Annotated in this window: 100 protein-coding genes and 1 pseudogene; 45 read left to right on the forward strand and 56 right to left on the reverse strand. The window is 43.6% G+C overall.

The window, feature by feature from the left end; genetic code table 11:
* Positions 1 to 252: 252 nt before the first annotated feature.
* The 6 genes from ACED60_RS10195 to ppsA all read right to left on the reverse strand — a co-directional run bounded on the left by ACED60_RS10195 (position 253) and on the right by ppsA (position 8,587).
* A complete protein-coding gene (locus ACED60_RS10195) occupies positions 253 to 1,575 on the reverse strand; it encodes a CoA-disulfide reductase (protein WP_371727437.1) in 1,323 nt (440 codons plus the stop codon).
* Positions 1,576 to 1,652: 77 nt separating this feature from the next.
* A complete protein-coding gene (locus ACED60_RS10200; protein WP_102482066.1) occupies positions 1,653 to 3,059 on the reverse strand; it encodes a cation:dicarboxylate symporter family transporter in 1,407 nt (468 codons plus the stop codon).
* Between the two features lie 37 nt (positions 3,060 to 3,096).
* Positions 3,097 to 3,480: a RidA family protein gene (locus ACED60_RS10205; protein WP_017111552.1), complete on the reverse strand. Its 384-nt coding sequence runs from the start codon at positions 3,478 to 3,480 to the stop codon at positions 3,097 to 3,099.
* Between the two features lie 24 nt (positions 3,481 to 3,504).
* Complete coding sequence (locus ACED60_RS10210) at positions 3,505 to 4,170, reverse strand: transcriptional regulator (RefSeq protein WP_371727438.1); 666 nt, start codon at positions 4,168 to 4,170, stop codon at positions 3,505 to 3,507.
* A gap of 497 nt (positions 4,171 to 4,667) precedes the next feature.
* A complete protein-coding gene (locus ACED60_RS10215; RefSeq protein WP_371727439.1) occupies positions 4,668 to 6,002 on the reverse strand; it encodes an MATE family efflux transporter in 1,335 nt (444 codons plus the stop codon).
* Positions 6,003 to 6,214: 212 nt separating this feature from the next.
* Positions 6,215 to 8,587 (reverse strand): phosphoenolpyruvate synthase, encoded by a 2,373-nt coding sequence (ppsA, locus tag ACED60_RS10220; RefSeq protein WP_371727440.1) that lies wholly within the window; start codon positions 8,585 to 8,587, stop codon positions 6,215 to 6,217.
* A 178-nt stretch (positions 8,588 to 8,765) separates the two neighbouring features.
* On the opposite strand from ppsA, the gene ACED60_RS10225 reads away from it, so the two are divergent.
* Positions 8,766 to 9,599 (forward strand): pyruvate, water dikinase regulatory protein, encoded by an 834-nt coding sequence (locus ACED60_RS10225; RefSeq protein ID WP_009846294.1) that lies wholly within the window; start codon positions 8,766 to 8,768, stop codon positions 9,597 to 9,599.
* A 124-nt stretch (positions 9,600 to 9,723) separates the two neighbouring features.
* Here the strand turns inward: ACED60_RS10225 and grxB are convergent, their stop codons facing one another.
* The 3 genes from grxB to ACED60_RS10240 all read right to left on the reverse strand — a co-directional run bounded on the left by grxB (position 9,724) and on the right by ACED60_RS10240 (position 12,009).
* Positions 9,724 to 10,356, reverse strand: a complete 633-nt coding sequence (gene grxB / locus ACED60_RS10230) for a glutaredoxin 2 (RefSeq protein WP_371727441.1) — start codon at positions 10,354 to 10,356, stop codon at positions 9,724 to 9,726.
* A 347-nt stretch (positions 10,357 to 10,703) separates the two neighbouring features.
* The gene (locus tag ACED60_RS10235; protein ID WP_009846296.1) at positions 10,704 to 10,865 is read right to left on the reverse strand and encodes a hypothetical protein; all 162 of its coding nucleotides are present in this window, start codon (positions 10,863 to 10,865) and stop codon (positions 10,704 to 10,706) included.
* A gap of 163 nt (positions 10,866 to 11,028) precedes the next feature.
* On the reverse strand, positions 11,029 to 12,009 hold the full coding sequence (locus ACED60_RS10240) for a Gfo/Idh/MocA family protein (RefSeq protein WP_012601054.1): 981 nt from the start codon (positions 12,007 to 12,009) through the stop codon (positions 11,029 to 11,031).
* A 599-nt stretch (positions 12,010 to 12,608) separates the two neighbouring features.
* Here ACED60_RS10240 and ACED60_RS10245 point away from each other — a divergent pair.
* The 3 genes from ACED60_RS10245 (at position 12,609) to ACED60_RS10255 (ending at position 14,855) form a co-directional block, all read left to right on the forward strand.
* Positions 12,609 to 13,385: a glycosyltransferase family 25 protein gene (locus ACED60_RS10245; RefSeq protein WP_122047207.1), complete on the forward strand. Its 777-nt coding sequence runs from the start codon at positions 12,609 to 12,611 to the stop codon at positions 13,383 to 13,385.
* Between the two features lie 211 nt (positions 13,386 to 13,596).
* Complete coding sequence (locus ACED60_RS10250) at positions 13,597 to 14,079, forward strand: GNAT family N-acetyltransferase (protein ID WP_012601052.1); 483 nt, start codon at positions 13,597 to 13,599, stop codon at positions 14,077 to 14,079.
* Between the two features lie 2 nt (positions 14,080 to 14,081).
* A complete protein-coding gene (locus ACED60_RS10255) occupies positions 14,082 to 14,855 on the forward strand; it encodes a murein L,D-transpeptidase family protein (RefSeq protein WP_012601051.1) in 774 nt (257 codons plus the stop codon).
* Positions 14,856 to 14,934: 79 nt separating this feature from the next.
* Here ACED60_RS10255 and ACED60_RS10260 read toward each other — a convergent pair whose 3' ends face one another.
* The 7 genes from ACED60_RS10260 to ACED60_RS10290 all read right to left on the reverse strand — a co-directional run bounded on the left by ACED60_RS10260 (position 14,935) and on the right by ACED60_RS10290 (position 22,087).
* Positions 14,935 to 15,672, reverse strand: a complete 738-nt coding sequence (locus ACED60_RS10260; RefSeq protein WP_012601050.1) for a sulfite exporter TauE/SafE family protein — start codon at positions 15,670 to 15,672, stop codon at positions 14,935 to 14,937.
* A 159-nt stretch (positions 15,673 to 15,831) separates the two neighbouring features.
* Positions 15,832 to 16,551 carry a glycerophosphodiester phosphodiesterase family protein gene (locus tag ACED60_RS10265; protein WP_371727442.1) on the reverse strand — a complete coding sequence of 240 codons (720 nt, stop codon included), beginning with the start codon at positions 16,549 to 16,551 and terminating at the stop codon, positions 15,832 to 15,834.
* 56 nt (positions 16,552 to 16,607) lie between these two features.
* The gene (locus ACED60_RS10270; RefSeq protein WP_371727443.1) at positions 16,608 to 17,918 is read right to left on the reverse strand and encodes a sn-glycerol-3-phosphate import ATP-binding protein UgpC; all 1,311 of its coding nucleotides are present in this window, start codon (positions 17,916 to 17,918) and stop codon (positions 16,608 to 16,610) included.
* The gene (ugpE, locus tag ACED60_RS10275) at positions 17,908 to 18,750 is read right to left on the reverse strand and encodes a sn-glycerol-3-phosphate ABC transporter permease UgpE (protein WP_012601047.1); all 843 of its coding nucleotides are present in this window, start codon (positions 18,748 to 18,750) and stop codon (positions 17,908 to 17,910) included. Before ugpE ends, ACED60_RS10270 begins: the two co-directional genes overlap by 11 nt.
* Positions 18,751 to 18,788: 38 nt before the next feature.
* Positions 18,789 to 19,670: an ABC transporter permease subunit gene (locus tag ACED60_RS10280; protein ID WP_371727444.1), complete on the reverse strand. Its 882-nt coding sequence runs from the start codon at positions 19,668 to 19,670 to the stop codon at positions 18,789 to 18,791.
* 246 nt (positions 19,671 to 19,916) lie between these two features.
* Complete coding sequence (locus ACED60_RS10285; protein WP_371727445.1) at positions 19,917 to 21,209, reverse strand: extracellular solute-binding protein; 1,293 nt, start codon at positions 21,207 to 21,209, stop codon at positions 19,917 to 19,919.
* A 275-nt stretch (positions 21,210 to 21,484) separates the two neighbouring features.
* A complete protein-coding gene (locus ACED60_RS10290; protein ID WP_371727446.1) occupies positions 21,485 to 22,087 on the reverse strand; it encodes a 2OG-Fe(II) oxygenase in 603 nt (200 codons plus the stop codon).
* A gap of 403 nt (positions 22,088 to 22,490) precedes the next feature.
* Here ACED60_RS10290 and ACED60_RS10295 point away from each other — a divergent pair, with 403 nt between their 5' ends.
* A complete protein-coding gene (locus ACED60_RS10295) occupies positions 22,491 to 23,279 on the forward strand; it encodes an MBL fold metallo-hydrolase (RefSeq protein ID WP_371727447.1) in 789 nt (262 codons plus the stop codon).
* Between the two features lie 75 nt (positions 23,280 to 23,354).
* Here ACED60_RS10295 and ACED60_RS10300 read toward each other — a convergent pair whose 3' ends face one another.
* Together ACED60_RS10300 and rimK are read right to left on the reverse strand one after the other, a co-directional pair.
* Positions 23,355 to 23,783, reverse strand: coding sequence for a RimK/LysX family protein (locus ACED60_RS10300; RefSeq protein ID WP_004733090.1), 429 nt, complete (start codon positions 23,781 to 23,783; stop codon positions 23,355 to 23,357).
* A gap of 32 nt (positions 23,784 to 23,815) precedes the next feature.
* A complete protein-coding gene (gene rimK, locus ACED60_RS10305) occupies positions 23,816 to 24,721 on the reverse strand; it encodes a 30S ribosomal protein S6--L-glutamate ligase (protein ID WP_012601042.1) in 906 nt (301 codons plus the stop codon).
* 603 nt (positions 24,722 to 25,324) lie between these two features.
* Between rimK and ACED60_RS10310 the strand changes: the two genes are divergently transcribed.
* From ACED60_RS10310 to ACED60_RS10325, 4 genes are all read left to right on the forward strand, one after another.
* Positions 25,325 to 27,109, forward strand: a complete 1,785-nt coding sequence (locus ACED60_RS10310) for an SgrR family transcriptional regulator (protein ID WP_122047209.1) — start codon at positions 25,325 to 25,327, stop codon at positions 27,107 to 27,109.
* Between the two features lie 187 nt (positions 27,110 to 27,296).
* A complete protein-coding gene (locus tag ACED60_RS10315) occupies positions 27,297 to 28,349 on the forward strand; it encodes an MBL fold metallo-hydrolase (protein ID WP_371727448.1) in 1,053 nt (350 codons plus the stop codon).
* A 67-nt stretch (positions 28,350 to 28,416) separates the two neighbouring features.
* Positions 28,417 to 29,181 (forward strand): fumarylacetoacetate hydrolase family protein, encoded by a 765-nt coding sequence (locus ACED60_RS10320; RefSeq protein ID WP_371727449.1) that lies wholly within the window; start codon positions 28,417 to 28,419, stop codon positions 29,179 to 29,181.
* 191 nt (positions 29,182 to 29,372) lie between these two features.
* Complete coding sequence (locus tag ACED60_RS10325) at positions 29,373 to 30,731, forward strand: Na+/H+ antiporter NhaC family protein (protein ID WP_371727450.1); 1,359 nt, start codon at positions 29,373 to 29,375, stop codon at positions 30,729 to 30,731.
* Between the two features lie 105 nt (positions 30,732 to 30,836).
* Here the strand turns inward: ACED60_RS10325 and ACED60_RS10330 are convergent, their stop codons facing one another.
* The gene (locus ACED60_RS10330; RefSeq protein WP_371727451.1) at positions 30,837 to 31,397 is read right to left on the reverse strand and encodes a cysteine hydrolase family protein; all 561 of its coding nucleotides are present in this window, start codon (positions 31,395 to 31,397) and stop codon (positions 30,837 to 30,839) included.
* Between the two features lie 89 nt (positions 31,398 to 31,486).
* Between ACED60_RS10330 and ACED60_RS10335 the strand changes: the two genes are divergently transcribed.
* Positions 31,487 to 32,419, forward strand: a complete 933-nt coding sequence (locus tag ACED60_RS10335; protein ID WP_371727452.1) for a GlxA family transcriptional regulator — start codon at positions 31,487 to 31,489, stop codon at positions 32,417 to 32,419.
* A gap of 64 nt (positions 32,420 to 32,483) precedes the next feature.
* On the opposite strand, the gene ACED60_RS10340 is transcribed toward ACED60_RS10335, so the two are convergent.
* From ACED60_RS10340 to ACED60_RS10350, 3 genes are all read right to left on the reverse strand, one after another.
* The gene (locus ACED60_RS10340; protein WP_371727509.1) at positions 32,484 to 33,644 is read right to left on the reverse strand and encodes a multidrug effflux MFS transporter; all 1,161 of its coding nucleotides are present in this window, start codon (positions 33,642 to 33,644) and stop codon (positions 32,484 to 32,486) included.
* A gap of 325 nt (positions 33,645 to 33,969) precedes the next feature.
* Positions 33,970 to 34,350, reverse strand: coding sequence for a hypothetical protein (locus tag ACED60_RS10345; RefSeq protein WP_371727453.1), 381 nt, complete (start codon positions 34,348 to 34,350; stop codon positions 33,970 to 33,972).
* A 202-nt stretch (positions 34,351 to 34,552) separates the two neighbouring features.
* A complete protein-coding gene (locus tag ACED60_RS10350; protein WP_371727454.1) occupies positions 34,553 to 36,265 on the reverse strand; it encodes a pseudouridine synthase in 1,713 nt (570 codons plus the stop codon).
* Between the two features lie 291 nt (positions 36,266 to 36,556).
* Here ACED60_RS10350 and ACED60_RS10355 point away from each other — a divergent pair, with 291 nt between their 5' ends.
* Positions 36,557 to 37,009 (forward strand): NUDIX pyrophosphatase, encoded by a 453-nt coding sequence (locus tag ACED60_RS10355; protein WP_029222831.1) that lies wholly within the window; start codon positions 36,557 to 36,559, stop codon positions 37,007 to 37,009.
* A 17-nt stretch (positions 37,010 to 37,026) separates the two neighbouring features.
* On the opposite strand, the gene ACED60_RS10360 is transcribed toward ACED60_RS10355, so the two are convergent.
* The 10 genes from ACED60_RS10360 to ACED60_RS10405 form a co-directional block, all read right to left on the reverse strand.
* Positions 37,027 to 37,464 (reverse strand): bifunctional diaminohydroxyphosphoribosylaminopyrimidine deaminase/5-amino-6-(5-phosphoribosylamino)uracil reductase RibD, encoded by a 438-nt coding sequence (locus ACED60_RS10360; RefSeq protein ID WP_135444041.1) that lies wholly within the window; start codon positions 37,462 to 37,464, stop codon positions 37,027 to 37,029.
* A 247-nt stretch (positions 37,465 to 37,711) separates the two neighbouring features.
* The gene (locus tag ACED60_RS10365) at positions 37,712 to 38,239 is read right to left on the reverse strand and encodes a DUF4823 domain-containing protein (protein ID WP_009844743.1); all 528 of its coding nucleotides are present in this window, start codon (positions 38,237 to 38,239) and stop codon (positions 37,712 to 37,714) included.
* 76 nt (positions 38,240 to 38,315) lie between these two features.
* Complete coding sequence (locus ACED60_RS10370) at positions 38,316 to 38,903, reverse strand: nucleotidyltransferase family protein (protein WP_371727455.1); 588 nt, start codon at positions 38,901 to 38,903, stop codon at positions 38,316 to 38,318.
* Positions 38,903 to 39,190, reverse strand: a complete 288-nt coding sequence (locus ACED60_RS10375; protein WP_108099746.1) for a putative quinol monooxygenase — start codon at positions 39,188 to 39,190, stop codon at positions 38,903 to 38,905. The genes ACED60_RS10370 and ACED60_RS10375 overlap by 1 nt, the downstream gene beginning before the upstream one ends.
* A 929-nt stretch (positions 39,191 to 40,119) precedes the next feature.
* Positions 40,120 to 40,977, reverse strand: a complete 858-nt coding sequence (locus tag ACED60_RS10380) for a hypothetical protein (protein ID WP_135444036.1) — start codon at positions 40,975 to 40,977, stop codon at positions 40,120 to 40,122.
* Complete coding sequence (locus tag ACED60_RS10385) at positions 40,977 to 41,831, reverse strand: ABC transporter ATP-binding protein (RefSeq protein ID WP_371727456.1); 855 nt, start codon at positions 41,829 to 41,831, stop codon at positions 40,977 to 40,979. The genes ACED60_RS10380 and ACED60_RS10385 overlap by 1 nt, the downstream gene beginning before the upstream one ends.
* Entirely contained in the window at positions 41,828 to 42,199 is a 372-nt protein-coding gene (locus ACED60_RS10390; RefSeq protein ID WP_012601023.1) for a GntR family transcriptional regulator, read from the reverse strand. The genes ACED60_RS10385 and ACED60_RS10390 overlap by 4 nt, the downstream gene beginning before the upstream one ends.
* Before the next feature lie 226 nt (positions 42,200 to 42,425).
* Positions 42,426 to 44,168 carry an EAL domain-containing protein gene (locus ACED60_RS10395; protein ID WP_017096648.1) on the reverse strand — a complete coding sequence of 581 codons (1,743 nt, stop codon included), beginning with the start codon at positions 44,166 to 44,168 and terminating at the stop codon, positions 42,426 to 42,428.
* 848 nt (positions 44,169 to 45,016) lie between these two features.
* A complete protein-coding gene (locus ACED60_RS10400) occupies positions 45,017 to 46,960 on the reverse strand; it encodes a putative bifunctional diguanylate cyclase/phosphodiesterase (RefSeq protein ID WP_371727457.1) in 1,944 nt (647 codons plus the stop codon).
* A gap of 161 nt (positions 46,961 to 47,121) precedes the next feature.
* Positions 47,122 to 47,679, reverse strand: coding sequence for a hypothetical protein (locus tag ACED60_RS10405; RefSeq protein WP_371727458.1), 558 nt, complete (start codon positions 47,677 to 47,679; stop codon positions 47,122 to 47,124).
* Positions 47,680 to 48,219: 540 nt separating this feature from the next.
* On the opposite strand from ACED60_RS10405, the gene ACED60_RS10410 reads away from it, so the two are divergent.
* Positions 48,220 to 48,906 carry a response regulator transcription factor gene (locus ACED60_RS10410; RefSeq protein WP_371727459.1) on the forward strand — a complete coding sequence of 229 codons (687 nt, stop codon included), beginning with the start codon at positions 48,220 to 48,222 and terminating at the stop codon, positions 48,904 to 48,906.
* Positions 48,899 to 50,248: a sensor histidine kinase gene (locus tag ACED60_RS10415; protein WP_371727460.1), complete on the forward strand. Its 1,350-nt coding sequence runs from the start codon at positions 48,899 to 48,901 to the stop codon at positions 50,246 to 50,248. The genes ACED60_RS10410 and ACED60_RS10415 overlap by 8 nt, the downstream gene beginning before the upstream one ends.
* Positions 50,249 to 50,390: 142 nt before the next feature.
* Here ACED60_RS10415 and ACED60_RS10420 read toward each other — a convergent pair whose 3' ends face one another.
* Complete coding sequence (locus ACED60_RS10420; protein WP_009844754.1) at positions 50,391 to 50,942, reverse strand: GNAT family N-acetyltransferase; 552 nt, start codon at positions 50,940 to 50,942, stop codon at positions 50,391 to 50,393.
* Positions 50,943 to 51,168: 226 nt separating this feature from the next.
* Between ACED60_RS10420 and ACED60_RS10425 the strand changes: the two genes are divergently transcribed.
* Positions 51,169 to 52,434, forward strand: coding sequence for an HD-GYP domain-containing protein (locus ACED60_RS10425; protein ID WP_371727462.1), 1,266 nt, complete (start codon positions 51,169 to 51,171; stop codon positions 52,432 to 52,434).
* A gap of 155 nt (positions 52,435 to 52,589) precedes the next feature.
* Here the strand turns inward: ACED60_RS10425 and ACED60_RS10430 are convergent, their stop codons facing one another.
* From ACED60_RS10430 to ACED60_RS10450, 5 genes are all read right to left on the reverse strand, one after another.
* Positions 52,590 to 53,309: a DsbA family protein gene (locus ACED60_RS10430; RefSeq protein WP_371727463.1), complete on the reverse strand. Its 720-nt coding sequence runs from the start codon at positions 53,307 to 53,309 to the stop codon at positions 52,590 to 52,592.
* Positions 53,310 to 53,432: 123 nt separating this feature from the next.
* A complete protein-coding gene (locus tag ACED60_RS10435) occupies positions 53,433 to 54,002 on the reverse strand; it encodes a protein disulfide oxidoreductase (protein ID WP_017096655.1) in 570 nt (189 codons plus the stop codon).
* 3 nt (positions 54,003 to 54,005) lie between these two features.
* Positions 54,006 to 56,069: a protein-disulfide reductase DsbD family protein gene (locus ACED60_RS10440; RefSeq protein WP_371727510.1), complete on the reverse strand. Its 2,064-nt coding sequence runs from the start codon at positions 56,067 to 56,069 to the stop codon at positions 54,006 to 54,008.
* A gap of 95 nt (positions 56,070 to 56,164) precedes the next feature.
* On the reverse strand, positions 56,165 to 56,641 hold the full coding sequence (locus ACED60_RS10445; RefSeq protein ID WP_371727464.1) for a hypothetical protein: 477 nt from the start codon (positions 56,639 to 56,641) through the stop codon (positions 56,165 to 56,167).
* Positions 56,642 to 56,969: 328 nt separating this feature from the next.
* Positions 56,970 to 57,218 (reverse strand): hypothetical protein, encoded by a 249-nt coding sequence (locus ACED60_RS10450; RefSeq protein WP_009844760.1) that lies wholly within the window; start codon positions 57,216 to 57,218, stop codon positions 56,970 to 56,972.
* Positions 57,219 to 57,470: 252 nt separating this feature from the next.
* Here ACED60_RS10450 and ACED60_RS10455 point away from each other — a divergent pair, with 252 nt between their 5' ends.
* Both ACED60_RS10455 and ACED60_RS10460 read left to right on the forward strand, forming a co-directional pair.
* Complete coding sequence (locus ACED60_RS10455; RefSeq protein ID WP_371727465.1) at positions 57,471 to 59,075, forward strand: mechanosensitive ion channel family protein; 1,605 nt, start codon at positions 57,471 to 57,473, stop codon at positions 59,073 to 59,075.
* A gap of 363 nt (positions 59,076 to 59,438) precedes the next feature.
* The gene (locus ACED60_RS10460; protein WP_371727466.1) at positions 59,439 to 60,272 is read left to right on the forward strand and encodes a RecX family transcriptional regulator; all 834 of its coding nucleotides are present in this window, start codon (positions 59,439 to 59,441) and stop codon (positions 60,270 to 60,272) included.
* Positions 60,273 to 60,382: 110 nt separating this feature from the next.
* Here ACED60_RS10460 and ACED60_RS10465 read toward each other — a convergent pair whose 3' ends face one another.
* Positions 60,383 to 61,177, reverse strand: a complete 795-nt coding sequence (locus ACED60_RS10465) for a response regulator transcription factor (protein WP_371727467.1) — start codon at positions 61,175 to 61,177, stop codon at positions 60,383 to 60,385.
* A gap of 304 nt (positions 61,178 to 61,481) precedes the next feature.
* Here ACED60_RS10465 and ACED60_RS10470 point away from each other — a divergent pair, with 304 nt between their 5' ends.
* The 3 genes from ACED60_RS10470 (at position 61,482) to ACED60_RS10480 (ending at position 64,042) form a co-directional block, all read left to right on the forward strand.
* Positions 61,482 to 62,354: a DUF3187 family protein gene (locus ACED60_RS10470; RefSeq protein ID WP_371703128.1), complete on the forward strand. Its 873-nt coding sequence runs from the start codon at positions 61,482 to 61,484 to the stop codon at positions 62,352 to 62,354.
* Between the two features lie 155 nt (positions 62,355 to 62,509).
* On the forward strand, positions 62,510 to 63,550 hold the full coding sequence (locus ACED60_RS10475; protein ID WP_009844765.1) for a hypothetical protein: 1,041 nt from the start codon (positions 62,510 to 62,512) through the stop codon (positions 63,548 to 63,550).
* Positions 63,551 to 63,730: 180 nt separating this feature from the next.
* On the forward strand, positions 63,731 to 64,042 hold the full coding sequence (locus tag ACED60_RS10480; protein ID WP_029222827.1) for a hypothetical protein: 312 nt from the start codon (positions 63,731 to 63,733) through the stop codon (positions 64,040 to 64,042).
* A gap of 94 nt (positions 64,043 to 64,136) precedes the next feature.
* Here ACED60_RS10480 and ACED60_RS10485 read toward each other — a convergent pair whose 3' ends face one another.
* Entirely contained in the window at positions 64,137 to 65,984 is a 1,848-nt protein-coding gene (locus ACED60_RS10485; protein WP_371727468.1) for a M3 family metallopeptidase, read from the reverse strand.
* 221 nt (positions 65,985 to 66,205) lie between these two features.
* Here ACED60_RS10485 and ACED60_RS10490 point away from each other — a divergent pair, with 221 nt between their 5' ends.
* The 3 genes from ACED60_RS10490 to dbpA all read left to right on the forward strand — a co-directional run bounded on the left by ACED60_RS10490 (position 66,206) and on the right by dbpA (position 69,453).
* A complete protein-coding gene (locus ACED60_RS10490; protein ID WP_009844768.1) occupies positions 66,206 to 66,799 on the forward strand; it encodes a hypothetical protein in 594 nt (197 codons plus the stop codon).
* A 217-nt stretch (positions 66,800 to 67,016) separates the two neighbouring features.
* Positions 67,017 to 67,925, forward strand: a complete 909-nt coding sequence (locus ACED60_RS10495; RefSeq protein WP_371727469.1) for an aldo/keto reductase family oxidoreductase — start codon at positions 67,017 to 67,019, stop codon at positions 67,923 to 67,925.
* 148 nt (positions 67,926 to 68,073) lie between these two features.
* Complete coding sequence (gene dbpA, locus ACED60_RS10500) at positions 68,074 to 69,453, forward strand: ATP-dependent RNA helicase DbpA (protein ID WP_009844770.1); 1,380 nt, start codon at positions 68,074 to 68,076, stop codon at positions 69,451 to 69,453.
* Between the two features lie 140 nt (positions 69,454 to 69,593).
* Here dbpA and ACED60_RS10505 read toward each other — a convergent pair whose 3' ends face one another.
* Positions 69,594 to 69,767 (reverse strand): hypothetical protein, encoded by a 174-nt coding sequence (locus tag ACED60_RS10505; RefSeq protein WP_009844771.1) that lies wholly within the window; start codon positions 69,765 to 69,767, stop codon positions 69,594 to 69,596.
* A 261-nt stretch (positions 69,768 to 70,028) separates the two neighbouring features.
* Here ACED60_RS10505 and ACED60_RS10510 point away from each other — a divergent pair, with 261 nt between their 5' ends.
* A complete protein-coding gene (locus ACED60_RS10510) occupies positions 70,029 to 70,865 on the forward strand; it encodes a DUF6279 family lipoprotein (protein ID WP_371727470.1) in 837 nt (278 codons plus the stop codon).
* An 82-nt stretch (positions 70,866 to 70,947) separates the two neighbouring features.
* Here ACED60_RS10510 and ACED60_RS10515 read toward each other — a convergent pair whose 3' ends face one another.
* The 3 genes from ACED60_RS10515 to ACED60_RS10525 form a co-directional block, all read right to left on the reverse strand.
* Positions 70,948 to 71,571: a PolC-type DNA polymerase III gene (locus ACED60_RS10515; RefSeq protein WP_371710770.1), complete on the reverse strand. Its 624-nt coding sequence runs from the start codon at positions 71,569 to 71,571 to the stop codon at positions 70,948 to 70,950.
* 66 nt (positions 71,572 to 71,637) lie between these two features.
* Positions 71,638 to 72,042 (reverse strand): PPC domain-containing DNA-binding protein, encoded by a 405-nt coding sequence (locus ACED60_RS10520; RefSeq protein WP_371727471.1) that lies wholly within the window; start codon positions 72,040 to 72,042, stop codon positions 71,638 to 71,640.
* 109 nt (positions 72,043 to 72,151) lie between these two features.
* Complete coding sequence (locus ACED60_RS10525) at positions 72,152 to 73,351, reverse strand: DEAD/DEAH box helicase (RefSeq protein ID WP_009844775.1); 1,200 nt, start codon at positions 73,349 to 73,351, stop codon at positions 72,152 to 72,154.
* A 167-nt stretch (positions 73,352 to 73,518) separates the two neighbouring features.
* Here ACED60_RS10525 and bluB point away from each other — a divergent pair, with 167 nt between their 5' ends.
* From bluB to ACED60_RS10540, 3 genes are all read left to right on the forward strand, one after another.
* On the forward strand, positions 73,519 to 74,175 hold the full coding sequence (gene bluB, locus ACED60_RS10530) for a 5,6-dimethylbenzimidazole synthase (protein ID WP_371727472.1): 657 nt from the start codon (positions 73,519 to 73,521) through the stop codon (positions 74,173 to 74,175).
* Between the two features lie 132 nt (positions 74,176 to 74,307).
* Complete coding sequence (locus ACED60_RS10535; protein ID WP_371727473.1) at positions 74,308 to 75,963, forward strand: ABC transporter substrate-binding protein; 1,656 nt, start codon at positions 74,308 to 74,310, stop codon at positions 75,961 to 75,963.
* A 197-nt stretch (positions 75,964 to 76,160) separates the two neighbouring features.
* Complete coding sequence (locus ACED60_RS10540; protein ID WP_017099784.1) at positions 76,161 to 77,627, forward strand: hypothetical protein; 1,467 nt, start codon at positions 76,161 to 76,163, stop codon at positions 77,625 to 77,627.
* Between the two features lie 119 nt (positions 77,628 to 77,746).
* Here the strand turns inward: ACED60_RS10540 and ACED60_RS10545 are convergent, their stop codons facing one another.
* Positions 77,747 to 79,378, reverse strand: a complete 1,632-nt coding sequence (locus tag ACED60_RS10545) for an NAD(P)/FAD-dependent oxidoreductase (RefSeq protein ID WP_371727474.1) — start codon at positions 79,376 to 79,378, stop codon at positions 77,747 to 77,749.
* 254 nt (positions 79,379 to 79,632) lie between these two features.
* Between ACED60_RS10545 and fdxA the strand changes: the two genes are divergently transcribed.
* Positions 79,633 to 79,956 (forward strand): ferredoxin FdxA, encoded by a 324-nt coding sequence (fdxA, locus tag ACED60_RS10550; RefSeq protein ID WP_050650887.1) that lies wholly within the window; start codon positions 79,633 to 79,635, stop codon positions 79,954 to 79,956.
* A 97-nt stretch (positions 79,957 to 80,053) separates the two neighbouring features.
* On the opposite strand, the gene ACED60_RS10555 is transcribed toward fdxA, so the two are convergent.
* The 3 genes from ACED60_RS10555 to ACED60_RS10565 all read right to left on the reverse strand — a co-directional run bounded on the left by ACED60_RS10555 (position 80,054) and on the right by ACED60_RS10565 (position 82,529).
* Positions 80,054 to 80,788 (reverse strand): RNA methyltransferase, encoded by a 735-nt coding sequence (locus tag ACED60_RS10555; RefSeq protein WP_009844781.1) that lies wholly within the window; start codon positions 80,786 to 80,788, stop codon positions 80,054 to 80,056.
* Between the two features lie 193 nt (positions 80,789 to 80,981).
* On the reverse strand, positions 80,982 to 82,034 hold the full coding sequence (locus ACED60_RS10560; protein WP_371727476.1) for an aldo/keto reductase: 1,053 nt from the start codon (positions 82,032 to 82,034) through the stop codon (positions 80,982 to 80,984).
* 348 nt (positions 82,035 to 82,382) lie between these two features.
* On the reverse strand, positions 82,383 to 82,529 hold the full coding sequence (locus tag ACED60_RS10565; protein ID WP_009844784.1) for a hypothetical protein: 147 nt from the start codon (positions 82,527 to 82,529) through the stop codon (positions 82,383 to 82,385).
* Between the two features lie 349 nt (positions 82,530 to 82,878).
* Here ACED60_RS10565 and pepT point away from each other — a divergent pair, with 349 nt between their 5' ends.
* The 3 genes from pepT to ACED60_RS10580 all read left to right on the forward strand — a co-directional run bounded on the left by pepT (position 82,879) and on the right by ACED60_RS10580 (position 85,709).
* Entirely contained in the window at positions 82,879 to 84,111 is a 1,233-nt protein-coding gene (gene pepT, locus ACED60_RS10570) for a peptidase T (RefSeq protein ID WP_017099788.1), read from the forward strand.
* A 76-nt stretch (positions 84,112 to 84,187) separates the two neighbouring features.
* Positions 84,188 to 84,655, forward strand: coding sequence for a DM13 domain-containing protein (locus ACED60_RS10575; RefSeq protein WP_017098691.1), 468 nt, complete (start codon positions 84,188 to 84,190; stop codon positions 84,653 to 84,655).
* 211 nt (positions 84,656 to 84,866) lie between these two features.
* Positions 84,867 to 85,709, forward strand: coding sequence for a mechanosensitive ion channel family protein (locus ACED60_RS10580; protein WP_009844787.1), 843 nt, complete (start codon positions 84,867 to 84,869; stop codon positions 85,707 to 85,709).
* Positions 85,710 to 85,824: 115 nt separating this feature from the next.
* Here the strand turns inward: ACED60_RS10580 and ACED60_RS10585 are convergent, their stop codons facing one another.
* Positions 85,825 to 86,268 carry a dCMP deaminase family protein gene (locus tag ACED60_RS10585; protein WP_004731749.1) on the reverse strand — a complete coding sequence of 148 codons (444 nt, stop codon included), beginning with the start codon at positions 86,266 to 86,268 and terminating at the stop codon, positions 85,825 to 85,827.
* A 259-nt stretch (positions 86,269 to 86,527) separates the two neighbouring features.
* Here ACED60_RS10585 and ACED60_RS10590 point away from each other — a divergent pair, with 259 nt between their 5' ends.
* From ACED60_RS10590 to ACED60_RS10600, 3 genes are all read left to right on the forward strand, one after another.
* Positions 86,528 to 87,664, forward strand: coding sequence for an efflux RND transporter periplasmic adaptor subunit (locus tag ACED60_RS10590; protein ID WP_371727477.1), 1,137 nt, complete (start codon positions 86,528 to 86,530; stop codon positions 87,662 to 87,664).
* A gap of 11 nt (positions 87,665 to 87,675) precedes the next feature.
* Positions 87,676 to 90,828 (forward strand): efflux RND transporter permease subunit, encoded by a 3,153-nt coding sequence (locus ACED60_RS10595; RefSeq protein WP_371727478.1) that lies wholly within the window; start codon positions 87,676 to 87,678, stop codon positions 90,826 to 90,828.
* A 332-nt stretch (positions 90,829 to 91,160) separates the two neighbouring features.
* On the forward strand, positions 91,161 to 91,847 hold the full coding sequence (locus ACED60_RS10600; protein WP_009844790.1) for a MaoC family dehydratase: 687 nt from the start codon (positions 91,161 to 91,163) through the stop codon (positions 91,845 to 91,847).
* A gap of 194 nt (positions 91,848 to 92,041) precedes the next feature.
* Here the strand turns inward: ACED60_RS10600 and ACED60_RS10605 are convergent, their stop codons facing one another.
* Complete coding sequence (locus ACED60_RS10605; protein ID WP_009844791.1) at positions 92,042 to 92,857, reverse strand: phosphate ABC transporter substrate-binding protein; 816 nt, start codon at positions 92,855 to 92,857, stop codon at positions 92,042 to 92,044.
* 253 nt (positions 92,858 to 93,110) lie between these two features.
* Between ACED60_RS10605 and ACED60_RS10610 the strand changes: the two genes are divergently transcribed.
* A complete protein-coding gene (locus ACED60_RS10610; protein ID WP_012600988.1) occupies positions 93,111 to 93,473 on the forward strand; it encodes a DUF3024 domain-containing protein in 363 nt (120 codons plus the stop codon).
* Between the two features lie 219 nt (positions 93,474 to 93,692).
* Here the strand turns inward: ACED60_RS10610 and ACED60_RS10615 are convergent, their stop codons facing one another.
* Together ACED60_RS10615 and rnb are read right to left on the reverse strand one after the other, a co-directional pair.
* Positions 93,693 to 94,499: a helix-turn-helix domain-containing protein gene (locus ACED60_RS10615; RefSeq protein ID WP_371727479.1), complete on the reverse strand. Its 807-nt coding sequence runs from the start codon at positions 94,497 to 94,499 to the stop codon at positions 93,693 to 93,695.
* A gap of 161 nt (positions 94,500 to 94,660) precedes the next feature.
* Positions 94,661 to 96,667 carry an exoribonuclease II gene (gene rnb / locus ACED60_RS10620; protein ID WP_371727480.1) on the reverse strand — a complete coding sequence of 669 codons (2,007 nt, stop codon included), beginning with the start codon at positions 96,665 to 96,667 and terminating at the stop codon, positions 94,661 to 94,663.
* 308 nt (positions 96,668 to 96,975) lie between these two features.
* On the opposite strand from rnb, the gene ACED60_RS10625 reads away from it, so the two are divergent.
* Positions 96,976 to 99,042 (forward strand): DEAD/DEAH box helicase, encoded by a 2,067-nt coding sequence (locus tag ACED60_RS10625; RefSeq protein ID WP_371727481.1) that lies wholly within the window; start codon positions 96,976 to 96,978, stop codon positions 99,040 to 99,042.
* A gap of 731 nt (positions 99,043 to 99,773) precedes the next feature.
* Positions 99,774 to 100,967 carry an acetate/propionate family kinase gene (locus ACED60_RS10630; protein ID WP_009844798.1) on the forward strand — a complete coding sequence of 398 codons (1,194 nt, stop codon included), beginning with the start codon at positions 99,774 to 99,776 and terminating at the stop codon, positions 100,965 to 100,967.
* A 323-nt stretch (positions 100,968 to 101,290) separates the two neighbouring features.
* Here the strand turns inward: ACED60_RS10630 and ACED60_RS10635 are convergent, their stop codons facing one another.
* Entirely contained in the window at positions 101,291 to 101,929 is a 639-nt protein-coding gene (locus ACED60_RS10635; RefSeq protein ID WP_009844799.1) for a hypothetical protein, read from the reverse strand.
* A gap of 487 nt (positions 101,930 to 102,416) precedes the next feature.
* On the opposite strand from ACED60_RS10635, the gene ACED60_RS10640 reads away from it, so the two are divergent.
* The 7 genes from ACED60_RS10640 (at position 102,417) to ACED60_RS10670 (ending at position 111,166) form a co-directional block, all read left to right on the forward strand.
* On the forward strand, positions 102,417 to 104,453 hold the full coding sequence (locus ACED60_RS10640) for a TonB-dependent receptor (protein WP_371727483.1): 2,037 nt from the start codon (positions 102,417 to 102,419) through the stop codon (positions 104,451 to 104,453).
* 189 nt (positions 104,454 to 104,642) lie between these two features.
* Entirely contained in the window at positions 104,643 to 106,772 is a 2,130-nt protein-coding gene (locus ACED60_RS10645; protein WP_371727484.1) for a TonB-dependent receptor family protein, read from the forward strand.
* An 87-nt stretch (positions 106,773 to 106,859) separates the two neighbouring features.
* Positions 106,860 to 107,837, forward strand: coding sequence for a Fe(3+) dicitrate ABC transporter substrate-binding protein (locus tag ACED60_RS10650; protein WP_371727485.1), 978 nt, complete (start codon positions 106,860 to 106,862; stop codon positions 107,835 to 107,837).
* The gene (locus ACED60_RS10655; protein WP_371727486.1) at positions 107,834 to 108,889 is read left to right on the forward strand and encodes a FecCD family ABC transporter permease; all 1,056 of its coding nucleotides are present in this window, start codon (positions 107,834 to 107,836) and stop codon (positions 108,887 to 108,889) included. Before ACED60_RS10650 ends, ACED60_RS10655 begins: the two co-directional genes overlap by 4 nt.
* Positions 108,889 to 109,860: an iron chelate uptake ABC transporter family permease subunit gene (locus ACED60_RS10660; protein ID WP_371727487.1), complete on the forward strand. Its 972-nt coding sequence runs from the start codon at positions 108,889 to 108,891 to the stop codon at positions 109,858 to 109,860. Before ACED60_RS10655 ends, ACED60_RS10660 begins: the two co-directional genes overlap by 1 nt.
* Before the next feature lie 2 nt (positions 109,861 to 109,862).
* Complete coding sequence (gene fecE / locus ACED60_RS10665; protein WP_020477206.1) at positions 109,863 to 110,627, forward strand: Fe(3+) dicitrate ABC transporter ATP-binding protein FecE; 765 nt, start codon at positions 109,863 to 109,865, stop codon at positions 110,625 to 110,627.
* Positions 110,628 to 110,779: 152 nt separating this feature from the next.
* A complete protein-coding gene (locus ACED60_RS10670; protein ID WP_009844806.1) occupies positions 110,780 to 111,166 on the forward strand; it encodes a hypothetical protein in 387 nt (128 codons plus the stop codon).
* Between the two features lie 119 nt (positions 111,167 to 111,285).
* On the opposite strand, the gene ACED60_RS10675 is transcribed toward ACED60_RS10670, so the two are convergent.
* Complete coding sequence (locus tag ACED60_RS10675; protein WP_371727488.1) at positions 111,286 to 112,218, reverse strand: LysR family transcriptional regulator; 933 nt, start codon at positions 112,216 to 112,218, stop codon at positions 111,286 to 111,288.
* A 206-nt stretch (positions 112,219 to 112,424) separates the two neighbouring features.
* Between ACED60_RS10675 and ACED60_RS10680 the strand changes: the two genes are divergently transcribed.
* Positions 112,425 to 113,450, forward strand: coding sequence for a zinc-binding alcohol dehydrogenase family protein (locus tag ACED60_RS10680; protein ID WP_371727490.1), 1,026 nt, complete (start codon positions 112,425 to 112,427; stop codon positions 113,448 to 113,450).
* A gap of 151 nt (positions 113,451 to 113,601) precedes the next feature.
* Here the strand turns inward: ACED60_RS10680 and ACED60_RS10685 are convergent.
* Positions 113,602 to 114,222: pseudogene (locus ACED60_RS10685) on the reverse strand (CIA30 family protein).
* Between the two features lie 30 nt (positions 114,223 to 114,252).
* Complete coding sequence (locus ACED60_RS10690) at positions 114,253 to 114,519, reverse strand: DUF3081 domain-containing protein (RefSeq protein WP_371695910.1); 267 nt, start codon at positions 114,517 to 114,519, stop codon at positions 114,253 to 114,255.
* Positions 114,520 to 114,899: 380 nt separating this feature from the next.
* On the opposite strand from ACED60_RS10690, the gene ACED60_RS10695 reads away from it, so the two are divergent.
* Complete coding sequence (locus ACED60_RS10695) at positions 114,900 to 115,316, forward strand: VOC family protein (RefSeq protein ID WP_009844811.1); 417 nt, start codon at positions 114,900 to 114,902, stop codon at positions 115,314 to 115,316.
* Positions 115,317 to 115,343: the final 27 nt, after the last annotated feature.

Below are 115,343 nucleotides of genomic sequence, written 5' to 3' on the forward strand. Positions count from 1 at the left end.
AAACCGGCAACCGTTAATAGCGGTTCTAGGGTTCAAATCCCTATCCCTCCACCACCATTGAAAAGCCCACTGAGAAATCAGCGGGCTTTTTTACATCTTGAATTTGCAAAAAGAGAGCTCAAAAACACTAGATAAGTCGTTATCTAATCTAGTTATAAGGTTCGTAGAGTTAAGGGATTAAAAAAGCAGAGCGTAATCGCTCTGCTTTGATGTCTCAATGAATACTCTTTGGAAATTGTATAGTCAGCTCTCTTACTTAGCGACGTTACCTGCCACGTTTAAAGCATCCCAAGTACGTGAAAAAGGTGGGGCATAACAGAAATCCATGTAGCCTAGTTGTTGAGTAGTCATCTTGGCTGTGATCGCTACGGCCAGTGCATTGATGCGGCCAACGGCTCCTTTCTTACCTACTATCTCACCACCTAGCAGGACCTTCGTTTCTGGGTTATAAACCAGCTTTACCTTGATGTCTTCTTGACCAGGGTAGTAATCGGTTTGGTTCTTATCTGAAATGGTCGATACTTTCACATCCAAGTTATGTTCTTTCGCTAGAAGTTCATTTACGCCAGTACACGCCAGCTCGTAATCGAGTACTTTCAAACAAGACGAACCTAAGAAGCCTGACATATAGGTATCTTTACCTGCTAGCTTGTCAGCCATCATACGCGCTTGCTTATTGGCTGTTGTTGCTAGAGGAACATAAACGGGTTTGCCTAGTGCCATATGATGGACAACGGCACAGTCACCTACTGCGTGGATGTAAGCATCTTCAGTGGCACCATATTCATTCACCAACAACGCGCCATTTTGAGCTTTTGGTAATTCGAATGCTTCCGTGTTTGGTTTGAAACCGAGTGACAGGATCACGACATCCGCTTCTATATTGCCATTATCGGTTTCTACTATGTAACCACCTTGTTCCGCATCGCGAATTGCAGACACGCTGCACCCTGTTTTAAGGTCAGCACCGGATTCTCGAATTGCCCCTTCGACCACTTCAATGATCTCTGGGCTGAACTGACGGCTCATGATGTGCTGTTCACGTTCGATGATCGTCACGTGTTTGTCTAAGCCGTGTGCAGCATCGAATACTTCCAGGCCGATAAAGCCTGCCCCTATAACACACACACGCTGCTTGTTACTATCCTTTAGCGCTTCTTTAACCGCCAAGCCATCTTCCATGCTTGTTAGTGTGTATACGTGCTCTGGATTGAATTCACCGAATGATGGAACGATTGGACGTGCGCCTGTCGCAATCACCAGCATATCGTAATCGATAGTGCTCTCTACGTTTTGGTAACGAACTGTAATTTGCTTTTCAGTGCGGTCGAACGACACCATTTCTGTGTCTACACGAACATCTAAACCTGATTTGATGGCTTGTTCTGGTGTACGGGAGATCATCCGTTCGGTGTCATCAAACATGCCGCCTGCAAAGTAAGGTAGGCCACAGGCTCCGAAAGAGATGTAGCTACGCTTATCTAAAACGATGACTTCGTCTGATGGTTGATTACGTTTGTACTTTGCTGCGAAACTCATACCAGCGGCGCTACCGCCTATAACAACAACTTTCATATTTACTACCTAAATAACCTGAACTCGGGAAAAACAGAAGAGCACTTACGTGGAGTGCTCTTAATTAAGTTTGAGAATTATACTGCTGCTTCTTTTGATACTGTCGCTGTAACGTCAGCGTCGTACTGTTCAGTATTCAATGAACCATTCTTCTTCGCTGTAAGAACACCAGACAACATAGAACCTGAGATGTTCAGCGCAGTACGAGCCATGTCAATTAGCGCTTCGATAGACACTAGAATCGCGACTACTGTGATGTCTAGACCCATGATAGTCAGTACCGCTACTGCTGCGAACGTTGCACCGCCACCAACACCTGCGATACCGAATGAAGCAATCGCGATAACAGCTATCAGTTGCAGGATAAAGCTCAAGTCTACAGGCATGCCCATGACCTGTGCCGCCATGATTGCTAGCATTGCTGGGTAGATACCGGCACAACCGTTTTGACCGATACTAGTACCGAATGTCGCTGACATGTTTGCTGTTTCTTCGTCTACACCTAGGCGCTGAGTTTGTGTTTCAACGTTTAGTGGAATAGCTGCCATGCTTGAACGAGACCCGAAACCGAACACGAGTACTGGCCAGATTTTCTTCATGAACTTGGCAGGAGAAAGGCCGAACATTGACACCATGACGAAGTGGATGCCGAACATAACGCCAATTGCTACGTAGCTTGCTAGAAGGAAGCGGCCCATCTCTGCAAGTGCGAATAGGTCGTTGGTCATCATGAACGTGGTCATCAGAGCGAATACACCGTAAGGCGTTAGCTTCAGGATTTCACGAACCATTGAAAGCACCACTTCTTTTGCAGAGTTGATGAAATCAACGAAGTTTTGCACTTTCTCAGGCTTACGGTTTTTCACTTGAAGGATGCAGTAACCAAGGAACATACCGAACAGTACAGTTGATAACGTAGAAGTACGTTGAGACCCCGTTAGCATGTCAAAGATGTTGGTTGGAATGATAGACAGAGCCATACCAGACAGACCACTACTCGCCATTGCATCTTGTGTTGCTACCAGTGAATCACCGCGAGCTTCAATCGCACTGTTTGTGCCGATTGTGCTTACTAGCGCGTTCGCATCGATACCAAATAGGTAAATACTTGCGATACCTACGGCTGCTGAGATTGCACAAGTGAAAAGTAGAATACCGATGATTTTTGGTGCGATTCGAGATAGCGCACCACCGCCTTCGACGTTCATGATCGAAGAGATCATCGCCACGAATACCAGTGGGATAACGATCATTTGTAGAAGTTTGATGTAGCCTTTACCGAACACTGAAATCAGTTCAGCAAAGCCAGATGTCGCAACGTTGCCGACACCGAAAACAAGTTGAATTGCGCCACCGAACAACAAGCCAGCAGCAAGCGCACTCAGTACGCGGAAGTTAAAACTTTTCTTTTGCTTTTTGAAGTTCGACAGCAGTGCGTAGAACCCAAAGAACAGTACGCTTAATGCGATAAATGAAACGCTCATGAGAATCTCCTATGATACCCATTAATACCTAAATCGGTTATTTTTTGTATGCGATGGCTTCAACTTCAACCAGTGCGTCTTTTGGTAATCTTGCTGCTTCAACACAAGAGCGAGCAGGTGCATTCTCTGTACCAAACACCTCTGTATACACTTCGTTAAATGCTACGAAGTTCTCCATGTCTGATAGGAAGCAGGTTGTCTTCAGCACGGTGTCCAGTCCCGCATTACTTGCTTCTAATACAGCTTTTAAGTTTTCTAGAGACTGACGAGCTTGCTCTTTGATGCCGCCCTCAACAAACTGCATGGTTTCTGGAACAAGAGGTAATTGACCTGATGTATAAACCATGTCGCCGTAAGACGTACCTTGTGAGTAAGGGCCGATAGCTGCAGGTGCTTGTTCAGTGGCAATGATCTGTTTCACGATGTAACTCCTAAATTATTGGTTTTATTCTGATTTAAATTCACGGATAAACTTGTAAACCGCCTGACGGCTGATCCCAAGCTGCTCTGATACTTGTGTAGTCGTCTCTTTTAGCTCAAATACGCCGTTATCAAATAAACAACGGATGATGGCTTTATTACGACCTTTGCAGGAAACCGACTCGTCTAGGTCAACCTCGTTAATGGCTGAACTCAATGCTTGTTGAATGACGTCGTTTGCATTGTTGCTGAATGTCTCGCTTACAATGGTTTGCGGCACATTGCACTGCGGCATCAACGTTTTGACGATTTCTGGGAATGGGAAAGATAAGTTCATGTTGATACACAGCATGCCGATAGGTTTTTGCTGTGGACCAGCCAGCATACAGGTGGTTGATTTCAGTAGGGACCCATCTGCTGCGTTGGTGAAATAGCTCTTCGGAGAAACTTCGCCAGTTTTCTCGAACGTGCTCCACATGCGTAAACCTAAATCGGTGATCGGTGAACCAATTTCACGACCCGTATGATGACCATTGACGATCTTCACTACTGAGTTTTCTAAGCTTTCAAATGAATGGATGACCACTTCGCAGTAAGGACCAATCAAATCGGCGATAGTGTCTGCTAAGCGGAAGTAATTGCTTAAGCATTCTCTGTCTTCATCGGTGAATCGAACTTGTTTTACATTCATGATTTCGGTTTACATTTTTGAACTCAATAACTGAAATCTACTCCTTTGGTGGTATTTTCACAAGATGCGGTAAACTTCTGTAAACCTGAAGTGAACGTTCAAAACATCAACAAATCGTAAGGTTTAGACCTATATCACGAGCGGAATTTGAACAAGATCACTAAAGATAGCCAAATGAGGTTTAATTTCTTAAACCGCATCAAGGTTTACATATTTAAAACCAAAGGTTGCATTTTTGAACCCTTTGATGATCTAGGACAAGTTATAAGGAAAGGTAAAAAGTCGGATTGATTGGTATTGTAAATGCATGGCAATCAAGAATTTACCTTGCGAATGTGGTGGTGAGTAAAGATAGGTGATTAATTGAAAATGAGGTTGTATTAGAGAGTTAAATTCACAAAAAACGGCTTCTCAATAGGATGCGAACTAGGATTTAGATCCTAAAAAAGCAGCTGAAGTCGCTGCTTTACTTATTTTGAGAGTGTTCTGTTTGATTATTAGCCTAGCAGTTTAAGCTCGACTTGCTTTAGCGCGCGCTGATACATGAACCATGCACAAGTGCCGGCAAGCACATTACCTGCCATTGCGCCCCAGAATAGGCCTTCAATACCCGCAAGCTGAGAGCCAACCCACAAGCAAGGTAAGAAGAAGGCGAACAGGCGCAGCGCTGAAATCGTCAAGGCGGTGTAGGACTTGCCCAGAGCGTTAGAGACGGAAACCATTAGCATACAGATTCCCAATGGCCCTAAGCTGATAGGCACGATCAGTAGGTGATAGTTCAAAATCGTTGAGACTTCTTTTTCACTGGTCATTAGGCTTGCCAGTCCGCCTGAGAACAACCAAGTCACCAGTGCAATCACTAATTGGAAACCCAATACGAACATCACTGCAATCTTAACGAGCTTGCGTATGTTACCTAGGTTGTTTTCTCCCAACATGCGGCCAATCATCGGAGGCATCGACATCGTTAGTGCTAGCACAGCGACAATCGAGAAGAATTCAAAACGTGAACCTAGCGCCCAAGCTGCAACGGCAGCGGTGCCATAGCCAGCAAGCAGTTTAGTCGCAAACATGGATGAAACGGGTGGCAGCAATTGACTGATCATCGCAGGCCCCATGATGTTACCAATGGAGCGAACACTCTTTCTGATGTCGAGGTCGTGCCAGTCGAAGGTCATCCAATGCTTCTTGGTGACCTTTGGTGCTACGATAAAGATACCCGCACCGAACGCCAAGATGGTCGCAATGGCGGCTCCATTGATGCCCATGTCGAGCGTAAAGATGAAAATCGGGTCCAATATTAAGTTGATGATACTGGTCGCGATCATCATTGAACCGGGCAGCATGGTATTACCATTGGCACGACACACACTGTAGAAAAAGTAGAGCAGTGCACCTGTCCAAGAGCTGACTAGCCAATAGATCCAATAAGAATCAATGATCGGTAATACCGTCGGTGGCGCATCCAACAATTGTAAAATTGGCCCTCGCAGCAGATAGATGATGACGGAGAAAAGTGCGACACTCACACTGCCCATCGCAATCACTAATCCACCAAGCTGCTTAGCGTAGCGCGTTTCATTCGCGCCAATGGCTCTCGCGATTACCGCGGTCGTCGCGATACCTAACCCGACCTGAATACCGATGATGATCATCTGTATAGGAAGTGTGAAACCCTGAACAGCGAGCGGTAGCACGCCCAGTTGGCCAATAAAAGCACTGTCTACAAGCTGGAAGCTCATTAGGGAAAGTACCCCAAACAGCATTGGCCATGTCATTGTATAGAGTTGTCGGCCAAGAGAAGGCGAGGGAGTTGCGGTAGTAGAATTCATAACACTCTTATCGGTCTTGAAGTTAGGCTTGTATTGGTGACAAACCTCTCAATGAAGAATTGTGTAAAGGATAACGTAAGGTCAGCGCGATACCAATGTTTGTTATGCTAGGCAGGTTATCTTTGTTGGCTTTCGGTGAACAAAAAAGCCAGTCGCGATGACTGGCTTTGTTATATCTACTTTCTGTTGTATCTACTTGTTGGCGCTAAGCGTTACTTATTCGCAACGTTACCCAGTTTCAACCAAGTATCGATAACCGTATCTGGGTTCAATGAAACCGAGCTGATGCCTTGTTCCATCAACCACTCCGCTAGGTCGTCATGGTCAGATGGGCCTTGGCCACAAATACCCACGTATTTACCCGCTTTAGCTGCTGCATCGATAGCCATTTTCAGCATCGCTTTAACCGCTGGATTACGCTCATCGAATAAATGTGCAACGTCACCTGAATCTCGGTCTAGGCCAAGTGTCAGCTGTGTCATGTCGTTTGAACCGATAGAGAAGCCATCGAAGTACTTCAAGAATTCCTCAGCCAAAATCGCATTGGATGGTAGCTCACACATCATGATGACTTTCAGACCTTGGTCGCCACGACGAAGGTTAAATTTAGCCAGAATGTCGATAACCGATGCTGCTTCACTAGGAGTGCGCACGAATGGAATCATGATTTCAACGTTCTTCAGTCCCATCTCGTTACGTACACGTTTTAGCGCTTGAGTTTCAAGCTCGAAACAGTCTTCAAATACTGGAGATATGTAACGAGATGCACCACGGAAGCCTAGCATTGGATTCTCTTCATGTGGTTCAAATGTTTTACCGCCAACAAGGTTGCTGTATTCGTTCGACTTGAAGTCAGACATACGTACGATCACACGCTTAGGCCAGAATGCAGAAGCGATAGTCGCGATGCCTTCTGTTAGCTTGCTTACGTAGAAATCGATAGGATCTTTGTAGCCACGAATACGCTGGTTGATTTCAGCTTTGATCTCATCCGTTTGCTCATCGAAGTTCAACAGAGCTTTAGGGTGAATACCAATCATCTTGTTGATGATGAATTCAAGACGAGCAAGTCCAACACCTTCGTTCGGGATTTGAGCGAAGTCGAAGGCACGATCTGGGTTACCCACGTTCATCATTACTTTAGTTGGCAGCATTGGTAGCTCATCAACCTCAGAACGTTTGATTTCAAAGTCGAGTTCGCCGTTGTAAACGTAGCCTGTTTCGCCTTCTGAACATGACACTGTTACGGTGTCGCCATCATTCAGGCTGCTTGTCGCTGTACCACAGCCAACGATTGCTGGAATACCTAGCTCACGAGCGATGATTGCTGCGTGACAAGTACGGCCACCACGGTTAGTCACAATCGCAGAGGCTTTCTTCATCACAGGCTCCCAGTCCGGGTCTGTCATGTCAGTGACCAGTACGTCGCCTTCTTGAACCAGTGACATTTGGTCTAGAGAGTCAACCAAGCGAACAGGGCCTGAACCGATACGCTGACCGATAGCGCGGCCTTCAACCAAGACATCCGCCTTGTTGTTTAGCTCGTAACGCTCGATAACGTTTTGGTCGCTCTGAGAACATACGGTTTCAGGACGCGCTTGAACGATGTAAAGCTTGCCGTCGATGCCATCTTTTGCCCACTCAATGTCCATCGGACGTTGGTAGTGCTTCTCGATGATCATTGCTTGTTTTGCAAGTTCTTTGATCTCTTCATCGTTCAATGAGAACTCGTTACGTTCTTTAGTATCTGTATCGATGATATCAACTTGCTTGCCGATCTCTTGGTTGGTTGAGTAGATCATCTTGATCAACTTAGAACCAAACGTCTTTTTAACAACTGGGTAGTGACCCGCTTCTAGCATTGGCTTATGAACGTAGAACTCATCTGGGTTCACCGCGCCTTGTACGACCATTTCACCTAGGCCCCAAGAAGAGGTGATGAATACCACTTGGTCGAAGCCTGATTCAGTATCAAGCGTGAACATCACACCTGAAGAAGCTTTGTCTGAGCGAACCATGCGCTGGATGCCCGCAGACAATGAAATGCCACGGTGATCAAAGCCTTGGTGTACTCGGTAAGAGATGGCGCGATCGTTAAACAGTGAAGCGAACACGTGTTTCGTTGCTTCGATAACCGCATCGATACCTTTCACGTTAAGGAAGGTTTCTTGTTGGCCTGCAAAAGAAGCATCTGGAAGGTCTTCAGCTGTTGCCGATGAGCGAACCGCAACAGACAATTCTTCGTTGCCTTCAATCAGTTCGCGGTAGTTATCACGGATATCTTGCTCTAGTGATTCTGGGAAGGGTGCGTCTAGAACCCATTGTCGAATTGTTGCACCTGTCTTACGCAGTGCGTCAACGTCTTCAACATCAAGTTCATCAAGGAGTTGGTGGATGCGCTCATCAAGACCTTTGTAGTCAAGAAAGTTATTAAACGCATAAGATGTGGTAGCAAAACCATTAGGTACTGATACGCCAGCGTTGGCTAGGTTAGAAACCATCTCGCCAAGTGAAGCATTCTTACCGCCGACTTTGTCGACATCTTCCATGGAAAGGCCATTGAACCATAGGGTGTTATTTTGCATTTATTTCTCCAGAAACATAGCAAGCATTGTAGGGATTTAAAGGCAAACGATTACGTATCAGTTTAAAAAAATGTAAATTATTTTCTAAAGCTGTGGGGGACGTAATAGTCAGCAGGGTTTCGTTATATATATTATGGTTCCCATCCTACTCAAAATAATTTTAAACATTAAATAAAAAATGCAAATTGATATCCAAAGTCGTGATGTATTCTATGTTTCTGATGGAACGGCCATAACATGTGAGACTTTAGGGCATGTTGTTCTAGGTCAATTCCCATTCGAAGCTAATGAAAAAACCTTCCCTTTTGTCGAAAGTGAAGACAAACTTTCTGATTTATTGAAAGAGATCGAGATTTCATATCGAGCAACAGGCCATGAACCTTTGGTCTTTTTCTCGATTGTGATTCCGGAGATAAAACTCAAGCTGTTAGATGCGCCTGCGCATTGTTATGACGTGTTAGAGAGTATCGTGCAGAAAGTGCAAGATGATACGAAAATGGCGCCTAAGCCGAAGCTGCAGCGTTCTCGTAGCGTTAATAAAGACTCGGACAAATACTTCGACCGTATTGCTGCTATCGAATACACGTTAGCGCACGACGACGGCATTACTTTAAAAGGCTTGGAAGAGGCAGACATTATCTTGTTGGGTGTCTCTCGCAGCGGTAAAACGCCAACGAGCTTGTACATGGCAATGCAGTTTGGTTTACGCGTCGCAAACTATCCGTTTATCCATGATGATATTGCTCGCTTAAGGTTGTTACCGGAATTTGAGATATATCGTCATAAGTTGTTTGGTTTGACGATTGATGCGGAAAGGCTGACCGAGATCCGTGAAAATCGATTGGCAGGTAGCGAGTACGCAAGTGACTCTCAATGTTTGTATGAGCTGCAAACGGTAGAAGGTTTGTTCAGACGTGAAGCCATTCCATACATCAACACCTCGTCACTGTCTGTTGAAGAGATTTCGACACGAATCTTGGAACGTACAGGTTTGAGAAGGCGCTTGTTGTAGAAAAAGACAATTGAGTCATAAAAATCGAAGCTCGTACGGACAATGGTTCGGGGAGCTTCGATTTTTCTTTTAGCTGGTTGTTAGCTATTAACTGTTAACTATTAACTATTAACGACTCAACAAATTAGCGAAGCAGCATGATGCTAAGCGTTTTGCTCTGTTTTTCGAGCCAATGTTCAAGTGCTGGTGGCCATTCGATACTTGGTTCGACACAGAAACCGCGAAGCATTGAGAAATAAAGAGCTTGATCAATCAAAGGTAGCGATGATTCACCATTCTCTAGCTCCAATAGAAGCTCTGCATCTTTCAGCAATGGGTTAATCAGTTGAACGTATTGTGGGGTCTTTTCTAAGAGCTCTTCAAAATTAAAGCCTTCGGTCTCTTTACTAACACGCCAAGCTTCTTTTGCTCCAGCCGAACGATATTCAGCCAAGTCGAGGTTCCACCAACGTGGGCGTCCGATCTGTTGAGTAAGAGGGAAAGCACGGCTTTGGAAAAGAGTAGCCTGCTTTGAAGGTTCACGTTGCTCATCATTTGATTTCAAATCCATGAAATAAGCAATGATGTCTAGGCTTTCGGCCATAATAGAACCATCGTCTTTCTGTAAGACGGGCACCATTTTTTTACCGATCAGATCGATAAGGGTTTGGGCATCATCATAATCCACAGAAACAAGTTCGATGTTCAAGCCGAGAGATTGAGCAATGTAGGCAACTCTTGCACAGAAAGGGCAGTGGTCGTAAATGTAAAGCTTCATAGCTTCCCTCATTCATGGTCATTACAAGCATAAGATAATGCTAATGTACCAGAAACTCTTACGAATACTAAGCACAATAAATGCCAAGTTCCAGTAAACGCTTAGCACTAATAAACAGCATGCACTAACAGACAATAAGTATTTAGTGTAGATACTCTTTACTGAATTCTATTGTCCGTTGGATTGGACGTTATTGTAATGAGTAAATTAGAGGGGAAACTGGTGGGTAAATTACAGGCACAAAAAAGGCTCTGGCTGCTCACTCTAATGCAGAAGAATGAAGTCAGCCAAAGCCTCAATTTTGTTACCTTTAGCAGAGTGACGACTAAAAGAGCGGAGCGGTTAAACTATGCTTTTTTAAGGTCTTTTGCAGGGTAAGTAAGCGTCATTATTGCGCCTTCTACTGTTGTAACATGAACGTAGCCACCACCAGCACTTAGGCCAATTACTACCATTTCACCTAGCTCAACACCTTTTGTTGCAACAACGCGATCATCAACTGAAAACACTTTACACACCTTCAATAAAATAAATAAATACGACAGATATCGAACGCGGATTTAAACAGATGGTATCCCAATCAACTAATCCGGTTATTTGTCGTAAAGATTAAATTTAGTTATGCATAAATCGGCATTTCTTAAAAATCAGTTGGTTAACATGCTTGGGGTGTTATTTGTCGGCGGGATAAACGACACCAACTTGCTGACGCATCTCCGTAATTAACTTAGCAACGGTTAAAGCACGCAGTTGGGCTTGAGCTTGGGTGTTTTTGTCACCAGCAATGCAGTTTGCAAAGGCTTGAGCCTCGTAACTCATGGAGTTTTCACTTTGTGTTTGAGTAAGGTTTTCTACCGTGCCATCACGATAGCGAATCTTAACGTCGGTGCATTCTGCAATGTGATCGATGATGATCGCTCCCTGTTCGCCTTGGATCTCGCTTGGTGCGTAAGAGTCGCTGACTTTAGAGTGCGCAAGGGTTACATCAAATTCTGGATACTGGAAGATCGCACAGCCATGCGCATCCACACCGGAGTCAAGTAGCTTTGCCGAAGCCTGCGCATTCTCAGGCCCACCAAACAGAGCAACAGTCGCGGCTACGCAGTAGAAGCCAATATCGACTAATGAACCGTTAGAGAAAGCTGGGTTGAAGGTGTTTGGGTTCTCGCCGTTTAGGTATTTCTGGTAACGCGATGAATACTGACAGTAGTTGATGTGCGCTTTATGCACTTTGCCTATCTTTTTTAAGCCGAGTTGAACTTGCTCAAAGTTCGGTAGATACTGAGATTTATACGCCTCAAACAGCACCACCCCGTTCTTCTGAGCGACCTCAAACATGTGTGTTGCTTCTTCAATATTCGATGCGACAGGCTTCTCACAGATGACATGCTTGCCGTGTTCCATCATCAAGATAGATTGCTCGCAGTGCAGTGAGTTTGGTGAAGCGATGTACACGGCTTCAACTGTGTTGTCATTTGCCAATGCGTCGAGTGAGTCATACGTCGTTTCAACGTTAAATTCTTGGGCGAACTGTGCCGCGCTGGCCAGATTTCGTGAATAAACCGCAGCAAGTTGCATCGATTGTGATTCATGAGCAGCTTGAACAAATTTCTGTGTAATCCAATTGGTTCCAATTACAGCGAACTTAATCATAAGGTATCCAATAGTTAGTATATTAATTCTATGAAGATAGTAGCACTCAATGGCTAGCATTGTTTCTGAGATTTGCGGAACAATTCTCCACGATCTTTAGCCTGATATTAATATTAACTCGCCTATACCTGAGCTTTGTAGAGCATCATAATAAAGTCTTTTGTTGTGTTGTTTCTGAGGTGGGAGGTGCAGGTTAGTTTCAGTGAACGATTGTATTCTCTCAATTGGTGGTTTATTGGAAGTATTTAATATAAAAGACTCAATACCCAAAGAATGAAGATCTATTGATTATATCCTCTCGTCAATTCTTAAGAAATATTATACAAGCTGAATTGGTGTGCAATTGTATTTATATGCAATCGCGTAATTAACCTATGGTGTTTTAATATCACTTTGTTTAGTAATTGATAACATTTTAAGACAATAAAGGTTATCGATTGGGAGCAATTTACGTTACAGAGTCACGAAGTTGAACATAATTGGAATAATGAACAACATTTGTTTTAGATTGGTTCTAATTATGAGAAATAGGGGGGTTACTTTTGTTGATATTTATATTAATTTCTTATGGGTTAAATTATTAGTGGGTGTTTTTTACTGTGAAGTCTATCATCATTTCGTTGGAGCGAAAGTCAGAGCGATTTTTATCTAGCCAAGAACAACTTTTAAATATTAAGAAATTAGACATAGAAAAGCTGAGTGGCGTTGATGCTAGCTTATCTAAAGACCACCCTTTGATGAATCGTTATGATGAAGCCGCCTTTTATGCATTGAATGGAAGAGTCGCCGTTCCTGGTGAAATCGGTTGTTACAGTAGCCACTACTTGGCATGGGAAAAGTGTATTGAACTGAATCAGCCGATTATTATCTTTGAAGATGATGTAATGGTTGATGTTGATGTCTTCGAAAAAACGGTTCAGCACGCCAGCGAGCATATTGAAGAGTGTGGTTATATTCGGTTAGAAAATTACTCTAACAAAAGAGAGTATAACTATGTTGTTGAAAACCTAGATGACGAACAAAGTCTAGTGCGACATATTAAAACACCGTTATGTATGACTGCCTATATGATCACCCCTCATGTGGCAAAAACATTTATAGAAAAAAGCGATCGATTCCTCTACCCAGTTGATGTCTTCATTAGAAATGTATGGCTTCATAAACAACCAACTTATGGTGTGTCTCCTGCTGGTTTAACTGGAGGGGCAGCAGACTCTGTTATCGGAGAAAGAACATTCCGTATTAAAAAATCACTCCGTATTAAAACTCTAAAATTCTTAAGTAAGTTTAGAGATGTCGCTATGAATGGTTTGTTCAATTTGACCTATACCGTAATAATCAAAAAAAGCAGACCCAAAATGTTTAACGGTTTTTAATCGTTTCTTATCTGATTGATTTTACGTCATTCGTTTAGAACGAACCGAGATTTAGATATAAGAACAGCTCCCAATTGGGGGCTGTTCTTCGTTATCGTGTCATGTAATTAGTGGTATCAAGCTCTAGCTCGAAAGTTTTGTTAAAAGAGTAGGACGGTGCACAGCTAAGCTATTTTTGCTAAGGTGTTATTGAATTTAAAAAGGTAGTGATATGCAAATCCGGAACGCTAAGGTAACTGATATTAGCTCGATCTTAGAGCTCTCTATGCAAATAAATCGTCAACATCATCTTGGTGCCCCTATAGTATTTGCTCCCGCTTCTCATGGCTTGGCTGATAGTGAAGAATATTGGTTGGGATTGATGCTTGATCCGGTTGGCACTTTCTTAGTTGCGGTTGACGCGCAACAGGTTGTTGGTTTCTTGGTGGGGAAGGTAACGCAGAATAAAGGGGTAAGCTTCATTCAGTCTCACAGAATAGCGCGAGTGAATACGATTGTGGTAAACGATCAGGTTCAGAGCCAAGGCGTCGGCAAAGCGTTGATGAAGTCGTTTAATCAGTGGGCGCAAGCGAGCGGTGCTATTGAGCTTAGGTTAGAAGTGATGGAGTTTAATCAGCAAGCTAAGGGTTTCTATGAATCGTTAGGCATGGAAACTCAATCACGAACCATGTCCATGCGCTTTGAGGAGAACTAAAGGTGCGTCTATTTTTGCCTTTATCACTGTGTTTACTGTTTGTAGCTTCGAGTGTGCAAGCTGAAAAGGTTGTGGTTGAAAAGATAATTTCTGACGCGACGGCAATCGAAACCATTGTATTCGAGTCGAAACCGGCTCACTCTCAGCGTGTCTCAACGTCTTCCTCTAACTCAACCTCTTCAGTGATCTCAAATTCCAAACATGTGATTATTGTGGATGATGTTCTTAGCAGTAACTCTGGCGAACAAGTTGCCCAGCTGTCTCAAGGTTCATCTAAACGCCCTCCTCAAAGCTCTTCTCAACAGTCTTACACTCTAACCGGTCCCTCTTCTGAGGCAGACTCTCTGTCGCAAGTGGTCACCTTAGTCAAAGTTGATAAATCGAAACGTAGAATGTACCTACTTAAGGGGGATGAGGTCATTCAAGAGTTTCGTATTGCGTTAGGGAAACAACCGAAAGGGCATAAACGTTTTGAAGGAGACAACCGAACACCTGAAGGGGAATACCAGCTCGATTATGTGATGGAAGAATCGGATTTTCACCGCTCGGTGCATATCAGCTACCCGCAACCTTCGGATATGCAGTGGGCTGAAGAAAATGATGTCGACCCTGGAGGGAACATCAAGATCCACGGTATTAAAAATGGTGAGCGCCGTTCACCGAGCTTTATTCAAAGCTTTGATTGGACGGATGGCTGTATCGCATTAACCAATCAAGATATGGATGAGTTTCTCCAACTTGTAAAAATGGGTACCCCTATCCATATCGAATGGTAGTCATTGGTACCCAGTTTTCTTAATCACTTTCCGTAATCAATTCGTGAAACCAACTTCCGAAATTAACCGCTAAAGCCAGTTACAGTAGGACTCGACCAGCACTGAATATCGCAATCACGATAAGCAATGCAATCGTGACTGGCTTAAACTTCGCTCCACCAAACCTCTCAAACAATTTCGAACCGACATAGCCGCCAAACATGCTGCTTGGTAAGAGTGCTAGAGTAAGCCAGACCACATCACGATCGACTAACCCAGCGATAGATGCCGAAACAAATGCAGTGGAATCCGCCAAGACAAAGAAGGCAATCAGGCCGGCTCTAGCAATGTGCGGAGCAACTGGGCTTGCCAATGCATGAGTGCCAATTGGAGGCCCTGACATCGAAGCCGCGCCGTTCATTACCCCAGCAAGGCTGCCTAGAATATAGGGAGCAAATCTAGGCTCTCTTTTGTACTGGAACCCTTTGTAGATCATAAGTGCAGATGCAAAAATGAAGGCGCTGATGATCAAGATGATCGTGTCTTGGCTAACGGATTTGAGCAACAGCAAGCCGACGGGCGTGAAGGCCAAACAAGGGATAAATACCTTTGAAACCCATCGCCAATTTACGTGATGTTTAACCTTCGGTAGCAATTGGATATTGCCTAACAGGTCGATCAGCATGAAAACGGGAACCAGCTCGATTACAGGCACGAATAACGCACTTAATGGCAGTGCCACTAAGGTGAAACCGAAACCTGAGAAGCCACGAACAATAGCGGCAAAAATGAAGATTGCACCCAAAACAGGGAAGGTTGGACTAAAAATGAGATCCATAAATTAAGTAACCAATGAAGCTGTCTAAATAGAGCGAGCGATGAAACCAAGTGAGTAGCGGAATGTACTCCTACTCACTTGTGTTTGCTATCTAATTTTCAGGTTTTTCAGGGTTAATTTTAAAGTCTCTCGGGGGGTACTTTTTCGGTATTTACGAGGTCAATTTATAGGGTTGAATTGATTCGGAAAATCAGTAAATACGGCATCTACTTTTGAGAGAAATTTGAAGCGAGACGGATCATTGACGGTGTAGCACCATGTTTGAATGTTTGCTTCACCAAGTGTATCAAGATCGCTCTGCTTCAGATGCTCGTAGTTCATGTGACAACTGAACGCTTTAACCTCATCAATCAGCATAAGATCATCTTGAGTCAGTTGCTCTGTGATCACACCGACACGGTATCTAGGTAAATGACGAGCCATTTCAGCAACCACCTTATGGCTGAAGCTCGAAAGTAAGACCTTATCAGTGTCTAGATTTGAGCGAATCAACTCGTCGTGCAGCAAATCAACGACATAAGGGGCTTGATGTCGGCTGTCGACTTTGATTTCGAGGTTGACGCTAAGATCATGCTGCTCAACGAGTGTGAGTAACTCTTCCAACGTCAGTATTTTTTCTCCAGCGAACTGCTCAGATTTCCAACGGCCAAAATCGAGCTGACGTAGCTCTGCAAGGGTGTGTTCATCAACTCGACCCTTGCCATCGCTGCAGCGCTCAAGCGTGTGATCGTGACAAACGACCAGTTGGTCATCTTGAGTGGGCTGAATATCAACTTCAATCCATTTCAAGCCGAGTTTAGCCGCTTGTTCAATGCTTGCTTTGGTATTTTCTGGGTGAGTACCTGCTACACCCCGATGACCTACGATGATAGACGACATAATTAATCCTTCTTAAAGACGCACCGTAAAAACGCATTAAATATCAGTGTACTCGATTAAGCGAGAGCCGTCGTTAAGCTTGTCGCATCTTCGTGTGACTCCTGTGATGTGAAGTTATTTGGGTGAATGCGTTTGCCAAGATTGTCAAAAATATGCAGGTTGGATTTATCGATGCTTAGCCCGAGAGGGACGGCTTGGCACAGCGTCGTTTCGGGTGTCACTGCAATAAAGGGTTGTTCGTTCACAAGGCCATGAACCAATTGATTTGGCCCTAAAGGCTCAACCACGCTGATGCGTAATTCAAGCGGCAGCGCGTTCATGACTAAATCGGCACAAACCTCAGAGTGTTCTGGGCGAATACCAAGTGTGATGGCTGTATTTTTTACGTGGGCGTATTCGGGCAAGTACATTTGCTGGTCGCCAATCTCAAGATAGCCGTCGTCGAGTGTTGCTGGTAAGAAATTCATCGCTGGGCTGCCAATGAAGCTTGCCACAAAGGTACTGGCTGGCTGGTGGTAGACCTCTCTTGGTGTCCCGACTTGCTCTATCTGGCCTTTGTTGAGTACCACAATTCTGTCAGCCAGTGTCATGGCTTCAACTTGATCATGAGTGACGTAAACACTGGTCACGCCAAGCTCACGCTGTAGCTTTTTGATTTCTAATCTCATGTGAGCACGCAGTGAGGCATCTAGGTTAGACAAAGGTTCGTCAAACAAGAACAGCTGTGGGTCGCGAACGATCGCTCGCCCCATAGCAACACGTTGACGTTGACCACCAGAAAGTTTGGCTGGCTTGCGGTCTAGGTATTCTTCGATCTTCAGCGTTTTGGCGACTTTCTCAATTTTATCTTCAATAAGGTGCTGACTGACACCTCGGTTCTTTAAGCCATAAGCGAGGTTCTTATACACCGTCATATGAGGGTAGAGCGCGTAATTCTGGAAGACCATCGCGATATCACGCAGGGCAGGTTTCTCTGTATCAACACGGCGACCACTTAAGTGAATCTCGCCACCAGAAATGCTTTCCAAACCCGCAATGGAACGTAGGATAGAAGACTTGCCACAACCAGAAGGACCCACCAAAACAAGGAACTCACCCTCATCGATATCAAGCGAGACTCCTTTGACGGCTTGATGGCCGTTTTCATACGTCTTTACCAAGTTTTTGATACCCAGCATGATGGGAGCTTTACGCGTACGATTGTGAGTGGCTTGGTTGTGCGCTAGCGTCTGCTTTAAGTTTGGCATCGGGGTGTCCTCTGTGTTTTTGTGGATAGCTTGGTGGGAAGGCAGGTGAGATGTCTTGTACTCATTGAGAGATTGAATGCGGTTATTGTTCATTTGAGTTGTGTCGTTATTATTTTTCACTTTCTACTAGCCCTTTTACAAACCAACGCTGAAATACAACTACCACTAAAACGGGTGGCAACATGGCTAAAATCACCATGGCGAAAGCATAGTCATAGCGCGGTAAACTGGTTTCATTGATGTTGTTGAGTACTTGTTTTATGCCCATCACGATGGTGTTGTAGCCTTCATCGGTAGTCATCATGATCGGCCATAAGTATTGGTTCCAACCCACCACAAACATGATGATGAAGATCGCGGCGATCATGGTTTTAGAAAGAGGCAGCAAGATATCGACAAAGAATCGAAATGGACCTGCGTTATCTAACTGTGCGGCTTCTAACAATTCATCGGGGATGGTTTTGAAGAACTGCCTAAAAAAGAACGTCGCGGTGGCTGAGGCGATCAAAGGCAGAATTAAACCTGTGTAGCTATTAAGAAGCCCAAGCCCAGCGACAACTTCATAGGAAGGGATAATGCGCACTTCTAATGGCAGCAAAAGCGTCACGAAGATCAACCAGAACCAAGCTGTAGCATAAGGCAATCTGAAGTAGACCAAAGCATACGCGGCCATCATCGAAATGATGATCTTACCGATCGCAAAACCTAGCCCCATAATCATCGAGTTGGCGATCATTTTGCTGGCGGTGACTTCGCCACTGAAGCCCATGCTTTTGTTCCAAGCTTCACTATAAATAGCCGTAAAGTTATCGCCTGGTAGCCATTGCAGACCTTCGCTGACAATGGTGTTTGGATTGTGGGTTGAACTGGCAAAGATTAGCCAGATAGGGACTAACATAAACAGCATCCCAGCAATTAAAATTAGGTGGTCAGAGACCTTATTACTTTTCATAAATAACTCCTGTCGCGTTAAATCCTAGCGGGGATGGGCTAGTAATGGACGCGCTTTTCTACAACGCGAAACTGGATAAATGTGAGAGTGAGTACCAGTAGTAACAACACAACAGACTGGGCGGAACTGCCGCCTAAATCTGCGCCAACAAAACCATCTCGATACACCTTGTACACTAATGAAGTTGTACCGCCACCTGGGCCACCATTGGTCATGGTGTCTATCACGCCAAAGGTTTCAAAGAATGAGTAGGTGAGGTTGATGACCAGTAGAAAGAAGCCAGTCGGGGCGAGCAGTGGGAAGGTAATGGTCCAGAAACGTTTTGAGTCGCTGACACAATCCAGCATCGCCGCTTCTTTTACGGCGTAAGAGATTGATTGGAGTCCCGCTAGGAAGTAGATGAAATTCACCGAAACCTGTTTCCACACGGAAACCAAAATCAGAGCAAACGTGGCATCCACGGGATCGGTTTGGAAGCTAAAATCCCAACCCACAACAGCAAAGATTTCTGTGAACACGCCAATGTGCGGGTTAAACAAGAAAGCACCAATAACACCTGCAATCGCAGGGGCAACCGCATAAACCCAAGTGAGAGTGACCTTGTAAGCGCCTTGTCCGTGAATGATGTTGTCGGCTTTCACGGCAAGCAGCAGAGCCAAAGCAAGTGATAAGAAAGAGACCACAATCGCGAACATCAAAGTAAAGCCAATCGAGCTCGGATACTCGCTCGATTCGAATAGCATTTGGTAATTCTCAAACCATACGAATATCGATGAGGTTCCCCAAGGGTCTTCTAGCATGAAGGACAGGTAAACCGCCTTTGCCGCTGGGTAGATAAAGAAAACCGCAATGATGAGTATCTGAGGTGCCAAAAATAGGTAAGGCAGCGGAGAGTGAAAGAATTGCTGACGTCGTTCCACAGGGTAATCCCTAAAAATAGTTACAGTGGCCACTATTAGATTAGTGACCGTTACCACTAGCGCGATATCAAGGCATGCATCCAGTTGAGTTATCGTTGTTGGAGCAAGAAATGGCGCTAATGAAGAACCTCCTCACGCCTTGCCATTGCGCTCTTCGTTCGAGGCAATGACAAGTGGTGAGGAGCAATGAACTGTTTGGTTTGTTAAGCCTTCAGTTCAGTTATCTGCTCTAGATAAAAAGCAGAATTAGTTCATGGTGCGAGCGAAGCGTTTCAGTAGTTTGCTGCTCTCATCTTCGACCTTGTTTAGGCTGTTCTCGACACTAGAGCGGCCTGCGAAGATGTTATCGAACTCACGGTGCATCACTTCACGGATTTGCGGGTAATAACCTAGGCGGTAGCCTTTAGTCCACTCGCCCGATTTGAGGCTTAGTTGCTTAACGCCCACTTCTGCGTCTGGCTGCTCTGTGTAGTAGCCGGACTTTTTCGCTAGTTCATAGGCAGCAGTTGTTACAGGTACATAGCCTGTTGTTTTGTGCCAGTAAACCTGAGTTTCAGGTTTGGTCAGGTAATCAAAGAACGCTGCAACACCTTTGTCCTGTTTCTGGTCATGGCCATTGAGTGCAAACAGAGCGGCACCACCAATGAAGGTTAAGCCAGCATCAGGGTTGACCGATTTCCAGTATGGAAGGTAAGTTGTGCCTAACTCGAAAGGTACGCGGTTACGCAAGCCACCGAACGAGCCTGAAGAACCCATCCACATCGCCACTTCTTGGCGCTCGAAAGGTGTTTGGTTCGCGTCCCAGTCGCTGCCGTAATATTTGTAGTAACCTAGATCTGACCACTCTTTCATCTTGCTAACATGCATCATCATGTCTTTGGTATTGAACATGATCTTAGTGGATAAGCCGTCGTAACCATTGTTTTGGTCTGCGACCGGTAGATTGTGGCGAGACTTAAAGTTTTCAAACATGATCCACGGCGTCAGAGATTGAGAAAACGCGATGTGCCCTTCGGCCTTCAGTTTCTTAGCAACCACTTCGAGTTCTTCATAAGTCTTAGGCGCTTCGGCTCCCACTTCTGCGAGAAGGTCTTTGTTGTAGTAAAGAACCGGCGTCGAACTGTTGAAAGGCATACCAACCATCTTGCCTTGGTTGTCGGCATAGAAGTTACGAACGCCAGCTAGGTAGTCGTTTGAATTAAAGTTGTAGCCCGATTCAACCAGAATATCCTGTACCGGTTTCGCGACACCTTTCGCGTTCATGATGGTTGCAGCTCCGGCATCGAAGACTTGTAGAATGTTAGGAGCTTCGCCTGCTCGATATGCTGCGATACCCGCTGTTAAGGTCTCTGTGTATGAACCTTTATAGATTGGCGTGATCTTGTAATCATCTTGTGACGCATTAAAGTCAGTCGCAATCTTATTGACGGTTTCTCCAAGTTGGCCGCCCATTGCGTGCCACCAAGTTACTTGAGTCGTTGCAAACGCCGGCATTGCTGCCGTCGCAGAAAGAACGCCTGCCAAAATTAGCTTATTCATCTTCTTTTCCTTTTGGATGAAATCGATATAGAGGTATTGAATTTGAGTATTAACGAGACGGTAGGGGTATCGTTTGAAGCTATCTTGAACAGGGTATATTTCACTTACGTGGCTAAACCGTTTCACTGATGTGAAAGATTCATTTCGATTTTATTTAAGAGAAAAGTTATTGATGGTTTTGATGTTTGATGTATTTGGCTTTTAAGACGTTTTTCTGACCCAAAAAAAGCCTCTCGATGGAGAGGCCAAGAATAAGGTTCGATGTGGATACAGTTTTAGTGCGCGATGTCTAATTGGTTGTCTTTCACGCCGTTAATGCGAAACCAACCCGCGATACTGAATCGCTCTGTGTTTGTCGGCAGTACCTCGTGTGGGAACTGTTCAGACAAGAACACAAATAAGCGGCCTGACTTTGGTGGTATGGTCGCAATGTGGTTGTCTTTTAGATCGTAAACCACGAGCTCCCCTGCGTCTTCCTCAGACCATTCGTCATTCATGTAGAACACGGTGGTTAGGCGGCGGTTTTCATTGCCTTTGAAGGAGTCTAAGTGCTTCTGGTAGAAGTCGCCTTTTTCGTATTTAGCAAAGTGCGCTTCGTATTCGAACAGACCCAAAAAGAACGCTTGGTTTGCCGCTAAACGAATTTGTTCCATTTTGTCTAGGAACAGAGATGCTGGTTCGCCCATATCACGGCGTACCCACTGAATTTTGTCACTACGAATCGTTGCTTCTCGTGCTACATCATCGTTACGGCCGATCCTAGCCTTTTTCCAGTTCTCTGGAATGCAATCCCTCAATGCCACTACTTCTTCGTGAGTTAAGAAGTCATCCCAAACAAAGTAACCTTGGGTAGAAAGAGCATCGATAAGTTGGTTCATGTACAGCACTCAGACAATAAATTAGAGGCGCATATATAGTCCGAATAACTCAGGTCACCAAATCACATGTTTTGTCGTCACGACAAATGATGCTCAGTGCTTAAAGCGCAAGGCTTGTTGAGCAAGGTTTTCGGTGATGTGAGCATTCGATAATGCTGAAAAATATCGGATGAAATTGATGGTCATCTTTGGAATGTGCCCTCATTATTCTGAGTTAAATTGGTTTTGAGTAACATTGGTTTTGAGTAACGTTGGATTTGAGTAATTGAGTGGATACCAATGGAAATCTTGATTCGAGTTCTCTATCCGGTTTTAGATTGTTGCTTTTAACAAAACGATCACAATTGATGGTGGGTTTGCTATTGTATAGGTCTGACCAGTTGTTTTATCACAAGGAGTGGATTTGCAACTTCATACCATCAAAGGCTATATCCAAGACATGTATCTCGTAGAGTACCCTGACAGGTTGCTCTTGCTTGATGGTGCGTGTCGAGCCGACATCCCGCATTTGAAGGCTTTCATCGAAACAGGGCTTATGCGTGATTTTGCTGATCTACATACGGTTGTGGTTACGCACATGCATCCAGACCACGCAGGGGCAGCGCACAAGCTCAGAAAGCTCACAAATTGTAATTTGGTTGCAGCAAACCGAGATAAAGATTGGTACCACGGTATCGATGGCATATTGATGCATTTGACAGATCTGGCATTAGCACGGTGGATGGCGAATCGATTGGGTAGGCCTAAAGCAAATCTATGGTATTCAAGAAAGTTAAAGCCTGATTACAAGCTTTCAGATGGGGATAGCATTCCGGGGTTCGATGATTGGTTGGTTCTAGAAACGCCAGGCCATACCGACAGAGATCTTTCCGTCTATTGCCCATCACACAGTGTTGCCTATGTGGCGGACCTAATGGTCGAGGTCAAAAAGAAGCTGATTCCGCCTTTCCCAATTTTTCATCCCAATAAGTATCGAGCGTCGGTATCCCGTATTTATGACATGCAGCTCGACACCTTGCTGGTGGCGCATGGGGGACAAGTGAATTTGAGTGAACAAGCGTTTGAACATCTGCTGATGAGTGCGCCTAGAAGGCCAGTGACACATTGGCGAGTGACTAAAATCAAACTCAAAGGTTTGGTTAAATCTGTTTGGCGATTTGGGTTTAAAGATAAAAAAAATCGCCATAAATAATAAAGGCCAGTCTCAAAGACTGGCCTTTATTAGTGTGCGTTGTTGATTCACTATTTGAGCTGTGGAGCAGTTCAATTAGTGAGAAATTAGAAATTCGCCCGCTGGGTCAACAATCACTTTGTCACTCATGCCTTGACGACCAAGCAGCATCATATAAGTCATATCTTGACGGTTGCTTAGTGTGATATCGATAGGCCATTCCTGACCACCAATTTTTAGCATGGTTTCAATCACACAACGGTGTTCAACTTCGCCGTTCGATGATTTGATTCTTTTACTCGTTTTCAGCTTCGCCTTGCAGCGCACTGTCTCTTCTAGGTGGTAAACGTCTGGGTGAAGATCGAACTCAACGAAGTTTTCACCGTCTGTTTTTACACATAGTAGATTGTCTACGTGTAGAGAAGAGGTTTGAGCCCCTGTATCAACACGCGTATGTAGTCCAGTTATCCCTAACTCTGGTAAGCAAAGTGCTTCTGTATTCCCTATGATCATTTTATTGTTCATGTTTTTTCCAATCATGAGTAAACGGCGTTTAATCAGCCTTTGCCACGAGTACGGTTAGCGTTTGGTTTTGCATTTTTTTCAATGAACTCGAAAATCATGTCTGCCACATCTTTACCTGTTGATTTCTCGATACCTTCTAGGCCTGGAGAAGAGTTCACTTCCATTACTACTGGGCCATTCTTAGATTGTAGAATATCGACACCACATAGGTTTAAACCCATGATTTTAGCTGCATTGATCGCTGTAGCGCGCTCTTCTTTGGTTAGTTTAACCAGTTGAGCTGTACCGCCACGGTGCAGGTTAGAGCGGAATTCTCCCTCACCAGCTTGGCGTTTCATTGCTGCAATAACCTTGTTACCCACAACGAAACAACGAATGTCTGCGCCATTTGCTTCTTCAATGAACTCTTGAACCAAGATGTTCGCTTTTAGGCCCATGAATGCTTCGATAACGCTTTCAGCTGCTTTGTTTGTTTCTGCTAGAACAACGCCGATACCTTGAGTACCTTCAAGAAGCTTGATAACCAGTGGCGCACCACCTACGTTTTTGATCAAGTCTTGAATTTTGTCTGGGCGGCTAGCGAAACCTGTTTTTGGTAAGCCAATACCTTTACGAGACAACAATTGTAGTGAGCGCAGTTTGTCGCGAGAACGACTGATTGCTACTGACTCATTGATACAAAAAGTGCCCATCATTTCGAATTGGCGAACAACCGCAGTGCCGTAAAAGGTAATGGAAGCGCCAATACGTGGAATAACAGCATCGTATTGAGGTAGCTCTTCACCCATGTAGCGAATCTTCGGATTGTTACTCGCGATATCTATATCACAGTGCAGCGTGTCGATAACATCGACCTGGTGACCACGAGCTTCTCCTGCCGCTTTTAAGCGAGAAGTAGAGTATAGATTTTCGTTGCGAGAAAGAATTGCGATACGCATGGCGTTTCCTTAGTTAATACCTGATTGGTAACTGCAAATAAATTAGTTGTTAGCTGAGCTTTCAGTTTTTCTGAGGCTCCTTGCTTGCTTCGGGGCGAACCTTAAGGCTTTTCGTTTAACTAAGAAAACGAATTAAATTTGTCGAGTCGACAACAGAAATTTATCGTATGTGTGAGTGATTGGTACAGCAGGGTTTAGAGGGCGTTTTGAATGGAAAAGCGAGTTGAGACCTAACTCATATTGGGGGTAGGAGCATATTAGGTTGTACTCAACTCGCGTTAACTCGGTGCTTAAAAGTGTACTAATAACGCCAGTTACATAGCTCTATAAGTGTTCGTAGTGCTTCTCTTTCGAGCTTGCTACCGGTGCTTTTAAGCTTATTAAGATAGTATTTTCTCATGATGATTACTTCTCTTGTATTAGGCTTTGGTGGGAACTCAAAGTTCCTTGTTGACTCATTAATTATGGTTACTTAATAGGAAGTAATAAACAGATGGGTTTTTACTAAGTTGTTCCTGTTTTTGTCTTTTAGCGCTACTTTTGGGCTGATGTGTTTTATAATGAGCTTAATCAGGAAGGGTTGTTTCTAAAAAGGTTCATTATTTGTCTGATCTAAACATGATGCGTTATTACACAAGGCTAGATTCGTTTGAGCCTAACCTCTCACATTCGGTTACCTTAACTGAGGTGGCAGACAAGCTGTTCACCAGCTTGCGCCATGCACGAACCTTGTTAGGCAAGATGCATCAGGCTGAATGGTTGGTGTGGGAGCCAAAAGTCGGCAGGAATCAACGCTCTAATCTGACTTTACGTTTTAGCAATCAAGAATTGACTCAACATGTTGCCAGTAAACTGATAGAGCAGGGCAAATACGAAAAAGCACTCTCAATTCTAGACAACGACCGCGCTGTATTTGGCTCTCTCCTCCAAGAAACCTCTGGCGCGACGATGCGTGAAGGGCTGCTGCACGTTCAATTAACCTATAAACGTAAGTTTGAAGACCTATTCCCGCATCATATTCACCGCAGTAGCGAACGCTTTTTGATCAGGCAAGTGTTCAGTTGCCTCGTCACTTGTAATGGCAAGGGTAAGTTGAAACCTGAACTGGCGCACCATTGGGAATATGATGCTGAAAAATTAGTTTGGACCTTCTATTTGCGCCCCGGCTTAACCTTTCACGATGGCCAGCCTGTTGATGCTAAACAGTTAGTCTCGCTGTTTTCAGCCTTGCAAACCTTGCCTTTCTATCAAACAGAGTTATCCCATGTTGCTTCGGTTTACAGTGAACAGCCGTTAAGGATCAGCTTCCAATTGACTAAAGCAGACACCGGCTTCGCGGGCTTATTGGCTGGCGTTAAGTATTCGATTCAACCTGCTGCGCAAGTGACTCGTGAGCCATCGCCATTGAACTCGGTGTCTCATGCCGTGATTGGAACCGGCCCATTTAAAGTGGTTGAGACTAGTAACGAACGCATCAAGCTTGCCGCATTTGAACACTATTATGGTTGTCGCTCTCTAACGGATGAAGTGACTATTTGGCAATTCGAAGAGTCGATGACGGGCAGTGCTCGCTTTGATGACAGCCAAATGCAGGTGTCACCTTATGAAGATTCATCTTGCTTCCATCAACTCGGAAAAAGCGACGCGAAGCTGGTGTCGGCTGAAACTGATGGCCTTCGTAGCCGAGTCGAGGATGGGTGTCTGTTTATCCTATTCAATCAGAACTCAGCGGCTAGCCCACTAAATAATGAGCAGCGAAAATACCTTTCAGAACTGACCAACCCACAAGCTATTTTATCTCAGCTGGAAAAAAACAAGGGTTTGTTCAGTGTCTCTTTAGCTCAAAACATACTGCCAAGTTGGCAGAAGTTGTATCGAACGCCTTCGAAAGAAGCACAATTGCCGAAAAAGATGAGTATTGCAGTTTACGACTATTATGCGTTGTATCGATGTGCGATTTGCGTATCCGACATACTCAGACGATATGGCGTGGAAGTTGAGGTGAACACCTACAGTTTTCGAGAGTTGGCGCAGCTCTCTCAGAGTGCCGACTTAAAGGAGGATCTGGTGTTGTGTAACTTGAATCTCGATGACAATGCCCCGTCTTCGCTGTTTTCGTGGATGATGAATGATCCTGTTTTGCACTCGGCACTAGGTGAGGTGAACAGTGATTGGCTCAAACAGCGCTTAGATCATCATAAAGCCTCGGTTGAATTGCCGAATTACTTGGCTGAGTTGGAGCCCGTTGCATCGACGTTGATTTCTGATTATTGGTTAGTGCCCATGTTCCATCACCTGCAAACCGTGCGTTTCCAAGGCATTTTGAAAAACGTGGCCATCACAAACTGGGGATGGCCAGACTTCAAGAATGTATGGTCTGCAGATTAACCTTTCTCCCTAACTAAATAACTAAGTTAACTCGTTGCCAAAGTTGGTTTTTCCAAAATCGACTTTGACACGCTTACGTCTAGATAAATTAAAAGTTACACTCACTGGTTTACTTTTTTGTTTTGGTATGTAAACTAGTCGGTGTAGTTTATGTGTTGGGTCTATCCCAACCGATGAAGAGATACCAATGAAAAAATATCTATTACCGATTTTAGGAGTACTTGCCGTGGTCGCTATCGTCAGCACAGGTTCACAATCAAACGACAATCTAGATAAGCTTCCGAAGAAGTTTGTTAACAGTGAGCTGGAATACAAATCGGGTATGTCTGATATTTTTTCAATCCTGAAAGCTTATGTGACAGTGGAAAGGAATGAGTCAGTGCCGCGCTCTGCATTGCCTCTGATACCAATGACAGCCGAGCAACTGATCGAAGAACAAGACGACGTTGTTTACCGCTTAGGTCACTCAAGTGTGATGATGAAGCTGGATGGCAAGTTAGTGATGACAGATCCTGTGTTCAGTGATCGCGCATCGCCAGTTCAATGGATAGGGCCAAAGCGCTTTCACCCAACACCAATCTCACTGCAAGAATTGCCTGATATTGATGTGGTAGTGATCAGCCACGATCATTATGACCATTTGGATAAAGGCGCGGTTAAGGTGCTCGCCGACAAAGTGGGTACGTTCTTAGTGCCATTAAGAGTTGGCGCACTATTGGAAAAGTGGGGCGTGGATAAAGCAAAGATTATTGAGCTGAACTGGTGGGAATCGGCAACAGCCTCAGATATTGAGTTTACTTTGACGCCAACACAGCACTTCTCTGGTCGTGGCTTACTTGATCGTGACCAAACACTGTGGGGGAGTTGGGTTATTAAGGCTTCAGATAAGAAAGTCTTCTTTAGTGGTGACTCTGGTTACTTCAATGGCTTTAAAGAGATTGGTGAGCGCTATGGGCCGTTTGATTTTACCATGGTCGAAACGGGCGCATACAATTCACTTTGGGCGGATATTCATATGTTCCCAGAGCAGAGCGTTCAGGCTCACATCGACCTGCAAGGTAAGGTGATGATGCCAATCCACAACAGTACGTTTGATCTCTCTATGCACGATTGGCAAGACCCAATGGAACAAGCACTGGCGATAAGCAAAGAGCGAGATGTACAAATGGTAAGCCCTGTGATGGGTGAACGTTTGGTGATTTCAGAACCAGTACCTGTTCAAGCATGGTGGAAACTGTAATTGGATACCTACCCACAAGCTATAAATTTCAGTATTATAAAGCCCTATAATTTCAGGGTGATAAGACATGCAAAGTAAGTTTAGACAAGCGGCAAAGGAGTTACTAAACTACCGAGTTGCTGGTATAAAAGCAGCGCGAATGAGTGATCAATTTCGCCCGAACAACCTTGAAGATTCTTTACACATTCAAGCAGCAATGGTTGACCTTCACCGCAGTAAAGTCGGTGGTTGGAAATGCCTGTTGCCATTGAGCGAAGAGAAGTTGATCGTTGCGCCTATTTTCGAAGATAGCGTTCAGTTTGGTTCTGAATGCGAGGCTTTTTCGGATAACGGAGTAGTTCGTATTGAACCTGAAATTGCTTTTGTCTTGGCCAAGCCTTTACCAGCAAATTCCAATGGTTACACTGAAGAGCAAGTTAATGAGGCTATCGGTTCGTGTCGCATGGCTTTAGAGCTTATTCAATCCCGCTTTGCCGATGATAGTGGCGTAGAGTTCTATGAAGTGTTGGCCGATGGCTTAGCTAATCAAGGTTTGTTTCTTGGTCCTGAGCTTAGTAAAGAGAGTGCTTTTTCAGCAGCGAACTTTGAGATTGCTATTACTCAAGATGAGAAAGTGCAAGCCTTCACTGGTAAGCACCCAAACTCACTACCACAAACGCCTATCTATTGGCTGATTAACACCATGACTCAACGCGGTGTTAGCTTCGAAGCGGGTGAGGCCATTATTACCGGGTCATATTGTGGTGTTGTTGAAGTCGAATTCGATCAGCTAACGACAGTACGTTATGACGAGTTAGGCGAATATGAAGTGATATTTAAACAAAAGTTATAAAGCTTTCTGCTTACATGATCTGTTATCCAAAGGTTGCTTACTTGGTTAGTAAGTAGCCTTTTCTATTATGTGATGTTCAATGGCGTGCTTATTACTTTGCATTAAATTGGGCGTTTAGACGTCTAGACGTTGACAAGCCTTAAGTGTGACATTAGTCTGCTCATCTTCCTGTTCTATTGCGTTGATGTTCCATGTCCAATTCAAAAAATTCTAATGCTGTAATTGCACCTTCTGCAGTTGCGCTTATCCCTCTGATCGTGTTCCTAGCGCTGTTTATTGGCGTAGGTACGTACTTGTCACTGCAAGGCGTCGATTTTGCTTTCTATCAGCTTCCAGCTCCGATTGCGGCTTTGCCTGCAGTGATGCTAGCGTTGTTGCTAAGCAAAGATAAATTGAACCGTGCTATCGAACAGTTCTTAGGTGGAGTAGGTCACAAAGACATTATCGCAATGTGTGTGATCTACCTATTGGCGGGTGCTTTTGCGGCTGTGGCTAAAGCGTCAGGCGGCGTTGACGCAACCGTAAACCTTGGGCTGTCGGCGATTCCGACAAGCATGATTTTACCGGGTATCTTCCTTATTTCTGCTTTCATTGCGACCGCAATGGGTACGTCGATGGGTACCATCGCTGCGGTAGCTCCTGTTGCATTAGGCATTGCAGATTCAGCTGGCATGAGCATTCCTCTAACCGCAGGCGTGGTGCTAAGTGGCGCGATGTTTGGTGACAACCTTTCAATCATCTCTGATACCACGATTGCGGCGACTCGTTCACAAGGCTGTGAGATGAGAGATAAGTTTAAAGAGAACATCCGCATTGCACTTCCTGCTGCATTGATAGCGATTGTCATCTTTGCTTTCAATAGCACGGCAACTCAAGTGCCTGAAACAGGCTCAATTGAGTGGCTCAAAGTTCTGCCGTACATCACTATTCTGATTCTTGCGGTATCGGGCATGAATGTATTCGTCGTGCTGACCATTGGTATCTTGCTAGCGGGTGGCGTGAGTTTAGGTTCTATTGAGAACTACGGTATGACGGATTACGCTCAAGATATCTATGCAGGCTTCGGTAACATGCAGGAAATCTTCCTACTGTCGATGCTGATTGGTGGTTTGAGTGAGCTGATGCGTCGCCAAGGCGGACTAGCGTTCCTAACTAACCTTGTAAGCGGTGTGATCCGTGCGTTTGGCTCTTCACACTCTAAGCAAGCGAATGGTCGTGCGAGCGAGCTAGGTATTGCTGGCTTGGTATCTATGGTGAACCTATGTACTGCAAACAACACGGTAGCGATTATTGTGTCTGGTAGTGTGGCTCGTCAATTGGCGGAAGAAAACAATGTATCTCCACGTCGCTCTGCAAGCCTGTTGGATATCTTCTCTTGTGTGATTCAAGGTGTGTTGCCTTACGGTGCTCAGGTATTGCTATTGGGCTCTGTGTTTAACCTATCGCCTCTAGAAATCGTGTCTAACTCTTACTACTGTTTCGCACTTGCAATCGTGGCTGTAGTTGCTGTGTTTATCAAACACCCGGCGCGTCAAGTGGCTAACGCTTAATAGCAACTGACCAAACTTAGTTATCACTGATTTTGATAAGAAGGCTCCTTAATAGGAGCCTTTTTTGTGTTTGTAATGAACAGACTGAAAGTTTGGGCTTACTTGTTAAAGAAGACTTTCAAGTTCACTGGCCGTTGCGACATTGCAGTAACCAAAGCTCAGTGCAGCCATGAATGCGGCATGGACATGCACTGCTGGAACTTGAACGCTATTGAACTCCATGTCTAAGGTTGTGCAAGCATCATGCGCTACGTGGCATTCATAGCCTAAATCGGTTGCTGCACGAGTCACAGCATCGATACACATGTGGCTCATTGCGCCAACGATGATCAGCTTTTCAACGTCTTGCTCTTTTAGCACCTTGTTCAGTTCGGTGTCTCTAAAGCTATTGATTTGATGCTTTACGATAATAGGTTCGCCTTCTAGCGGAGTCATGCTGCTGTGGATTTGAGCACCGTCTGATTCTGGCAAGAAGAACGGAGCATCATTCGTCGAAAACTCATGACATACATGAACCACAGGAAGTTGCTTGTCTCTGAAAGCGGATAATAACTGTGCACCTTTTTCGGCTGCTTTCTCTGTTTCAGACAGCGCCCATTTTGCACCTTCGTATGAAGGGAAATAGTCATTTTGAAAGTCGATAAGTAGCAGGGCTGTGTTCTTCATAGTCTATACCTTTGTATTTGGTGTATTGCGGTGTAGGGATATTATGAATACTCTGTAGTTTTTATCGCACGTCAAAAATGACAGACTCTATGGCAATAGTGACAAAATCAGTAATGGTCGAAATCATCGACTACCCAGGCTCTCTGCAAAGTGCCGTGTTTGGCGTGAAAGAGTTTCTGCAGATGGCAAATTCTCTTGAACCTTCGGCTGAGAAGACTCAATTCAACGTTCAGATCCAAGCGCATGACAGTGTTAGCGTGTCGAACGCCGATATCATCATACTCCCACCGAATTTAGATGGTTGTTACTATCTAGAGCCGAGTGACACCTTGCTTGAGTACCTGATTGAGTCTCACCAAAGGGGGGCGATACTTTGTTCAGCTTGTGCAGGCGTGTTCATTTTGGCAAAAACAGGTTTGTTAGAAGGGCGAACCGTGACCACGCACTGGCAAGCGCAGCAGAAGTTTACGGAGCTTTACCCACAGATCGCAGTCGATATCGACAAAATCTTGATTGATGATGCGGATGTGATGACCGCTGGTGGTTTGATGTCGTGGATGGATCTCGCTTTGTTTATCTTGACCAAATACACAACGCCGACCAACACTCGTAATCTAGGTAAATATTTGGTGCTTGATACGGGGTTGAGAGAGCAACGTTACTATCAGAGCTTTGTGCCGAACTATGCTCACGGCAATGACAAAATTGTGTCGGTTCAGCGTTTTATTCAAAAGAACCATCACCTTTCGCTGTCTCTTGATCAATTGGCTGAAGAAGCGTTTATGACTCGAAGAACCTTTATTCGTCAATTTACCAAGGCGACCAGTTTTACGCCGATTAACTATATCCAACACGTACGTATTCAAAGTGCATGCGAGTTATTGGAAAGCTCCCATAAACCGGTTGAGCAGATCAGCTACCTAGTTGGTTATGAGGACGTGAACAGCTTTCGTAAGGTATTCATGAAAATCATTGGCTTAACACCATCAAGATTTCGTTCTAGATTTCTCTCTGAGGAATGATTTTTAATAGGCATCATTCCTCAGGTTCATTGAATCGTGTTGTTAATGAGCATCTTGGATGCTTCTAATTCAGTTTCTTAGTCACGTACTCTTTGTTTCTGACCATCAGCCACATCAAACCGCCTAGGATTCCCACCGATAATTGGATAAAGCCTAGGTTTTCAATTAGCGAATCTGGGCGGATTGAAACCAAAACCATACCAAGTGAACCACAAATCATGCTGAAGAACTGTATCAGCGCAACGGCAGAACCTGTGTCCTGATCTTGCTGGTTCAACATTAAGTTGGTGCCAGGTACTCGCATGATGATAACCATCAGCGTAGCTGGTGCTGCGATAAACATAAAGAACCAAGGGGACAAGTCGCCGATGGTTAGGGTAAAGATTCCTGCTATCGCCAATAAAGCAAAACATCCAGAGATGACATTTTGAACTGATATTTTGTAGGACAACTTCATATAAATTGTTGGGCCAAATGAGGCACACAATGCATTGAACGCGAAAGCGTAGCTGAATTGCTGTTCGGTCAACCCGAAGTCATTGATGTAGATATAAGAACCTGCGGCAAGAAAGCCCATCAGCGCCATTGGTGTGATAGAGAAAATAACCAGCAGCTTTATGAACGACCGATTCTTCATGACCACGGCCAGCCTTCCCCATGACCGGAAAATAGAGCCTTGGTATTTGCTTTCAAGCGTCTCTCGGTAGCAAAGCGCCAATACTGATGCGAATGCACCAAAAATAGCGAGAGTGACGAACATCATTCTCCAAGACGCTATTTTCAGCAGGAAAGCACCAAATACAGGCGCGACCATCGGTGCGATGATCACCAGAGACATGATAGTCGCCATGATCTTTTCGCGTTCTCGGCCATCATAAAGGTCTTTCACAATGGCGGTTGCGATAACGGTGATGGCACTGCCCGCAAAGGCTTGGAATATACGAGCACCAATCAACTGCTCGATGCTATTGGTCATGGCACATAAGACGCTCGCCACCATATAGCTTGCGATGCCAATGAGTAGAATCGGCTTACGCCCGAACTTTTCACTGAGTGGTCCCCAGAACAACAGGCCAACCGCATAGGTCACGAAGTAACTGCTCAGGGTTAGGTTGACCATCGATTGGTCGGTATTGAACACCTCGACCATTTGTGGAAGGGCTGGCAAATACAGGTCGATGGTCAATGGAGGAAACGCACTGATGATGACGAGGAAAAATAGCATACCGGTCTGACCCAGTATTGGTTGTGGTTTCTTCAAGGTATTTCCCCGCTATCCAATAAAGGGCTTTAAATGAATGTGATGTTGGTTTTCCGAAGGTTCAAAGCTAAGCAGAAATGAAGGTTAGAGTCGCTCAAGACAATGGCGAAAAATATCTATGAACTAGCTTCTATGAATTCGTACCTATGATTGAGTTTCGATGAATCGGTCTGTACTCTGAATTGTAATACAAAGTACTATCACCCTTATAGTTAACGAGTTCAATCAGTTAATCGAGGGTAGCTTGTAACAGCCTACGACACATTGTAATGATTATCGAGTTGGACTGTTACCGTTTCTTTGGGCGCTTTTCGACTAACCCGTTTCGCTCTAAGCCACGTCTAACGCTGCTGCATAGCTTACCAAAGCGACGCAGCTCTTCGAAGTTAGGGCCTTGGCCGATTGAAATACTGTGTTCCCAGTACATCAATTCACTGTCGACCATCTCCAATAATTTCTTAGAGCAACCAGAGCAGTTTCCTTTCGGTCCACAGATAAACGTCTCCGACTCGTAAAGAGGGAGTTCGTTTTTAACTTCTTCAATTAGATTGAGCATTGCCGAGTTTAAGTCTGGCTTTTTGTTTGTGAGTGGTTTCAAGCTTAGTGCTTGCGAAGCGATCACGGAAGAAGTCGTTGTGTTGGGTTGTATATTCAAAGCAGCTGATGACATATCAAAGGCCTCAAGGAAAGAAGAAGAGGCGCATGCTACTCCTCACAACAAAGTGGACCTTGATGTAGTGCAATAAGCGTGGTGAATTATCCGAAAGGGGTAGGAGAAAGAGGGAGTCAGAGTCACAAATGGTTTGTGACTCTGGTTTATCTCCTAGGCTCAACGCAGAAAATAGGCTTAACGCAGAAAGTAGTCTTAACGCTTAGAATTCGGCGTCGAACTGGAACTCCATCCACTCTTTGGTGACTGGGTGGTGCAGTGCTAGCCTTTCTGCGTGTAGGTGCAGTCGGTCGGCTTTATTGCCATATAGGCCATCACCGACGATAGGCATGTTAAGGCCTTCTTCGTGTGAACAGTGAACACGCAACTGGTGCGTACGCCCTGTTTTAGGGTGCAGGTAAACCTTAGTAGTTTGCTCGTTTCGCTCAATCACTTCCCATTTGGTTTCTGCAGGCTTGCCGTGTTCGAAGCAGACAATCTGACGAGGACGGTCATACAAATCACCACGCAATGGCAGTCGAACATAACCTTCATCTTGCTCTAAAACGCCTTCTATCATTGCCACGTAACGCTTCTCAACTTCACGAGTAATGAACTGCTTCTGTAGGCTTTTGTTCGCACGTCGTGTAAGCGCAAATATTAGAATGCCAGAGGTCGCCATATCCAAGCGGTGGATAACAAATGGCCCTTCAACATCGGGATGCATTTCTTGAACACGAGTGTAGGCCGAATCTTTTATGGTTTTACCCGGTACGGATAGAAAACCTGCTGGTTTGTGTACCACAACGATGTGATCGTCTTGGAACAGGATATCGAGGTCTTTGCCTTCTGCTGGGTTCTCTAGCAATGGGTTGGGATCGACTTCCAAGCCTTTCATCATATGGCCTAAAATCGGTACACACTTACTTTGGCAAGACGCGTAGTATTTCTTGTGCTTACGGATTTCCGATTTCGGTGAACGACCCCACCAAAATTCAGCCAATGCCAGCGGTGTGTAACCGTTCAAATACGCGTATTGCAGCAGCTTGGGAGCGGCACATTCGCCAGAACCCGCTGGTGGTATCTTGTTTGGGGTGTCTTCAAAGATCTGGTTCAGATCCTCAATGTTTCCTTCCGCATTTTGGAAAGCGTATTGTGAAAACAACTTGTGTTGAAGCTGATGAGAAAGGTGTGCTCTTTGCTCTTTTAGCTCAGCTAATTGATTAGTGAAAACATCAACTTTAGCCTGCAACACTTGCAGCGTCTGTTCCCAGTTGAGTTTTAGGTATTTCTGCTGGTTCTTGTCGGCAACACTGGCTTTGTTTAGCTCGTTATTTAGCTGTTCGAAGGCTTGCTCATCAAGGTTTTCTTTACATTGTTCGCGTTGTTCTTTACGTGTTTTTCGGCCTTCTATAATTAATAAACGCTGAGCTTCAATCTCTTGTTCAGCTTGTGCTTTTTGTTGTGCCAGTTGCTCGCATAGTTCAAGGTAATCAGCGTTTGCTTGCAGCGCTTTAAACTCAGCGTTGACAGCCATCATATCGGCCGTATCTTGATGGAAAAAGCTGTCACTGCTCAGCATGTCGAATACGGGTGGTACAAAGTGAGGCAATAGATTTTGGTCGGCGATTTTTCCAGAGAAAGCAGAGAAGTAACCCAATTCACCTTCAGGACTTTTCACCAGTAACACACCAAACATTTTGCCGCGACCAGCGTCAGAATCCAGTCCGAAGTCATGCTGCCAGTCGGTTTGAGTTTCTAGATATTGTTGAAGCTGATGAGAGGCGATTTCACACAGTGGATGCGGTTCATAATAGAACGGGAATGTGAAACGCTCAGGCAACGAATATGACTCGATCGGCTGTTGAAAACGAGTGAAGCAATGCTCAGGAGTATGGCTGTTTTCTGAGTCGTGCGTTGGTTTTGATGAGTGCATAGTCGTATTAATACTTATATCGTGGTGATAAAGGGTTGTGAGTCTACTGTGTATGTTTAAAGGTTTTAAACACAGTACAAGGCGGCGATTCTACTCTTTATCGAAAAGCGCCTCAAATAAGAAATGGTTCTATTACTGGATAGCTAAGCGAGACGGTTAACACGGAACCCATGAGTTATGGCTTGAACTTCATTAATTGATGAGTAACTTCTCGTTTTTAATCATAGAAGGTAACTTCACAAACGAAGGGTGGTAGCCTTGCCGCCCTCTTATGAAAACTAAGGTAACGTTATGATTCCACTCAATACTTCGATTGTCTCCGGTGTCGCTCTTTCAGAGATCGACGGACAAATGAAAATGCTATTAATGAAGCGTGTAAAGGGCGAGTTTTGGTGTCACGTCGCAGGCTCGATTGAAGCGGGTGAAACAGGCTGGCAGGCTATCGTGCGCGAGTTTGAAGAAGAGACCCAAATTAAAGTGGAAGCTTTGTATAACGCGCAGTTTCTGGAGCAGTTTTACGAGGCTCACGTTAATGTGATTCAGCTAATCCCTGTGTTTGCGGTGCTATGCCCACCCAACCAAGCGATTGAACTGAATGACGAACATACAGAGTACCGCTGGTGCGATTTAGAGGAAGCGAAAGCACTTGCGCCGTTCCCCAACCAACATGCCGTCTACGATCATATTTGGTCGTATTTTGTCGATAAGCCAGCCAATCCGCTTTACCGAGTGAAATTGAATTAGCACTGGCTGTTTAAGATCTAGGACTTACCAAGATACGGGGTTAAAAAGGCGTTTACCTGTTCTTGGCATAACCCTACATCGACTTTCACGCCGTGCGACTCGAGTATCGCCACACCACGACCATTATTGCGAGGGTCAGGGTCTAGCATCGCCACTACTACGTGTTTTACACCTGCTTTAACCAATGTACTGGCGCAAGCGGGTGTTCTGCCAACAAATGAACATGGCTCTAAAGTTACGTAAGCGGTAACGCCTTCTATTTCTCCATCCGTTTCGCAGTCATAGCCATTCAGTGCTTCAACCTCGGCGTGGTTTCCACCGACCTTTTGCGTATATCCAACAGACACCACCTTATCGTTTTTCACCAAAACACAACCCACAGGCGGGTTTGGTTGGCAATCGGGTAGGGCTTGGCGCGAAGCTTCAAGAGCTTGCAGCATGTATTGTTGGTTCATGGTCGTTACTCAGTATGATGAGAGAGCGTAGCAGTTAGTCGCCACGCGTGGTTGATGAGTTGGTTAATTACTAACTTAATACGCTAACAAGTGGGGGCATGTTCGATCTGATTGGGCTTTTAGTCAATGGTTTTAGTACAGAGGCAAAGTTTGATTCGACATAGGTTAACCATGCTAACTACGGTGTCATAAGGTAGAGTTGATGTTGTCTACGCAATAGAGCTCAATTATTGAATCACCACGATAATTAATTTAATAGGCTAGCCATAAATTCGCTGACCGGCTCTGACAATAAATCTTGTGGGTGGTCACCGCCAAAGGTAGCTAGCCCGCTTTTTCCTTCGATTATGCCAGACTTAATAATTACTTTTGTTTTAACATCAACAACTGTAATTTTTACGCTTACTTTATCTGGCTTTGCTGACCATTCAGTCGCGCGATCTTCCCAGTGTAATATGGTAGGAAAAATTAAGTAGTCGAACTCATTGCTTTTCGCATATTCAAGGACAAAATTGTAATCAGCTGCTTGGTTAGCGATTGCGACGTTGTTTAGTTTTGTGAATAACTCTGATTGAAGAGCTTTACTCACCATTAGTCCTGAGCCTGAATAATAGTGCTTCCCATATTCCCCATTCTTTGAGCGGCCGATTAAAACTGAATCACTTGTTTCAAATTTAGCTGTCGAGTTTACATCCGTAACCTGAAGTTTATGTGTATCAGCACACCCAATGATAACTAAGCTTATAAGTATCAGTAACGCACGTAAAATCGACATAACAGCTACCTTATATGGATGTGAGTTAATATTAACCATAGTTTATATTAAACATATTAATGTAAAAAATTTGCGACTAATTAGTACGAGCGACAAATGACCCTTTGAGACTCAAACAACCAATAGTTAACTTCGGCCAATGAGTTAGCCAGTTTTTAGACTGAACTCGTTGATCAAACACGTCTCTGCTGCGATTGGGATTCGGTGTGATCTTTAAATCAAACAAACTCTCTAAACCAAAAGCCGAAATGCACTCGATTTCCCCTGTCGGGCTTTGCTTGACGGCGACTGCGGTTTCTTTCTCTGGCCAGTAACGCATCGCATACAATGAGCTTTGATAGGGCTCATCCTCGTTTCGAGTATGCATGTTGGCTTGATTGCGAACTTGCCAATTTAATTCAGGCAACCGTTGTTGAAGTAGAGCCTCGTATCTAAGACCCGATTCGTAGAAGGTATCAATAGGATCAAAGTAGATGACATCAATATCATTAAGTGGAGTCGGGGAAGCATAACCATGTAGGTCGTCCCAAACTAGGTTTCTCACAAAGCCCGCAGCGACATAACACTGCGGTAAATCCAACTGAGAGACACAGTCTAAAACCTGCATTCGTAAGGGATCTTGCTTGATCAACGTGACGATACTGTTGGCTAGCGGATGTATCATTATGATGTCGGAACATCGGTGACTTGGTAATGACGTGTCACGTTCTTGGAGGTTTCACCCCATTCAGAGGCTTTGACTCGCTGTTGGTGGGCTTCGAATGCTTCTCGGCTAGTGAATTCTTCATACACTTCAAAGCGATTAGGTTGAAGCGTGCTCTGACTGACTCGAAACACGATACAACCAGGTTCTTCCAGTGTCAGTTCTTTGTGTACAACCAAGGCTTGTGTGACGGCTTTTAGGTCGTTGTCTGGCACGAGAATATGCCCTTGCAGAATTACTTTACTCATAATTACGTCCATTTAATTACGTCTATTTAATTTTGTCCACTACGGCTTTTTTCTATAAAAAGCTTTACCCGTTACAAACATAATCCCATTTTGATGTTGTGACGTATAGGCTAATGTGGCGATTAATTGTTCACATTGAATACATCATTAGTTACAGTGTAACTTAAGAGGCGATGTGAGCAATAAAAAATAAGACGTTGGAACTAAATCCGCGTTGGTCCGGTCTATTAAATTAGTATCATTGAACTGTATTGATACTGAAATGAATTTGTCATCTGAGAGAACTAACCTTAATTTTGAAGAGCGGCTCATAGGATTGAATTGAGCCATAGTTGATAGCTAGGTCATACTTTGATGTAAATGGTACTCAAAACTCTATAAATTTTGTGATTTATATCATTGATCTGGACATCAAACACCGTTAGATTCGAATGGTTGGCAATAAAAATAGCTCATGAAGAGCAGTTAAAGAAAAGGAAATATCCCTTATGAAAAAAATGAGAAGAGCACAGCTTCATCGCGTTCGCATCCAATACTGGAAAGACACAGCGAAAGAAGCTTCAAAGAAATAAGCTTTAAATCGTAAAGCTTTAAGATAAAAAAGCTGAACAGCTTAATCAAATGTAAAACGCAACAAACCGATTTCAACAACACTCTCAAGGACCTTCATCTGGTCGACGACTAAAGAAATCATCCCCCAAAGAGCTGACAAGCATTAACAACAATGCAATTCAATGTCAGCTCATTAATACCTCCTCTTAGATTCTCTTGTTTCTTCACTCTGTTACTCCCAACTAAAATCCTTTGTCCTTGTTTCCCATTCCTGTATCGCAAAGTCGTGATCAAAAAAGCTCCCGATTTCTCAGAAGCTTTGATTTAGATTTTGATATCTGATTTGGTTACCCGTTGAGAGTTCAGAATAAGTGACTCTATCGATGGAACAGCGTCTTCAAACTCACATCGTCCGTTCTATTTAGCTTCAAGCTCAGTAGACACCCGCCAACACCAATCAGTACATAAATACCCAAAGACAAAACCGGCGCTTCTGCAATCGCACTGAATGGGTTGCTCGCCGTTAGTACCTTTATTGGTAGTGATGCGATGAGAGAGAAGAAGTCATTGATGCCATAGAATCCAAATACGGCGACCGAGAGTAACTTAATCGCATAGCTTGAGATAAAAATGACAAGCAGTGGAGAATTCACTAACTGCGAAATTGCCAGAGTAACGGTTGCTAGTGGCAATAAAACCAGTGCAACTAACATCATTCGCCCAAAGAATACCAACCAATTGCTCAGCACATAAAACAGTGATTGCTGCTCTACTATCAATGCCAATTGTTGTTCGCTTGAGACGTTCAATATCCAGAATAGGAAGTCAGCGAATAGAACTAATAGCGCGCAGATAGCCGGAATAACCACTAGACCGAAGCCTAGCTTCACGCCGTGAGTCATGGCATTGGATACTGGCATGCTTCTCCAAAACATCGAACTGCCTTCTTGGCGCTCTTTACGCAGTGTTTTAGGGATGTAAAGCGTCGAAAGTATGAGTGAAATAAGGCCAGCACCAAAGTAGATCACTGAGTTGAGGTCTTGTGCGAACTCTCTGTGTATGTCGCTTACGTCACCATTCACTTCCATTTGGAAGAAAAACTCATGCTGCGCTGCGCCATTGAAAAACAAACTAACGAACAGCAAGAAACCACATAACGCGATAAACAGAGGCAATCGAGTGTTAATTTTGTGCTCGATCAGTTCTTTTTCTAGCATATAAAAAGTTGGGTGCATTATGCCTTCTCCGTCTGTGTTGCAAGGAATAGGTCTGCGAGACCAACGTTGTAGATGTTACCCAATGATTCAACTTGCGCTTTGTATTGACCTTCCAATAACCACTTAGTGGTTCCTAGCCCTGGCTGTGAGGTCAGTGGATTGAGTTTCTGAATTTCGCTTGAGTGGTTGTTTGCGACATCGATAATGAAATAGTCGTTCTCGATGTCTTCCATGCTCTTTTGCAGCACACAATGGCCTTGTTTTAGAATCAATACGTCCGTTAATAGGTGTTCAATTTCTGAAACCTCATGGCTGGCAATGATCATCGCGCGTTCGCCGTCATGGAACCACTCTAGGAGGTGGCGATAAAAAGTATCGCGGTAGAGCAGATCTAGACCTAGCGTTGGCTCATCTAAGATCAACACTTGAGTGTCGGTCGCGATAATGATTGCAAGGTGAAGTTGTACCTTCATCCCTTTAGAAAGCTGTTTGATCGTTGAAGACAGCTTAATGTTGGTGCTACTTAACGTCTGTTCTGCTTTTTGCTTGTTGAAGCTTGGGTGCACGCCTTGGGTGTATCGAAGCAGTTGTTTAACCGTCATCCACTCTGGTAACACGTTAACATCTGAGATGTACGACAAGTGCTGCATGAGCTCTGCGTGCTGGTGGATAGGGTGGTAGCCGTTTACTTCAATCTCACCTTGATAGCTGTGTCCGCCAAGCAGTGATTTGATCAGAGTCGATTTCCCTGCGCCATTGTGGCCTAGCAGACCAAGCACTTGCCCCGGTTTTAACTCAAAGCTGATCTTCTCGACACCCACTTGATTTGAATAGGTTTTGGTTACGTTTTTCACTGAAAGTAAAGTACTCATGACTTGTCCTTTATATGTTGTTCTAGCTGTTTCACGAGTTCTTCGACACTCATATCAATGATGCCTAGCGTCTCAGCGATGGCTGGGATCTGTGTGTTGATGAATGATTGATGTGCGGACTCTTTCAATTTTTGAAGTGCCCCTTCTGCGACATACATACCTTGGCCGCGTTTTTTCTCTACCAAGCCTTCATCCACCAGTAACTGGTAGCTTTTCATGACAGTAAGGTGGTTGATCTTGAGATCGGCGGCAACCGCACGCACAGAGGGCAATGCTTGTTGCTCTAACCAAACACCTTGAAGAATTTGGTCACTGATCTTTGCCGCTAGCTGCCTAAAGATCGGTTGGTCGTCTTTCCATTCGGTCATAATTAAAACTGCATGGTGATATACATATGTATAACACTAAACTTTTTATTCAGATTGGCAAGGTTTTTATAAAAATGAAGAGTATATTTTTATGTTTGAGAGAAATGTATTGGGTTATGAGAACGCTTGAAGCCTACTTCCTTGTGGGCTCTCAAGTCGTTGTATGATCAATGGCAATTAAACAAGAAAAGGGAGGTCATCAATATTTAAATGAGGTGGTAGATAATTACTCCTCCGAGTGACTAGGTCTACTGTACAGATAACCTTGATGTAGGTTGTAGCCTAACTGACATAAGATATATTGCTGCCTGCGCGTCTCGACACCTTCATAAATCATTGTGATGTTTGATAAGCGTCCAATCTCCGATATATTAAGCAATACTCCTTGATGATAATCTCCTGACTCAATGTCTTTAACAAAACAACGATCCAGTTTTAGGTAGGTCGGAGAGATAGCACTAATTATTTCAATGTTGTTGTTACCTGTACCAAAGTCGTCTAGCGCGATGGTGATTCCAAGATCTTTGATCATTTTGATGTTGTCGATGACCTCATAGCCATAGCCAATGTTTGAATACTCTGTTATTTCTACGACAAACTCATTCGCTTCCATCGTGACTAAATGCTCTTTGAGCTTTGTAAAGTTAGATCCCACCAACGCACTCGGGCACACATTGACACCGTAGATATCATGGCTGTTGTCCAACTTCGCTTTTTTTACTGTTTCAATGATTAAAATAGTATGAAAAGTCAACAAATTAGTACGTCTCATGGTGTTGATGAAACTCAGAACGCCTACGTTACGCACTCTAGACAATAACTCGTAATATAAAACGCTATTGTCGTCAGTGTTGATTATGGGCTCTTCCTCGAAGGATATGTGTCGCCAACGAAGCAGGTAAATGCCAAAGCCAAGAATATATGAGCGATAAAGTAGCGTGGCGATCACCAGAGAAAAAATGACCCACAGAAGCACAATATCATCACTGTAGAAAGTGATGGTTGCACCGGTTGGAAGTGGGGCTTGATAAATAGGCTGACTGTTTTCGCCTAGGTTTAATATGTAGTGACCATTTTTTTGTATGGAAACTGAATCAACCAAAAGAGGGAGTAATGAGTTCTTATATCTAGCTTCAATAGACCATTTAGAAATACGCGCAATGAGTTCGATGTCCTCTTTGGGGTCTGAGAAGCGTGAATAAGCAAAATCTAGGCTATCGTCAAAGTTTTCAATTTGGTCTAGTTCAACCATTTTTGATTGTGTTTTGGATATGTAGCATGAACCATAAGGCGTTGTCATCAAAACAGAATCAAGGTTAAGTGAGTGCCTCAATGCGTACACTGCAACTTCGCTATCACAGCCATAGTTCATTACTTCCTCTACTATTTGCTTTGCGTTTTTACTGTATTCATCTGCAATTTTCGTTGTATAAAGGATTTGGAAGAAGTAGACAACGAACAAAAAAAATGAAGAAACGGTACAAACGGCTATAAAGCCTCTGATCAACTCTTTTTGGTAAGTGTTGAGCATCAGCTTCAACATCTCGATATGGCTGAGCTTGAATTGGTTGATGTTGTATTTTGGTGTTATACGGTTGGTTGTACTTTTATCTAGATCGATAAAATAACCAACCTTATAAAGGTTCGAGATAAGTTCACTATTATTGTTAATTTTGGCTTTCTTACACAAATTTCTATACTTTTTTCTTATCGAAGCAATAATATTCTTTAAAGCGTATAAACTGAACTCTTCATCGAAGTGTAATTTAAATGACTTTTCAACATCTCTAGCAGATTGAGGGTTTGATATCGATGAATGCTCAATAAGATATTTAAAAACAAAACTTTCTTTACTATTAAGACTTTCCTCTGATATCTTATTACTGTTCCTTTTTATGTATATTTTTTCTTCATTATAAATTAATTGCAAGCTCTCATAGTTATTGTTTATATTGAAAGAACAATGCATAGCTTAACTCCTAAGCGATAGTTATTATATTTACGTGATTGATATGTGATGCTGAGATTTTCATTCAACCTAAGAGTCCTTTCTAAATAACATAACTAAAATGTCACTATTTCTCTCAAGATGTTGATACTAATCGCAGAATTTTGGGGTCAATAACAGGTTATAGAGATGTTCACCCAAAACTTGAATTTATAAATAAAAGTTGATGATTTACAAGGGGTAAAGTGGATTTATCCATTTATTTTGGCATTTATCCATTTCTAGGGGCTGGATTTTTACTTTTTGTCTTGTTCTGTAATTTTTGTCATTCCCTCTTTGGAAAGCTAATTTGGCTTTTGGTTTTATATGATTAAATTATTTATATGTCAGATCGCCCGGTTTTTTATGATTATCTCGATATGGTTTATTTGTTGTTAATTTTGAGAATATAGTTTTATTTTCTATGTTAATTTGTATTGCACTTGTTTTTACTTCTGTAGTTGGACTGTTTCTATAAGGATGGTTTGATTTTATTTTAATGTCATTTAAGTTTGTGTAAATAAAGGAAATAAATTCAAGATTACCCGATCTATAAGAAAAGGTAATATCTAGTATTATTTTCCAGAGCATAGTATAAGTATGTCTACTTTGGTTGGTTGGATATTGATAATTATATTAGGGTGATATTGGGGAGTAATTTAAATGGTAATTTCATTACAACTAACCAAAGTGTAAATTATCTAGACTTGGGTATGACGTAAAATTTACGTAAGCGGTATGTTGATAGCATTTGCGCATTTACCACTTACATAATTATATTGTGCTTGGGGAATTTAATTGCTTTAGTAAGTAACCCCCTTAGAGCCGAGTTATCTACTAGACAAAAATCGCATTTCGACTTCATCGGGTGGGATAGGTTTGCTGAACAGAAATCCCTGTAAATATTGATATCCGCAACTGGTTAAGAAAGCTTTTTGTGTTTCAGTTTCGACCCCTTCCGCAACCACCTTAAGCCCCAATTTTTCACAGATAGCATAGGTGGCTTGGACAATCGCTTCGCTCCCTTTATAGGTGCCATGGACGAAGCTTTTATCTAGCTTAACGGTACTAATTGGCAAGTCATGTAACATAGAGAGTGAGGAGTAGCCAGTGCCGAAGTCGTCAAGGTGTAGCTCAACGCCTAGCGCTGAAATATCGTCTAATGCTTGTCTGACTTCACCGTGTTTGAAGATCATTGAGGATTCAGTGATCTCAAGGGCGATACTTTTAGGTTGTATGTTGTAGAAGTTGAGCATTGCCGATAGTTGCTCTGCAAAAGTAGTGTGCATCTGAATACACGAGATATTGATGCTCATTACCAATTCATCATCAAATTCTCGGTGCCATATCGACAGTTGCTTAAGTGCAGAGTTAAGGACCCACTTTCCGAGTGGAACAATCTGTCCAGTTTCTTCCGCTAGGCTAATAAACTCATCAGGCTCGATGTTGCCCAGATCTTTATCCGACCATCTAAGTAGGGCTTCAAACCCTTTAACTTTATTGCTATTGGTGTCCATTATCGGTTGGTAATGAAGATTGAGGTCATCACCTTCTAGTGCCAGAGTTAACCTATGGCGTATCTCTACTTGCCGATGCAGAATCTGCGCTAAATTTGGAGTAAAAGTTTGGAAGCGGTTCCGACCATTGGCTTTGGCAACATGCATCGCCATTCCGGCCTGCTTTAACAATGATTCTTTATCCGTGGCATTATCTGGAAAATGAGCAGAACCTATGCTGCAACCTACAGATAAGGTGCCAATTCCTTTTATTTGGAAGCTTTTGTTCAAAGAATCGATAATGCGAGAGCAGAGTAACGGGATATTTTGATTTTTTCGGGCGTGAGCAATCACGATGAACTCATCACCACCAAAGCGACCGATTGTGCATGTTTCGTCGAGGATCTGTTTAAGACGCTTGCCAACTTTTTTGAGTAGTTGGTCACCAACACTATGCCCATAAGTGTCATTCACCAACTTAAAGCCATCAAGGTCCACAAACATCAATTCAAAGGGCGAGCGACAGGCAATACTCGATTCGAGCCTTTTGGTGATCCCGCGGCGGTTGTAGAGCTCAGTGAGACAGTCGTGCTCTGCGTTATATCGAGCTTTAATCAAATTTTCTTTTTGTTTGGTGGTACAGGTTAGGTTTAATAGCAGTTCACTTTTGTCAAACAACCACTTTCCATGAACATCAAAGTGGTGGGTTTTATTTTCAATTTTACAGCTGACTTCCTCCAAAATGTCTCGACCTTTGCGAGCTGAAAATAACCATTGGTCTGCAACTTCTTCGCTTGAAACAAAATCGGATAGGCGACTAAACGGCGAGCCGTAGTTTTTAGAAAAAGCGGAGTTTGCACTCACTACGCTTCCCACTTTGTTGAATAAAAGAGAGAGGTTGGAACCATCAGAGTATGTGAGATCGCGTTTTAAGCTCTCTTCTTCTGCGATGACTTGCGCTAGCATCCCTGTTCGGCCATCGGGTAATGGGATTCCAGAGAAAAGACATAGTGCGCGTTTAGAAATGTATTTTGGGGTGAAGTTCCACCAAGTCTTTACACTTTGATTTCGCTGAAATTGTCTCTGATATTCTTCAAGCGTTGCTTCGATCGCTTTTGACATTTCAATACCAAAATCGCGTGAGGTCAGTTCAAATAGAGATTCAGACTCCCAAAGAGGGAGGGCACTGCTGTTTGCCCAGGTTATTCGCTTATTATCAATGTCATATATCCAGATAGGACACTTTAGATGTTCGAAAGGTTGGTAGCTGGTCATCATAATAAATTCGGGGAACTCATACTTTAATCGATTTATGCAGACAGATGTCGTGCTTTGGCAGTGCGTCTATCAAATTGAACTCTGATCTTTAACAGCCATGAAGAAGCTATGTGTTAAAGAAAAATCAGGCACTAAAGATAAATTAGCGACAAAAATAGCGTTTAAAGATTCAGTGAACGGATAATTTTGGTTACTTTTCCTTCCGGGGTGCTTTCAATCGCATAGCCTTTATTGTCCCCAAAAATTTCCCCGTTGATGAAGTTCCAACCTATTGATGTCTTGACGATTTCTTTCGGGAAGCGATCGTCGAACATTGAATGATTTGTGTATACCGTTTCAATGGCTTCAAATAATAATTGAGCTTGCTCTTGGTTAGTGACGATGAAGTCTTTTTTCAGGCACATTATTAATTCTGGAAGGGGTTGAGTAGTGAAAGGTTCAGTCATCGCGCCGACTACCCCATTATGTGAATAAAAGCGATATGAACCAGAGCTGCTTTCGTTGCCATCTGGAGACTTAATGCTTGGGGTTGTTAGATAGAAATTACAGTTGAAGACCATCTTTTGGATAATACTATTTTGTGGTGTGACTTGAATATCTATCCAAGAGCTTACTTGCGCTTTGATTTGATTCATCACCTCATGTTTATTCGGGGCAGCGGTGACTCGTGTTGCCAACAAAGCGGTCATGGTCAGTAACATTAAAAGCGATTTATTCATCTTTAAGTGGCCTTGTGACAAAGTGACTTTTGTTTAATCAGTAAGTCACGGTTGTTTATTATTGGAGTGAATGATTAGCCGAATAAATGTTACTTGAAGAACACTCTATTTTATAGAGGTGGGCATATGCTTGAAGGTTGGAAATACTAGCTGGTGGGTTATGTAATCGTTTTCTTTGGGTTGCAAAATGATCTTGATAGTTATAAAGCCTATCAATTTGTTCATTTGCAGTGTTACTAACTGTTGTGTTATTAATGTGTGGTAAGTTGATTTGAATGAGTTTTGTAAATTCTTTTAATGTAAGTGCACGTAAGAAGGTAAGCAAACGTAAGCGCTTAAGAGTCTAAGTTTTTCCGATTTTGACTGAAAATTAATCAATAAGTGAGCGTTTTTGTTGCTGAACGATGGTTTGTAAACGTGTATGTACAGAAGCGATTAATATGTTTTTCGTACGGTAAATTGGTGACTTTAATAACAATATTGATGATATATGAACAGTATATATACTGCCCTCGCTTTTAATAAATGCTGGTGATAGAAATGTCGAAAACCAAAGTGCTGATTGTCGAAGATGACCAGGCGATAGCGCGTTTAACTACGCTTTACCTCGAAGCTGAAGGCTACAATGTTAGCGTTGTCCATGAGGGGGATTTGGCAATTGAAGCGATCCGCAGTATTGAACCCGATCTCGTTCTGTTGGACTTGATGCTTCCTGGGTTGAGTGGTGCACAGATTTGTCGACAGGCTCGCGAATTCTACAATGGATTGATCTTAGTTTTGCCGGCCTCTGCCGATGAAATGAGCGAGGTTAGTTTATTTAAGTTTGGCGCGGATGATTACGTCGCAAAGCCTATTCGTGGTCATGCTTTATTGGCGCGGATTGAAGCACTATTGCGTCGTGCAGCCCCTGTTGCTGAGCCTGACACGACCGCTGAAACCCCAGGTGAAATTGTGATCAACAGTACAGCTCAAAGTGCCACTCTGTATGGACAGAATCTAAAGCTCACCTCTGCCGAGTTTGAAATTCTAAATCTTCTTGTTAATAACATTTGTCAGGTCGTTACTCGAGATCAATGTTGCCAGTTATTTAGAGGTATTGATTATGCCTTTAACGACCGCTCTATTGATATGCGTGTTTCAGGGTTGCGCCGGAAGCTGCGTATGCATGCAAAAGATAAGCAGTTGATCCGTACGGTTCGTAACAAGGGGTATATGCTGGTTGTATAAGTCTATTGCGGTGAAACTTCGCTCTGTTTCTATGTTTACTCGTTTGTACCTTGGGATCGTGATTGGGATGTCGGCAACGATATTTTTGTTTTGGAACCTTGGTGAAGGACACATGCGACGAACCGAGATCGAAATGTTCCTAAATGATGGCATCTACTTTTCTGAGCAGTATGTTCGTCAACACAACCGAGAAAATTCGCTATATAAAGAACTCGACAGAACAGGCTACCAACAATTTTACATCTTTAATTTACACTTGTTGGAGAATTGGTCGGGAGAGGCTCCGTGCCAACGATGCGAGTTATTTACCATCTTAAATGGTGTACCGATATACCTAAGTGAAAATAATCTCTATTCGGCAGTATTTCAGCTACCAAATTCTAAGTTTAGCTTTGTGTTCAGTGAGGTAGGTGATTTCTTCTCACCTGAGATTGAATGGTATGAAGATTCAGAAAGAAACTTTTTTATAGGGCTTTTGTTGGCCGTTATCTTCGCTATCGGTGCAAGTGTTTACTTACCTGTGAGGCGTTTTCAAGAAAGAATAGAGTTACTTGTTGAGAAACAGAAGCAGTTTGGTAAGGGGAAGCTGAGTACTCGTTCGGAGTTAGATGAGATACATCCAGTGTCTGAGTTAGCTAATAGTTTTAACATCATGGCTGAGGAGATTGAGAGCAAAGTAAAACAAAGTCATATATTTGCTCAAGCAATTCCACATGAAGTCCGCACACCGCTAAGCCGTATTCAATTGGCGACGGATCTCTTAAGGCGGGAAGCACCAGAGCATCATCAGGTTTTTTTCGATGATATCGATACCTACATCGGGGATATCAACGACCTCACGTCAGAAATTATCATGCTGTCGAAATTGAATGTCATGGATAACTCTTTTTTCGAGCTTGTTAAAGTAAAAGCAGACCTTCGCGAGTATTGTTTAGATAGAATCCGTTACTCGGAGTTAGACAATGTTATTTTTGAGTCCCAAGTAAAGCTAGAGTGCAAGATTAAGTGTGATTGCTCGATGGCGCGTTTGGTTTTTGATAACGTGATTAAGAACGCTGGGAATTACACACTAGACAAAGTCTGGGTAACTCTGGATGAGAACTCAGAAAATTGGCTTGTTCTCATCGAAGACAATGGTCCCGGAATACCAGAGCATAAGCGTGACGAAGTATTCCTTCCGTTTTCTCGCCTAGATGCTAGCAGAGCATCGGCAACTGGTGGGTTAGGGTTAGGCCTAGCGATAGCGATTTCAGCGGCTAAGAAGCTTTCTTGGGATATTAGGATCTGCGATAGCAATCGCGGTGGTGCTAAGTTCTGTATCTTAATTCCAAAGATTGCGTAAATGATTTTAGTAAGAGACCAATTAGGCTCTTAAAAATGAAAGCCACGGTTTAATATCGTGGCTTACTATTTTAATTAACTTACCAATTACCAATTACCAATTGTCATTCACTATTAATTGGCAAAATTTACCAAGTAGAAAATCAAGCTTCGATGTTGTTGGCGCTTAAACGGTGAAGGCCATAAATAGCATGATCTATGATACGGCCATTTAAGTTCTCGTTACGAGTTATGATACCTTCTAATGTGAAATGTAAGCGCTCACAAACCTTGCGACTACTCTGGTTGCCAGTTGCAGCTGATATCTCCACCTTTTCCATATCTAACTCATTGAAAGCAATATCAATGAGCTTCTCAACTACGCGTGTAACGATCCCGTTACCTTGGTAAGTCTCAGACAACCAATAGCCTATCGTGACTTTCTGTTTGCTGTGGTCAATGGTGTTAAAGCTACAGTTACCGACGATATTGTCTTTGTACACAATCGCACATGTCATGCTTTTGCCTTCCGCGTAATCATGTAGCGAGCGCTGGATGAAGATCCTAAAGTCCTGCTCTGTTTTACAGTGCGGTGGCCATGCTAACCACTGGCTAAGATACTCATTTTGGCTTTGTGAAATTTCCGCGTAATGAGAAGCGAAGTTCTCTTCAACCAGAGCGATGGATAACTCTTCATCGATAACTGTTTTAAACATGTTTTCCCTTTTCTTTTGGCTGATGATTTAAGTGTCTTTTGGTCGGCAGGTTATAATGTCGCACAATTTTCAATATGCAACCATTTGTGGCACGAATTTTTCGTGATACGTTAAATCTATCACGAAACACATTAAACCTTATAATAATTGCGGGTATGATCGTTAGTCCTGCATTAGTATTAGCAGTCTAACTATATAAAATATATAAAAATACTAGGCTTAAGTAATGAATCAACATTGCCAAGAGGTAACCGTAGACCTAAGAAAGGCTCTATTTGGTATTGCTAAGGCGCTTGATAACGTCGGTTTTGAAAGCAAAAACCATGGACAGAGGGTGGGTTACATCGCGTATCGATGTGCTCTGAGCGTGGGGTGGGAAGAGGAGCAGGCACAGCTCGCATTTTCGTTAGGGCTAATTCACGACTGCGGAGTGTCGCAAATAGACGAGCAACGTCGACTGAATTCGGGGTTTGTTCCCGACTCGACTTATTACCATTGTCAAAAGGGCTACCAAATTTTAAAGGAGTGCCCTGTTCTTTCTATATTCGCTAAGCCAGTTCTTTATCATCATACCCCTTGGTTAGATCTAAAGACTATGAATATCAGTGAATTAGAAAAGGAACTGGCTGCAGTTGTGATGCTTGCTGACAGAGTTGACTATCTATATGGCATAACAGCTTCTGATCGTTATGGGAACCTAACCCCAGACGGTAAAGCGAGCATTATTGGACGTTTGACTGAGCAAGCGGATGAGATGTTCGAAACCAATCTTGTACAGCACATGTGTGAGTTGGTTGATCTGGATGATTTTTGGTTCTCGATGGAGACCCCTTACATCGAGAATATGAGAGATAACTTTGAACCTGTGCCCTTTTTCTCTCAGCAAATGTCGCTGGATGAGACAGTCGCCTTTGCCGAGTTTATTGCTAATGTCGTTGATACGAAAAGCTCGTTCACTTTCAGGCACTCGTTGAAGGTAGGGCAACTTTCTGAATATCTAGCTAAACAACTTGGTTATTCACACACAACGCAGAGAAAGCTCTATTTAGCTGGTTTAGTTCACGATATTGGCAAACTGCAAACCCCTGGTGACATTCTTCATAAGCCAGATTTGCTCACTGACGAAGAATACTGTTGTATTAAACGCCATGCGACAGATACTCGATTCGCGCTGCAGGAGCTGTTTAGTTCGCCTCAGGTGTGTCAGTGGGCTTCCGACCACCATGAAAGGTTAGATGGTTCAGGCTATCCGATGGGTAAAACGGCTGAAGATTTAGATCAACCTAGTAGAATTGTTGCTGTAGTCGATGTATTTCAAGCATTAACCCAGTCTCGCCCTTATCGTAAAGGTATGACACTGGAAGAAACTCTAGCGATATTAACGGACCAAGTTGATAGTTATAAGTTGGATCGAGAAGTGTTTGAATGCCTTAGAAAGCACGCAGAGTACTGTTTTGAACTATCGACGGACAAAAGAATGTACGCGTTTTAACTTTGGTCGTTTTTAGGATTCAACTCACCTTTAAATCTAGATTTAAGGTAAATGAAATATCTACTTTATTCAAACAATGAAAAAGCCGACTGTGGGTTGCGCGAGTCGGCTTTTATTCACTTCTCTTTCGAGTCTTTATCTCTATCTACGCACGATTAAAAAGCGTCATCCACGATATCTTTAAGTCGGTCGTAAGGCACATATCCTGGTAAAACATCTCCGTTCATCATCATGGTTGGAGTGCCCGTTAAGCCGAGTGCACTGAAGGTTTGGTGGTTAGTGGTTAGAACCTGGTTTTGTTCTTGAGTTGTTTTTAGTTCCGCCTCTGTTCCCGTCTTCTTGGCAACGGCTTCTAGTGAGCTTTTCGAGTGAATACCGCTTTTCGCCATTAGCAATCTATCAACTTCAGGGAATGCTTCTGGATTATCTTTCCATACTTTCATCGCGTATAGAGCTGCATTGGTATCAAGGCCATCTACTTGTTGCTGCTTAAATGACAAGTACACATTGATGATTTTGATATCACTATTTTCAGAAGCTAATTTCACTAAGCCTTTCTCTAAGCGTTTACAGAAAGGGCAGTTGTAGTCAGTGAAGTTAACGATGACTGATTTTCCGTCAGGGTTGCCCGTGATTGGGTGAGTGTCATTGTTATACAACCAATCGTGACTCTTCGCTTGAGCTTTCTTTGCTTGCGCTTGGCCTGCTACATACTGCTCTAAACTGGTATGCAGCCCTGAAATCGTAGAAGGGTTTTCCTTCAGGAACTGGTTAATTTCTTCGAGTTGCTGGGTTTGTTCTGTGCTTAACTCAGCGAAGGCACTTGTACTCATTAGTGAGCCTAAAATCAGTGTGCTAATCAGATGTTTTTTCATGTTGTTTATTCTCTAATTCTTGATAATCGTGAGCGCGTTTTGGGTCGCGCTCACGGTATTATTGTTTGTTAAATTGGCTTTAATCGGTTCATTTGCTCTGCTCTGTTTTTCTTAGTGAGCGAGTTATGCAAAGTAGGTTCTTAACCACAGGCCGATAGGGGAAGTAACGCCGGTTGCGATACTGCTAATCTTTCCATCTTTGATGATGACAATACTTGGCGTGACATTGACTCCCCAACTTCTGCTGATCGATCCAGAGAGATCATTGATAACAGGGAAGTCATACTCTTTGGCGTCTAAGAAGCGCTGAACACGTTCGTCTGGGCCAGATGAAAGTGCGACAGAAACTACTTGATGGGAGTCGCTGAAGCTATTAACCGTCGGGCTCACCAATTTGCACGCGCTACACCAAGTCGCCCAAAAATAGACAATAACGGGCTTACCGCTTTTGCTTAGCTCGATAACATCAATATCCTCACCTTGGATCGACTGACCCACGATTGGAATCGCGTCTCCTTGAGGCATGCTTCTGCTGTGGTAAAAATCCATCGCAAACGAAACCACGCCTACGATCAGTATCATTGAAACGAGTTCCTTTCCCCACTTCTTAAGACGGCTTGGCTTTTTGGTTTCAGCCTTTATAGCGTTATCTTCAGCAGAGCTAGGCTTTTGTTCATTGTTGGGCGTCTTCATCAATTATCTCGCAGCGTCGATGGCTTGAATAACAGTGTCACTGTCTAGAATCACGGGCAATGGAATACCATTTTTGTAGCTCGGGCCATAAACGATATTAAATGGCACACCAAATCGCCCATTACTTTGTAAGTATTGAGTGACACTTTCACTTGGTGTTGTCCAATCGCCTTTCATCAAAACAATGTCTTCTTGTTGCAAGTGGCTGTAGACAGGGTCTTGAAGAATGACGCCAATTTTGTTGGCTTTACAGGTGATACACCATTCAGCAGTCACGTCGACAAAGACTGTTTTTCCTTGCTCGACCAACTGAGGGATTTGTTTCGCATCCAGTTTCTGCCAATCAAGGTTATCGACAATTGGCGTTGCCCAGTTATCAGCAGTAACACTACCGACGATCAATGCAGCACCAAATACCAAGGTTGTGGTTGCCATGATAGGAATCAGTACCTTGCGTCCTAATTTCATGCCAATCCAAATTAACACTGAAACGACGATAAACAGTGACAACAAGATGGTTGGGAACTTGCCAACGAATGGGCTCAGCAGGCTTGTTAACCACAGACTGGTGATGAACATCATTAAGCCGAATACCAACTTAACTTTGAACATCCACGCGCCCGGTTTTGGTAGCAATTTAGTTAGGCTTGGGAATAACGCGAAGATCAACCAAGGTGCGCTCATACCAATGCCGAGTGCGATAAAGATAGCCCACAACTCTTGGTAACTTGCGCCCAGAGCATAAGCCACTGCAGTTCCTAGGAATGGAGCACTGCAAGGCGTTGCCAATAGTGTCGCAAACATGCCTTGGATGAAGTGACCTGAATGTGAGTCGTCGCCTTTGGTTGCCATCCAAGTGTTCAAGCCTGATGGAAGCCTGAATTCGAATAGACCGAGCAGGTTAACTGAGAACAGTAGGGTAATGATCAGCATGAACCCGATGAACCAAACATTTTGGAACTGGATTCCCCAACCAATCGCATTGCCACCCATTTTCAGAACGGTCATGCCTAGAGCTAGTAGCGAAAACGAAGTGATAACCCCCGCAGCAGACGCTAGGAATGAGAGTCGGATGTGGCGATTTGAAGCACCTTGGTTCTGAATGATGCTGTTTAGTTTCATTCCTAATACGGGTAGAACACACGGCATGATGTTGAGGATTAAACCGCCCACTAACGCAAAACCAAGCATGACTAGAAAGCTGTTGTTGCTTGTTTGGTAAGCTATCGGGTCTGACCCAACTTGCGCGGTCATCTCTTCTGCAAAGTTAGTATCTGAAACGGTAATACTCACTGTGCGATCCGTTAAGTCGACCTCGCCGATCCAGTTACTCACATCGAATACTGCGGTCATTGTATTGTCTGTGATGTGGACGGTTGGTGGAGAGAAGAAGTCATCAAGCACTTCTTGCCCATCAATCAATACCATCGGTTTATCCCAGCCTTCCTTACTTGTTAGCTGAGTCACCAGTTGTTGTTTACTTTTATCCCAGAACAGGCCGTTCACTGAAGTGCGGTTAGCTTCTCGTGGAGATTGGCTCATGCCTTGATTGAACAAGAACATCGCTTCTTCATCGAGCTCTAATGTTTGCGGATCAATCGGCAATTCGATGTCGTAATCGGTTAACACACAGATATTGGTGCACGACGGAAAGGTGAACGACGCCTTGAACAGTGCTGGCTTCGTGTTGTCTTTCAGTGTCAACGTAACGGGAAAGCTGACGTGTTTTTTGTAGCCTAACGTCATCACGTCGAGTTGTTCGTAGTACTTAGGGATCGGCCAATGCCACTCTACCGACTCTATGTTTGTTGAACCAGACCAGTCCCAACTTGGCGGGATACCACCTTCGCCGGGGCTACGCCAATAGGTTTTCCAATCGCCGTCGAGAACGACAGCCAGTACGGTTTGAATCTTAGAACCGTCGTCCGATTGTTCACCCGTCGACATCATTCGCATCTTGACTGGTGGATGTTCAGGCACGCTGAGCCAGCCCGTCGTCTGTGCCAAAGCAGTAAATGACGTCATAACCAAAAGGGCAGTGACTAGCGTTTTCGCGCATGTACGCATGCAGAATGCCAACGAATCGACAAACTTAGTTAGTAGTGTGTTGTACACAAATGTATCTCCAAAAAATAAATAAAAGGGTGTAGTAGCCCGGTTATTTACTCTCTAAATATACAGTGCTTTAGATGTAAGCGGTGTTTTGTAGGTCGAGAAGAGCGATGGTTATCTCTAGACAATCTCGATATGTGCGGTGATAGGCTGTACGCAACAGCAATAAACAGGATAAAAGGAATCAGCCAACCTGTTTTAGGTGTCGCGAAGGTGAGCATTTTGGAGCTTAGGCTGCACGCGCTAGAGTTTGGCGCTGACAGAGTTTTAGAAGCTTCTGAACCAAAAACGCTGGCATAGAGCTCAGACATTTTATCGAAAGATGCGCCGATTGCTTGTGGATGGCTAGTTTCTGCGCCGACAAGTATTGATTGTCCAATTAGGGAAGCTGAAGTGGTTACTTTGTTTGTAGAAAGCGCACTCGCCAGACAGATTACGATAACCAGTCCGGTAAGGAACAGCGCCCAAAGCGAATGCTTTTGTCGGCGGTTCTGTTGAGATAAGAAAAGTAATGGTGTATTCAGCAAATCAGTCAGTAGTCGAATCAGTTAGTCGTTAGTCGCTCAAGCGAGCTTGTTGAATTGTGGCTAGCTTAAATAAGTTCTCTTCGAGTCACAAGTCATGAAATTGTTAAAGTGAAACGATGCATAAACGCGATATACCGTAGATACACGATGCATAAACAACAACTCACGCGAATACGACATTGAGTTCTAGATAAAGTTCACAACAACTGGAAGTTATCGCTAATTTATCCTGTATAGAATGCTCTATTCATCATGAGGAGATACAAAAAAGCCCAACAGATCGCAGATGGACATATTGGGCTTTAACCATTGGTGCTATTGGAAAGATTTAGTGAGAACGGCGAGGACCGTTGCGCACAAGGTCTTTACCATTTTCAAAGATTTCTTTAGTGATCCAGCGAGCGAGTAAAACCTTGTGACTGCTGTTGAATACTGCAACGAAATGACGACCATCAGAATTATTGGTGGCCATACCTACGCCTTCAACGTCTTCAAGACCTAAGCCCCCTGCTTCTACTGAAATTAGGAATTGCTCTAGCTCTTCTAGAGACTCAATAACATCAAGTTCGTTGTTCATTTTTATGCTCTTTTGCTGTGAGCCAACATAGGATTTAAGGCGATTTAGTACATGCACCTAAATGACGATATTGGCTGTTGTTCTTTGTTGGTTGCGTACTCTACAGGTCATAAGAGGGGATTGGAACTCTCAAATATTAGATACAGGCTGATAATTTGCAAAGTTTTAACACAACATACGTTTAAATGCTTGTTATCCATCTTCTTTTTACTACTATTTATAGGGTCAATTTAGACAATAATAGGAATTAGTATGATGAAGGTTTGGCGTTGTCTATTGTTAATGTTGGCGTTTGTCGCATTTGGAAGTTTTGCGCAAAGCGTCGATAAAATAGCAGAAGTACAAGACCAGCTAATGCTGGACCTCACTACATTAGAAACAGCGCACGATGCTGAAAAGCCGTTTCTAGAAGACATATTGCGAAGAAAGAACCAAGCACTACGCAAAGAGATATCCTCCCAATTATCATCTGATAAGAAGCAAGGCTTAGACGCTGTTCTTGCCCAGCAAGTAGAGCTTTTACAGCATTTACTGTCATTGAACGAAGTTAAAATTGTCTCTATGAGCAAAGACAACCGTTCGGCTGAAGGGGATGCAAAAAAGCGTCTTGAATTGTTGATTCAAAAACGTATCGGAATGATGGATGACTACTATCAGCAACTTTCTAAGACCTTAAGTTGGTCAAAAGATCGAGGCGTTGATGTATCGGCTGCGGAAAGTCAGTTAAAAACCGCACTAGTTTCTCGTTCGCAATATCTGACAAATGCGATTCTCTACACAGACACGCAGCGTCAAGATTTAGAGCGCCGTTTGTCTTTTGTGAGTGAAGAAGAAAAGGCGACGATAAAAACTGAATTAATACGTTTCAGAGAACGAACCAGCGTTATGGTTGCCAGCTTAGAGAAAAGTATCTCCATGATGGTGCCATTTGGTGTGGATGTCACCTCGTACAAGCGTATTCTATTAGCGACCACCGGCGACATTAACGCTGATGTATTGGATGTTGATGTTGCACTGGAGTTGTTGGATGGTTGGCTTCGTTCATTCAGTTCATGGGCTTTTGAAAATACCCCTTCATTTATCGTTAAACTCGCGCTTTTCCTCGGTATTTTGTATGTAACTCGCCTTATTGCTAATGTGGCTCGTAAAACCGTTCGTAAGAGTGTTTCGCACTCTAAAATGGACTTCAGTGTATTGATGCAGGACTTCTTTGTATCAATTGCATCTAAAGCGGTCGTGTTTGTTGGTTTGCTGATCGCCCTGTCTCAAATAGGGATTGAGCTAGCACCACTATTAACGGGTTTCGGTGTTGCGGGTGTCATCATTGGTTTTGCATTGCAAGATACGCTGTCTAACTTTGCATCGGGCTTGATGATCTTGATCTACCGTCCGTACGATGTTGGCGACATGGTCAAAGTCGCTGGTGTTCAAGGCACTGTAAAAGACATGAGCTTAGTATCGACAACCGTTCAAACCATCGATAACCAACGCTTGGTGATCCCAAACAACAAGATCTGGGGTGACGTGATCAACAACATCACAGCAGAGCGTGTGAGACGTGTTGATATGGTTTTTGGTATCGGTTACTCAGATGATATCGATAAAGCAAAATCGGTATTGAACGACATCATTCTTGCTCACCCTCTAGTGTTGAAAAAACCAGAGCATATGATCAAGCTTCACACCTTGAATACGTCTTCAGTTGATTTTGTTGTAAGACCTTGGGTTAAGACAGATGACTACTGGGAAGTGTATTGGGATGTGACGGAAACCGTGAAGAAACGCTTCGATGAAGAAGGCATCACGATTCCATTCCCTCAACGAGATGTACATGTTTACAATTACGAAGAGAACTAATCCGGAAAAAGGCTAGTACGAGAATAGCTAATACGGAGAGAACTAAGTACGGCTTAAGGTCGATCTCTTCTTAATGTGATATCAAATGGACGCTGAATAAGCGTCCATTTTTATTGGCTGCCAGTTTATACCAATCACAGTAAGTAAGTGATCAGAAATAGCGCAGGAAAAAGGCTTGAGAACAAGGCAGAAATTTTTGATAAGTAGTTATTCTACAATCAAAAGTTCTAACGCCGTTATCGAGCGTTTTAACCAGCTAGGGTGAACAGTTATTATTATATTGAGCTTCACTCTTTTAGGTAATTCAACCACCTTAGAATTACGTTATGATGGGGTAGGCTTAGTTTGGACAGTTGAAAGCGAATGGATGATTCACAGAAAAAAACGAATGGTAGAAATACAACGGTAAGAAAAGCGACGCGAATTGAAAGTGTTATGAACTCTGCGATGTGGCATTTAACTCAGCGAGATATGACGGAAAGTGAGCTGATTGCAAAGCTGAAAGTGAAAACCGACAATCAAGAATGGATCGATGAAACTTTGGGTACCCTGAAAGGCTTTGGGTATCTCAAGTCTGACCAAGTGTTTGCTGAACAATTTGTGGAACAAGCATTCTCGGGTGAATTTGGTTCTCGATATATTGTCGAAAAGCTGAAAAAGAAGGGCCTGACGGACTCAGTGATTTCTGATGCTATCCATAAGGTGTCTTTCGAAAAGTCTATTGATGAACAAACTATCTTGATAGACCGAATCAACCATTACTACACAAGCTTTACCATGAGTCGTGAAAAGCTGGTTGCGACGCTGCAAAAGCGTGGTTTTAGCTATCAACAAGTTAAGGTAGCGATTGACCAGCACCCACAAGCGCATGAACTGAAGAGTAATATTCAAATTAAGGCAGAGAAAGCCGATTTGGAAAAAGAAGTGCTTAAGTATGCTCGTAAAGGCAAAGGCTTGACTGCTATTCAGCAAGAGCTTAGACAGCGACAAATAGACACGAGCGAATTGCCACAATTGGTCGATCGGTTAATTAACGAAGAGCAACTGGATTTTTACTCTTCGTGTTTAGAACAACTACAAAAGAAATCTTATGACCTCAACGATCACAAAGAGCGCTCAAAAGCTTACGCTATGCTAAGTCGAAAAGGCTTTTCGTCGGATGAAATTAAATTTGCTCTGAGTGAAGGTAACGAGTAGCCAGTGTCCTTAAACCAAGAAATATAGAGCTTTCATAAATACAGACCCTTCAGATATAAATAGCTGAAGGTCATCGAACACAGAATGATTTACAGGGTTAATAGATTGTTTTAACGCGTTGTGTGCAGGTTTTCTGTAATACCTAACCCATTACGCAACGCGAACTGAAGGAGGTCATTGTGGTTGTTCAAATCGAGCAACCCAAGCATTCTGTACTTATGCGATTCTATAGTTCGAGAGCTTAGATGGAGCTGTTCCGCACACTCTTTTGCACTTAGGCCTTGAGCAATAAGTGCCAACACTTTGGTCTGCTTCTTGGTGAGTAAGAGTAATTTGTCACTGTCATCTTCTAGCCGATTCTCATTTTGCTTTAATGTTCTGGCTAGTGTTGAGTGCTGCCAATAACAGAGCCAAAGCTCACAGACTAATTTTAAGCGCTGGATGTCTTCGAGATCGAAAGTGGTATCGTTGTCGTGAAAGTTAGTAAAAGACAGTGCTCCCCAGCGTTGGTTAAAGAGTTGCAAAGGAATGATGCAGTGCCATCGCCCCCCTTCTTTGTATAACTGCTTTAATACGTAATTCTGAGTGTTCTCGAGGTCGTCTTTCGAAAACGCGAGATAAGTTTTTTTGGTCTTTAGCAGCTTTAGATAATCAAGATAGTTACCACCAATGAGACTCTGTTTATTAACCGGAGGTATGTTCGCTTTCGATACTGAACAAGTCTTTCCGTCTTCCAGTAAGACCATTGAGTTAGGGTAGAGTGTTAAACGATCCATCCCAAACCAATCGAGTACGTCAAAGCTCGCTTCTGACCAAGTAGCTTGAAAACACTTAGGATCGCTATTGATGAGAGTCGTTGATTGCTTCATCAACAATTGTTCAAAATTTAGGTTAGTAGCCGACATACCTTTCCTCTATCAATATATTCATCAGGTTAATATCCCGAAGACTATGCGTTCGTAAAGCACAGTGCAAGATAAGATGTTTACATTTTCGAGAGGTTCTAATTTTCGTTTTTTTATAACTCTTTAATCTAAATGTTAGGATGATAAGCGGTAGATCTACTGCATTAATTGAACGGTGTTTTTTAATAAAATCGGGCATTTATACAACCGAGTAAACACTGTGATAAGTTTAAGGGCGTTACTGAGTATTTCAGTCTCGATACTGACTTTTTTTCATCCTATTGCAAGCGCGAACGCATCCCCAATGTTTGTCTATGCGCAGTCACCTATTCATTCAAATGTGCTTTCAACACAACTTCGTTCTGCTCAGCCCAAAAGGGTGGGGACTATTGAGTTCAAGTCCTCTTATACCCAAGCCAGTATATGGGCACACACGAGTGCGTATTCGCTCGACTATTATCAAAACCAGTCAAATATTGCGATTGAGTGGCAAGCATCTCCAATTTGGAAAACCGAGCTGGATTATCGAGTTGTGACTGCAAAAGATAATGGTTTAGACAGTTTTGTGATGGGTTTTCACGATCTGTTTGGTATTGGACAAAATGGCCGTGATGAAGTGGCTGAAGATCAGTTCACCATGGATTTTAATCATGCAGGGGTTCATGTGTCTGATTTTGAGGGGGATGATTTAACCAATGCGCTGACTTTTTACAATGAGCTTCTGTTGCATTCTAGAGGGCCGATGTCGCTCTCTGCTGGTGGCTCTTTATTTTACAACAACGTAAAAAGTGGCCGGTTTGCCAGAACTAGCTTCGAACAAGGCGTCCAACTTAACTACAGCTTTATCACCTTAAGGCATAACTTTTTTTCAACGGTAGGTTTGGTTCACCGTAACGGTGATGACTACTTAGTTAGTTTAGAGGGGTTCAGTGCAAGTTGGGCATTAGGGTATGAGTATATGTTTAATGCTCGGCACAGTTTGTTAGTTGAGTCTTTAAATTATCAAGGGTGGGCAACGGATGAACCAGATTTCTCAGAGCCGTCTAATGAAGTGGTGCTCGGTTATAGGTACCGATTCAATAGGTTTAGTTTAGAAGCCTTGATGACAGAGAATATTCGCAATATGGATAACAGCACTGATATTGGGTTTACGATTGGGTTGCGCTTCTCAATATAAAAGTAATATCAACATATCATTATGTAATTAAATTCATCGCAACGATAAAATTCCAGTAGTTTTACGGTATATCCACAACACAAATTTTTGAACAATAGCGCTACTCCAAAAGGCCGGACTAACAAGGCCGAATCAATATATAGGTAGTGGTTATTATGAAAAAGACATTAGTAGCACTTGCGATTGCAAGCATTTCAAGTTCAGCTTTCGCGGTAAATACAAGCAGCCAAAACAGCCAAAATGAAGACATGTTCGCATTTGATTCAATGCATAAAGATCAATTCTCAGTATCTGGTGCTATGGGTGTTGGCGGTTACTACGACACTGGTTCTAAAGCATTCTACGATGACTGGGCTACAGGCCTAACACTTGCAGTAAACTACCGTAACAACCGTATTGTTGGTTACTTCGAAACAGACTTGATGGTGAACTACACAACAGACAATAACGTTTCAGCGAATGATTCAGTTAACTACAAGTGGACAAATGGCATCGATACTGGCCCTGCTGCTGATGTAGACAAAGCTTGGCTTGGTTTTGACACTGGTTTCGGTATCGCTTCATTCGGTTGGGAAAATGATACAGCACTAGATAAAGTTGACGGTGCTGGTGATAACACTTACGAGTTTGGCGCTTCTGCTGGTGATGCTTCTGACGGCTTCAATGTTGTTAAGTTCCAGGGTGCAACAAGCGGTATCGCTTACGGTATCTCTTACTTCGAAACGAAAGATTCTCGTAACAATGATAAGTTCGACAAAGGTGTGAACGGCTACATCGGTCTAGAGCAAGAAGTATTCAACCTATACGCAGGTTACGAAAACCGTGATTACGAAGCTAATTACGAAGTTTACACGGTAACTGGTAACGTAAAAATTGGTGACCTAACACTAGGTATGAACTCTTGGATTGATGACGCAGATTCTGAGAAAGACACGGGTTACTACGTTTCAGGTGGTTACGCGGTTTCTGAAGACCTAACAATTGCAGCTGGTTACGCCTCTAACAGCAATGAACTTGATGGCCAAGCGGACGTAGATGCTTCTTACATCAACATCGCGGCAATGTACCGTATTGCAGACAACGCTGACATGGGTATTGATATCAAACAAGATATTGATGGTGCACGCATGGGTTCAACTAGCGCACAGTACGACGAAGAAACACACGTATTCGCAGCAGCTTACTACTACTTCTAAGCTCTTAATAGCTTAATAGCTTAATAGCTTTGAGAGCTTAAGAACTTTAAATCTGATTGCTATGGTGTGTCGCATGCCCGGTCGTTACACCATGTTCTCTTCGTTTTGCCGTTTAAGTATCCAACCGATATGTGGTTTGGCACTCAGTGTTATGAGTGGAATGATAATCTGGAGAATGTAATGGTTAAGAGCATTACTGCCAAGGGTGTTATTTACGGAAATGACACTCTGTTTACATGTAAACCGAATCGAAATGGATTATTTGAATTGGCGCGTAAACATGGAAGAGTTGCAGGTACTCGCCCGCAAGATCTCAAGAACAAGGTTTATGCTGAATCTCTTGATGAAGCTTGGAATTTACTCAAAACAGAAAAGTTTTATATTGTTTTGACAGGGCAGATATGTGGTATTCATAGGAAATCACTAAGAAGCCTTGATTCTGTCGACATTATTTTTGATGTTCAATCTCGTTTAAATTGTGTCACTGTGTAGGGTCGATGCTGTAAATAAAAAGGACGATTAAATATCGTCCTTTTTTTCGTTTGAGTTTTTTGGTTCAACCTTGCTTACAGATGCTCAGCACCCGCTATCGGCCGTATTGCCCAACGATAAAGTGTTCAAACTCATCACACATTTGAGAATTTGATTTGTCGTTATTCGCTAATTCAGTTGCTCCATCGACGATCGATATCTTCGCATTCAAATCAGCGACTGGTGCTCGCTCTCTTGTCGACAGCTGTTTGATTTTTTGACCTTCAATAGCCCAAGCTTCTTCTGGCGATAAGTTGCACTCGTCAGCGAGGTACTTGGCATTAAAACCTTCCCCAGTCAGGCTTTCGATTGTCCCATTATGATTCACGCTATTTCCTTGGTGCCAATAGTGCTTAGCTAACAAAGGGCCGATCTCCGGGTTATCCGTTAAGTAACCAAACTTATCGGTGAAATATGCACGAGTTTGATACACGGCCATATGAGCTAATAAGTAACCCTGATATGCGCAAGAGGCTTCATCCGACAATAGATGAGGGATCGCCATTAATGGGCGAGGGCTACAAGCCAATCCCAGAATCGATTTCTCACTGCTACGAGCAAGATCAGTGATTTTTTCAGGAGTGAGGTCTTCATCTGCCAACTCGTACAGGGCTCGTTCGAAGTATGGAACGACAAGAATACTGCGTTCTTGGTAAGCTCTGAACGGTTGTTTATTATCGATGATGGCTTTGATGAGTTCGTCTGGTACTGCTTGGCCTTCTGCATTCAGGGCATATTGTTTTAGCCAATCGGCGTCATTCAATAAGCTGTCACAGAACATGGATTGAGTTTCGGCATAAGCCATCGATGTTGGTGCAAATTCTTGAGAGAAACAAGGCGCGTTCATTTTAACATTAGCGAAATGCGCAGCGTGGCCGCCCTCGTGAAATAGTGTGTTGATACCATCATAGCCGCTGCCGATTTGGTCGGGCTTGGCGTTGCTCGTGAAGTTAACTTGAGCCGATACCCATTTGTCTTGATCGTAGAAAGAAGGTATTGGCCCATGACAGAAACCGTTTGGATACTTTCCTTTACGATCAAGTAAATCTAATTTCAATGTTGCTTGTGAGTATTCGATATTAAGACGACCAAAAGACTCAACCCAGCGTCTCAGTGATTTTGAAAAGGGTACATAAGGGTCGAGATCATTCATAACGTCACCAGCAAAAGAGTAGGTGAAATTATGGGCTTCTAGAGCACTCTGACCTTTTTTCTGAGTTAAGCTCTCTAGGCTTTGTTGATGGTTATCTCGCGTGCGAACTTCAAAGTCATCCAGAATTGTAAACAGTTGCTCAGTTGTCATCTGCTCGGTTTTAACGACGGAATAATCAAAGAAGGTTTTAAACCCCAGTGATTGAGCAAATTGGTTACGTTTTTTGATCAGTTCTATGAAGCCGTTAGCCAGCAGCCACTGCTCTAAACCTAATAGTGTTTGGTGAGCTGAAAGCCTAACTTTTTCATTACTATTGGTTCTTATTGTTGAACCTAGAACCGGTAATGACCCTTCTGTGTGTTCGCCCGCTTCATTCACGTAAGTCATTACATGATTCTGTTTTTTCTCAAACAGTTCAGCCTCAAAATTTATGAGTTCGGCTTTAAGCTTCTGTGACTGCTCAGACTCAATAGCGTGAGATCTAAAGGTCGCTAACCAACCATTCAAGCCCGTTAGCGTGCTCTCTTTTTCTTGAGGGTCTTGAATTTCTTCGATAGTAGCTAGTTGCGTTTCGATAGCAGCAATTTGCTCGGCAGAGCTAAGAAATTCAGTCCACTGGGTCTGCGCGAGTGTCGAGCCATCATGGTCGTCACTGATCCCCATATAAGTATCCCAAAAGAAGTCTTCTTTCGCTTTATGAGTCGCAAGATACTTTTGGTTCAATTGGTTGAGATAGTTCGTTGCAGTCATGGACGTTCCTTGTAAATTATTCATTAATTTCAACATTATGACACATTCATGGGGTGTATTGTGTGACGACAGATATAACAGAGTGCAACTCTTCTTAGTATCAAGTTTGTTAATCTTATCTTTGAGCAATATTTTTAGTTTTATAGATGTAAATCGAGCAGTTGTTTGTTGATTGGTCACGTATAATGCACGCTCCATACCGCGTGAAATAAGCACAAATAATGAGAACTCTTCCTAGCTTAATCCTACCTTTGTTATTGACTCTGAATACCCTTTCATTTTCTGCGCAGGCGAGTGAAAGCTGGTGGTTACGGACGGTATTCAATAGCAACCCAACTCAACCGAGTTCTCAAAACTATATTAACGATATCGATCTTATGGATTGTGGCGAAGTTGAAGGCACTCTGTTGTGCAGTGACTTAACCCAATATTACGATTTGGATGTTTATGTTGAACTGGAGTTGGGTGACTCAAGCGTCGAAGTGGTTCGCCTTAATCTGCCATATTCGAACCTAAGTTACACAAAGCTTCAGGCATATCTTCGTCAAGATGGCTTTGCTCTCAGTTCAATTCGCATTGGAGAGGATGATTTTGATGTCGTCGCTCAACTCGAACAAGCGAAACGTGAGGGAGTTGGTTACGACAAGGTAGATAAACAACTCGTAGAATTCATCAACTCACCACATCATTCCTCTGAGCAAATGAGTGTATGGAATGTGCCTAGCTCTTCCTCATCTTCTTCTAGTTCTTCAGCCCCTTGGATTCAGTTACATAGTGATGGTGACAACTTAACGGTTGAACTAAATCGCTTTTAATTGCTCAAATTTATAGATGGTTTCGTCATTCATCAGAGTAAACAAGCCTTTCAGGAGAACGGCTCACGGGCAGACAGCAAGTTATAATTCATTTAAGTGTTCGTTTTTCTGTGGCTCTCACATTTTTAGTAAGCGTTTACCTTTGCCATTTGTTATACGTTGAGCCTTCGGTAAAACGAGCTTAGGATACGTTCAGTATTGATAAAGGAGACAACCCATGGTTGCAAAAGTAACGGTAGCGCCACAAGGCCCAGAACTTTCTGAGCTGGTGCAAGGATACTGGCGTACAGCTGAGTGGGGTATGACCCCGCAACAACGTCTGACTTTCCTAAAGCAGCACATTGATCTTGGCATCACAACGGTTGATCACGCGGACATTTACGGTAACTACCAATGTGAAAAGTTGTTTGGTGAAGCATTAGCGCTTGAGCCGAGCCTTCGAGATGATATTCAAATCGTCACCAAGTGCGACATCAACTTGTGTGGTGACCACACTCCAGATCGCAAGATCAATCACTATGACACCAGCGCGCACCATATTTACCAATCAGTAAATAACTCTCTAGAGCGTTTGGGTGTAACCGAACTTGATGTATTACTGATTCATCGCCCTGACGTATTGATGGACGCGGATGAAGTGGCAGAAGCGTTCGCTGAACTTCATAAAGTCGGCAAAGTTAAGCACTTCGGTGTCTCTAACTTTTCACCGCGTCAGTTCGACTTACTGCAATCACGGCTAGGTAAGCCACTGGTGACGAACCAAGTTGAAATCAACCCATTGAACTTCGAAGTGGCTCATGATGGCACGCTGGATCAACTGCAGATGAACCGTATTCGTCCAATGGCGTGGTCTTGTCTCGGTGGTGGTAGCATCTTTAGTGGCGATTCAGCACAAGCGATTCGTGTTCGTAATGAACTAGAAGCCATTCGCCAAGAAGTGGGTGCAGATAGTATTGACCAAGTAATTTACGCTTGGGTTCGTCGATTACCGTCTAAACCGATTACTATTATTGGTTCAGGTAAGATTGAACGCGTGAAGACGGCTGTTGATGCGCTGAAAATCGAACTGACTCGCGAGCAATGGTATCGCGTATGGGTTGCTTCTAAAGGTCACGGTGTGCCATAGGAAGTAATTCGAAAATGACGATAAGCCAGCCAACAAAGCTGGCTTTTTTGTATTCGCCTAACCTATTTCTTCAAAACTGTGATTAAGGTGGAATAATTTTCAAAAACACTCATAATGCACTCTGTTTTTCACCAGTTGGATATTTCCATTGAGCACTTCAAAATTCTCTTCAATCGCCCTTAAACCAGAGCTTCTAAATACGTTAGATTCTCTTGGTTATACTGAAATGACGCCAATTCAAGCGTTAAGTCTTCCTACTATTCTGGATGGCAAGGATGTTATCGGTCAGGGTAAAACGGGTTCAGGTAAAACAGCTGCTTTTGGTTTAGGCGTGCTGCAAAACCTACGCGTTAAGCGTTTCCGTGTTCAGTCTTTAGTGTTATGTCCGACTCGTGAGCTAGCAGACCAAGTAGCAAAAGAGATCCGTACTCTTGCTCGTGGTATTCACAATATTAAAGTGCTGACACTATGTGGCGGTATGCCAATGGGCCCACAAATTGGTTCATTAGAGCATGGCGCACACATTCTTGTGGGCACTCCTGGTCGTATCCTGGACCACCTAGAGAGAGACCGTATTGACCTGTCTGAGTTGAACACACTTGTGTTAGATGAAGCCGACCGCATGCTGGAAATGGGTTTCCAAGATGCACTAGATGCTGTTATTGAAGCAGCACCAAAAGATCGTCAAACGTTATTGTTCAGTGCAACTTTCCCTAAACAGATTAAATCTGTTGCAGACCGCATCATGAATAACCCTGAAATGGTGAAGGTTGAATCAACACACGATCACTCAAGCATCCAGCAACACTTTTATAAGGTTGAAGGTACTGAAGCTCGTGATGACGCACTAGAGCTAATGCTTCTTCATCATCAACCAGAGTCAGCGGTTGTGTTCTGTAATACTAAGAAAGAAGTACAGAACGTAAACGACGAGCTAAGCCACCGTGGCTTCAGTGTTATTGAGCTTCATGGCGACATGGAACAGCGTGAACGTGACCAAGCTTTGGTTCAGTTCTCAAATAAAACCATCTCTATCTTGGTTGCAACAGATGTTGCTGCTCGTGGTCTTGATGTTGATAACCTAGATGCTGTGTTCAACTTTGAGTTGTCTCGCGATCCTGAAGTTCACGTACACCGCATCGGTCGTACTGGTCGTGCAGGAAGTAAAGGTGTTGCAATTAGCTTCTTTAGTGAAAAAGAGATGCACCGTGTTGCTCAAATTGATGAGTACATGGATATGCCAATCGAACCGTCTCAGTTGCCAGCTAAACCAATTGCTAAGCCGTACTACTCAAACATGGTAACTATCCAGATTGATGGTGGTAAGAAAGCGAAACTTCGCGCAGGTGATATCCTTGGTGCGTTGACAGGCCAAGGCGGTATTGATGGTAAATCAGTAGGTAAGATCAACTTGTTCGCGATGCGCGCTTACGTTGCTGTAGAAAGATCAATGGCTAAGAAAGCATTAGGCAAAATCGAATCAGGTAAGATGAAGGGTCGTCAATTCCGCGCCCGAATTCTGAAATAATTCGAGATTGAATCCCTTTGCTGCGATATGTCTAATTAACGAGATTGCTACTTAATGACATTGCAGTAAAGGGTGTTCCACAAAATGCCACTCAAGTTTACTCTCTTAGGTTTATCGACCTAGTTCTCTATACCAAAGCATTATTCATCGGGTCTTATCGAATAAAGATCGTTGATATGTTTTCCCTCGCTAAGATACCAAGTCATCGCTTCCTTTCGATTGTGAACCAATATCGTGATTGTGGTTATTGAACCATCGTCAAAATAACAAAGCTCATATTCTAAATCGCTTGGATGATCAGGAATAGCGGCCATAGCTCCCCTCCCAAATATCAATCATTTGAAATACGCCAACCCAACTCATTTATAGGGTTCGTATTGCGTCAAATGAGCAATAAAAATCAAGTTACATCACTGCCATTAATTATTTTTAGTTTAATCATTTGCCGAAATAGTTAGATTAGCAAGTCTGAGTCTCAATTTATCCGAAAGTTTTTACGAGAACCCGATTTTGTAGCTAATGTTATAAGATCGTCTTGAGGTTCGTTGTTGAGTAAAATGTTGTGAGAGGGTGTAATGAGAAAGTGTCGTTGGTTAGTCTTATTAAGCTGTTTTCTATTCTCTGGCTGCGGGACTAAATTTGCCTATAACAATATAAGCTGGTTTGTCGTTAGCTATATTGAAGACTTTGTAACTCTTTCCAATAGTCAGGAATCAGAGCTCGAAGAGCGCCTCGATTTATTACAGCAATGGCATAAAGAAACTCAACTGCCGTTATATGTTTCGCAATTAGAAGTGATCCAAAACACAGATCGTTCTGATATGAGTTCTGCTTTTATCACTGAACAAAGTGACCAAATTAAAGACCATATTCGCTCAATCGTTAGTAAGTTCTCTCCCGATATTTACGCTTTAAGCATGCAGTTTAACCCTAAACAAGATAAGGAATTCTTAAAGAACTTTAGGGAAAAGCAGCAAGAATATTACGAAGAAAGATTATCATTGAATGATGAAGATTCGAGAGAGCGATATCGAAGTCGAATTGAAGATCGGTTAGAGCGATGGCTAGGATCGGTATCGAAAGAGCAAAAGCAGATTATTTCAACTTGGTCTCAAGAATGGGTAAATACCAACGATAACTGGCGCCAATATCAAAATAATACCTACCAAGATTTATCGACACTGATAGAAAAGAAAAGCGACTTAGATATAGCTCAGCCGATTATTATGAACCTGCTTCTGAACAATGAAGCTTATTACCCTGAAGGACTTGAGCCTGAGCTTAACAAGAACATGCAGACATCAGCCAATTTTTTAGTCGATATCGTAGAAAGCAGCACTAATAAGCAGTGGGCTTATTTCATGAGTGAATTAGCAAGCCTTAAAGGAACATTTGAATCACTGCAGGAGTAGAGTCTTCTTTCGTTCTAAAGGCTAGCTGTTATCCATGCGACTAGCCTTTCAATCACCCCTGAAGGGGAGAGAGTTTAGACATTTAACTTCTGTTGCTCATCAGAAGTTTTGGAATTGAACCTTTAGCGGTCTTAGATATTTTCTGCATCAGTTGAAAACTCGGCTGTTGAATGCCGTGGTTCTTTTGAAGCTCATCAATCATCAATAACCATAACCGTGCTGTCATTTCTGAATCGGCTAACGCTCTGTGGAAAGTACCGTCGTTGTCGATATTTTTAAAACGCACAAGGTCGCCTAGCTTATGAGTCGGTGCGTCTTGGATGAGACGGCGAGCAATCAACATTGAGCAAGCGAACTTGCCTGTGTAGTCTCTGCCAATAAAGTCTAATTCCGCATCAAGAAAGCGCTTATCAAACGATGCATTGTGAGCAACAAGTTGGCTGCCTTGGATAAAGTCTGCAAACTCATCCATTACTTCACTGCAACTGGCCGCAGTGCTTAACATACGATTACTGATCCCGGTATAGCTTTCAATGAACCCGCTAACACGAAACCCTGGATTCATTAGCTGCTGGAAGGTGTCGACGACTTCGCCGTTAACTAATTTAACCGCACCGATTTCAATCGCTCGGTCACCCATGTTTGGTGATAAGCCTGTGGTTTCGAAATCGAGAACGATAACGGAGTCTGCGGAGTTTGGAGCCATCGTGTTTCCTAATTACTATTGGGTGGTATCGCTTTATATGGGGCGCTGGTGTTGCTATGGGTCAATCTATTGTATGTTGCTGCTGATAGTGAGCTCAGTGTAACCCGTCGAATCATCATGCTCTCTGTTGAAGGTCAAGGTATCGTAGCGGTGAACAATCAATTCAGCGGTGGTGGCGATAATCGTTCCCTCCAACAGATGACCGCCAATCACGTCACCATTTTCATCAGCAACGGATATATGAATATGCTGGTGGTTCGGGGTTAGCGTTGCCATCACAGATACGATTTCGAATGGAGCTTTGATTAGCTTGGTGTTGTTCGCATTAGCTAAACGAATATTGAGTTGAGAAACACAACCGACGCACGACGCGATAGAACCTGCCGAGATGTTCTGTGTGGTCACTAGTTTTTGGAGCTCAAGCTTTAGATCTTGGCCTCTAGTTAATCTCGTTGCGATAGGAGTGATCATCTTATTGCCTCAACTTTATATGTATTTCAAAGAACAAAACGAAGCCACATAGGGCTTCGTTTTATTTTCATTTTGGCTAATGCGACTTTCGCATTGTCTAAACCAGAAATTACTCAGGTTGCTGTAGGTCTCTTTTCTTTTTAGGCACGAAGTTCAATACAGAGATTGGCACTTCTTTGCGTGGTTCGAAACCTTCAACGACGCGACGCTCAATCAAGTGACCAAGACGTTTTTCAATGATGCACAGGTTCTTGAAGTTATCTTTCGATAGGAAAGAGATCGCTTCACCAGACGCATCAGCACGGCCTGTACGACCAATACGGTGAACATAGTCGTCCGCTGGGAATGGGATGTCGTAGTTCACTACGCGGCTTAGATTATCGATATCGATACCACGAGCAGCAACACCCGTTGCAACTAGATATTTTAGACGACCTTTCTTAAAATCAGCCAGAATCTTTTCACGAATCGCTTGGCTACGTCCACTGTGGAAAGCTTCCGCTTCGATACCACGCTTTTCAAGTTGGGCAACTAGCTTAGCCGCGCCGTGCTTAGTCTCGATAAAGATAAGCGCTTGGTCCCACTCACCGTCAGTGATCATGTGGCTTAAAAGTGCAGACTTACGGTCTTTATCTACGGTCACTAACCATTGCTCAATGTTCGCTTTAGAAGCGTCAGTTTTGGCAATTGAAATCTCTTCCGCTTCACTGATTGCGCTTTTCGCTAGCGCACGAACTGGCGTTGATAGCGTTGCTGAGAACAACAGGTTTTGAATGTTTTGTGGCAAACGCGCGATAATCTTGTTGATGTCTTCAATGAAACCCATGTCTAACATGCGGTCAGCTTCATCAAGAACCAGTACTTCAACTTCATCAAAGTGAACGGCACGTTGTCCGTACATATCGATTAAACGACCTGGAGTTGCCACAAGAATATCGACACCTTCGATCAAGCGGTCTTTCTGGTGTTGGTAAGACACGCCACCGTACATCGCTAGTGATGTTAGGTTTAGGAACTTCGCGTATTTAGTAATGTTCTGTTCAACCTGAATCGCAAGCTCACGAGTTGGTGTCAGAATAACAGCGCGAATACGTTTTTTACGTTGTGTTTCACCTTTACTTAGCATTTCTAAGATAGGGAGAACAAAGCTCGCAGTTTTACCTGTACCTGTTTGTGCAGCAGCAATTAGGTTCTTACCAGAAAGCACAATCGGAATTGCTTTTTCTTGAATAGAGGTTGGCTTTTCATAGCCTTGTTTTGCAACGGCTTTAACAATAGGTGAGCTTAATCCAAGCTTGGAAAATGGCATAAGTTTCTCGGTATGATTTGGCTAAATAGCGATGGAAAGGTTCAACAATCTTATACAAGGATAAGATTAATGGCGGCATTCTACCATGTTGCTTGTGTACCGCTAGTAACATAGACACTTTAGTTGGATAATACTGGCTCAATAAGACGACGATAAGACAGGGATGTATGGAAATTACGCCGAATGAACGCGATGCAGTATATAAAACGATTTTCTCTCGCCGAGATGTTCGTGGACAGTTTCTTCCAGAAGAGATCCCTGAAGATGTGTTGATGCGTGTGTTAACCGCAGCTCACCATGCTCCCAGTGTTGGCTTTATGCAGCCTTGGGATTTTGTCGTTGTCCGTGATATCGAAACCAAGCAACAAATCAAAGCCGGTTTTAATCAGGCTCATGCGGAATCCGCGGAAATGTTCACCGATGAAAAGCAGGCAATGTATAAGCGTCTAAAGTTGGAAGGCATCGTCGAATCACCGATCGGTGTCTGCGTGACTTGCGACCGAAACCGAACCGGGAAAGTAGTTTTAGGCAGAACCATCAAACAAGAGATGGATCTGTACAGCACCGTGTGTGCGGTTCAAAACTTGTGGCTCGCGGCAAGAGCCGAAAACCTTGGGTTAGGTTGGGTGAGCATTCTTCATGATTCAACGTTACGCGAGGCACTAGGTATCCCCGAGAACATTGATATCGTCGCGTATTTATGTATCGGCTACGTTGATCACTTCAAAGATAAACCAGAACTTGAAACCATGGGTTGGCTACCAAGAAGAGACGTCAATTCAGCGATTCATGAAGGGAAGTGGAGCCCTAGTAAAACGGAGTGATTAAAGGCTTTTCTATCTAATTTATTGATATTTTAAGCCAAAGCTTGTTATAGAGATTTCAGTGTAAAGTTGAATTTATAAATTCATACTGATATTAATGACATTTGAGATACAGCTCTAGTCTGGAATTCAATGAACGACGCTAACTTACGTAGACTTCAACAACTTATTGCAAAGTATGAAATAGGTGAAGAGTATCATCTAACGATCGATGATCTCGAACACTCGCTATCGACTTCTCGCAGAAACACTTCGATCATTCTTAAATGCTTATCGGAATATCGCTGGATTTGTTGGATTCCGTCTAAAGGAAGAGGGAAGCTTAGCCAATTTAGAATTTTGGTCAGCTTTCCCGAAGCATTAGAACAAGTGTTAGCGCTTCAGTTAGAGCAAGGCCGCTTTAATGTTATTCCCCGTCTTCTAGAAAGCTATGGTGATGCGGCAATAAAGGCACTGACGCTAGCGACTGAAAAACATAGTCTGTTCAATCAACAACATGACCATTTACTGATCACTCAATATCCGTGGGTTGATAACCTTGAGCCAGCAAAAACATACCGAACTGCTGAACATCACATCTTAAGAAGCCTCTACAATACGCTACTCGTCCAAGATCATGATGGAAATCCCCAAGCGAGCCTCGCGCACCATTGGAAGATGGAAGGGCGCTTTCTGCATTTTTGGTTGAGACCAAATGTGTTATTCCATGACGGTGAAACTTTAACGGCCAAAGATGTTGCTCAATGTTTGTTGCAGCTAAAAAATATTGAAGGTCCGGTACAGTCTTTATTTGATCAGGTCAGTGATGTTCAAGTGGTGGGTGATAAACAACTGACTATTGAGCTGACATACGCAAACCCAATGTTTCTCCATGCTTTGACTAGTCCACACGCGTCTATTTATCGTCGCAAGCGTACTTATTTTTCGAGTGGCCGCAGTGCCTATATCGGAACAGGACCTTTCTCATTGGATGATTGGAGCGAAGAGCGCTTGGTTCTTAAACGTCACCGAGGTTACTTTGCTCAAAATGCCTTGTTAGAACAAATAACGCTGACCGACATAGAAGGTTTAAATGACCACACTCTGAGTTTTAATCAATCTGGTGTCGCTGAAGAAACCACCATCAATGCACTTTCGTATCTTGCGGTTAATCGTAGAGAAAAATCAGGCATAACCCCTGAAGAACTCGAAAGGCTGGTATCGTTTATTAAGTCCAGTAGTAAAGAGTTCGATGCTGATATGGTGGCAGATGACTTGTCCTTCTCGCTTAGCGAATTAGCGTCCAGTAATCCAATTCCTAATTTGACGGGTACTGTTGTGTTAACACGACCTAGAATGACGATTCCTTTACTTCAAGAGATGGCTGGTTGGCTACAACAAACTATTGTAAAGACAGGTGTTATTATTGAAGTTGTTGAGCTTCCCAACATCAGTGACCCTAGCTCCATGAGTGAGTCGGCAGACTTGTTATTCATTGAAGAAGTTATCGAACAGCCAGCCGATTATGGCCTTTACGATTGGCTACTTGCTTCATCTGGGCTTAGATTCATTTTCAACAGTTCTGAGATGAAGGCGCATTGCGAGAGAGTTAGAGCCGCTGTGAGTGGCGAGAACCTAATGAGCGACTTGAAAAAGATTGAAGATTTTCTTTATCAACAGAAGTTACTTTGTCCGTTATTTTACGGTAAAGAGAAGGTTTTTAATAGTGTTGAGGTTCATGGCGTAGAGGTTAACCAAACCGGTTATAGTGATTTTTATAAGCTTTGGATAACTTCGAGCGAGAAGTAGTTAGTCCGTTTTTACTCCATTTACCCATTTTTTAGTTTCTGTTCAAAATGAAAACATGCACGAATCGGCTAGCACTCTTTCATGTTTCTTTTGAATACCAATCGTTATTATGGCTGGTCATGACTATCACAGTCATTCTCGGTCATCCCCCCAATGGCAACCCTACTTATTAATGTATTTTATTAGGATCTCATCGAATGAAACTTAAGCTTATTTCTATCGCACTTATAGCTGGTGGTCTTGCTGCTTGTGGCGGGGGAGGAGGCGGTGGTAGCAGCAGTACAAGTGCTCCCGCTCCTCAAACAAAAACCTTACAAGGTGTTGCCATTGACGGGTATATTTCCGGTGCAACCGCGTTTCTAGACATCAATTATAATGGTGTATTGGATGAGGGAGAGCCAAGTAGTATCACGGACGATGAAGGCAGTTATCAATTGTCTTTAACTGGTTCTAACTCTGACTGTATGGACTATGCCCCAATTGTAGTGAATGTTCCGGTTGGTGCTATTGATGCGGATAGCCCTAATTCGCCGATTACTGAACCTTATCAATTGGTCTTCCCACCAGTAATGACAGTGAGTTCTGACCAAGAAATTAAATCTACTACGCCACTTACTACCGTTTTATGGAATCAGATCCAAGCCGACCTATATAAAGGTGGTTTAAACAGTTGTTCCGCTTTGAAGCAAGCTGTAAACACTCAAAATAGCATTATCCAAAATGTGAAGGAACATGATTTCCGAATTGCGAATCGATATAACATTGCAGTGAAAGACTTGTATGGTGACTTCGTTAAAGCCCAAAACACTGAGCTTTATGAATTAGCGCAGAAAATGATGCCAGCCATTAAAAAGTCGTATCAAGAGACTAAAGATATTCAAAAAGAAAACCCCAAAGCTCAGCAAGCCTATGTTGATTATTATTGGGAGCATTGGGACTATTCTAAAAAGAACGAAATTAATAAGTGGTATAAAGTTAAAACAGTGATGACCGCTGACAAGCTGATTGTTATTGAACATGAAGTGTCAGCTGATCTACAAACAGAACTAGAATTAAATAAGCACATTGAGCGTAATAGCCAGAAGAAAAATGGTTTGGAATATGACAAGGAAGCTTGGTTTTCATTGAGCAGTGATGGAACGCAGCACTCGTGTTCAGTTCAGGAAACAATTAAACAACAGGTGCAACCCAATTCACTAACCACCTTTGGTGTAAAGAATAGTGGTTGGTCTCAACAGCCTGATTGGGAAAGCTGTTCCACTCAAAGTGTGGGTAATGGATTTAGCCAAACTTTAACGTCAGATGTTGTTGGTGATTATAAAGACCAGTTTACTCAAACTCAGGTGAAGTACCATTATGGTTCAAATGCTCCTTACCCTGAGTGGGTCAATTTAGGTGATACTTTATCTAATATCTCACGAAGCGACTTTGATGTATTAAACTATCTATCAGTTGATTTCAATGAGAACACTGCACACGGTTCAGATAGTTGGACTCGTCATAAATATGCGCACATTGAAAATACACCTTTTGATTATACTCAGACGATAACGTCTAAAGATTCTCAAGGTAACTGGACTAGAGGTTATTATTACCAGAATGGGACAAGTCTGTTTGAGTGTTCAAATGATGGTGTGAACTGGTCAAAAAACACTTGTAAGTAAAGCCCGTCGATACCGAGTAAATCTAGATAATCCGTATGCAATAAAAAATCCAGTGTCTACAAGGCACTGGATTTTTAGTTTTGGCTGACCGTTATTTAGCTTTGGTTTATCGAAAGAGTCTAAGCGATCTCAATCTTCTCAGCTTGGTTCTGTTCTACCATAGACAGTGCTAGCGCTTCCGCCGCTTTAATACCATCGATACCAGCAGACAGGATACCACCCGCGTAGCCTGCGCCTTCACCAGCAGGGAAGAAGCCCTTAAGGTTGATGCTTTGGAAGTCTTTGCCACGTTTGATGCATACAGGAGAAGACGTACGAGTCTCAACACCGGTTAGTAGGCCATCAGGCGTAGAGAAACCTTTGATCTTCTTCTCGAATGCTGGGATTGCTTCACGAATCGCTTCGATAGCAAAATCAGGCAGCGCTTTTGAAATGTCTGTTAGGTGGATACCTGGCGTGAATGATGGTTTCACTTCACCGATTTCACTTGGATCACGATCTTTCAAGAAGTCGCCGATTTTCTGTGCAGGGGCGTCGTAGTTCTCGCCACCTAGAACATAAGCGGCACTTTCTAATTCACGTTGTAAACGGATACCTGCTAGTGCATCACCTGGGTAATCTCGCTCTGGGTCGATACCCACAACGATGGCACTGTTTGCGTTACGTTCTGCACGAGAGTATTGGCTCATGCCATTGGTTACTACGCGGCCTTCTTCAGAAGTCGCTGCAACCACAGTGCCACCTGGGCACATACAGAAGCTGTATACAGTGCGGCCATTCTTACAGTGGTGTACGAGTTTGTAGTCCGCAGCACCTAGGATAGGGTTGCCCGCGTTCTTGCCGAAGCGAGCTTCATCGATCATCGCCTGTTTGTGTTCGATACGGAAACCAACAGAGAAAGGCTTAGCTTCCATGTAAACGCCACGTTCGTGCAGCATTTCAAACGTATCACGAGCACTGTGGCCAACAGCCAGTACTACGTGACGAGTTTTAATCTCTTCACCGTTAGAAAGCGTTAGGCCAGTGATTTGACCGTCTTCCATGTGAACGTCGTCTACGCGAGTGCTGAAACGGATTTCGCCACCTAGCTCAATGATAGAAGCACGCATCTTCTCGATCATGGTAACCAGTTTAAAGGTACCGATGTGTGGCTTACTTACGTATAGAATTTCTTCTGGTGCGCCAGCAGCTACGAATTCTTCGATTACTTTACGGCCGTAGTGCTTTGGATCTTTAACTTGGCTGTAAAGCTTACCGTCTGAGAATGTACCTGCGCCGCCTTCACCAAACTGTACGTTTGATTCAGTGTTCAGTGTACGCTTACGCCAGAAACCAAAGGTATCTTTCGTACGTTCACGAACTTCTTTACCACGCTCAACGATGATTGGATTGAAGCCCATTTGAGCAAGCACTAGGCCTGCGAACAAACCACAAGGGCCAAAACCGATAACGACAGGGCGCTCAGTTTGGTTCTCAACCGCTTTAGCCACGAATTTGTACTCCATGTCAGGAGTCACTTTTACGTGCGGGTCGCTAATGAATTGCTCTAACAACTCAGCTTCGCTTTCAACGAGAACATCAAGCGTGTAGATAAGTAAGATTTTTGATTTCTTACGAGCATCGTAGCCACGTTTAAAGATATTAAAAGAAAGTACCTGATCAGAATTAATGCCAAGCTTTGCTTCAATAGCGTCTTGAATGGCTGATTCTTCGTGGTCTAGAGGGAGTTTAATTTCGGTTAAACGTATCATTTCGATGTCTCGTCTTTATAGGTGTCTTAGCTAGACCGCTTCTAAACGCAGAGTTTGATGAAAACGCTGATGTTGAAAGAAGCGATAAGCTCACAATGGCGCGCATTTTACGAGAAATTGATTTATCTGTCATACTAATTTGGAAACATGGAGCAAATAGACACGATATTAGAGCCGTATGATGTTGAATTTTGCCTTGGGATGAGTATTATCCTCCATTCTTCAATTTTGACTAACTTATAGAGCAGAGCATCATGGCATTTGTCGTAGGCGATAACTGTATTCAATGTAAATACACAGACTGTGTGGCGGTATGCCCCGCAGATGCGTTCCATGAAGGCCCGAATTTCATGGTAATCAACCCAATCGAATGCATTGATTGTGGTTTATGTGTACCTGAATGCGATGCTCAAGCGATCTTCCAAGAAGATGAACTGCCAGAAGATCAAAAGATCTTTATTGAAGTGAATGCCGAGCTTGCCGAAATCTGGCCGGTACAAACTGAAGTCAAAGCACCGATGGATGAAGCTGAAAAGTGGAATGGTGTCGCTGATAAGTTGGCAATGCTAGAAAAGTAATTGTTGAAAAGAACTCAAATAAAAAGGCGTACTGATTTAATCAATACGCCTTTTTTAATATCTGAGCAGTGTCGACTGGCTCGTTAGCTTATGAAATTTAGCTATGCTGACGACGCATGTTGTCGAGAATAATACCTGTCGCCATTGCTACATTCAGAGACTCTGCGCCACCGAATGCTGGAATCGTAATCTTGTCTGTCACGAATTTAGCGGCGTGTTCACGAATACCGTGAGACTCACTGCCCATCAGTAAAATACCGTTGGCAGTAAATTCCGTCTTATGAACACTTTCACCTTCTAAGAACGCTCCGTAAACAGGCAGGTTCGCTTGCTCTAAGTATTCAGGTAAGTCTGTTTGGCTTACGTGTACTCGGCCAAAGCTGCCCATGGTCGCGCTGATCGTTTTCGGGTTGTATGGATCTGCACAATCGCTGCTCGCAACGATATGCTTAATGCCATACCAATCTGCTACGCGAATAATCGTACCTAGGTTGCCCGGATCAGATACACCATCCAGTGCAATCATTAACCCAGTAGCTTTTGGTAATTCAAACGTTGGAATCTCAACAACAGCAATCGCCGCATTGTTACTCACCAAAGTACTCGCTTTGGTTAGGTCATCCAGTGAAGCTTCAACACAATCAAACTCAAACAGTGACGCGTGATTTTCAGATAAGAAATCAGCCGTAGCAAAGACGTTCTTTACGACTAAGTCACTATTGAACAGCTCAAGTACGTTTTTTTCACCTTGAACTAGAAACAGGCCGTGGGCTTTACGTTGTTTCTTTTGGCCCAAAGCACGAAGGAGTTTTAATTGGTTTTTTGAAATCATGTTTTTATCCTAGATATAAGCCCGCGCATTATAGAGCAAAGGTTGGATAACCAAAAGCGTGATAACTCAATGCGATCCACTAAAAAGCAAAAGCAACCCACTTAAAAAAGAAAAGCGCACTAAATAGCGCGCTCTTATGTGATTTACTTGCCTAAGTTTCGCTGAACCGAGAAGGCTAGGCTAAACCGATTATTTAATATGGGGCAGGGTAGCGCTTAAACACGGTGTTGATATCAGTAAGGATCTCTTCTGACAACGGTTTGCTGAACGCTGCTACGTTCTCTTTCAGTTGTTCCATAGTGGTTGCGCCAATAATAGTGGAGGTGACACCATCAACTTGATTACACCACGCTAATGCTAGTTGGCTCGGTGTAAACCCGTGAGCGTTCGCAACTTCGAAATATCCTTTTACGGCCTCATTGGCAGACTCAGTGTCGCGGAAAATACCTTTACGCTGCATGTACGTCCAACGGCTGCCTTCTGGTCTCGCACCATCAATGTATTTGCCACTCAGCATGCCCGCTGCTAACGGTGACCATGGTAGGTAGGCAACGTCTTCATGCACACAGTTTTCAATCAAATAAGGCCAGTCTTTCGCGTGCAGCAAGCTAAATTCATTCTGAATAGAGACCATTCGCGGTAAATCATGCTTCTCACTGAGCTTAAGGTAAGTGTTAATACCCCAAGTGGTGTCATCAGACAAACCAACATGACGGATTTTTCCCGCTTTGATGCAGCTCGCCAGTGCTTGGAGGATCTCTAGCATCTCCGCTTCATGCTGCTTTCTGTCGATATCACTGAATCGAATATGATTCGGGAAATGTTTGCCAAAGTGAGGCGTCGTTCGATTTGGCCAATGCAATTGGTAAAGGTCGATATAGTCCGTTTGTAAACGCGCTAATGAAGCGTCAACCGCTGCAATTACAGCTTCCCCCGTGACTGGCCCGCCATCTCGAACCCAAGGCAATCCCGGACCTGCAATTTTGCTGGCGATGATGACTTCTTGGCGGCGCTGCGGATTGCGAGCTAACCAGTTACCTATGATTGCTTCCGTTTTACCGTAGGTGTCTGGAGACGGCGGTACTGCGTACATCTCTGCGGTATCGATAAAGTTAATACCTTGGCTTAGCGAGTATTCGATTTGTTGGTCAGCTTGTTGTTGCGTATTTTGCAGCCCCCAAGTCATGCTACCAAGGCAGATTCGGGAAACGGGAATTTGACTACTTCCTAGTTTTGAGTATTCCATTAAATTCGGGGTTCCTTTAGTGAGGCTCGTTAGTGCTCGCATTGTGGATATTGAAAAAGGGCGAGTGAGGAATGAAAACGAATATAAATTATTAGCACAAAATGGCAACACAGGGTATGGCTTGGGCAAGTTTAATGAATCATTTCTCATTGCAACAAATGAGTCTGCTTGATGATTGAGAAGCAACATACAAAAGACGCGATAGATAACAAGGTGTTAATAGATCAGGCGCCTGAATGAAGCTGCATTGGGATAGGAGAAAGGTTCAGAGACAAAAGAGCTCTACATCAACGAGAAGTAGAGCTCTTTTTTAGGGGTTCTATAAACAAGTTCTGAGTATTGATTAAGTTACGAGGTCGCGTTGGTGTCAAAACCACCTTGAGATTGCGCCTGTCTTAGAGCTTCCTGCCTTTGAACTTCTTTCTCAGTTAATACTGGTTGAAGCGTTTCCTCAGAGGCTTGAGGAGAGAAAATGAAATATTTATTAATCGTCATAACTGTGTCTCCGTGTAACGTATGACAGATTCTGCATCAAGGATAAATTGTGATCATCATCCACTTTGTACTTTTTTTAGGCTGAGAGCGGAGGGCGTAGAATGCGTACAAAGCGATCGCTTATCATCCGTATGCAATGTTGAACTGACGAAACCCCCTGTTTTCAAGTATAGGAAGCGCATCTAATTTCGCACAACAATGATTTAGAGCAATTACATACATGGTCAGGGGCGTAAGATGAAAAGCCTCGCGACTGACTCTGCGTACGTATTTTTCTAAAAATACATCGCTTATCTATCTTAATAATTAGGTCAGTAAATCAATTACTTAATCCATGGTGAGATGAATTATGGAAAAGCTTGTAGAACGTTTCCTGAATTACGTTACTTTTGATACTAAATCCGATCCTTCTAATCAGCAATGCCCAAGTTCACCGGGTCAAATTACTTTTGCTGAAGCCTTAAAGTTAGAATTGGTTGCATTAGAGTTAGTTGATGTGTCTTTAGACGAAAATGGCTATTTGATGGCTAAACTGCCGTCGAATGTCGATTATCCAGTGCCTGCGATTGGCTTTGTGGCGCATATGGATACCGCTCCTGATGCTTCAGGAGCAAATGTGAAACCACAAGTGATTAAAGATTACCAGGGTGGAACGATTGAATTAGGTGAAAGTGGCGAGAGTTTGAACCCAAGCCAATACCCAGACCTTGATTCTTTACATGGTCACGACCTTATTACGACTGACGGCACAACTCTGCTTGGTGCCGATAACAAAGCGGGCATCGCTGAGATCATCAGTGCGATTGCTTACCTGAAAGCGAATCCAGACATCAAACATGGCGACATCTGCATTGGTTTCACACCGGATGAAGAGATTGGCCGCGGTGCGAACCTGTTTGACGTTGAAAAATTTGGCGCCGAGTGGGCGTATACCATCGATGGTGGGCCAGTAGGGGAGTTGGAATTTGAGAACTTTAATGCCACGAGCGCTGATGTTATCTGTCATGGTGTGAACGTTCACCCAGGTACCGCCAAAGGTAAAATGGTGAACTCAATGAACATTGCAGCGCAATTCCAACTGATGATGCCTGCGCAAGAAACACCAGAGTGCACAGAAGGTTATGAAGGTTTTTACCACCTGAAATCAGCTGAAATGGGTGTGGCTCGCTCTGAACTGGGATACATCATCCGTGATTTTGAACGTGAGGGTGTAGAAGCGCGTAAGGCATTCATGCAACAGAAAGTGGATGAGCTGAATGAGCGTCTTGAGAAAGGCCGTGTTGAGCTGGTGCTAACCGATAGCTACTTCAATATGAAAGAGATGGTTGAACCGCATCAACATATTATTGAATTAGCGAAGCAAGCGATGATTGAGTGTGATGTTGAGCCAATGATCAAGCCTATCCGAGGTGGTACAGACGGTGCTCGCTTATCTTTCATGGGGCTACCGTGTCCGAATATCTTTACCGGTGGCTACAACTTCCACGGTATTCATGAGTTCATTACCATTCAAGGCATGGAACAAGCGGTAGAAGTGATCGTGAAACTCTCTCAACGTACCGCTATTCACTATCAAAAATAGCCGTCTAAAACGCGATATCTCTTTGTATTTTTGAGAGTATTCATTAATACTCTCTTTAAGTATAAGGGAGTACGCGATGAAAAAGTTAGTTTTACTTTGCACCCACTTAGCCGTGGGTGCTTTTGGTTTTGGGCTTGGTGTCTACGCACTACCTATCTTGATTGAGCCTGATTCTCCTTCCTCAAGTTCTGTTGAAGCGATCAGTCAGCAGGCGATCTATACAGGTGAGTTCACCAAAGACCGACAAGACAGTGACTTTTTGCATTGGGGAGAGGGCATCGTCTCTGTCTCTGAAAGTGCGATAGCTTTTGAAGGTGAATTGGCGCCGGGGCCGGATTATAAGGTTTACCTATCACCTAAGTTTATTGAAACCGAACAGGCATTCAATGACAGCAAGAGTGAGTTACTGAGAGTCGGAGATGTAAAAACATTCGACCGATTTATGGTTAACCTCCCAGAAGGTACTGATCTTAATCGATTTAATACGGTTGTGATTTGGTGTGAAACTTTTGGCCAATTTATTACTTCTGCCAAGATAAAATGATAGCCTTACTAGGGCGTGTTGATCTTTCGAACAAAATTTAACCGCGAAAGGTCAACACGGCCTAATAGCTGATAAAAGCATGAAAAGGAGCGCTCTATTTTTGAGTGCTTTTTTATAATGCGTTTATTGGATTGAGTCAGTCGCTGTAAAGCTCATCGCTTTAATGATCGTCGTTATAAAGCTTAATTGTTGTAATACAAAGGAATAAATAATGGAAAAGATGTGGCAAGTAATAGATTTCTTACTCGCTAATAAGTTTATTTTTAGTGTGCTGATCATCTGCATTATATTAATAATCCGACGAATCACTTTGTCTCGAATCCGTGGTGATGTCGCTTTTCTTAGTGAAGACCAACGTAACTGGATGTCACGTACCAAAAACGGCACATTCGCGATTATTGTTGTGACGTTATTCGTGCTGTGGAAATCCGAAATCAGCGAATTTGCGCTGTCTGTTACCGCTATTGCGGTTGCGATAGTCGTGGCTTCAAAAGAGATCATTCTCTGTTTTACTGGCTCTATTCAGCGTGCGAGTTCTCGCTCATTTCGAATTGGTGATTGGATTGAAGTGGGCAAAATCAGCGGTGAGGTGATTGAGCACAACTTGATGGCGACTGTGATTCAAGAAATCGATTTGTATCATGGGCAATATCACTTCACTGGCAAGACTGCCACGCTGCCTAATAGCATGTTCTTCACTTATCCGGTAAAGAACCTCAACTTCATGAAGCGCTATGTTTATCATAACTTTTTTGTGACGGTGAAAGACTTTGTAAACCTATACCCTATGGTGCCGGGTCTTATCGTGAAAATTGAAGAGCATTGTGAAGAGTTTATCGATGTTGCCCGTCGTTACAATGGTGTGATCGAAAAGCACGCCGGTGTTGACCTTCCGGGTTCTGAGCCTCACATCCATATCACAAGCAGTTCGACAGGTGAGCAAGAAGTGCACTTTATGATCTTCTGTCCGACCGAAAAAGCGATTCATTTAGAGCAAGATATTCGTAAAGATTTCATGGAAGCTTACGCGTTGGCATTTCCCTCAAGTGACTAATACGATGCTGGAAGCTAACAAGTCCGAATAAAAAGAAAGCCGAGAGCGATAATATCGACTCTCGGCTTTTTTGTATTTGAGATCTAGACTTAGACCTGAGACCTAGCGTTAGAGATTAATCCAGGTCAGCGAGTGGCAACCAGTCTACTTCTACACCAGCTTGCTCAAACATATCTTGGCTTATCTTGATCTTATCTCCCCAACGAGAAAGGAAATCTTCACTTTGCTCTGGGCAATGTACCGCTGAAATTCCAGTTTGGATGATTTTTGCTGCACAGTTCGGACAAGGGAAGTGAGTGACCCAAACTTCACAACTGTCTAAATCACGTTTAGCAAACAAGATTGCATTTTCTTCAGCGTGAAGTGTCTTGAGGTATTTCATCTCGCGATCGTCAGTATCCGCACTATCAGACACGCCATGTGGGTAGCCATTAAAGCCAACTGAAACAATACGGTTGTGCTTAGTGATGACGGCGCCGACTTGAGTTGAAGGATCTTTACTCCAAGAACCGACCAATTCCGCCATTTGATAGAAACGTTTAGCCCATTTTGAAATCATGAGAATTCCTTAACAATTAAATGTGAATGCTTATCTGTCTGACAATACATGATGTTAGACAATATCCATAGAGAACAAAAGCTGAGAGGTTGATTTACTTAGAAATTGTAACGCGTTTGTAATTACTTTATAAGCACTTAGTTTCAATTAACATATTGATACACTTTGGTTCGTTATAATTGATATTCCTCGGACAATAGTAACGGGTGTGTTACGTAAATTTTATACTGTTCAAATACTAACAAGTGACGGTATAACCATGCGTAAAAAGTTGATCCTTACGGCTCTTGCAAGCTCTTTTATTCTTGCTGGATGTGGGCAAGATGCTCAAAATGCCAAGCAAGCGCTTCTACCTCTCGTAGCAGTACAGGATGTTAGCGTTGTTTCTCACCAGCAAAGTAAGTCGTACATCGGTCGTATTGAAGCCGTTGAAGACACGGCTATCACAGCGCAGGTTTCTGGCTATCTACAAAGCCGTCATTTCAATGAAGGTCAAATGGTCGAAAATGGCCAATTACTGTACTCCATTGAACCCTCTTCATTTGAAGCTGAAGTAGCAAGCGCAAAAGCGTCTGTTGCTCAAGCGAACGCGAACCTTAAAAAAGCCGAGCTTGATTTTAACCGAGGTAAGAACCTTCTCCCTAAGGGGAGTATTTCTCAATCGGAATTTGATGCATTGACAGCAAACTTATTGGGTTCTCAGGCACAGCTTGAAGCAAGTCAAGCACAACTCAATGCAGCCAATGTTCAGCTTTCTCATACCAAAATTATTGCGCCTTTCTCTGGACGAATTAGTGACACCAAAGTGAGCACGGGTGACTTGGTTTCACCGTCGTCAGGTGTATTAACTACGTTGGTTAGCCTAGATCCAATCCATGCATCGTTCAGCATCAGTGAGCGTGAGCGTATTGAGCTGGGTATGGATCGCATCGAAGGCGACGGCAGCAGCGATTCTGCAGGTGTTGAAGTTCAGATCATGCTTGAGAATGGTGAAGCGTTCGAACATCTAGGTCAGCTTGATTTCTTGGGTAACCGTATCAACCTCAATACTGGTACGATCGCGATGCGCGCAATTGCTGATAACCCGAACCAGCAATTACTTCCAGGCCAACACGTTCGCGTTGATCTACGTGAAAAGCAATCTATTGATGTTGTGACTATTCCGCGTCGTGCAGTTCAAACCGACCTAGAAGGTGACTTTGTGATGGTATTGGTTGAAGGTGAAGCCTCACCAGTTGCTGAGCGCAGAAACATTGAGATGGGGCGACAAGTTGAAGGTGGTGTGATCGTTCATTCTGGTCTAGAGAAGAACGACGCAGTGATCACTCAAGGCCTACAACGTGTACGTAATGGTATGTCTGTTCGTATTCAAGCTTCTGCTGAACAAGCTGAGTAAGGGGGCTATTTATGTTAAGTCGTTTCTTTATTCAAAGGCCTAAGTTTGCCCTTGTCATATCCATAATATTAACGCTGGCGGGTGCGATCTCTCTCGCTATCTTACCAGTGGCCGAATATCCAAAAATTAGCCCACCATCGGTCAGTGTGTCGGCATTCTACACGGGTGCGAGTGCTGAAGTGGTGGAACAGGCGATAGCCGACCCCATAGAGACATCGGTGAATGGCGTAGAAGATATGATCTACATGTCTTCTAAAAGTGCTAATGATGGTTCATACAACCTTAACGTGACCTTTGATGTCGGTACTGATGCTGATATGGCTCAGGTCAACGTTCAGAACCGCGTTGCTCAGATCGAATCGAAACTTCCACAAGAAGTAAGAATGGTGGGTGTAACGGTCAAGAAGCGTTCACCTGACCTATTGATGGTATTGAACTTCTACTCGCCGAACGGAGAGTACAATGACCAATTCCTTATCAACTACGTGAACTTGAACATTAAAGACCAATTGGCTCGTGTAAAGGGCATTAGTGAAGTTAACGTGTTGGGTGGTGGTGAATACGCGATGCGTGTTTGGTTAGATCCTGAAAAAATGGCTAACCTCAATATAACTACCTCTGATGTGAATCGCGCTTTGGCGGAGCAGAACGTTCAAGTCGCAGCTGGCCGTATTGGAGCTGCACCTTATAACAACGCGCAAGAAGTGCAATTCAACTTGGTAACAAAAGGCCGATTAGAAACGGCTGATGAGTTTGAAAATGTTGTGCTTCGTGCAAATCAAGACGGTTCAACGGTTTATTTAAAAGACGTTGCACGTGTTGAGCTAGGTAAAAAGTTCTACGATGGTAACGGTAAATACCGTGGTCAAGACGCTTCAATCGTAACGCTGTCACTTCAGTCAGACGCTAATGCGCTGGAAAGTGGTAAAGCAGTCATGGCGATGCTAGACAACCTAAGCAAAAATTTCCCTGAAGGCGTTGCTTACGAGGCGAGTTACGACACCACACTCTTCGTTGCTGAGTCGATTAAAGGTGTAGTTAAAACACTCATCGAAGCAATTTTGCTGGTTATCGCAGTAACGTACTTGTTCTTGGGCAGTGCTCGTGCAACCTTGATTCCTGTGGTTGCGATTCCGGTATCTTTGATTGGTACTTTTGCGGTCATGCAGATGACCGGCTTTACCATTAATACAGTAACCCTGTTTGGTTTGATTTTGGCGATTGGTATCGTAGTAGATGATGCGATCTTGGTTATCGAGAACGTAGATACTACGATGGCCAAAGATCCTACCATTTCACCGCGAAAAGCAACGCTTATCGCAATGAAAGAAGTCACGGGGCCAATTGTTACCTCAACCTTGGTTCTGTTAGCGGTATTCATCCCAGTAGCGATGCTGCCAGGTATTACCGGCATCATGTATCGTCAGTTCGCTCTGACTATCTGTATCGCGGTTGTGATCTCTTCTATTAACGCTCTAACGCTGTCGCCAGCATTGTGTTCATTGGTTCTTAAGCAGGGCGGTGGTAACACAGCACGTTGGTACCAAGCGTTTAACCGTGGTCTTGAATCAGTAACCAACAAATACGGTCAAATTGCAGGCTTCCTTGTGAAAAAGGGTGTTCTGCTATTTACCTTCTTTGTTGTGGCGCTAGCGGCGGTAACTTACTTCGCGAAAACCACGTCGACGGCTTTCGTACCTCAAGAAGATAAAGGCATTTTGCTGGTTAACGTGCAGCTTCCTGACGCGGCATCGCTGTCTCGTACAGAAGATGTGACAAAGCAGTTACTAGAGATGGTTGAGCAAGAGCCGGGCGTTGATGGTGTGACACTGGTTAACGGCTATGCATTCATGACGGGCGCTTCAGCTTCGAATGGTGCGTCGATGTTCATCAAGCTCCACGATTGGGACATGCGTAACGCACTGGACGGTCAACATTCAGCGCAAGCTATCTCACAACGTATTAACGGCCGAGCGGCAACAGAACTGCCTCAGGCGATTGTATTTGCAATGGGACCTCCAGCCGTACCGGGCATGGGTGCTGCGTCTGGTTTTGAGTTTGTTCTCGAAGATACATTAGGTCGCAGCCGCACTGATCTGGCGATGGTAATGAATGACGTGATTGCTGAGGCAAACAAACAGCCTGAGATTTCACATACCTTCAGTACCTTCCGCGCCAATGTACCTCACTACTATGTCGATATTGACCGTGAGAAAGCGCAACAGCTAGGCATTCCCCTATCGGAAATATTCCAAACGCTACAAGGGAATCTTGGGTCAATGTACGTGAATGACTTCACCATGTTTGGTAAGAATTTCCGTGTCACCATGCAAGCAGACAGTGAACACCGTAGCAGCATGGATGACCTACAACGATTCCACGTGCGTTCGTCTAATGGCGAGATGATCCCGTTAAGCACATTGGTGACTTACGATCAGATCTTTGAACCAGACGTAGCATGGCGTTACAACATGTACCGCAGTGCGGTGATTCAAGGCCAACCAGCACCGGGTTACTCAAGCGGTGATGCGATTGCTGCAATGGAACGTGTCGCAGCTGACGTGCTGCCTCAAGGCTACCAGTACGAATGGACAGGCATGGCTTATCAAGAAGTATTGGCAGGCAACCAAGCGATCTTTGCTTTTGCACTGGCTCTGATCTTCATCTATCTGTTCATGGTGGCGCAGTACGAGAGTTGGACAATCCCTATAGCGATTATCTTAGTGGTACCGGTTGCAACCTTAGGTTCTTTCTTGGCGCTGAACCTGACAGGCACACCGCTGAATCTCTATGCACAAATTGGTTTGGTTCTCTTGATAGCTTTGGCCGCGAAGAACGCAATCTTGATTGTGGAATTCGCAAAGGTTGAGCGTGAAGAGAAAGACGCACCGATTGAAGATGCGGCGGTGAAGGGCGGTACGCTGCGTTTTCGTGCTGTGAACATGACGTCTTGGTCATTCATTTTAGGTATATTCCCGCTTATCTTCGCTGCGGGTGCTGGTCACGTGAGTCAAAACTCATTGGGTATTTCTCTGATTGGTGGCCTGCTATGTGTGTTGTTAGCGGGTACGTTCCTAATCCCTGGCTTCTATGCATTCGTGCAACGTAAGCGTGAGAAGGCACACGGTGGCAATACCAAGTTGATTCCACTGGACGATGAATAGAGAAGTTAGTGTCTTGTAGGATGAGCCCTTTACAAGGTTTCTCCTTGGTAATTAATTTCTTGTAAAAACGAAGGCTTAGCATTGTGCTAAGCCTTTTTTATTCCACTTGTGAATAAAGAATCTGTTTATATAATGAAATGTTTATTATAAGGTAGAGTTAATACTCCAATTAAAGCTCTCCAATAAAATGGTGTTTTATTCTTAGGTTGTTGTTTTTGTTGGATATATAAGTGTTCGGCTAACACTTGTATGCTCGAAAGTATTTGCACAATAGTGTGAAGTGTTTCAAAATTACCAAGTTATATTGAAATATTTTGTGCATTGAGGTTCTTATGAAAGTCATTGATTTATTTAAACACCGAGGCGACAGCGTGTCTTCGCAACACTCAGAGTTTATGCAATGGATGTCTCCAGCTCTTAGAGATTACTGGGGAGACTTTCTGAATCGCACGCAAAATAGTCATTTCTTTGCGTGGGTTCGTGATCACCACAAACCTGCTGTCAATGAAGATGCGCCAGAGATGCCTGTCGAACCACAGATCGTACTTAAGCCAGAAGCACAACTTGTATTTGATGAGCTTGAACAGCAGATCGGTGAAGTGATCCATACTGGTGATTGGATCAATGTAAGCCAAGACAGAATCAACCAGTTTGGTCTCGTTACTGAAGACATGCAGTGGATTCATACAGAGCCTTCTAAGGCTGAAACAGATTCTCCGTTCAAAACAACCATTGCACATGGTTTTCTGACTTTGTCTCTGCTTCCTCGACTGACAGACAGTGTTGATCCTGACAAATCTCAATTCCCAACGGCGAAGATGGTTGTAAACATTGGTCTTAACCAAGTACGTTTCCCATACCCTGTAAAATCGGGCAGTAACGTTCGCGCTAAAAGTACGCTAACAAAAGTAACGCCAATTAAGAAAGGCCTAGAGATTGAACGCGAAATCCGCGTAGAGATCGAAGGCATCCGTCGTCCTGGTGCTGTGATTGTTTCGGTGATTCAACTTCACTTCTAGAGCTTTTTTATAAGTAGAATTGCTTTTAGCGAAGATTATAGATTCAAAAAAAGAGAGAGCTTAAGGCTCTCTCTTTTTGTTTTTGTCTATCAAGGCGATATCATCAGCATCCTAACAACATCACAAAAGTCGTTATCTTACTTGATACGCGTGTAGTTACTTAATGTGTTTGTAGCTACTTAATGCGTTTATAGTTACTTGATGCGCGTGTAACCGTACTCTTCGATAAGATCTTGCCCTTGTTTTGACTTCACGAACTTAATGAAATCTTTGCTCTCGTCAGAAACTGATTCAGTTTTGTGCAGCAATAAGAATGGGCGAGCCAATTCATAACTGTGGTTGGCGATGTTCTTAGATGTCGGCTCAACGCCTTCAAATGTGATTGCTTTGATCGAACGGTCGATAGAGCCAACAGAGATGAATCCAATCGCATGTGGGTTATGGTTAACAATCGTTTTTACCATGCTGTTGCTGTTTACAACCAAGTTATTTGGGTTGATGTCAGACACTAGACGGTCGTTAATGATTTTTGTCAAACCAAGTAAGCTCTCGAAGCTGTAACGTGAACCAGAAGAAGCTTCACGAGTTACAACTGCGATAGGTTGATCCGCACCACCTATGGCTTTCCAGTTTGTGATTTTTCCTTTGTAGATATCGAATAGCTGTTCACGTGTAACGTTGCTTACACCGTTTGAACGGTTAGTCACGACGGCTAGGCCGTCAAAGGCAATTGGAAATACCTTCAATTTTTCGCCCTGTTCGCGGTCAGTTAAGTAACGTGAGCTCATACCAATATCAGCGACACCTTTATTGACCATGGTAATACCCGCTGTAGAACCGATGCCTTGAACCGCAATATAGTTATCAGGGTGAGTCTTGTTGTACTCCTCAGCCAATACATCCATCACACGTGATACCGAAGTGGAGCCCGAAATATTGGTTTCTTGTGCAAAAGCAGCGTGAGAAGACAGGGCTAAGGATAAAAGAGAGGCAAGCGCGACTCGTAACATAAACAACTCCTAGTTAATAACATTTGCCGGCTATGATAGGTCGGTTATATGACAATTTTGTGAAATTCTATCCGCTCAATGTGTCGCTATTAGCTTGATGAGTGAAAGCGAGTTAGGTTTACAAAAGCAGGATTCGTTTCTGGGAGCAGGACGGGTATTTTGTTTGCGCTAGTTCGCTAAAATGTTGGTTGAGTCCTAAGCTAAACAAAGGAATTCACTACTTAGAAGTTTCTATGAAGTTACAAGGGGTGTTATGTCCGTCATTCATATCGAACTGAATCGTCTTTTAATTGGAGCTGAGAAGCTCTGTACATCTCGAAATCGCAGTTTACCTGTCGAGCTAGGCAAATCCCTTTATGAAGAGTGTGAGGGTGGTGTGCTGTTTTCTCAGGCTCATTATCTGCTCGACTCATCTCATAGCGATTACACAAATGAGATCGCCTGCGTTAGTTTTGATGAGTCACTGTCATGTTGGTTGGTAATGGTGCCGCTAGAAGGTGATGTAGAAACCGATTCAGTAAATTGGGGGCCTTATCCTTACTTACCTCAATCGAAGGATCTTGATGCTATTTTGTCTGAAATAGAAAAAGACCCTAAATCGTACTTCTGGTCGTGATTATTCTGTTGAGATGTTTGCGAGGGGCTTGATACCTAAAACGAACAACTTTTTTAAACTCACATCATTGCAACCTATCTGCGTCAGTAAAACGATCTATGTTACTAAAACTATCCGCATCACTATAAATGATGGATGTCACTTCAAATTATGCCAATAAGATTGCGTAGTTATACCAATCACAGTGAGTAAGTGATCAGTGATTTACTACGATTGGTATTAATAAGATTGTGAAACCAAAGACCGGAAATCTTTTGGTGTTTTGCCGTGATAGGTTTTAAAGGCGGTACTAAAATGCGCCGCACTTTTAAATCCGGATTCATAAGCAATTTGAGTAATCGATTTGTTCGATGTTCTGAGCTGTGTGGCTGCGTGGGCGATTCGCTTTATCTTCAAGAGGTTTGAAAACGAAAGGTCTTCCGCCGATAAACGGCGTTTAAGTGTGGCTGGTGACATCCCCATATAGCTGGCTAGGGTATCGAGTGAGATATTATTTTCTATATTCTGTTCAATGTAATGAATGACCTTTTGTGTCACCGTCAATCTAGAGATCCGGCTAATAATCGCTAATAGTTCCGGATACTGCTCAACCATTAAAGACAGCAAACCTAAGCCTAGTTGGGTGAGTGCGTAATCATTCTGAGTCGATGAATTGGCCAGAGACATGATGAGCTCTTTCAATTGGCATATTTCGGTATCCGTTTGATTGAACTTAATGTACTTATCTGGAGTTTGAGTGGATTCTAAATCACTGAACTGATTTATGAACTTTTGGAAAATTGCCAAATCAAAATCTAAGCAAATCGCACTAAACTCACCATTTTCAGTGTCGACCGTGATGTCTTTAATATGACCAGAATTGTAAAGCGTGAAATCTCCAGCTTTTAACGAGGCTTGAGTGCCATTGGGCAGCATAAAAGATATGCTTCCTTTCGATACCATAAAAATACCGTTTTTAGAGGCGGGGTAGCGTTCGCGTTTCCTGGGAATAAAGTTTCTGAATTGAGTGACCGTGATTGATGGCATAGTGAACTTCTTTGGCGTTGTAGATTAATTGCTTTTTTAAGTATTGTTTAAGCATGAGACATTTACAAAAAAGGCGCTAATAATTAGCGCCTTTAGAAGTGAACCTTTGAAGCTTTTGACCTTGAAAGCCGTAACCTTGAAAGCTGTAGCTGTTAAAGCACTTAAGCTTCGGTTTCGTTTGTCGTTTCAGGCTCGTTAGGCAAGTTCGCAAAAACTTGAGTCGGCTTTGCTACTAAGTTACGGTTTTCCTGATTAACTTCGGAGAGAACTACTTCTAAAACGTCTCCCAGTTTGTATACCATTTCTTTATCAATAGATACAGTACCCATATCACCATTGCACTCGATTCTCTCTTTATTATCAAGAATGAGAGAGCCAGGGATAAACGCCGCTGCACCATTATCAAGTAGACGTACCCGCATACCTGCGCGGTTAATATCGAAAATCTCGGCTTGGAAACGAGTTTCTTCTGCTGGAGCATTCGCTAGAGTGCGAGCATACAGCCAATCACCTACATTACGCTCAGCCATACCGTGGTGACGGCGGTGCAGGGCAAGTTCATCACCAATGGTTTCGTCTGGTGTTTGAATCGGCGCTTTACCTAATATGTGTGCTTTAAGCATACGGTGGTTAATCATGTCACCGTATTTACGAATTGGAGAAGTCCAAGTTGCGTAAATGTCTAATCCCATTGCGTAGTGCGGCGCAGGTTCATTGCTGATCTCGCTGTATGCTTGGAATTTACGAATACGGTTGTCGTAGTAGCTGTTGTCTAAAGAACCTAACCAACGACGCAGAGTAGCAAAACCTTCCAGAGAAACGATCTGCTCTTCTGTAAACGGCGTTTCTGCTTCTGGGTTAACTAGCTCCAGAACGTCTGTTAATTTCTCAGCTTTAAAACCAGAGTGACAGTTAAAGACACCTTGGTTAAAGCTCTCTTTTAATACTCGACCCGCACAGATGTTCGCGCTGATCATAGATTCTTCAACCAACTTGTTCGCACTGCGACGCATGTCCGCGTGGATAGCAACAACATCGTTATCTTCGCTAAGCTCAAAGCGGTAGTCAGGGCGGTCTGGGAACACAACCGCATTGGCAGAACGCCACGCTGAACGTGCTTGAGCAAATTGGTGAAGGTCAGAAACAATTGCAGCGATCTCTTCTGACGGTTGCCATTTCTCTGATGCACCTGTTTCTAGCCAGTCTGATACGTGGTCGTAAGCAAGACGAGCGTGAGATTTGATGTTTGCAGCGAAGAAGTTAATGTCATCACCGATAACACCATCTTTAGATACTGTTACTGTGCAGCAAAGTGCCGGGCGAACTTCGTTCTCTATGAGTGAACATAAGTTGTCAGCTAGATCGCGAGGCAACATTGGGATGTTACGACCAGGCAGGTAAATAGTGAAACCACGCTCGCGAGCCACTTTATCCATTTCATCATCTGGAGAGATGTAAGCGGTAGGATCAGCAATTGCGATAGTCAGTTCGAAATCACCGTTCTCTTTCTTCTTAGCGTAAAGCGCATCGTCCATATCTTTTGTGCTTTCGCCATCGATAGTCACAAAAGGGACGTGAGTCATGTCTACACGTTCAAGATCAGCGTCGTCTTTGATCTGCCAGTCGTCGATGCCTTCAGGTTCGCTGTTTGGTAGGTCATTTTGCGCTAGCGTTACCCACCAAGGCGCGATTTTGTCATCAGCGTCTGTGATTTTCTCAGAGATCTGAGCTAAGAAGCCGTTGTCACCTTTTAACGGGTGTTGAACGATATGAGCAACAACCCAGTCGCCTTCTTTAAGCGTTTCAGGGTTCAAACCCTTCTTTGCTTTCGCTTTAAGCTGCAGTTTTTTCAGTTGCGGGTGATCTGGAACAACGTTCAATCGACCTTTGAAAAGCTTAACTCGTGCAATAAAGCGAGTAAGACCCTGTTCAATCAACTCCTCTGGCTCTGCAACTTCGCGCTCTTTCTCTGTGCGAATGATGGCAATCACCTTGTCACCGTGCACACATTTTTTCATGTACGGCGGTGGGATGAAGAAGCTAGTTTTGCTATCGACTTCGAGAAAACCAAACCCTTTTTCAGTGGCTTTGATCGTACCTTCCTTTTTAGGGAGGGTTTCTTGGATTTGCTGTTTGAGTTGAGCGAGTAGAGGATTATCTTGAAACATTTGACTTTTATCTATCGAGGACAATTGAGCACACTATAATCATTGCGAGGCTTGATTACTACTTAAAGGCGAAGTGAGCGTAAATTAATTGCCCTCTTATTTAACTAGGTCAATTTGCTAGAAGTTTGGTGCTGTGACGAGATATTCATCAAGTTTTGACGATATGATAGCCAGTGTTGATGTAAAACCGAAAAATATGTGATGTATTTCAATTTTTTCTGGCTTTTTTTATGCATTTAAGGAATAATCCGCCTCCCTTAGACGTCCCTAATGGCTTGAAGTGTTTTATTACTGCTTCGTAACTCTGAATGGAATCAGTATCTGATTGGATCAGTATTGGAATTGATAGAGCTCCCGGGACCTTTTGTTTACTTATATATAGTGGGATCCCAATGTCCGAATCTGTAATTCAATTTAATGAATTAGCCCTAAACGAAAACATTCTTTCAGCTCTTGATAGCATGGGTTTCGTTTCTCCGACTCCAATCCAAGCAGCAGCTATTCCTCTTCTTCTTGAAGGCCGTGACGCACTAGGTAAAGCACAGACTGGTACTGGTAAAACAGCAGCATTCTCTCTGCCTTTACTTAACAAAATCAACCTGAACCAACATAAACCACAAGCAATCATCATGGCTCCTACTCGTGAGCTAGCGATTCAAGTTGCTGCGGAAATCAAAAACCTAGGCCGTGATATCAAAGGTCTTAAAGTTCTTGAAATCTACGGCGGCGCTTCAATTGTTGACCAAATGCGCGCTCTAAGCCGCGGTGCTCACATTGTTGTTGGTACTCCAGGTCGTGTTAAAGACTTACTAACTCGTGACCGTCTACACCTAGATGAAGCGCACACATTTGTTCTTGATGAAGCAGATGAAATGCTAAAAATGGGTTTCGTAGATGACGTTACTTGGATCCTAGAGCAAGCTCCAGAATCTGCACAACGTGTACTTTTCTCTGCGACTATGCCTCCAATGGTTAAAACTATTGTTGACCGTTACCTACGTAACCCGGCTAAAGTTGATGTTGCTGGTACTAACCACACAGTTGACAAAGTAGCGCAGAACTACTGGGTTGTTAAAGGCGTAGAAAAAGACGAAGCAATGTCTCGTCTTCTTGAAACTGAAGAAACTGACGCGTCAATCGTATTCGTACGTACTCGTCAAGACACTGAGCGTCTAGCTGATTGGCTATCTGCACGTGGCTTCAAAGCTGCTGCACTGCACGGTGATATTCCTCAGTCTCTACGTGAGCGCACTGTTGATCACATCAAACAAGGTGTTATCGATATCCTAGTTGCAACTGACGTTGTAGCACGTGGTCTTGATGTTCCACGTATCACTCACGTATTCAACTACGACATCCCATTTGATGTTGAATCTTACATCCACCGTATTGGTCGTACTGGCCGTGCTGGACGTAAAGGTAAAGCGATCCTACTAGTTCGCACTAACCAAATTCGTATGCTTCGCACTATCGAGCGTGTAACTAAGTCTCAAATGGAAGAAATCCAACTTCCACAACGTGACGAAGTTGCTGCTGCACGTGTTGCTAAGCTTGGTGCTGAGCTTGAAACTGAGAAAGAGAGCAAAGCTCTAGAAAACTTCGCAGGTTTAATCTCTACACTACAAGAATCTCTAGAAGTTGATGCTGCTACTCTAGCTGCAATGCTTCTTAAGCGTCAGCAAGGTAAGAGCCCTCTATTCTACGTTGGCGAAGACCCAATGATCGCTGCTATTGAGCGTGATAAGAACCGTCGCAAAGAGCGTCGTGAAGATCGTGACAATGGCCGTGACGGTGGTGGACGTAACTTCAATACTCAAGATTGGGATACGTACCAACTACAAGTTGGCCGTGAGCAAGGCGTTCAGGTTAAAGACATCGTTGGCGCACTAGCAAACGAACTAGGCCTAACTAAAGGTTCTATCGGTGCTATCAAACTAGACCAAGGTTCTACTTACGTTCAACTGCCAAAAGCAATGAACTCTGAAACTGCTGGTAAGCTAAGCAAACTTCGCATTCGTCAAAAAGAAGCTGGCGCTGTAGTTGTTGATTTCAATGACTTCCGTGAGCCTCGTCGTGGCGGCGGTGGTCGTGATGGCAACCGTGGTCGTGGCGGTCGTGATGGTGGCGGCTACCGTGGTAACCGTGAAGGCGGTAATCGCGAAGGTGGCAACCGTGAAGGCGGTCGTGGTGGATACCGTGGCAACCGTGATGGTGCTCGCGATGGTAACTCTGCTGGTGGTCGTGATGGCGAACGTCGCTTTGACCGTAACCGTGGTGGCGATCACCGTGGTAACCACCGTGGCGAACGTGGCCATGGCAACGCAGCAGGCAATGGCGGCAACCGCGGTCGTCGTCCAGAGCGCAACGAAGGTTAATCAACCTTTAGTTTAAGTGGAACTTACAAGCCAAGTTCTTATAGGTGAATAGCTTAAACAGTGAATTTAAAAGCCGAGCATAATGCTCGGCTTTTTTGTGCCTGCTATTTGAACTTAAGCTTTGGTTAGTTCTATATATTCGGCAGCTTACTTCAACTAAACGTCGTCCCTATATCTAATGTTAGCGCCTAAACTTAGCTGTATCGCGTTCTAAGTCTATATTGAAATAACGTGCTACAAGATACTAAAACAATGAGTGAAGGCTATCTAAGCGACGTTACAGTTCATTTATTCGTAGAGTTGTACTCGAATGCAATTAAAAGAAGATCGGATTTCGTCGTTCACTATTCCCAACTCTTGTGATCTTTTTGATGCAAACATTGAGCAATTGAGAAATCGAGCAAAAAGCAATCGGTAATGATAAGCAGACAAAAGGGAAGGGGCTAGGCGGATTACGTGCATTGGTGCGATTCACTCTAGTTAACTTAATCGAGTGAAAAACTAATGTCAGCAGTCCTTTACTTGGTTTATTAGCCAGCTGTCATATTCAACTATTTTTTAATTTCGCTCTCGAAATAAATAAACTAATGACTCAGATCAACTTAATTGTGTTCATTTGGTGCTTTTTGCAAAACAAAAGTTGAAAGATTCAAAAATTATTGAATAATGGGCTTAAATAAAATTGAAGTAAACACTTCATCCAATTCGTACTGAAACAGGATCCATATCCAATGTCTAATTCGTTTGTTCTGGTTATTAACTCGGGTAGTTCATCCCTAAAATTTGCTGTTATTGATTCTGTTTCTGGTGAAGCCGTATTGAGTGGCTTAGGGGAGTGTTTTGGTCTTGAAGATGCTCGTATGAGCTGGAAGTATCAAGGTCAGAAAACTGAAATTGCCATTCAAGGTGAAGATAACCACCACAAAATTGCCATTGGCAAACTGGTTGGATTGATGGAAGATCTAGGCTTCACTGCTGATATAGTGGCTATCGGGCACCGTATCGTTCACGGCGGCGAGAAGTTCACTCAAACGGTTCGTATTACTGAAGAAGTAACGAGTGAGATTGAGAGCCTATCTGACCTAGCTCCACTTCATAACCCTGCAGGTGCTATTGGTATCCGCGCTGCGATTGAAGCTTTCCCTTCTTTACCTCAATTTGCTGTATTTGATACGGCTTTCCACCAAACAATGCCACAACGTGCATTTACTGGTGCAATCGCAAAAGAACTATACACAGACTTCGGTGTTCGTCGTTACGGTTTCCACGGTACGAGCCACTACTTCGTTAGCCGTGAAGCTGCGAAAATGGTCAACAAGCCAGTTGAACAAGCTAGCTTCATCTCTGTTCACCTAGGTAACGGTGCATCTGTATGTGCTATCAAAGACGGTAACAGTGTTGATACGTCAATGGGCTTCACACCGCTTTCTGGCCTTATGATGGGCACACGTTGTGGTGATTTAGATCCAGGTATCATCGAATACCTACTTAAAAAAGGTTGGTCACAAGAGCAAGTCTTTAATTCTCTAAACAAGGAGTCTGGTTTCCTTGGCGTGTCTGGTCTAACGAGCGATGCTCGTGGCATTCTAGAAGCGATGGAAGAGGGCCACGAAGGCGCTAAGCTTGCTTTCGAGGTGTTTACTTACCGCGTTGCTAAATACGTTGCTTCTTACCTTGCAACGCTAGACTCTTTAGACGGCATCATCTTCACTGGTGGTATCGGTGAGAACTCTCTACCAATTCGTCGTGAGATCCTAAGCAACCTTAAGATTCTTGGTTTTGTTGAAGACGTAGCAGGCAATGAAGCCGCTCGCTTTGGTGCAGAAGGCATCATCGCTAAGTCTGAAATGTTAGACGCGGTAGCAATGGTTATTCCAACCAATGAAGAATTCGTAATTGCTCAACAGTCGGTAGAACTTCTGTAATCCAAGCAGCCGCTTAATAAAATATAGACAATGTGAAAGCGAGCCCTAGTGGCTCGCTTTTTTTATTTTCTTGTTCGGGATGAGTTGTAGTAGATCTGCTTGTTACCTGTCTCCTCTATTCGTTATCGAAGGAGAAAAAAGGCTACGAATGTAGCCTTAGAGTCATCTTGTATCGAAGCCCGCACCACTCGAGGGTGATACGCGCTATGACGATGTCGTAAGTTATGTCGTTTTGAGGGGAATGCTCGTTAGTTGAATTCCCCGTTTCTGCGAGAACGCTAAAAGACGAGAATATGACATGCCTTCTTTGCTAATCATGTTTGTCAGTCAACATAGGCTACTGAGCTTGGTTCTTTGTAGATACAATCAACTCCAGTTACATTTCCGTTGCCGTCTTGATACTGTGCATAAACTTTCCACAAGCCATTTTTCCTCTCCCCTAAAACAGTAACCCGGGTATTATTCCCATAAGTAGTACCGTTAGAGCCATTCCCTTTACCGAAAGACACTTGAAACTCCTTTTTTATCGCTTGCTGTATTTTTGCTCCATCAAAGTCCCTATTTGGCTGAACATGCAAAAACTCAAGCCCGCCTCCTTTCCCCGGTCGGATAGCAAACGTACAACCTGTTAATTGAGTGGTAACAAGGAAGTTTGCAGAATCATAGTGGGTGACTTTAGAAATGGACTCAGGCTTAAGTTGTTCAAACTGAGATACCGGTATGTGGATGCATTGAAGAGCTTTAGCGCTACTTGATAGCGCCGTTTTAGATAAGCGCAAACGCATCTCTGGCATTTGAACACCTTGATTGATACCAAGCGCCGTATCTCCGAGGCTATATAAATAAAAGGTAAGTGCTCCTTTTGATTGGCCAGCACTACTAATGGAAAGCGGACAACGATGTAAAAATTGTTCTAAATTTCGATTCATTAGCTGAGCAGCTTGATCTAATGTCAATGGCATAAAACAGTCCTTTGTTATTATTCATGATCTGTATGAATGCTTATAAAAAATAAGCTTCCGTTTATAAGCATATATGAACATATCTAAGACTTCGATATTTGCTAGCCATTAAGTGATGTCGACTTGAATTATTGAACATTATTTTGAGGTATGACCAGTTAATAGGCACGCCGTGCTAAAGGGTATTAATCCCATCCGTTACCTGGCTCAAACCTTTATTTATTTGCTGTCTTTCTCCCTATCGAAAAGTCTTTTTTCTGAGTATTCCCAACCGTCGAACCTCGTTTTTACCTACTTTTATACGACATTATCCAATGTCTTAAGAGGCTTGTTCTTTTTATGATTTTGTTTTTATTGATTATTTTGTAAATAGCAATGTTGCATATCGTGCTGGAGGGGTAGGCGGTAAAATATATATTGCAAATATAAATGATATTTGTTCTTATTCGCGTCCATTGTGATTTATAAACTAAACCGGAATTAGAATATGAACGTTAGATTGGCTTTCACCCCCCTCGCTTTGGCAATTGGAGGTGCATTAACCACAGTGGCTACCGTGTCGAATGCAATGGCTTCAGAAGAAGTAACGGTGGATGAAACCGTGCAAGTTATTGGTCATCAGTACGAAGGTTACGCGGAGCACATGCCGCAATCGGGTACCAAAACGGATGTCGAATGGCTCGATGTCCCACAAGCCGTATCAGTGGTCACTAAAACAGAGATGGAAGACCGTGGTGCGGTCCGTTTAGTGGATGCTCTTGATGGTGTTGCTGGTGTCAATAATACCTTAGGTGAAGGCAGTCGAGATCAGTTCGTTATTCGTGGCTTTGATGCACTGAATGACATGTATCGTGATGGCATGCGTGATGATGGAACTTTACAGTCGTATCGAAGCCTATCCAATATTGAGCGTGTTGAAGTGGTAAAAGGCCCTGCAGGTGCTCTGTATGGTAGGGGTTCTGCTGGCGGCATCATTAACTTAGTCACCAAGCGAGCGAATGGCGACAATTTTACCAATGTGAACGGCAGTGTTGGCAGTAACAGCCAATTTGTAGGGCAGGTGGATAGCTCAATGGCGTTTTCAGATAAGGTCAATGGACGTATTAACCTGGAACACCGACAGGCTGATTCGTATGTAAACCATGTCGATTCTAATGATTTCTTTATTGCACCAACCATTCGAGTGCTGCCAGCTGAAGGGCATACCGTTGACTTAGATGTCGAATATGCACACCAAGAGCTGGTGCCATATCGTGGTGTTCCATCAAAGAATGGTAAGCCTGTCGACGTCTCTGAAAGCACGTTTTACGGTGGCACCAACGACTATCAAGAGTCGGACAGCATTCGTGTTGGCGTTAATTATGAATGGCTTTTGAATAGCGAATGGGCATGGACAAACCGCGCGGCATACAATCATATCGAACTTGAGCAAAAGGGCACGCGTCAAGGTACTGTGACGGGAGATAAAGTCTCTCAAACCGTGAACAATTTCGGTTATGACCCTCGAACCACAACGACGATGCAATCCGAGTTAGTGTGGGAAACCGATTCTAACCAAATGATGATTGGTGCGGATTATAACCAGATCAATATCGATTTAACGCTAGCAAGCGATAAAACCTTACCTCCGAAACACATCTATAATCCCGTCGTAGGAGCAACGCCTGATCCGGGTTTCAAGCCTTTCCGTGATAACACAACGACGACGACGGGTATTTACCTTCAAGACGTTTACACCTTGGGTGATCTATCGGTGATAGGTAACGTGCGCTATGACTCTATGGAACTTGAGCAGCAAAAAGCCGGGAAAGCCCAAGAGAAGCTAGATGATAACAAAGTGAGCTACCGTGGTGGCTTGGTCTATCGTATCAACAACGATATGTCGGTATACGCAAGCTTAGCTCGTTCGTGGCAATTGCCTTACTCCGGTATTTATATCAACCCTAAACTGGCTGAATTCTTCCATACCGATCTAAAAGAAGTGGGTGCGAAAGCTTACTTACTCGATAACGCTTTGATGCTCAATGCCGCTATTTTCCAAATTGATCAAGAACAACCACAAACCAATATTAATGGCGACGTTATCAATAAGATTGAAGCACGTCACCAAGGTATTGAACTGGAAGCTCGCGGTCAGATTACTGAGTTGTGGGATATTTCAGTTGGTTATAGCTACTTAGATGCAGAAGATAAAGATACAGGTAAAAAGCCGAATGATGTATCCGATCATCTGTTCTCACTCTGGAGTACTTACCAATTCTACGAAAACTGGCGTTTGGGCGGTGGTGTGAAATACGTAGGCGACCGCTACGCAGGCAACAATGAAGCCGTCGCATTAGGTGATTACACTACTGTTGATTTGATGGCTGCGTACACCACGGGTCGTCACAAAGTTCAAGCGAACGCTTATAACGTACTTGGCGAGAAATACATTCTCGGGGCAACCAGTGGTAAGTCGGGTACTAACCAGATTGGTTACGGAGCGCCAGCTGAATTCATGCTCAGCTACGGCTATCAGTTCTAAAAGCAAGTTCTGCTCGAAGATTTAGTTTATTTCTAAAAGCTATTTCAACTGAAAAAACTATTGATTTGTTCGCTACGAGTGAGTGAACAGTTGGCCTCATTTTGAGGTCGTTTAGCCCAATGGGTCAAAGCGTTGGCATAACTTAAAAGCACAGCCTTTGACCCTAATTTGCCTACTTAGGAGATTTTCATGCCTTACCAGAATTTGGATGGTAAACCCCACGCGCAACATAAACTGCGCTTGACCGTACTTGCAACAGCCATCGCTTCAGTGACTTCCATGAGTGCATTCGCTGCGTCTGATCCGCAAACGACGACCATGGAAACGGTTGTCGTGACGGGCAGCTTGATCGGTAATTCAGAATTAGATGATGTGAAAGAGTATCCGGGAGCGCGTACCGTTCTAACTAACGAACAAATTAAAAAGAGTGGCGCACTCTCTATTGATTCAGCATTTCAAAGTGTACCGGGCATTAAGGTTCAAGACGAAACGGGCACGGGTGTATTGCCTAACATCTCGGTGCGCGGCTTGAAAGCGAGCCGCAGTGGTCATGCTCAATTTCTAATGGATGGTGTACCACTGACTCTTGCGCCTTATGGTCATACCGGACAATCTATTTTCCCAGCAACGCTATCTATGCTTGACCGAATTGATATCGTACGTGGTGGCGCTGCTGTGCAGTACGGGCCAAACAATGTGGGTGGTGTGATCAACTTGGTGACTAAGCCTATTCCACACCAATGGCAAACTGAAATCAGTAATCGCTTTACGGTATTTGAAGATGGTAATACACCACTGAATGACTTTTACCTACGTACCGGTGGTTGGTTAACCGATACGCTGGCACTTCAAGTGGAAGGTAACTTCCTAAAAGGTGAAAGCTTCCGTGATCATTCAGATACGGATGTAAAAAACTTCCAAGCGAAGTTGCAATGGTTACTCAGTGATACCCAGGAGCTACAAGCATTCGTTCAGCGTTACGATGCCGACACCCAAATGCCGGGCGCTTTATCGCCAAAAGATTACCAGCAAGATCGTACTCAATCGAAGCGACCATATGACGAATACAAAGGCACATCAACGCGTTGGAGCCTGAAGTATTTGCATGATTTGAATATTGCGGATGGCGCAGAATTGGAAGTGCTAACATTTGGTCACCACTCTGAGCGTTTCTTCCAATGGGGCTTTAATAGCGCAGGCGGTAACTGGGCGGATCCAGCATTACCATCAACAGATATTCGTACCTCACCACGTGAATTCGCTGTTTATGGTGTGGAACCTAAGTTAGCGATGTACTTTGACGGTAATACGGTGACGCAAAACTTGATTGTGGGTGCTCGCTATGTAAATGAAGATATCGATTACAAGCTAACGCAAACGCCAATTGCTGGTGGGGTAACAAAAGTACCACGTGATTGGAACTTGAATACCGATGCTTTCGCAGGTTACATCAGCAATGAAGTTGGCCTGTTTAACGACGTGCTAAAGGTTACTCCGGGTATTCGTTACGAATCGATTGATATGACCTTTAATGATTTAGGTAAAGTACAGAGTACAGACAACAAAGTGACCGAGTGGTTGCCGGGCTTAACCGTGGCATACCATTTAACTGAGCAATGGGTTGGGTACACCAATGCGCAGAAATCTTTGCGCGCACCACAAATCGCTTACATCCGAGGCAAGGGTGAAGAGGGCAGTGAGCTAGCATGGAACTACGAGTTGGGTGCTCGTTACAATCAAGATTCAACTAGCTTTAATGTTGCGCTCTACCGCATTGATTTTGAAGACCAACTCCAATGGCAAAGCGGAACACAGACCTTTGATAATATTGGTAAAACGCTTCATCAAGGTATTGAGCTCTCAGGTCGTTATGTTCCGCAGGCTATGCAAGCTCTGAGTTTAGGCGCGGGTTATAACTATTTGGATGCGACGATAGAGGCAGAAGGTGCAAACAAAGGTAAGCAACTTCCTTACACATCCGAGCATCAGCTTAGCTGGGATGCGACTTACGCCTTTAGCCGGGTAGATACGACCTTATCAGGTTACTATTTCAGTGAGTCTTATTCTGACAATGACAATGCCAATACCAGTGCTGAAGATGCATCGGGTGCGAAAGGTAAAGTACCTGCTTACATGGTATGGAACTTAAACCTAGGCTCAGACTTGTATAAAGATGAAAACAGTAAGTTACGCATGAATGTTGCAGTGAACAATTTGTTTGCTGAGGACTACTACTTCCGCGGTATTGATACCAGTCCGGTTGGCCGCTATCCAGCGCCAGGGCGTTCATACACTTTGGATCTGAACTATCAGTTCTAATCGGTAATTGATTAAAAATAATAACGAATATAAGTCGCCAATATTATTGGCGACTTTCACGGTTCTAGTGTTTAAGGAAAAGTAAATATGGAAAACAGTTCTCGACTTTTATTTTCGAATCAATGGCTGCTGCCGAACGGACTGCTGTCATTCAAAAGGCATTTTTTATTCAGCAGGATAGCGATAACCTTAGCTTTGTTGGCTTTAAGCTTGTTCTCATTCTCCAGTTCAGCAAAAACGAGGATCATTCAAGATGAGCAAGGTCAGTTTGAGATAGCGACTACCCCGCAACGCGTTGTGGTGTTGGAGTTCTCATTTATCGATGCGTTAGCTGCGGTAGGCGTGTCTCCGGTTGGTGTTGCCGATGACAATGATACTTCGCGAGTGATTCCGGCGGTGCGTGAATTAGTGCAACCATGGGAATCGGTTGGGATGCGTTCGCAGCCTAGTCTAGAAGCCATTGCGGTATTAAAGCCCGACCTGATCATTGCCGATGTAGAGCGTCATCGTACGGTTTATCAAGATCTACAGCGAATCGCACCAACTCTGCTGCTCAAAAGCCGTGGAGAGACTTATCAAGAGAACTTGGAATCTGCGCTTAAGGTCGGTATCGCCCTCGACAAGCAATCGGCAATGGAACAAAGAATTCACCAACATCAACAAGCCATGGTGGAATTTAAAAGTCATTTCTCGCTTAAACAAACTGTCCAATTTGCTGTTGTGTCGGAAAAAGGAATGTGGCTACATAGCCCTGCTTCGTATGCAGGAGGTGTACTCACCACATTAGGTATTGCTAGCCCAATAGTGGATCCGACAGACAAGGCGTACTTACCAACCAGCTTTGAGTTGTTGTTGAAAACAAATCCTGACTGGTTGCTCCTTGGTGCTTACTCAGATCCAAATATCGTTGATGATTGGCAGAAAAACCCACTGTTTAATGTATTAACATCCGCGAAGAATCAACAAGTGGTGGAAGTGTCACCAGCACTATGGTCATTGAATCGAGGCATGTTGGCCGCAGAACAAATGGCGAAAAATCTAGAGCAGATCTTGGATCGTTCATGAGTTCGATGTTGCTCTCTAGAGGTAAGCGACGTTCGCTTATAGTGTCGTGGCTTACGGTATTAGTGTCGTGGCGAGTCACGTTATTTACGGCTTTAGTGTCGTGTTTGGCGATGTCTGGTTACGTGGCCTCGATGCTAGGTTGGTCGAATTTCTCCCTAACATTGAGTGACTTAGTTCACTATTGGTTTGCGTTTGATGAGAGCAATATGACTCATCAAATATTGGCGACACTTAGAGCTCCAAGGGCTCACGCTGGGTTATTGATTGGTGCAAGCTTAGCCGTCGCCGGACTGTTGATGCAGGGATTAACACGTAACCCACTTGCGTCTCCATCAATTTTAGGTATTAACGCTGGCGCAGCCTGTTTTATGGCTTTAGCTGCGATAGGCATACCTGTGGTGAGTGATTTAAACCCGATCCTTAATGCTGTTCTTGGTGCATTGCTAGGCGGTGGTGCTGTGATACTCCTCGGTGGCTTCTTCTCCGAACGTTCTCATCCGTTACGTTTGGTTTTAGCGGGTATCGCCATTACTGCTTTATTGATTGGGTTAACTCGAGCAGCGTTGATTCTAGCTGATGATATGGCTTATAGCGTGCTGCATTGGCTTACCGGTTCATTGTCTAGCGTGGATGAGGGACAGTGGCAACAGCTTTGGCCGCCAGCAGTGATTGGTTTGGTGTTGGCTGTTAGCCTTGCTCGTAACCTCAACTTATTGGCGCTTGGTGAAGAAGTGGCTGTGGGGTTGGGCAGTAATATCCGGCTTACTCGCCTCATGAGTGGATTGGCTATCGTGTTGCTTGCGGGTACCAGTGTCGCTATCGCTGGTCCCATTGGCTTTGTAGGATTGTTGGTTCCTCATTTGGTTCGGCCCATGGTTGGGCACAATTACCATCTACTGATTCCTATCTCCGCAATGGCAGGTGCAGCATTAGTGTCTTGGTCAGATGCGTTGTCACGATCGATTGCTTTCCCGACTGAAACGCCCGTTGGTGTTATTACAGCCCTACTTGGGACTCCTTGTTTTATTTTGATTGCGACGAGGAGATCTTAATGCACCATCACACTAAGATAGTTTTGTTATCAGGGATTCTCATATTAGTGGCATCTGCGGGCTTGTTTGTCGGTGCTGCGTCACTTTCTATTCCTCAAGTCATCGAACATTTGGTCGCCTTTTCCAGTGACGACTTTGTTATCCATCAGTATCGGCTACCACGTATGTTACTCGCGATAAGCGTGGGCGCAGGGTTGGGGCTATCCGGCGTATTAGTGCAAGGTGTGATACGTAACCCGTTAGCATCGCCTGATCTTATGGGCATTAGCGCCGGGGCAGGGCTTGCTGCGACTGCGAGTTTAGTGTGGTTCCCTAATGCGGCAGTTAGCGTACTGCCTGTGGTGGCGATGTTCGGTGGGGTATTGGCTGCTGGGTTGATTGCGGTACTGGCATGGTGGTCAAGGCCAACACCCGCCAAGTTGGCCTTGATTGGTATTGCAGTGAGTGCGTTTCTGGCGAGTTGTATCGACTTCTTGCTTGTCACTAACCCCATCGAGATCAACACTGCGATGGTATGGCTAACTGGCAGCCTTTGGGGGCGAAACTGGCAGCAAGTTCCCTTTATTTGGGGAGCATTGCTCTTGTTGTTGCCAATGGCATTTTGGCTTGCTTGGCGATTGGATGTGATGGGGCTTGGTGAGGAAAGTGCCACCACATTGGGTACTAAGCCAAAACAGATACAAGCTCTTGCGCTCTTGGCCGCTGTGTTGCTTGCCAGCGTCAGCGTTTCAGTGGCTGGAACGATCAGTTTTGTGGGTTTATTAGCACCTCACTTAGCGCGCTTGTTGTTTGGGCATAATCATAAGTTGTTAATCCCGGCGTCTGCTCTGGTGGGCGCGATTTTGGTTACTTGTGCCGACGGCTTGGCAAGAGGTCTACAACCACCGATTGAATTGCCTGCAGGGGTACTTACTTCTGTCATTGGCGCGCCTTATTTCATCTTTCTTCTCTATCGCTATCGAGGTTGGTAACCATGCTAAAAACGCAGAATCTTTCCGTCGCGTACGGCAAACAAACGATCATACCGAACCTTTCGGTGTCCATCCCAAAGGGAAAAATCACAGCCTTAATTGGACCCAATGGATGTGGTAAATCTACCTTGTTAAAGACGTTAGTCAGGATCAATAAGCCGGTGACAGGAGAGGTGTTATTTGAAGACAAACCGTTGTCGAGCTATGGCGATAAAGTGCTCGCGCGTTCGTTGTCGCTTCTGCCGCAAATATTGGTCAGCCCTGAAGGCATTTCGGTCAGAAAACTGGTTGAATATGGCCGTTCTCCTTATGTGTCTCATTGGGGAAGGTTAGGGCAAGAAGACCAAGCGATTGTCGAACAAGCAATGCGTGATACCGGCGTACTTGAGTTTGCTGATAAACCGATTGAGTCACTGTCGGGTGGGCAGCGTCAAAGAGCATGGATAGCGATGATAATAGCGCAAGACACTGATGTCGTGATGTTGGATGAACCGACCACTTATCTTGATATGTCTCACCAAGTTGAATTAATGAACTTGATGCAGCAGATGAATGACAAGGGAAAAACGGTGGTGGTTGTGCTCCATGATCTGAACCAAGCGAGCCGTTACTGCGATCATTTGATCGTTTTAGAAAGAGGTGGTTTAGTGGCTGAAGGCACCCCCGATGAGGTGATGACCGAGACATTGCTGAATGATGTTTTTGATCTCAAAGCGAGCGTATTTCGTGACCCTATATCCAATACGCCGATGTGTGTGGCGATTTAAGCAAATAGCCGATGATTAAAGTTGTCAGTATGGCTTGCTGTGCATCTGGTTAAAATAATCAGAGCGAATCAATTTTTGGTGTTGATTGAGATAGTATTTTGCTATAAAACGCGCATAATCTCGCTATACAACACTTAAAGAAGAAATTACCTATGACGACCTTTCAATACTACTTTCACCAACTGCCTTGCTTCGACTGTAAAAAAACGACAGTAAGTACTGATCTTGGTTGGTTAACGCCTGCGATGAAAGATACTGCTCTAGAGCAAGTGACAAAGACACTTGCGGAAGGTGAAGTTACGCCTGATCTTTCAGCAAATGTGGTTTGTACCAAAGACGAAGCTCGCGAGTATCTATTACTGAATTTCTTCGGTTATTCAGAAGAAGAGTTAGCGAGCGGAATTGAAGCTGATGATGAGCAAGAAGTCGCGGATGAAATTGCAGAACTTCTAGAAGAAGGCCAAGATACAATCACCTTCGAACATGAAATTGCTCTTCAGTGCTGTGCTGATTGCGATGTTGAAGAAGAGTCAAACTAAGCACTCGTATTAAAGTATTAGTATTAATGTAGATACATCCATTAATACAGTGTGATGTTCAAATGAAGAAAGGCGTTAGTGGATTGAAGTCCGCTAGCGCCTTTTTTATCTCTAGATCGCTAAGACTTTTGAGTATCTATAATGCTTTGTTTGCTCAGTTGAGAAAGGATCTCTGCGGTTTTCTCGCGGAATAAATCTCTTAATAAGCGAACCGTTGGTGTGATGGATTGACGACTAGGGCAGACTAACCACAACTCGGTTGGTGTTGGTTTAAATTCAGGCATAACTTTAACCACTTCGCCCGAAAGCAAATGCTTCGACATATCTAAACAAGACTTTATCGCCACGCCTTTACCGGCAACACACCAACGTCTAACAAGGTCAGCATCGTTCGATGCACGATTCCCTTTCAGCTTCACTTTGTGATCCTGCTTACCATCGTTAAACACCCATTCGTCTTGCAACATATCATGCAGCTGATAAAGCAAACCATTATGTTGAGCTAAGTCACTCGGGTGTTTTGGTGTTCCCATTTCAGCCAAATATTCAGGAGCCGCACACAATATTCTCGGCACATCGCAGATCTTGAAACCATACATGTTGGCGTCAGTAGGGGAGCCATAGCGAAGCGCCATATCAACGGAGTCACGGTAAAAATCGATATTACTGTCACTGATGCTCGTTCTAAGTGATGCTTTAGGGTATTCAAGCAAGAACACGTCTAACCAAGGTGTGATGAGGTTGCGGCCTAGATCCGATGAAAGCGCAATGCGGATTTCTCCATCGAGAATACCAAGCTCTTCGCGCATGCTGAGCTTGGCTTGCTCTAATATTTTCAAGGCCTGTTCACACTCAGGTAAATAGCGTTCGCCTGCTGAAGAGAGCCTTAAATGGCGAGTAGTTCTTACAAACAGTTCTGCGCCTAGTGCGGCTTCAACTCGTTTGACGGCAGCACTCGCGGTTGCAGTACGCATGTCTAGGGTGGTGGCTGCTGCGGTGATGCTGCGAAACTCCGCCACTTTTAAAATGACCTGTAAGTCTTCAAGAAGCATCTTATCTACCTGTGTTTGATAATGTTCTAAACATTGTATTGAAATCTTTGCTAATCACAAAGCGGGTTAACCCTTATTTACCTCTTCTAAGCTAACTTTATACGCTTAATTATCAAAATATATTTGAAAATCATTCAAATGTTAGACGGTTTATCTAGAGTGAGAATTGACTAAGATTAACTCGTCTAATTCAAGGAGAAAGCACAATGTCAGTACCATCAAAAATGAAAGCTATTGGATTTACTCAGTCATTTGCGATTACAGAGCAAGACAGTTTATTTGAGTTTGAAACGAGTCTGCCAGAACTAAAAAATAATGACTTGCTGGTAAAAGTGAGCGCGACTGCTATCAACCCTGCTGACGCAAAAATTCGTCTTCGTAATGCTAAGGATAAAACACTCGAACAACCTAAAGTGCTGGGCTATGACGCAGTCGGTGAAGTTGTCGGTAAAGGTACAGACGTTGAAGGTTTTGAATTAGGTGACCGTGTTTACTACGCTGGTGACGTCACTCGCATGGGAGCTAACGCGGAATACCAAGCCGTTGATTACCGTATTGCGGCGAAAGCACCAAAGAGCCTTTCTGATGAAGCTGCTGCTGTGATGCCGCTAGCGACACTCACTGCGTGGGAAGCGTTGTTTGACCGCTTGCGTGTTCGTCCTGAAGAGCAAAAGTCGATTCTGATTATTGGTGGCGCTGGTGGCGTAGGTTCAATCACTATTCAATTGGCGAGCCAACTGACTAACCTGACTGTCATTGCGACGGCTTCAAGACCTGAAACCGAGCAGTGGGTAAGGGATATGGGTGCAGACCATGTGGTGAATCACCGTAACTTGGTTGAGTCTGTACGTGAGCAAGGCATCCAGCATGTCGATTACATTTTTAATGTTGCGGATACTAAAGGGCACTGGGAATCGATGGTGGAGCTGATTGCACCACAAGGCATGATCAGTTCGATTGTGGAGTTCGATGGTGGAATTGATCTGTCGGCGCTTCAAGGTAAGTCTGTAGGTTTTGTGTGGGAGCTGATGTTTACCCGTTCACTGTTCAACACAGACGATATCCAGAAGCAACAGGACATCTTATTCCAAGCTGCGAACTTGATTGATGCAGGCCGCATTAAATCGACACTAACGACGACGTTGAATGGTTTTAGTGTTGAGACTCTGAAAGATGCGCACCAACGTATTGAAAGCAGCGCTTCGATTGGTAAAACAGCCATCAAATATTAACAGTTAATGATCTAGATCTTTGACGGTTTGAAGCATTGATCTTTTGAACACTTGAATAGAAAGCCCCTGATATCTATCGCGAATCGGTAAGATATCAGGGGCTTTTGTTCGTCTGTGGTTTATTCAGGCTTTACCTTATTCCAACAAAGCGTTACTCCGTTTCTTGCGAGGTTTTGAATTGAATCTGAAGTAAGTTTAGCTCGAAGGGCAGAGGCTGTTTGTCCGCAATCAAAAAGCCGATCTGTTTAATGTCTTGAGCTTTAAGCGCCGGAGCTCCGTTGAGTAACCGACCTCTAAACACCGCTTGAAAGTCCTTTAGTCGGAAGGCTTTCTTGAGTTGTTCACCTTTAATTGTCTCAAAGTTGTGCTTGTAGTTGGTCCTGTTTCCATCTATCCACGTTGTGAACCTTAATTGGTAAGTACGACCATCACCCACAAACGTCAAATCTAAGCTGTCCGTTTCAGAGCTTAGTGTTTTAACAGAGCGATTGATTGAACTGAAGCCACCATTGTTCTCTAGCGATAGTTCGCCCTTAAATTGACTCGTCTCGCCATCATGAATAAGACCGCCTGTTGAGATGCCGCCCATCACATTGTCGTTGGTCGCTGTCCAATTCTTCTATTCGTTCGCTTGTGTAAAATCAATCATATCTATTCCTGCTACAGATACTTGAGACCATAAAAAAGAAAGGCTGAGTATTAGGCACAAAGAAGCGATTCGTTTAGGCAGTAAGTGCGTTTTAAAGTCAGTTTCGTGCATGATTTTCTCCATTAGTTATTAGGGCGTGTTGACCTTTCGTACTTACGGAGAAGGCTCTGTAGCAAGCATAGTCAGACAATGGTTGATGAAGTCTTCATAATTCGACGTTTTGTCGTATTCGATTTTTAATGAACCGTGGAACATCAGGGTTACCGTAACGTCTCTGTAGCTTAGCCAACAGGTGTAACCGTCGTAATCGTGCCAAGCAAACATCTCACCTAATTGATATTTATTGTCCAGCTGTTCGCCCGTTGAACGAAGGTAATCGAACACTCTGAGAAATTCTTTGATGGTAATTCTGCTGTCCATGTATCACTCCCGCTACGCAGTCGACTAAAAAATACTAAGTGCTTGTATTTCAATTAACTACGGTTTGGTTCTGCATTGCGATCACTGAGGGGAGGCCTGTATACAACATCCATTTCATCGGCTCACTTTGTGGAAGGTGTGGTTTGGAGATAACACCTCCCATAAAGTCACTGGTATTAAGTACAAAGAACATAATACGAGGCAAGAGAGTTACATTGGATTCGGTCGTCTAAACTTACAGTTTGTATGTAGTCAAAGCAGAGCCATTTGGACTCTAAAGACGTTCTCGAAAATAAACGTAAATTAGTTCTTTACCTCAACTTAACTTGAGGTATTAGGATATGCAACGTTGCTTAAGAGAATACTTTAAGGAGAGAAGAATGATCCAACTTGAACATGTAAATTTAGTGGTTAAAGATATCCCAGAGATGCTGACTTTCTATAAAGCAGCTTTCCCTCATTGGTATGTTCGTGATGAAGGGCAAGGCGAATGGTCTGGCAAGCCACGTAACTGGCTACATTTTGGTGATGAATACCAATACATTGCGTTGAGCGATCACGGTGAAGGAGAAAACAGAGATTTGGCTGGGCATTCTGTCGGTCTCGCGCATTTTGCTTATGTAACCAACAATATCGAGAGCGTGATTGAGCGCCTTATTGATGCGGGTTTCCCTATTGCCAAACCTGGAGCTGAAGAACCTTATCGCAAAAACGTTTACTTTGTTGATCCTGCGGGCTTTGAAATCGAGTTTGTAGAGTACTTGAGTGATGATCCCAAGCTGCGTAATGCCACGTAGTAGAACTCGCAATCGAGTTGGTGTACT

The sequence above is a fragment of the Vibrio sp. 1F279 genome, assembly GCF_041439815.1.
Taxonomy (GTDB): Bacteria; Pseudomonadota; Gammaproteobacteria; order Enterobacterales; family Vibrionaceae; genus Vibrio; species Vibrio tasmaniensis_A.

Excerpts from the sequence above, each read along its gene's own strand:
- ACED60_RS10195 (WP_371727437.1), bottom strand. The coding sequence starts at position 1,575 with ATGAAAGTTGTTGTTATAGGCGGTAGCGCCGCTGGTATGAGTTTCGCA.
- ACED60_RS10200 (WP_102482066.1), bottom strand. The coding sequence starts at position 3,059 with ATGAGCGTTTCATTTATCGCATTAAGCGTACTGTTCTTTGGGTTCTAC.
- ACED60_RS10210 (WP_371727438.1), bottom strand. The coding sequence starts at position 4,170 with ATGAATGTAAAACAAGTTCGATTCACCGATGAAGACAGAGAATGCTTA.
- ACED60_RS10215 (WP_371727439.1), bottom strand. The coding sequence starts at position 6,002 with ATGAATTCTACTACCGCAACTCCCTCGCCTTCTCTTGGCCGACAACTC.
- ppsA (WP_371727440.1), bottom strand. The coding sequence starts at position 8,587 with ATGCAAAATAACACCCTATGGTTCAATGGCCTTTCCATGGAAGATGTC.
- ACED60_RS10225 (WP_009846294.1), top strand. The coding sequence starts at position 8,766 with ATGCAAATTGATATCCAAAGTCGTGATGTATTCTATGTTTCTGATGGA.
- grxB (WP_371727441.1), bottom strand. The coding sequence starts at position 10,356 with ATGAAGCTTTACATTTACGACCACTGCCCTTTCTGTGCAAGAGTTGCC.
- ACED60_RS10240 (WP_012601054.1), bottom strand. The coding sequence starts at position 12,009 with ATGATTAAGTTCGCTGTAATTGGAACCAATTGGATTACACAGAAATTT.
- ACED60_RS10250 (WP_012601052.1), top strand. The coding sequence starts at position 13,597 with ATGCAAATCCGGAACGCTAAGGTAACTGATATTAGCTCGATCTTAGAG.
- ACED60_RS10260 (WP_012601050.1), bottom strand. The coding sequence starts at position 15,672 with ATGGATCTCATTTTTAGTCCAACCTTCCCTGTTTTGGGTGCAATCTTC.
- ACED60_RS10265 (WP_371727442.1), bottom strand. The coding sequence starts at position 16,551 with ATGTCGTCTATCATCGTAGGTCATCGGGGTGTAGCAGGTACTCACCCA.
- ugpE (WP_012601047.1), bottom strand. The coding sequence starts at position 18,750 with ATGAAAAGTAATAAGGTCTCTGACCACCTAATTTTAATTGCTGGGATG.
- ACED60_RS10285 (WP_371727445.1), bottom strand. The coding sequence starts at position 21,209 with ATGAATAAGCTAATTTTGGCAGGCGTTCTTTCTGCGACGGCAGCAATG.
- ACED60_RS10290 (WP_371727446.1), bottom strand. The coding sequence starts at position 22,087 with ATGAACCAACTTATCGATGCTCTTTCTACCCAAGGTTACTTTGTTTGG.
- ACED60_RS10300 (WP_004733090.1), bottom strand. The coding sequence starts at position 23,783 with ATGAACAATAAAATGATCATAGGGAATACAGAAGCACTTTGCTTACCA.
- rimK (WP_012601042.1), bottom strand. The coding sequence starts at position 24,721 with ATGCGTATCGCAATTCTTTCTCGCAACGAAAATCTATACTCTACTTCT.
- ACED60_RS10315 (WP_371727448.1), top strand. The coding sequence starts at position 27,297 with ATGAAAAAATATCTATTACCGATTTTAGGAGTACTTGCCGTGGTCGCT.
- ACED60_RS10320 (WP_371727449.1), top strand. The coding sequence starts at position 28,417 with ATGCAAAGTAAGTTTAGACAAGCGGCAAAGGAGTTACTAAACTACCGA.
- ACED60_RS10325 (WP_371727450.1), top strand. The coding sequence starts at position 29,373 with ATGTCCAATTCAAAAAATTCTAATGCTGTAATTGCACCTTCTGCAGTT.
- ACED60_RS10330 (WP_371727451.1), bottom strand. The coding sequence starts at position 31,397 with ATGAAGAACACAGCCCTGCTACTTATCGACTTTCAAAATGACTATTTC.
- ACED60_RS10335 (WP_371727452.1), top strand. The coding sequence starts at position 31,487 with ATGGCAATAGTGACAAAATCAGTAATGGTCGAAATCATCGACTACCCA.
- ACED60_RS10340 (WP_371727509.1), bottom strand. The coding sequence starts at position 33,644 with ATGCTATTTTTCCTCGTCATCATCAGTGCGTTTCCTCCATTGACCATC.
- ACED60_RS10345 (WP_371727453.1), bottom strand. The coding sequence starts at position 34,350 with ATGTCATCAGCTGCTTTGAATATACAACCCAACACAACGACTTCTTCC.
- ACED60_RS10350 (WP_371727454.1), bottom strand. The coding sequence starts at position 36,265 with ATGCACTCATCAAAACCAACGCACGACTCAGAAAACAGCCATACTCCT.
- ACED60_RS10355 (WP_029222831.1), top strand. The coding sequence starts at position 36,557 with ATGATTCCACTCAATACTTCGATTGTCTCCGGTGTCGCTCTTTCAGAG.
- ACED60_RS10360 (WP_135444041.1), bottom strand. The coding sequence starts at position 37,464 with ATGAACCAACAATACATGCTGCAAGCTCTTGAAGCTTCGCGCCAAGCC.
- ACED60_RS10365 (WP_009844743.1), bottom strand. The coding sequence starts at position 38,239 with ATGTCGATTTTACGTGCGTTACTGATACTTATAAGCTTAGTTATCATT.
- ACED60_RS10370 (WP_371727455.1), bottom strand. The coding sequence starts at position 38,903 with ATGATACATCCGCTAGCCAACAGTATCGTCACGTTGATCAAGCAAGAT.
- ACED60_RS10375 (WP_108099746.1), bottom strand. The coding sequence starts at position 39,190 with ATGAGTAAAGTAATTCTGCAAGGGCATATTCTCGTGCCAGACAACGAC.
- ACED60_RS10380 (WP_135444036.1), bottom strand. The coding sequence starts at position 40,977 with ATGCACCCAACTTTTTATATGCTAGAAAAAGAACTGATCGAGCACAAA.
- ACED60_RS10385 (WP_371727456.1), bottom strand. The coding sequence starts at position 41,831 with ATGAGTACTTTACTTTCAGTGAAAAACGTAACCAAAACCTATTCAAAT.
- ACED60_RS10390 (WP_012601023.1), bottom strand. The coding sequence starts at position 42,199 with ATGACCGAATGGAAAGACGACCAACCGATCTTTAGGCAGCTAGCGGCA.
- ACED60_RS10395 (WP_017096648.1), bottom strand. The coding sequence starts at position 44,168 with ATGCATTGTTCTTTCAATATAAACAATAACTATGAGAGCTTGCAATTA.
- ACED60_RS10400 (WP_371727457.1), bottom strand. The coding sequence starts at position 46,960 with ATGATGACCAGCTACCAACCTTTCGAACATCTAAAGTGTCCTATCTGG.
- ACED60_RS10405 (WP_371727458.1), bottom strand. The coding sequence starts at position 47,679 with ATGAATAAATCGCTTTTAATGTTACTGACCATGACCGCTTTGTTGGCA.
- ACED60_RS10410 (WP_371727459.1), top strand. The coding sequence starts at position 48,220 with ATGTCGAAAACCAAAGTGCTGATTGTCGAAGATGACCAGGCGATAGCG.
- ACED60_RS10420 (WP_009844754.1), bottom strand. The coding sequence starts at position 50,942 with ATGTTTAAAACAGTTATCGATGAAGAGTTATCCATCGCTCTGGTTGAA.
- ACED60_RS10425 (WP_371727462.1), top strand. The coding sequence starts at position 51,169 with ATGAATCAACATTGCCAAGAGGTAACCGTAGACCTAAGAAAGGCTCTA.
- ACED60_RS10430 (WP_371727463.1), bottom strand. The coding sequence starts at position 53,309 with ATGAAAAAACATCTGATTAGCACACTGATTTTAGGCTCACTAATGAGT.
- ACED60_RS10435 (WP_017096655.1), bottom strand. The coding sequence starts at position 54,002 with ATGAAGACGCCCAACAATGAACAAAAGCCTAGCTCTGCTGAAGATAAC.
- ACED60_RS10440 (WP_371727510.1), bottom strand. The coding sequence starts at position 56,069 with ATGCGTACATGCGCGAAAACGCTAGTCACTGCCCTTTTGGTTATGACG.
- ACED60_RS10450 (WP_009844760.1), bottom strand. The coding sequence starts at position 57,218 with ATGAACAACGAACTTGATGTTATTGAGTCTCTAGAAGAGCTAGAGCAA.
- ACED60_RS10455 (WP_371727465.1), top strand. The coding sequence starts at position 57,471 with ATGATGAAGGTTTGGCGTTGTCTATTGTTAATGTTGGCGTTTGTCGCA.
- ACED60_RS10460 (WP_371727466.1), top strand. The coding sequence starts at position 59,439 with ATGGATGATTCACAGAAAAAAACGAATGGTAGAAATACAACGGTAAGA.
- ACED60_RS10465 (WP_371727467.1), bottom strand. The coding sequence starts at position 61,177 with ATGTCGGCTACTAACCTAAATTTTGAACAATTGTTGATGAAGCAATCA.
- ACED60_RS10470 (WP_371703128.1), top strand. The coding sequence starts at position 61,482 with ATGTTTGTCTATGCGCAGTCACCTATTCATTCAAATGTGCTTTCAACA.
- ACED60_RS10475 (WP_009844765.1), top strand. The coding sequence starts at position 62,510 with ATGAAAAAGACATTAGTAGCACTTGCGATTGCAAGCATTTCAAGTTCA.
- ACED60_RS10480 (WP_029222827.1), top strand. The coding sequence starts at position 63,731 with ATGGTTAAGAGCATTACTGCCAAGGGTGTTATTTACGGAAATGACACT.
- ACED60_RS10485 (WP_371727468.1), bottom strand. The coding sequence starts at position 65,984 with ATGACTGCAACGAACTATCTCAACCAATTGAACCAAAAGTATCTTGCG.
- ACED60_RS10490 (WP_009844768.1), top strand. The coding sequence starts at position 66,206 with ATGAGAACTCTTCCTAGCTTAATCCTACCTTTGTTATTGACTCTGAAT.
- ACED60_RS10495 (WP_371727469.1), top strand. The coding sequence starts at position 67,017 with ATGGTTGCAAAAGTAACGGTAGCGCCACAAGGCCCAGAACTTTCTGAG.
- ACED60_RS10505 (WP_009844771.1), bottom strand. The coding sequence starts at position 69,767 with ATGGCCGCTATTCCTGATCATCCAAGCGATTTAGAATATGAGCTTTGT.
- ACED60_RS10510 (WP_371727470.1), top strand. The coding sequence starts at position 70,029 with ATGAGAAAGTGTCGTTGGTTAGTCTTATTAAGCTGTTTTCTATTCTCT.
- ACED60_RS10515 (WP_371710770.1), bottom strand. The coding sequence starts at position 71,571 with ATGGCTCCAAACTCCGCAGACTCCGTTATCGTTCTCGATTTCGAAACC.
- ACED60_RS10520 (WP_371727471.1), bottom strand. The coding sequence starts at position 72,042 with ATGATCACTCCTATCGCAACGAGATTAACTAGAGGCCAAGATCTAAAG.
- ACED60_RS10525 (WP_009844775.1), bottom strand. The coding sequence starts at position 73,351 with ATGCCATTTTCCAAGCTTGGATTAAGCTCACCTATTGTTAAAGCCGTT.
- bluB (WP_371727472.1), top strand. The coding sequence starts at position 73,519 with ATGGAAATTACGCCGAATGAACGCGATGCAGTATATAAAACGATTTTC.
- ACED60_RS10535 (WP_371727473.1), top strand. The coding sequence starts at position 74,308 with ATGAACGACGCTAACTTACGTAGACTTCAACAACTTATTGCAAAGTAT.
- ACED60_RS10540 (WP_017099784.1), top strand. The coding sequence starts at position 76,161 with ATGAAACTTAAGCTTATTTCTATCGCACTTATAGCTGGTGGTCTTGCT.
- ACED60_RS10545 (WP_371727474.1), bottom strand. The coding sequence starts at position 79,378 with ATGATACGTTTAACCGAAATTAAACTCCCTCTAGACCACGAAGAATCA.
- fdxA (WP_050650887.1), top strand. The coding sequence starts at position 79,633 with ATGGCATTTGTCGTAGGCGATAACTGTATTCAATGTAAATACACAGAC.
- ACED60_RS10555 (WP_009844781.1), bottom strand. The coding sequence starts at position 80,788 with ATGATTTCAAAAAACCAATTAAAACTCCTTCGTGCTTTGGGCCAAAAG.
- ACED60_RS10560 (WP_371727476.1), bottom strand. The coding sequence starts at position 82,034 with ATGGAATACTCAAAACTAGGAAGTAGTCAAATTCCCGTTTCCCGAATC.
- ACED60_RS10565 (WP_009844784.1), bottom strand. The coding sequence starts at position 82,529 with ATGACGATTAATAAATATTTCATTTTCTCTCCTCAAGCCTCTGAGGAA.
- pepT (WP_017099788.1), top strand. The coding sequence starts at position 82,879 with ATGGAAAAGCTTGTAGAACGTTTCCTGAATTACGTTACTTTTGATACT.
- ACED60_RS10575 (WP_017098691.1), top strand. The coding sequence starts at position 84,188 with ATGAAAAAGTTAGTTTTACTTTGCACCCACTTAGCCGTGGGTGCTTTT.
- ACED60_RS10580 (WP_009844787.1), top strand. The coding sequence starts at position 84,867 with ATGGAAAAGATGTGGCAAGTAATAGATTTCTTACTCGCTAATAAGTTT.
- ACED60_RS10585 (WP_004731749.1), bottom strand. The coding sequence starts at position 86,268 with ATGATTTCAAAATGGGCTAAACGTTTCTATCAAATGGCGGAATTGGTC.
- ACED60_RS10590 (WP_371727477.1), top strand. The coding sequence starts at position 86,528 with ATGCGTAAAAAGTTGATCCTTACGGCTCTTGCAAGCTCTTTTATTCTT.
- ACED60_RS10595 (WP_371727478.1), top strand. The coding sequence starts at position 87,676 with ATGTTAAGTCGTTTCTTTATTCAAAGGCCTAAGTTTGCCCTTGTCATA.
- ACED60_RS10600 (WP_009844790.1), top strand. The coding sequence starts at position 91,161 with ATGAAAGTCATTGATTTATTTAAACACCGAGGCGACAGCGTGTCTTCG.
- ACED60_RS10605 (WP_009844791.1), bottom strand. The coding sequence starts at position 92,857 with ATGTTACGAGTCGCGCTTGCCTCTCTTTTATCCTTAGCCCTGTCTTCT.
- ACED60_RS10610 (WP_012600988.1), top strand. The coding sequence starts at position 93,111 with ATGTCCGTCATTCATATCGAACTGAATCGTCTTTTAATTGGAGCTGAG.
- ACED60_RS10615 (WP_371727479.1), bottom strand. The coding sequence starts at position 94,499 with ATGCCATCAATCACGGTCACTCAATTCAGAAACTTTATTCCCAGGAAA.
- rnb (WP_371727480.1), bottom strand. The coding sequence starts at position 96,667 with ATGTTTCAAGATAATCCTCTACTCGCTCAACTCAAACAGCAAATCCAA.
- ACED60_RS10625 (WP_371727481.1), top strand. The coding sequence starts at position 96,976 with ATGGAATCAGTATCTGATTGGATCAGTATTGGAATTGATAGAGCTCCC.
- ACED60_RS10630 (WP_009844798.1), top strand. The coding sequence starts at position 99,774 with ATGTCTAATTCGTTTGTTCTGGTTATTAACTCGGGTAGTTCATCCCTA.
- ACED60_RS10635 (WP_009844799.1), bottom strand. The coding sequence starts at position 101,929 with ATGCCATTGACATTAGATCAAGCTGCTCAGCTAATGAATCGAAATTTA.
- ACED60_RS10640 (WP_371727483.1), top strand. The coding sequence starts at position 102,417 with ATGAACGTTAGATTGGCTTTCACCCCCCTCGCTTTGGCAATTGGAGGT.
- ACED60_RS10645 (WP_371727484.1), top strand. The coding sequence starts at position 104,643 with ATGCCTTACCAGAATTTGGATGGTAAACCCCACGCGCAACATAAACTG.
- ACED60_RS10650 (WP_371727485.1), top strand. The coding sequence starts at position 106,860 with ATGGAAAACAGTTCTCGACTTTTATTTTCGAATCAATGGCTGCTGCCG.
- ACED60_RS10655 (WP_371727486.1), top strand. The coding sequence starts at position 107,834 with ATGAGTTCGATGTTGCTCTCTAGAGGTAAGCGACGTTCGCTTATAGTG.
- ACED60_RS10660 (WP_371727487.1), top strand. The coding sequence starts at position 108,889 with ATGCACCATCACACTAAGATAGTTTTGTTATCAGGGATTCTCATATTA.
- fecE (WP_020477206.1), top strand. The coding sequence starts at position 109,863 with ATGCTAAAAACGCAGAATCTTTCCGTCGCGTACGGCAAACAAACGATC.
- ACED60_RS10670 (WP_009844806.1), top strand. The coding sequence starts at position 110,780 with ATGACGACCTTTCAATACTACTTTCACCAACTGCCTTGCTTCGACTGT.
- ACED60_RS10675 (WP_371727488.1), bottom strand. The coding sequence starts at position 112,218 with ATGCTTCTTGAAGACTTACAGGTCATTTTAAAAGTGGCGGAGTTTCGC.
- ACED60_RS10680 (WP_371727490.1), top strand. The coding sequence starts at position 112,425 with ATGTCAGTACCATCAAAAATGAAAGCTATTGGATTTACTCAGTCATTT.
- ACED60_RS10690 (WP_371695910.1), bottom strand. The coding sequence starts at position 114,519 with ATGGACAGCAGAATTACCATCAAAGAATTTCTCAGAGTGTTCGATTAC.
- ACED60_RS10695 (WP_009844811.1), top strand. The coding sequence starts at position 114,900 with ATGATCCAACTTGAACATGTAAATTTAGTGGTTAAAGATATCCCAGAG.